Source organism: Serratia sp. L9 (assembly GCF_050632285.1).
Taxonomy (GTDB): Bacteria; Pseudomonadota; Gammaproteobacteria; order Enterobacterales; family Enterobacteriaceae; genus Chania.
The window spans coordinates 5,179,399-5,294,741 of the sequence record NZ_CP192591.1 but is presented as its reverse complement, the minus strand read 5'-3'; the positions used below and the strand labels follow the sequence as shown (position 1 = coordinate 5,294,741).

Annotated in this window: 91 protein-coding genes, 6 tRNA genes, 17 pseudogenes and 1 riboswitch (2 of these 115 only partly in view); of the genes and pseudogenes, 53 read left to right on the top strand and 61 right to left on the bottom strand. The window is 52.8% G+C overall.

Features of this window, described 5'->3' with window-relative positions; translation table 11 throughout:
• Positions 1–1,506, top strand: partial view of a phage tailspike protein gene (locus ACQ86O_RS25210; protein WP_431223342.1) — the 3' portion only. 552 nt of this gene lie to the left of the window's left edge; the window shows 1,506 of its 2,058 coding nt (coding positions 553–2,058); its start codon lies off the left edge, out of view; its stop codon occupies positions 1,504–1,506.
• Between the two features lie 316 nt (positions 1,507–1,822).
• On the opposite strand, the gene ACQ86O_RS25205 is transcribed toward ACQ86O_RS25210, so the two are convergent.
• Positions 1,823–2,062, bottom strand: coding sequence for a DUF1127 domain-containing protein (locus ACQ86O_RS25205; RefSeq protein ID WP_431225828.1), 240 nt, complete (start codon positions 2,060–2,062; stop codon positions 1,823–1,825).
• A 165-nt stretch (positions 2,063–2,227) separates the two neighbouring features.
• Between ACQ86O_RS25205 and ACQ86O_RS25200 the strand changes: the two genes are divergently transcribed.
• Positions 2,228–3,649: a PLP-dependent aminotransferase family protein gene (locus ACQ86O_RS25200; protein WP_431223341.1), complete on the top strand. Its 1,422-nt coding sequence runs from the start codon at positions 2,228–2,230 to the stop codon at positions 3,647–3,649.
• Positions 3,650–3,836: 187 nt separating this feature from the next.
• Here ACQ86O_RS25200 and pepT read toward each other — a convergent pair whose 3' ends face one another.
• A complete protein-coding gene (gene pepT / locus ACQ86O_RS25195; protein WP_431223340.1) occupies positions 3,837–5,066 on the bottom strand; it encodes a peptidase T in 1,230 nt (409 codons plus the stop codon).
• 338 nt (positions 5,067–5,404) lie between these two features.
• Between pepT and ACQ86O_RS25190 the strand changes: the two are divergent.
• The 12 genes and pseudogenes from ACQ86O_RS25190 to ACQ86O_RS25135 all read left to right on the top strand — a co-directional run bounded on the left by ACQ86O_RS25190 (position 5,405) and on the right by ACQ86O_RS25135 (position 17,567).
• A pseudogene (locus ACQ86O_RS25190) lies at positions 5,405–6,996 on the top strand (ABC transporter substrate-binding protein).
• 543 nt (positions 6,997–7,539) lie between these two features.
• Positions 7,540–8,661: a JmjC domain-containing protein gene (locus tag ACQ86O_RS25185; protein WP_431223339.1), complete on the top strand. Its 1,122-nt coding sequence runs from the start codon at positions 7,540–7,542 to the stop codon at positions 8,659–8,661.
• Positions 8,662–8,913: 252 nt separating this feature from the next.
• Entirely contained in the window at positions 8,914–9,645 is a 732-nt protein-coding gene (locus ACQ86O_RS25180; protein ID WP_431223338.1) for a TetR/AcrR family transcriptional regulator, read from the top strand.
• Entirely contained in the window at positions 9,555–10,232 is a 678-nt protein-coding gene (locus ACQ86O_RS25175) for a CPBP family glutamic-type intramembrane protease (RefSeq protein WP_431223337.1), read from the top strand. The genes ACQ86O_RS25180 and ACQ86O_RS25175 overlap by 91 nt, the downstream gene beginning before the upstream one ends.
• A 356-nt stretch (positions 10,233–10,588) precedes the next feature.
• A pseudogene (locus ACQ86O_RS25170) lies at positions 10,589–10,810 on the top strand (MipA/OmpV family protein); the annotation flags it as partial.
• A gap of 407 nt (positions 10,811–11,217) precedes the next feature.
• Positions 11,218–12,626, top strand: a pseudogene (gene nrfA / locus ACQ86O_RS25165) (ammonia-forming nitrite reductase cytochrome c552 subunit).
• A 42-nt stretch (positions 12,627–12,668) separates the two neighbouring features.
• A complete protein-coding gene (gene nrfB, locus ACQ86O_RS25160) occupies positions 12,669–13,238 on the top strand; it encodes a cytochrome c nitrite reductase pentaheme subunit (RefSeq protein ID WP_431223336.1) in 570 nt (189 codons plus the stop codon).
• A complete protein-coding gene (nrfC, locus tag ACQ86O_RS25155) occupies positions 13,235–13,906 on the top strand; it encodes a cytochrome c nitrite reductase Fe-S protein (RefSeq protein ID WP_431223335.1) in 672 nt (223 codons plus the stop codon). The genes nrfB and nrfC overlap by 4 nt, the downstream gene beginning before the upstream one ends.
• On the top strand, positions 13,903–14,850 hold the full coding sequence (nrfD, locus tag ACQ86O_RS25150) for a cytochrome c nitrite reductase subunit NrfD (RefSeq protein ID WP_431223334.1): 948 nt from the start codon (positions 13,903–13,905) through the stop codon (positions 14,848–14,850). The genes nrfC and nrfD overlap by 4 nt, the downstream gene beginning before the upstream one ends.
• 77 nt (positions 14,851–14,927) lie before the next feature.
• Positions 14,928–16,624, top strand: a pseudogene (gene nrfE / locus ACQ86O_RS25145) (heme lyase NrfEFG subunit NrfE).
• Positions 16,612–16,998 carry a cytochrome c-type biogenesis protein CcmH gene (locus ACQ86O_RS25140; protein ID WP_431223333.1) on the top strand — a complete coding sequence of 129 codons (387 nt, stop codon included), beginning with the start codon at positions 16,612–16,614 and terminating at the stop codon, positions 16,996–16,998. Before nrfE ends, ACQ86O_RS25140 begins: the two are co-directional and overlap by 13 nt.
• Entirely contained in the window at positions 16,995–17,567 is a 573-nt protein-coding gene (locus tag ACQ86O_RS25135; protein ID WP_431223332.1) for a TPR domain-containing protein, read from the top strand. Before ACQ86O_RS25140 ends, ACQ86O_RS25135 begins: the two co-directional genes overlap by 4 nt.
• A 6-nt stretch (positions 17,568–17,573) precedes the next feature.
• On the opposite strand, the gene ACQ86O_RS25130 is transcribed toward ACQ86O_RS25135, so the two are convergent.
• Positions 17,574–18,062 carry a YbaK/EbsC family protein gene (locus ACQ86O_RS25130; protein WP_431223331.1) on the bottom strand — a complete coding sequence of 163 codons (489 nt, stop codon included), beginning with the start codon at positions 18,060–18,062 and terminating at the stop codon, positions 17,574–17,576.
• 267 nt (positions 18,063–18,329) lie between these two features.
• On the opposite strand from ACQ86O_RS25130, the gene ACQ86O_RS25125 reads away from it, so the two are divergent.
• Positions 18,330–19,274: a DMT family transporter gene (locus ACQ86O_RS25125; protein WP_431223330.1), complete on the top strand. Its 945-nt coding sequence runs from the start codon at positions 18,330–18,332 to the stop codon at positions 19,272–19,274.
• A gap of 157 nt (positions 19,275–19,431) precedes the next feature.
• On the opposite strand, the gene ACQ86O_RS25120 is transcribed toward ACQ86O_RS25125, so the two are convergent.
• Both ACQ86O_RS25120 and hcaR read right to left on the bottom strand, forming a co-directional pair.
• Positions 19,432–19,860, bottom strand: a complete 429-nt coding sequence (locus ACQ86O_RS25120) for a TOBE domain-containing protein (protein ID WP_431223329.1) — start codon at positions 19,858–19,860, stop codon at positions 19,432–19,434.
• 166 nt (positions 19,861–20,026) lie between these two features.
• Positions 20,027–20,911, bottom strand: coding sequence for a DNA-binding transcriptional regulator HcaR (gene hcaR / locus ACQ86O_RS25115; RefSeq protein WP_431223328.1), 885 nt, complete (start codon positions 20,909–20,911; stop codon positions 20,027–20,029).
• Between the two features lie 136 nt (positions 20,912–21,047).
• Here hcaR and hcaE point away from each other — a divergent pair, with 136 nt between their 5' ends.
• The 19 genes and pseudogenes from hcaE to ACQ86O_RS25020 all read left to right on the top strand — a co-directional run bounded on the left by hcaE (position 21,048) and on the right by ACQ86O_RS25020 (position 38,502).
• Complete coding sequence (gene hcaE, locus ACQ86O_RS25110; protein ID WP_431223327.1) at positions 21,048–22,409, top strand: 3-phenylpropionate/cinnamic acid dioxygenase subunit alpha; 1,362 nt, start codon at positions 21,048–21,050, stop codon at positions 22,407–22,409.
• Entirely contained in the window at positions 22,406–22,927 is a 522-nt protein-coding gene (hcaF, locus tag ACQ86O_RS25105) for a 3-phenylpropionate/cinnamic acid dioxygenase subunit beta (protein WP_431223326.1), read from the top strand. Before hcaE ends, hcaF begins: the two co-directional genes overlap by 4 nt.
• Positions 22,927–23,243: pseudogene (hcaC, locus tag ACQ86O_RS25100) on the top strand (3-phenylpropionate/cinnamic acid dioxygenase ferredoxin subunit). Before hcaF ends, hcaC begins: the two are co-directional and overlap by 1 nt.
• Positions 23,243–24,055, top strand: a complete 813-nt coding sequence (gene hcaB, locus ACQ86O_RS25095) for a 3-phenylpropionate-dihydrodiol/cinnamic acid-dihydrodiol dehydrogenase (protein WP_431223325.1) — start codon at positions 23,243–23,245, stop codon at positions 24,053–24,055. The pseudogene hcaC and the gene hcaB overlap by 1 nt, the downstream one beginning before the upstream one ends.
• A gap of 48 nt (positions 24,056–24,103) precedes the next feature.
• A pseudogene (gene hcaD, locus ACQ86O_RS25090) lies at positions 24,104–25,260 on the top strand (3-phenylpropionate/cinnamic acid dioxygenase ferredoxin--NAD(+) reductase subunit).
• A gap of 154 nt (positions 25,261–25,414) precedes the next feature.
• Positions 25,415–27,082, top strand: coding sequence for a bifunctional 3-(3-hydroxy-phenyl)propionate/3-hydroxycinnamic acid hydroxylase (locus ACQ86O_RS25085; RefSeq protein WP_431223324.1), 1,668 nt, complete (start codon positions 25,415–25,417; stop codon positions 27,080–27,082).
• A gap of 1 nt (position 27,083) precedes the next feature.
• A complete protein-coding gene (mhpB, locus tag ACQ86O_RS25080; RefSeq protein ID WP_431223323.1) occupies positions 27,084–28,031 on the top strand; it encodes a 3-carboxyethylcatechol 2,3-dioxygenase in 948 nt (315 codons plus the stop codon).
• 18 nt (positions 28,032–28,049) lie between these two features.
• Positions 28,050–28,918: pseudogene (locus tag ACQ86O_RS25075) on the top strand (alpha/beta fold hydrolase).
• A gap of 14 nt (positions 28,919–28,932) precedes the next feature.
• Positions 28,933–29,730, top strand: coding sequence for a 2-keto-4-pentenoate hydratase (gene mhpD / locus ACQ86O_RS25070; RefSeq protein WP_431223322.1), 798 nt, complete (start codon positions 28,933–28,935; stop codon positions 29,728–29,730).
• Positions 29,727–30,677, top strand: coding sequence for an acetaldehyde dehydrogenase (acetylating) (locus tag ACQ86O_RS25065; protein WP_431223321.1), 951 nt, complete (start codon positions 29,727–29,729; stop codon positions 30,675–30,677). Before mhpD ends, ACQ86O_RS25065 begins: the two co-directional genes overlap by 4 nt.
• A pseudogene (gene mhpE, locus ACQ86O_RS25060) lies at positions 30,655–31,682 on the top strand (4-hydroxy-2-oxovalerate aldolase). The gene ACQ86O_RS25065 and the pseudogene mhpE overlap by 23 nt, the downstream one beginning before the upstream one ends.
• A 182-nt stretch (positions 31,683–31,864) precedes the next feature.
• Positions 31,865–32,787 (top strand): annotated as a pseudogene (locus tag ACQ86O_RS25055) (Rpn family recombination-promoting nuclease/putative transposase).
• A gap of 404 nt (positions 32,788–33,191) precedes the next feature.
• Positions 33,192–34,163: a phosphotriesterase family protein gene (locus ACQ86O_RS25050; RefSeq protein ID WP_431223320.1), complete on the top strand. Its 972-nt coding sequence runs from the start codon at positions 33,192–33,194 to the stop codon at positions 34,161–34,163.
• Between the two features lie 9 nt (positions 34,164–34,172).
• Entirely contained in the window at positions 34,173–34,934 is a 762-nt protein-coding gene (locus ACQ86O_RS25045; protein WP_431223319.1) for a creatininase family protein, read from the top strand.
• Positions 34,906–35,340: a PTS sugar transporter subunit IIA gene (locus tag ACQ86O_RS25040; RefSeq protein ID WP_431223318.1), complete on the top strand. Its 435-nt coding sequence runs from the start codon at positions 34,906–34,908 to the stop codon at positions 35,338–35,340. The genes ACQ86O_RS25045 and ACQ86O_RS25040 overlap by 29 nt, the downstream gene beginning before the upstream one ends.
• A gap of 31 nt (positions 35,341–35,371) precedes the next feature.
• Positions 35,372–35,653 carry a PTS sugar transporter subunit IIB gene (locus ACQ86O_RS25035; RefSeq protein WP_431223317.1) on the top strand — a complete coding sequence of 94 codons (282 nt, stop codon included), beginning with the start codon at positions 35,372–35,374 and terminating at the stop codon, positions 35,651–35,653.
• A gap of 2 nt (positions 35,654–35,655) precedes the next feature.
• Entirely contained in the window at positions 35,656–36,966 is a 1,311-nt protein-coding gene (locus ACQ86O_RS25030; protein WP_431223316.1) for a PTS ascorbate transporter subunit IIC, read from the top strand.
• 17 nt (positions 36,967–36,983) lie between these two features.
• A complete protein-coding gene (locus ACQ86O_RS25025; protein WP_431223315.1) occupies positions 36,984–37,724 on the top strand; it encodes a sugar isomerase domain-containing protein in 741 nt (246 codons plus the stop codon).
• Positions 37,725–37,737: 13 nt separating this feature from the next.
• A complete protein-coding gene (locus ACQ86O_RS25020) occupies positions 37,738–38,502 on the top strand; it encodes a GntR family transcriptional regulator (RefSeq protein WP_431223314.1) in 765 nt (254 codons plus the stop codon).
• 338 nt (positions 38,503–38,840) lie between these two features.
• On the opposite strand, the gene dcuC is transcribed toward ACQ86O_RS25020, so the two are convergent.
• The 7 genes and pseudogenes from dcuC to ACQ86O_RS24985 form a co-directional block, all read right to left on the bottom strand.
• Complete coding sequence (dcuC, locus tag ACQ86O_RS25015; protein WP_431225827.1) at positions 38,841–40,211, bottom strand: C4-dicarboxylate transporter DcuC; 1,371 nt, start codon at positions 40,209–40,211, stop codon at positions 38,841–38,843.
• A 16-nt stretch (positions 40,212–40,227) separates the two neighbouring features.
• Positions 40,228–41,051 (bottom strand): annotated as a pseudogene (locus ACQ86O_RS25010) (alpha/beta fold hydrolase).
• A 127-nt stretch (positions 41,052–41,178) separates the two neighbouring features.
• On the bottom strand, positions 41,179–42,036 hold the full coding sequence (locus ACQ86O_RS25005) for a MurR/RpiR family transcriptional regulator (RefSeq protein WP_431223313.1): 858 nt from the start codon (positions 42,034–42,036) through the stop codon (positions 41,179–41,181).
• Between the two features lie 159 nt (positions 42,037–42,195).
• Positions 42,196–43,101, bottom strand: coding sequence for a hypothetical protein (locus tag ACQ86O_RS25000; protein ID WP_431223312.1), 906 nt, complete (start codon positions 43,099–43,101; stop codon positions 42,196–42,198).
• Between the two features lie 22 nt (positions 43,102–43,123).
• Entirely contained in the window at positions 43,124–44,170 is a 1,047-nt protein-coding gene (locus ACQ86O_RS24995; protein WP_431223311.1) for a porin, read from the bottom strand.
• Positions 44,171–44,714: 544 nt separating this feature from the next.
• Entirely contained in the window at positions 44,715–44,921 is a 207-nt protein-coding gene (locus ACQ86O_RS24990; protein ID WP_431223310.1) for a hypothetical protein, read from the bottom strand.
• Positions 44,922–45,090: 169 nt separating this feature from the next.
• Entirely contained in the window at positions 45,091–45,822 is a 732-nt protein-coding gene (locus tag ACQ86O_RS24985) for a DUF3313 domain-containing protein (protein ID WP_431223309.1), read from the bottom strand.
• A gap of 1,059 nt (positions 45,823–46,881) precedes the next feature.
• Here ACQ86O_RS24985 and ACQ86O_RS24980 point away from each other — a divergent pair.
• A complete protein-coding gene (locus ACQ86O_RS24980) occupies positions 46,882–48,330 on the top strand; it encodes a diguanylate cyclase (RefSeq protein WP_431223308.1) in 1,449 nt (482 codons plus the stop codon).
• Between the two features lie 4 nt (positions 48,331–48,334).
• Here ACQ86O_RS24980 and ACQ86O_RS24975 read toward each other — a convergent pair whose 3' ends face one another.
• Together ACQ86O_RS24975 and ACQ86O_RS24970 are read right to left on the bottom strand one after the other, a co-directional pair.
• Positions 48,335–48,496, bottom strand: coding sequence for a YnfU family zinc-binding protein (locus ACQ86O_RS24975; protein WP_431223307.1), 162 nt, complete (start codon positions 48,494–48,496; stop codon positions 48,335–48,337).
• 72 nt (positions 48,497–48,568) lie between these two features.
• Positions 48,569–49,047, bottom strand: a pseudogene (locus tag ACQ86O_RS24970) (cold-shock protein).
• A 322-nt stretch (positions 49,048–49,369) separates the two neighbouring features.
• Here ACQ86O_RS24970 and cspE point away from each other — a divergent pair.
• Positions 49,370–49,579, top strand: a complete 210-nt coding sequence (cspE, locus tag ACQ86O_RS24965; protein WP_002210315.1) for a transcription antiterminator/RNA stability regulator CspE — start codon at positions 49,370–49,372, stop codon at positions 49,577–49,579.
• Positions 49,580–49,832: 253 nt separating this feature from the next.
• Here the strand turns inward: cspE and crcB are convergent.
• Together crcB and ACQ86O_RS24955 are read right to left on the bottom strand one after the other, a co-directional pair.
• Positions 49,833–50,215, bottom strand: a pseudogene (gene crcB / locus ACQ86O_RS24960) (fluoride efflux transporter CrcB).
• 74 nt (positions 50,216–50,289) lie between these two features.
• Positions 50,290–50,352, bottom strand: a riboswitch (Fluoride riboswitch).
• Positions 50,353–50,449: 97 nt separating this feature from the next.
• The gene (locus ACQ86O_RS24955) at positions 50,450–51,412 is read right to left on the bottom strand and encodes a diguanylate cyclase (RefSeq protein WP_431223306.1); all 963 of its coding nucleotides are present in this window, start codon (positions 51,410–51,412) and stop codon (positions 50,450–50,452) included.
• 321 nt (positions 51,413–51,733) lie between these two features.
• Between ACQ86O_RS24955 and tatA the strand changes: the two genes are divergently transcribed.
• Entirely contained in the window at positions 51,734–51,943 is a 210-nt protein-coding gene (tatA, locus tag ACQ86O_RS24950; RefSeq protein ID WP_431223305.1) for a Sec-independent protein translocase subunit TatA, read from the top strand.
• A gap of 93 nt (positions 51,944–52,036) precedes the next feature.
• Here tatA and lipA read toward each other — a convergent pair whose 3' ends face one another.
• From lipA to leuS, 13 genes are all read right to left on the bottom strand, one after another.
• Positions 52,037–53,002, bottom strand: coding sequence for a lipoyl synthase (gene lipA / locus ACQ86O_RS24945; RefSeq protein WP_431223304.1), 966 nt, complete (start codon positions 53,000–53,002; stop codon positions 52,037–52,039).
• Entirely contained in the window at positions 52,995–53,663 is a 669-nt protein-coding gene (lipB, locus tag ACQ86O_RS24940) for a lipoyl(octanoyl) transferase LipB (protein ID WP_431223303.1), read from the bottom strand. Before lipB ends, lipA begins: the two co-directional genes overlap by 8 nt.
• Before the next feature lie 136 nt (positions 53,664–53,799).
• The gene (ybeD, locus tag ACQ86O_RS24935) at positions 53,800–54,066 is read right to left on the bottom strand and encodes a DUF493 family protein YbeD (RefSeq protein ID WP_431223302.1); all 267 of its coding nucleotides are present in this window, start codon (positions 54,064–54,066) and stop codon (positions 53,800–53,802) included.
• A gap of 102 nt (positions 54,067–54,168) precedes the next feature.
• Entirely contained in the window at positions 54,169–55,380 is a 1,212-nt protein-coding gene (gene dacA, locus ACQ86O_RS24930) for a D-alanyl-D-alanine carboxypeptidase DacA (RefSeq protein WP_431223301.1), read from the bottom strand.
• A 232-nt stretch (positions 55,381–55,612) separates the two neighbouring features.
• Positions 55,613–56,680: an endolytic peptidoglycan transglycosylase RlpA gene (rlpA, locus tag ACQ86O_RS24925; protein WP_431223300.1), complete on the bottom strand. Its 1,068-nt coding sequence runs from the start codon at positions 56,678–56,680 to the stop codon at positions 55,613–55,615.
• Positions 56,681–56,690: 10 nt separating this feature from the next.
• Positions 56,691–57,803 (bottom strand): peptidoglycan glycosyltransferase MrdB, encoded by a 1,113-nt coding sequence (mrdB, locus tag ACQ86O_RS24920; protein WP_431223299.1) that lies wholly within the window; start codon positions 57,801–57,803, stop codon positions 56,691–56,693.
• Between the two features lie 8 nt (positions 57,804–57,811).
• Complete coding sequence (gene mrdA / locus ACQ86O_RS24915) at positions 57,812–59,707, bottom strand: peptidoglycan DD-transpeptidase MrdA (protein ID WP_431223298.1); 1,896 nt, start codon at positions 59,705–59,707, stop codon at positions 57,812–57,814.
• Between the two features lie 38 nt (positions 59,708–59,745).
• Entirely contained in the window at positions 59,746–60,216 is a 471-nt protein-coding gene (rlmH, locus tag ACQ86O_RS24910; RefSeq protein WP_004949595.1) for a 23S rRNA (pseudouridine(1915)-N(3))-methyltransferase RlmH, read from the bottom strand.
• 3 nt (positions 60,217–60,219) lie between these two features.
• Positions 60,220–60,537 (bottom strand): ribosome silencing factor, encoded by a 318-nt coding sequence (gene rsfS / locus ACQ86O_RS24905; protein WP_431223297.1) that lies wholly within the window; start codon positions 60,535–60,537, stop codon positions 60,220–60,222.
• 183 nt (positions 60,538–60,720) lie between these two features.
• Positions 60,721–61,383 carry a nicotinate-nucleotide adenylyltransferase gene (gene nadD, locus ACQ86O_RS24900; protein WP_431223296.1) on the bottom strand — a complete coding sequence of 221 codons (663 nt, stop codon included), beginning with the start codon at positions 61,381–61,383 and terminating at the stop codon, positions 60,721–60,723.
• Positions 61,373–62,407, bottom strand: a complete 1,035-nt coding sequence (gene holA, locus ACQ86O_RS24895; protein WP_431223295.1) for a DNA polymerase III subunit delta — start codon at positions 62,405–62,407, stop codon at positions 61,373–61,375. The genes nadD and holA overlap by 11 nt, the downstream gene beginning before the upstream one ends.
• Entirely contained in the window at positions 62,404–62,967 is a 564-nt protein-coding gene (gene lptE, locus ACQ86O_RS24890; protein ID WP_431223294.1) for an LPS assembly lipoprotein LptE, read from the bottom strand. Before lptE ends, holA begins: the two co-directional genes overlap by 4 nt.
• Before the next feature lie 14 nt (positions 62,968–62,981).
• Positions 62,982–65,564 (bottom strand): leucine--tRNA ligase, encoded by a 2,583-nt coding sequence (gene leuS / locus ACQ86O_RS24885; protein WP_431223293.1) that lies wholly within the window; start codon positions 65,562–65,564, stop codon positions 62,982–62,984.
• 267 nt (positions 65,565–65,831) lie between these two features.
• Here leuS and ACQ86O_RS24880 point away from each other — a divergent pair, with 267 nt between their 5' ends.
• Entirely contained in the window at positions 65,832–66,314 is a 483-nt protein-coding gene (locus tag ACQ86O_RS24880; RefSeq protein ID WP_431223292.1) for a zinc ribbon-containing protein, read from the top strand.
• A 42-nt stretch (positions 66,315–66,356) separates the two neighbouring features.
• Here ACQ86O_RS24880 and rihA read toward each other — a convergent pair whose 3' ends face one another.
• The 11 genes and pseudogenes from rihA to miaB form a co-directional block, all read right to left on the bottom strand.
• Complete coding sequence (gene rihA / locus ACQ86O_RS24875; protein ID WP_431223291.1) at positions 66,357–67,289, bottom strand: pyrimidine-specific ribonucleoside hydrolase RihA; 933 nt, start codon at positions 67,287–67,289, stop codon at positions 66,357–66,359.
• Positions 67,290–67,438: 149 nt separating this feature from the next.
• Positions 67,439–68,164, bottom strand: a complete 726-nt coding sequence (locus tag ACQ86O_RS24870) for an amino acid ABC transporter ATP-binding protein (protein ID WP_431223290.1) — start codon at positions 68,162–68,164, stop codon at positions 67,439–67,441.
• Positions 68,164–68,838, bottom strand: a complete 675-nt coding sequence (gene gltK, locus ACQ86O_RS24865) for a glutamate/aspartate ABC transporter permease GltK (protein WP_431223289.1) — start codon at positions 68,836–68,838, stop codon at positions 68,164–68,166. Before gltK ends, ACQ86O_RS24870 begins: the two co-directional genes overlap by 1 nt.
• The gene (locus ACQ86O_RS24860; RefSeq protein ID WP_431223288.1) at positions 68,838–69,578 is read right to left on the bottom strand and encodes an amino acid ABC transporter permease; all 741 of its coding nucleotides are present in this window, start codon (positions 69,576–69,578) and stop codon (positions 68,838–68,840) included. The genes gltK and ACQ86O_RS24860 overlap by 1 nt, the downstream gene beginning before the upstream one ends.
• Positions 69,579–69,839: 261 nt before the next feature.
• Positions 69,840–70,736, bottom strand: a complete 897-nt coding sequence (locus tag ACQ86O_RS24855; RefSeq protein WP_431223287.1) for an amino acid ABC transporter substrate-binding protein — start codon at positions 70,734–70,736, stop codon at positions 69,840–69,842.
• Between the two features lie 379 nt (positions 70,737–71,115).
• Positions 71,116–72,645, bottom strand: coding sequence for an apolipoprotein N-acyltransferase (gene lnt / locus ACQ86O_RS24850; protein ID WP_431223286.1), 1,530 nt, complete (start codon positions 72,643–72,645; stop codon positions 71,116–71,118).
• A 7-nt stretch (positions 72,646–72,652) separates the two neighbouring features.
• Positions 72,653–73,531: a CNNM family magnesium/cobalt transport protein CorC gene (gene corC, locus ACQ86O_RS24845; RefSeq protein ID WP_431223285.1), complete on the bottom strand. Its 879-nt coding sequence runs from the start codon at positions 73,529–73,531 to the stop codon at positions 72,653–72,655.
• 83 nt (positions 73,532–73,614) lie between these two features.
• Entirely contained in the window at positions 73,615–74,088 is a 474-nt protein-coding gene (ybeY, locus tag ACQ86O_RS24840; RefSeq protein ID WP_431223284.1) for an rRNA maturation RNase YbeY, read from the bottom strand.
• Complete coding sequence (locus ACQ86O_RS24835) at positions 74,085–75,140, bottom strand: PhoH family protein (RefSeq protein ID WP_431223283.1); 1,056 nt, start codon at positions 75,138–75,140, stop codon at positions 74,085–74,087. The genes ybeY and ACQ86O_RS24835 overlap by 4 nt, the downstream gene beginning before the upstream one ends.
• A 532-nt stretch (positions 75,141–75,672) precedes the next feature.
• Entirely contained in the window at positions 75,673–76,008 is a 336-nt protein-coding gene (locus tag ACQ86O_RS24830; RefSeq protein ID WP_431223282.1) for a zinc ribbon domain-containing protein YjdM, read from the bottom strand.
• A 107-nt stretch (positions 76,009–76,115) separates the two neighbouring features.
• Positions 76,116–77,539 (bottom strand): annotated as a pseudogene (gene miaB, locus ACQ86O_RS24825) (tRNA (N6-isopentenyl adenosine(37)-C2)-methylthiotransferase MiaB).
• A 196-nt stretch (positions 77,540–77,735) separates the two neighbouring features.
• Here miaB and ubiF point away from each other — a divergent pair.
• Entirely contained in the window at positions 77,736–78,917 is a 1,182-nt protein-coding gene (ubiF, locus tag ACQ86O_RS24820; protein WP_431223281.1) for a 3-demethoxyubiquinol 3-hydroxylase, read from the top strand.
• Positions 78,918–79,021: 104 nt separating this feature from the next.
• Here the strand turns inward: ubiF and ACQ86O_RS24815 are convergent.
• From ACQ86O_RS24815 to nagB, 12 genes and pseudogenes are all read right to left on the bottom strand, one after another.
• A tRNA-Gln gene (locus tag ACQ86O_RS24815) sits at positions 79,022–79,096 on the bottom strand.
• Positions 79,097–79,114: 18 nt separating this feature from the next.
• A tRNA-Met gene (locus tag ACQ86O_RS24810) sits at positions 79,115–79,191 on the bottom strand.
• A 36-nt stretch (positions 79,192–79,227) separates the two neighbouring features.
• Positions 79,228–79,302, bottom strand: a tRNA-Gln gene (locus ACQ86O_RS24805).
• A 38-nt stretch (positions 79,303–79,340) separates the two neighbouring features.
• Positions 79,341–79,415 (bottom strand) — tRNA-Gln (locus ACQ86O_RS24800).
• 29 nt (positions 79,416–79,444) lie between these two features.
• Positions 79,445–79,529, bottom strand: a tRNA-Leu gene (locus ACQ86O_RS24795).
• A gap of 9 nt (positions 79,530–79,538) precedes the next feature.
• Positions 79,539–79,615 (bottom strand) — tRNA-Met (locus ACQ86O_RS24790).
• A gap of 209 nt (positions 79,616–79,824) precedes the next feature.
• Positions 79,825–81,488: pseudogene (asnB, locus tag ACQ86O_RS24785) on the bottom strand (asparagine synthase B).
• A gap of 286 nt (positions 81,489–81,774) precedes the next feature.
• On the bottom strand, positions 81,775–83,241 hold the full coding sequence (locus tag ACQ86O_RS24780; RefSeq protein ID WP_431223280.1) for a carbohydrate-binding protein: 1,467 nt from the start codon (positions 83,239–83,241) through the stop codon (positions 81,775–81,777).
• A 216-nt stretch (positions 83,242–83,457) separates the two neighbouring features.
• Positions 83,458–84,210 (bottom strand): HAD-IIA family hydrolase, encoded by a 753-nt coding sequence (locus tag ACQ86O_RS24775; protein WP_431223279.1) that lies wholly within the window; start codon positions 84,208–84,210, stop codon positions 83,458–83,460.
• A 54-nt stretch (positions 84,211–84,264) separates the two neighbouring features.
• Positions 84,265–85,485 (bottom strand): DNA-binding transcriptional regulator NagC, encoded by a 1,221-nt coding sequence (nagC, locus tag ACQ86O_RS24770; protein WP_431223278.1) that lies wholly within the window; start codon positions 85,483–85,485, stop codon positions 84,265–84,267.
• A gap of 26 nt (positions 85,486–85,511) precedes the next feature.
• The gene (gene nagA / locus ACQ86O_RS24765; protein WP_431223277.1) at positions 85,512–86,651 is read right to left on the bottom strand and encodes an N-acetylglucosamine-6-phosphate deacetylase; all 1,140 of its coding nucleotides are present in this window, start codon (positions 86,649–86,651) and stop codon (positions 85,512–85,514) included.
• A gap of 17 nt (positions 86,652–86,668) precedes the next feature.
• Positions 86,669–87,469 (bottom strand): glucosamine-6-phosphate deaminase, encoded by an 801-nt coding sequence (gene nagB / locus ACQ86O_RS24760; RefSeq protein ID WP_431225826.1) that lies wholly within the window; start codon positions 87,467–87,469, stop codon positions 86,669–86,671.
• A 449-nt stretch (positions 87,470–87,918) separates the two neighbouring features.
• Between nagB and nagE the strand changes: the two genes are divergently transcribed.
• The 5 genes from nagE to ACQ86O_RS24735 all read left to right on the top strand — a co-directional run bounded on the left by nagE (position 87,919) and on the right by ACQ86O_RS24735 (position 96,884).
• Positions 87,919–89,952, top strand: a complete 2,034-nt coding sequence (gene nagE / locus ACQ86O_RS24755) for an N-acetylglucosamine-specific PTS transporter subunit IIBC (RefSeq protein ID WP_431223276.1) — start codon at positions 87,919–87,921, stop codon at positions 89,950–89,952.
• Between the two features lie 222 nt (positions 89,953–90,174).
• Positions 90,175–91,839, top strand: coding sequence for a glutamine--tRNA ligase (gene glnS / locus ACQ86O_RS24750; RefSeq protein ID WP_431223275.1), 1,665 nt, complete (start codon positions 90,175–90,177; stop codon positions 91,837–91,839).
• A 597-nt stretch (positions 91,840–92,436) separates the two neighbouring features.
• Positions 92,437–93,825: a chitoporin ChiP gene (gene chiP, locus ACQ86O_RS24745; protein ID WP_431223274.1), complete on the top strand. Its 1,389-nt coding sequence runs from the start codon at positions 92,437–92,439 to the stop codon at positions 93,823–93,825.
• 50 nt (positions 93,826–93,875) lie between these two features.
• Complete coding sequence (gene chiQ / locus ACQ86O_RS24740) at positions 93,876–94,202, top strand: ChiQ/YbfN family lipoprotein (protein WP_431223273.1); 327 nt, start codon at positions 93,876–93,878, stop codon at positions 94,200–94,202.
• 18 nt (positions 94,203–94,220) lie between these two features.
• Positions 94,221–96,884, top strand: a complete 2,664-nt coding sequence (locus ACQ86O_RS24735; RefSeq protein WP_431223272.1) for a beta-N-acetylhexosaminidase — start codon at positions 94,221–94,223, stop codon at positions 96,882–96,884.
• Positions 96,885–97,188: 304 nt separating this feature from the next.
• Here ACQ86O_RS24735 and fur read toward each other — a convergent pair whose 3' ends face one another.
• The 5 genes and pseudogenes from fur to ACQ86O_RS24710 all read right to left on the bottom strand — a co-directional run bounded on the left by fur (position 97,189) and on the right by ACQ86O_RS24710 (position 101,210).
• Positions 97,189–97,635 carry a ferric iron uptake transcriptional regulator gene (fur, locus tag ACQ86O_RS24730; RefSeq protein ID WP_142010938.1) on the bottom strand — a complete coding sequence of 149 codons (447 nt, stop codon included), beginning with the start codon at positions 97,633–97,635 and terminating at the stop codon, positions 97,189–97,191.
• Between the two features lie 521 nt (positions 97,636–98,156).
• Positions 98,157–98,696 (bottom strand): flavodoxin FldA, encoded by a 540-nt coding sequence (gene fldA / locus ACQ86O_RS24725; protein WP_431223271.1) that lies wholly within the window; start codon positions 98,694–98,696, stop codon positions 98,157–98,159.
• Between the two features lie 211 nt (positions 98,697–98,907).
• Positions 98,908–99,195, bottom strand: a complete 288-nt coding sequence (ybfE, locus tag ACQ86O_RS24720) for a LexA regulated protein (protein ID WP_431223270.1) — start codon at positions 99,193–99,195, stop codon at positions 98,908–98,910.
• 250 nt (positions 99,196–99,445) lie between these two features.
• Positions 99,446–100,215, bottom strand: a pseudogene (gene ybfF / locus ACQ86O_RS24715) (esterase).
• Positions 100,216–100,292: 77 nt separating this feature from the next.
• Entirely contained in the window at positions 100,293–101,210 is a 918-nt protein-coding gene (locus ACQ86O_RS24710) for a LysR substrate-binding domain-containing protein (RefSeq protein ID WP_431223269.1), read from the bottom strand.
• A gap of 111 nt (positions 101,211–101,321) precedes the next feature.
• Between ACQ86O_RS24710 and ACQ86O_RS24705 the strand changes: the two are divergent.
• From ACQ86O_RS24705 to ACQ86O_RS24665, 9 genes and pseudogenes are all read left to right on the top strand, one after another.
• Positions 101,322–102,430 (top strand): annotated as a pseudogene (locus ACQ86O_RS24705) (muconate/chloromuconate family cycloisomerase).
• 172 nt (positions 102,431–102,602) lie between these two features.
• The gene (gene catA / locus ACQ86O_RS24700; protein ID WP_431223268.1) at positions 102,603–103,523 is read left to right on the top strand and encodes a catechol 1,2-dioxygenase; all 921 of its coding nucleotides are present in this window, start codon (positions 102,603–102,605) and stop codon (positions 103,521–103,523) included.
• Positions 103,524–103,677: 154 nt separating this feature from the next.
• Positions 103,678–105,069 carry an anthranilate 1,2-dioxygenase large subunit gene (antA, locus tag ACQ86O_RS24695; RefSeq protein ID WP_431223267.1) on the top strand — a complete coding sequence of 464 codons (1,392 nt, stop codon included), beginning with the start codon at positions 103,678–103,680 and terminating at the stop codon, positions 105,067–105,069.
• 33 nt (positions 105,070–105,102) lie between these two features.
• Complete coding sequence (antB, locus tag ACQ86O_RS24690; protein ID WP_431223266.1) at positions 105,103–105,606, top strand: anthranilate 1,2-dioxygenase small subunit; 504 nt, start codon at positions 105,103–105,105, stop codon at positions 105,604–105,606.
• 63 nt (positions 105,607–105,669) lie between these two features.
• The gene (antC, locus tag ACQ86O_RS24685) at positions 105,670–106,683 is read left to right on the top strand and encodes an anthranilate 1,2-dioxygenase electron transfer component AntC (protein WP_431223265.1); all 1,014 of its coding nucleotides are present in this window, start codon (positions 105,670–105,672) and stop codon (positions 106,681–106,683) included.
• A 326-nt stretch (positions 106,684–107,009) separates the two neighbouring features.
• On the top strand, positions 107,010–107,552 hold the full coding sequence (seqA, locus tag ACQ86O_RS24680) for a replication initiation negative regulator SeqA (protein WP_431223264.1): 543 nt from the start codon (positions 107,010–107,012) through the stop codon (positions 107,550–107,552).
• Positions 107,553–107,629: 77 nt separating this feature from the next.
• Complete coding sequence (gene pgm / locus ACQ86O_RS24675; RefSeq protein WP_431223263.1) at positions 107,630–109,273, top strand: phosphoglucomutase (alpha-D-glucose-1,6-bisphosphate-dependent); 1,644 nt, start codon at positions 107,630–107,632, stop codon at positions 109,271–109,273.
• Between the two features lie 189 nt (positions 109,274–109,462).
• Positions 109,463–110,110, top strand: a complete 648-nt coding sequence (locus ACQ86O_RS24670; protein ID WP_431225825.1) for a PadR family transcriptional regulator — start codon at positions 109,463–109,465, stop codon at positions 110,108–110,110.
• Positions 110,110–110,409 carry a DUF3861 domain-containing protein gene (locus ACQ86O_RS24665; protein ID WP_431223262.1) on the top strand — a complete coding sequence of 100 codons (300 nt, stop codon included), beginning with the start codon at positions 110,110–110,112 and terminating at the stop codon, positions 110,407–110,409. Before ACQ86O_RS24670 ends, ACQ86O_RS24665 begins: the two co-directional genes overlap by 1 nt.
• A gap of 31 nt (positions 110,410–110,440) precedes the next feature.
• Here the strand turns inward: ACQ86O_RS24665 and kdpE are convergent, their stop codons facing one another.
• The 4 genes and pseudogenes from kdpE to kdpB form a co-directional block, all read right to left on the bottom strand.
• Positions 110,441–111,130 (bottom strand): two-component system response regulator KdpE, encoded by a 690-nt coding sequence (gene kdpE, locus ACQ86O_RS24660; RefSeq protein ID WP_431223261.1) that lies wholly within the window; start codon positions 111,128–111,130, stop codon positions 110,441–110,443.
• Between the two features lie 18 nt (positions 111,131–111,148).
• Positions 111,149–113,844: pseudogene (gene kdpD / locus ACQ86O_RS24655) on the bottom strand (two-component system sensor histidine kinase KdpD).
• Between the two features lie 61 nt (positions 113,845–113,905).
• Complete coding sequence (gene kdpC / locus ACQ86O_RS24650; RefSeq protein WP_431225824.1) at positions 113,906–114,475, bottom strand: potassium-transporting ATPase subunit KdpC; 570 nt, start codon at positions 114,473–114,475, stop codon at positions 113,906–113,908.
• 134 nt (positions 114,476–114,609) lie between these two features.
• On the bottom strand, positions 114,610–115,343 hold the 3' end of the coding sequence (gene kdpB / locus ACQ86O_RS24645; protein WP_431223260.1) for a potassium-transporting ATPase subunit KdpB. The gene runs 1,336 nt beyond the window's last position; 734 of the gene's 2,070 nt are visible here — the last part of the coding sequence; its start codon lies beyond the right edge, outside the window — the gene reads right to left on this strand; its stop codon occupies positions 114,610–114,612.

Here is a 115,343-nt window from a genome sequence, read left to right as displayed (position 1 = left end):
GGGGGAGCTGCGTGGGTTAGAATTAATGCGGATATAGTGAGCACTTTGATGGCCGGAGCTAATCCGGTAGAGGATGTAGATAATTCTGATGCTATCAATAGAGCTATAGCTGCAGGGAATAACATAGAATTCTCAGAGGGTATTTACAAATACTCGAAACAAATTGTACTAAAGTCCAATCGAATTATTAATTTAAGTAGGGCTATACTTTACCCAACTGATGATATATCGTCATCAACAATTATCGGTTATGAGTTATCTAACGTCGATATTGTTGGGGGGTATATCGCAGGTAGTGGAAATCGTCACTCGTCGAATTCATCTCTTATTCAACTCACCAAGTGTACAAAGGTCAGGATTTCTAAAACAAGGATTGAAAAAGGATCCGCTGATGGCATCCGAATGATATCTTGCAGTGACTGTACAATTATAGATGTTGACTCCAATCACAATTATGATGTAGGAATTCAGGATCGAGATGGCTCCTACAATTTAATACAGGGGTGTTCAACGTATTTCAATGGTAATACTGGGGTTGTCAGTAATAGTGGCGGCCGAGGTATACTGCTGTGGAGGACCATAGGAACTTTATCCGAGTCTTGCAAGGTTGGTTATAACACTGAATTTGGATTCAGGGTTTACTCTCAAAGCAGTGATAGTGTCCCAAGTAGAAATATTATGGTATCGAATTTGCGTTGTGTGGATAATGCAGAAATGGATATCTATATTTTTAACGCCCAAGGCGCAATGTCAGATATCACTTTTACCAATGTCATGATAGAGCGCTTTACCGATCCTCAAGATACTTGCCTTGCCGTACAAGGTACGAGAACTAAAGTGTTAGGTGTAACCATTACCAAACAAGGAACAAGACTAACTCGACATGCTATCGGGCTATATCTTGCAAATAAATGCATCATTGATGCTGTAACAGTGGATAATGTTGGGCAGATTCTTAGCCATTCACAATCAGCTGATAATACAATTAGTCGCGTAATTGGTGAGTGTTCGAAAATGGGGCCGCTCGGAGTGAGAACTATATATAGAGACTGTTATTTGATTCATGCAGGTAGCGGAACGAATGATATTGCGATTGATGCTACCGCTGTGAATTCCGAGTACTCAGGGATTATATCAGGTTGTAGATTTGAAAACTTTTATCGTGCAATAAGTTGGGCTGCCCACAGTGTGAGTCTTGCCAATAACTCATCGAGTGGTACTACTGATGTGGATCTGAGAATGAATGGTGACGGGATACCCAATTTGTTTATGTCAGGAAATCGATGGAGCGTCGGTTGTAACCCTGCAATATTGGATACATACACTAGGCAGGGGAGTGAGATGACATCGAAACCTACATATTTTGGTAACTCTGCTCCAACAACATATTCATGGCCTGTGGGGGCAAGAGTGTTGAGAGCTACTCCCGTTGTCGGGCAGCCAAAAGGTTGGATTTGTACGGTTGCAGGAACGCCTGGCACATGGGTATCAGAGGGGAATTTGTAAAATATAGGCCGGGAGCAATCCCGGCTAATTTTCTTTCCCTCCAGATCATCGTCCTACCATTCCCCAGCCAAATCGATCTTCACACATACAATTCACCGTGACAGCTCTGTGTATACACAGTGATTGTTGTGTGAGGATTGTATGGTATCTAAGTTTCCGAGCCCGGCGCATGACTACACGCACGATGGCAGTGGCTTGTATCTGTTGGTAAAGCCTGATGATGCGAAATGTTGGCGTTTGTAGTATTCCCCTTTTTACAGAGGATATAATTAGGATCAGGTCGGGTGCTATCTATGCTGCATCGGCTTGTAATCTCTCAACGCCAAAACGGGCGGCTGTAGTCCCGCTTGACGTCATCCCGGCTCAGGCCAATATCCCTTAACTGATCGTTATTCAGCCTTGCCAGTATATTGGCGGCCTTACGCCGTTCATTCCATCGATATCCCCATCTGTATGTTTTTTGCCACAAACGGCTAAAAATATTACGGCGTTTTATTGTGGCCCGCGAAGCCGATGAACAACAGTTATCTGATTGATCTTCAATTATATTACTCATCATCGACTCCCATCAGTAGGTGAGCCATTAGATTGATACTTCAGTGAAAAACTTTACAGATGCAAATGCTGGCTATTATTTCTATACAGATACGTGATACATAATCTGAATGCTAAAAACTGGTGCCATCTGTACCAGTCGTTCTCAACTGACCCGGTGATATCAATGACTCGCTACCAACAATTGGCCGAGATTCTTAGTCAGCGCATTAAAGAGGGGCTGTATGTTGCCGGGGAGAGGCTCCCTTCGGTCAGAGTGTTGAGTGACGAGCATGGGGTCAGTATCGGCACCGTACAACAGGCGTATCGGCAGCTCGAAGATGGTTTGCTTATTGAGGCGCGGCCGAAATCGGGATACTTCGTGCGTTGCAGTTCGAATCTGCCTTCTTTGCCCGCAGTATGCAGCCATGCACAAAGGCCGGTTGAGATATCCCAGTGGGAAAATACGCTGGAGTTTTTAATCAGAGGCGAGCAGGAGAAAGTCATACATCTGGGCGTCGGTACGCCCGACCTTTCTGGCCCTGGCCTTAAAATACTCAGCCGTTTGCTGAGTCGTATTAGCCTTCATCAAAGTGAGGAAGCGCTGGATTACGACAGTATTTACGGCACGATGGTGTTGCGTGAGCAGATTGCCCGCCTGATGTTGGACAGTGGCAACCATCAATCCGCAGAAAATATCCTTATTACCTCCGGCTGCCACGGCGCCCTGGCAATTGCTTTAGGTGCCGTTTGCCAGTCTGGTGACATTGTGGCAGTGGATTCCCCCAGTTTTCATGGCGCGATGCAAACCCTGAAAGGGATGGGCATGAAGGTGATTGAAATCCCAACCGATCCAGTGGTTGGAATAAGCCTGGAAGCCTTGGAGATGGCACTGGACCAGTGGCCGATTAAAGCTATCCAGCTCACACCAACCTGCAATAATCCTTTGGGTTACAACATGCCGGTTGAGCGCAAGAAAGCTCTGCTAACTTTGGCCCAGCGCTATGACGTCGCTATTATTGAGGATGATGTGTATGGCGCTCTTGCCTATCAATATCCTCGCCCGCCGACCATTGCTTCGTTTGATGACGATGGCCGCGTATTGTTGTGCAGTTCTTTTTCAAAAACGGTTGCCCCCGGCCTGCGTATTGGCTGGATCGCACCGGGGCGTTACTTGGAAAAAGCGTTGCATATGAAATATATTTCTGCGGGAAGGGTACCCACTTTGCCGCAACTGGCAATGGCTGAATTTATCAAGCAAGGGCATTACATGCAGCATTTACGCCGCATGCGCCGGCAATATCAGCGTAATCTCGACATAATGACCGGGTGGCTGATGAAATATTTCCCACCGGATATCTGTCTGAGCAGGCCACAAGGTAGCTTTATGTTATGGGTTGAGCTGCCTTATGGCTTCGATAGCCTGCGCCTGAATCGCTGCTTGCTACCCCAGGGCGTGCAGATAGCCGCCGGATTTATCAGTTCTGCTGCGGGGAAATACCGTAATTGCCTACGGCTCAGTTACAGCAAACCGATGAGCAGTGAGATTGAGCGGGCAATTCAGAAAGTGGGTAAAACGATTTATGAATTATTGGAGGAGGGGCAGTAAGTATTTCCTCGGAGCCGCTATTTTGGGGGTTCAGCCCATCATAAGTACATCTCCTGAGCCTTGTGGGGCAAATGCAAATAAGAGCAATGTCGTGCTAAGTAAACCCTCTTATCAATCCCATTTTATACGGGCTGCTCAAAACCTGAAACGGGAGCAGCCCGTAGGATTTCCGCCTTGGACCAACCCGTTACTCTGCCGCCAATAAACAGAGTTTTAAAGCCACGTTATAAGATGCTGCGAAAGATTTAAGGGGTAAAAACTCAAACCGTGAATGGAAATTGTGTGCGCCGGTAAAGAAGTTTGGCGTTAATAACCCTTTTGCAGACAGCGCAGCGCCGTCTGTGCCCCCGCGCATGGGAATAACTTTCGGCTCAATGTTCAATTCGGCCAGCGCAGCAAAAATCAAATCAATGGCCCGGCGGTCTTCAGTGATGGCGTTGCTGATATTGCTGTAGGTATCGCTGAGGTGGTATTCCACGCGGGCGGTGGGATACTGAGCGGCAATCTTGTCTGCGATTTCACCAATCTGTTTTTTGCGGCGCTCAAAATTGGCCAAATCAAAATCGCGGATATTGGCTTTCAACAGCGCTTCGCTTTGTGATGCCTGCATACCGTTAAACCAAATATACCCTTCGCGCCCATCCGTGTATTCAGGGGTCTGTTGGCGATCAAAATGGCTGATGTAATCCATCGCCATCAGCAGCGGGTTCACGAGTACGCCTTTGGAGGACATTGGGTGGCTGGTCACGCCGGTAAAGCGCAGTTCGGCGCTGGCGGCGTTAAAGTTTTCATACACGACTTCGCCTAACTCGCAGCAATCTATTGTCCAGGCAAAATCGACATCGAAACGCGCCAGATCCAGGGCTTTTGCTCCACACAGGCCAACCTCTTCGTCCGGCACGAACGCTACCACGATATCGCCATGTCTGTGTTCTGCCGTGAGATTTTCCAGCAAGGTCATCACCACCGTCACTGCCGCTTTGTTATCCGCGCCCAACACGCTGGTGCCGTCGCTGAATATAATCTCTTCCCCAGAGTAGGCGTTGATTTCTGGGTGTTCAACTGTGCGTAGCCAGATATCTTTCTCCGCATTCAGGCAAAGGTCTTCCCCGACAAAACGCAAAATTTGTGGGTGGATGTCTGGTGATAAACCGACGTCAACGGTATCGATATGAGTGATAAAACCGACGCGTGGCGCGCCCGGTACGTTGCCTTTTTTCACCGCCGTAACCGTGGCGTGTTCGTCAATAACCACATTATCCAGACCCAGTTCACGTAATTCTTTAGCCAGCATTTGCGCCATCTCATGCTGGCCTGGAGTGCTGGGCAAAGTGCTGGCGCCAGGGGTGCTTTGGCTGGTTACGGCGAGATAGCGGAAGAAACGCTGAGTTAACTGTATGGTGAGCGGTGAGGGCATGGGGTAGTTTTTATGAACGCATCCCGTTTGCAACGGTCGCCATTGTTCTGACGCTGATTTCTTGCAGGCTTTTACATTCTACGCTGGCGCATATTTAAGCCAGACTGCGATCCCACCGCCTTACACAATCATTGTCATTCTTATGGCCACCAGAACAAACTTTCAGTATTCATCCTTTTATTAGATGTTAATGTTTGCGAACTTCAGCTTTTTAACAGTGGCTGATGTTGGCGTAATTTTTTGTTATTTGCTGGCAAACTAAAATTAATGTTATTTATTAAGGCACTTAGTACAAGCTTTATTTGTTCCGTGGCAAGCTCACCAACAGGAAGATAGTGATGAGAATGATAATTACCACGCTTGCGCTGGCCGTAGCAGCGCTGTCAATTAGCTCTGGGGCGGCTGCAAACACGCTGGTCTATTGTTCGGAAGGTTCCCCGGAAAACTTTAACCCGCAACTTTATACCTCCGGCACCAGTGTGGATGCCAGCGCGGTGCCAATCTATAACCGATTAGTGGATTTCAAAGTTGGTACCACTGAGTTGCAGCCTAGTCTGGCAGAAAGTTGGGACGTCAGTGACGACGGTAAGGTGTATACCTTTCATCTTCGCCAGGGGTGAAATTCCAGAGCAACAAATATTTCAAACCAACCCGTGATTTTAACGCCGATGATGTGATCTTCTCGTTTATGCGCCAGAAGGATCCCAAGCATCCTTATCACAACGTCTCCAACGGCAACTACTCCAACTTCGAAAGCCTTGAATTCGGCAAGTTGATCACCGCCATAGATAAGGTCGATGATCATACCGTGCGTTTCACTCTGGCCCATCCAGAAGCGCCGTTTGTCGCAGATTTGGGCTGGTATTTCGCCTCGATTCTCTCCGCTGAATATGCCAATGCCATGTCCAGAGAAGGCACACCTGAGCGTGTGGATATGGACCCGATAGGCACCGGGCCGTTCGAGCTGAAGCAGTATCACAAAGATTCCCGGATTCTGTTTACCGCCTTCCCTGATTACTGGCAGGGCAAAGCGAAACTCGATCGTCTGGTTTTCTCCATCACTCCAGACGCGACGGTGCGTTACGCCAAGCTTGAGAAAAATGAATGCCAGGTGATGCCGTTCCCTAACCCGGCGGACCTGCCGCGTATGAAAGAAAACCCAGACATCAACCTGATGCAAAAAGCCGGGCTGAATACCGGCTTCCTGGCGTTTAATACCCAGAAGGCCCCGATGGATAACGTGAAGGTCCGCCAGGCGCTGGCGTTGGCTATCAATAAACCGGCGATCATCGAGGCGGTATTCCACGGCACCGGTACGAAGGCGAAAAACCTGCTGCCACCCGGTGTATGGAGTGCTGACGATCAACTGAAAGACTACGATTACGATCCAGAGCAAGCCAAGGCGTTACTGAAAGAGGCCGGCTTTGAAAATGGCATGACCATCGACCTGTGGGCAATGCCGGTTCAGCGCCCGTATAACCCTAATGCCAAACGCATGGCCGAGATGATCCAGGCTGACTGGGCGAAGGTGGGGGTGGTAGCGAAAGTGGTTACCTTCGAATGGGGCGAGTACCTGACGCGTGTGAAAAATGGCGAGCATCAGGCGGCACTGATGGGCTGGACAACGGCAACCGGCGACCCGGACAACTTCTTTGGCCCGCTGTTTACCTGCACCGCAGCGAACGGCGGTTCCAATTCGGCGAAGTGGTGTTATCAGCCGTTTGATAAGCTGATCCTGGAGGCGCGGGCCGAGAGTAATCACGACAAGCGTGTACAGCTCTACAAAGCAGCCCAGCAGATGATGCACGATCAGATGCCAGCCGTGATGATTGCTCACTCAACGATTTTCGAGCCGGTGCGCAAAGAGGTGACCGGGTATGAAATAGATCCATTCGGTAAACACATTTTCTATCAGGTAGATGTGAAGTAACGCGCTTTTCAAGGCTTCAAACTGATTTGGATAAAACTTGTCCGGAGAGGAATGAAGCCTTATCTTTTTAAATGATGATGGTCTACCAAAGAAGGGAGGGGACATGTTTTTCTTAAAAAATACTTCCGGGGGCAGTAAAAATTCGAATTCCAGATATCTGGGAGCATCAGGGGTTATAAGCGGGATTTTATTTTGCATTGAGGCGGTAAGGCGATATATTTTTGAAACTGACTTGTTTGGTATGCCAACCTATCAATCCGGCATCTGGCCGTTGATCTTTTTATTCACCATTGGTTTTATCACTATTCTTGTTGGCGTGCGGTTTTACAGGAAATCTAATTAAACCTGGGCTGGATGCAGTGATTATGCGCTGAGCCAGTTTGGTTGCCTTGCTGTGTTTACCAGGCGCCGGAGGGAAACAGACTGGCCACAAACCGAATCACTCTTGCTTGCCACAACACCTGCCTTTGACCAATGACAAAGCGGCCCAGATATCAGCCATTTTATAATCAGGCTCATTTATCTGCTCACTGGTGTGAAAGTATGGCTTATCAACTGACCCTCAATTGGCCCGAATTCCTAGAAAAATACTGGCAAAAACAACCTGTTGTATTAAAAAATGCTTTCCCTGATTTTGTCGATCCTATCACGCCGGACGAACTTGCGGGCCTGGCGATGGAAGCCGAGGTAGATAGCCGCCTGGTCAGCCAGGCCAATGGCCAATGGCAGGCCAGTAACGGGCCGTTTGAGCATTTTGATGGTCTGGGTGAAACAGGCTGGTCGCTGTTGGCTCAGGCGGTTAATCACTGGCATGCACCCTCGGCTGAGCTGGTGCGCCCATTCCGCGTGTTGCCAGACTGGCGTCTCGATGACCTGATGATCTCCTTTTCAGTGCCGGGTGGTGGCGTTGGTCCGCATATCGATCAGTACGACGTATTTATCATTCAGGGCATGGGCAGCCGCCGCTGGCGCGTGGGTGATAAGTTGCCGCTGAAGCAGTTTTGCCCGCATCCGGCGCTGCTGCACGTTGAACCCTTCACGCCAATCATTGATGAAGATCTTGAGCCGGGCGATATTTTGTATATTCCGCCGGGCTTTCCGCACGATGGCTTTACTCACGAAACCGCACTTAACTATTCGGTCGGTTTCCGTGGGCCAAACGGCAGGGATTTAATCAGCAGCTTTGCTGACTATGCGCTGGAAAACGATCTCGGCGGCGAGCATTACAGCGATCCTGATTTAACCTGCCGGGAACATCCGGGGCGGGTTGAGGATTACGAGCTTGATCGCCTGCGCGGGATGATGATCGAAATGATTAATCAACCAGAAGATTTTAAACAGTGGTTTGGCCGTTTTGTTACCACGCCACGCCACGAGCTGGATATTGCACCTGCCGAGCCTCCTTACGAACCGAGTGAGATTGTTGATGGTCTGATGGGAGGCGAAGTTCTGGTACGTCTGAGCGGGTTGCGGGTGCTGCAAGTCGGCGATGGCTTCTTTATCAATAGCGAACGCTTGGAAACGGCCGATCCGAAAGCTGCCGATGCCCTGTGCCGTTTCACCACGCTCGGTAAAAAAGAGTTGGGTGACGCGCTGCGCAACCCGGCTTTCGTCGCCGAGTTAACTGAGCTGATTAATCAAGGTTACTGGTACTTCGACGAATAATAGCACGGCTCATTGCGGTTTCCGGAAGTGGCGCTCCGGGAACCCTGTCCACCCTCTGTTCTGAGGGTGAAAACTAAAACACCAACCCCTTTCATTGCTGCACGCTGGCCCACTTTTCTCGTCATCCACCTGAATGCATCCCCTCTTGGTTATGGCGCTGGTTCATTGCGTATAAAAACAGCTTATTTTAATTGACTGACCGTCAGTCAATATGTATTGTAAGGTTATTCCATACACAATTAAGGGGTTTTTATGGCACGTACAGTAAAGAAGCCAGAGGTTCGCCGGGCGGAGATCCTGCAGGCAGCAGGCAATCTGTTCCAGGCTCAGGGTTACGAAACCACTTCCGTCGATGAGATAGTCCGCAGTGCTGGCATCGCCAAAGGCACGTTTTATTACTATTTCAAATCCAAAGAAGAGATCCTCGAGGCGCTGGCACAGCAGATCTGTGCCGATATAGTCAGTCGTTCGCAAGTTATTGCTGATGATCCGCATCTGGGGGCGATTGAAAAGTTCTGCGCCATTATTGCGTCACAGAATCAAACCGTGGAAGGCGGCCAGTCTATTGTTGAAGATCTGCATCGCCCAGAAAACCGTGCGCTGCATGAGCGCAGTAATATTGAAACGGTCCGGGCTTTTGGGCCGATTCTGGCATCAGTAGTGGAGCAGGGGAATCGGGAAGGGGTTTTTCAACTCGAAGATCCGCTGTCCACCGTTCAGTTTATTCTCGCTGGATCACTGTTTCTGTTTGGCCACCAGACTTTTAACTGGACGCCAGAAGAAGAGGCTGCCCGTATGCAGGCTATGTTATTACTGATTGAGCGCGCCTTTGGTGCTGCACCGGGGTCTTTTGCTGCGGTATTAGGGGCCAGTATCCAGGGGAGAGATGATAGATGGCACCTTCAATCCGCTATTCCCCGCAACGCTTTTTTGCTTTGGCTTTTGGGTTATCGTGGCTGCCCTGGACAATGGCTGCTTATTTAAGTCACTTACCCGATAAGCAGCACCTGGTGATGGCTGTCGCGTTGGCGGGATTACTCGGCCCAGCGCTGGCGGCGGTGGTTATGCTCCGGTCTTCTGCAGATAGCCGCTTGTGGCAGGATTTTCGCAGTCGAATATTTTCTTTGGCGGGGATAACGCCAGGCCGTTTGTTGTTGATGCTTGGGTTTATCCTGCTGCCGCTGCTCGTAGCGACGTGGTTGTCGGTACGGGCCGGTCAGAGCAGCGCTCAGTTTTCGTTATCCCATCATTTTCTTCCTATGTTGCCGTTAGCACTGATAGCGGCATTATTAGAAGAATTGGGCTGGCGCAGTTATGGGGTTGATAGCTTAAGGAGTCTCTGGAGAATGCTGTTGCCCGTTTCGTTGGCGTTCAGCCTGCTATGGGCACTTTGGCATTTACCTTTATTTTTTATTGATGGCACTTATCAAAATCAATTGTGGCAGGCGGGGGGATCTATACTGCCAATTTCTTTATCAGCATATTCCCCGCCACCGTCATGGCCAATTGGTTTTATTACCGTTGCCAACGCAGTATCCCGGCGGCCATTCTGTTCCATTTTACCTTGGTGATGGCGGCAGAACTTATGCAGATAGAGCCGTTGACCAAATGTATCTGGACGGCAATATTACTGCTGGTTGCGGCATTTTTAATTGCAATTGAACAAGATTTTTTCTGTAAAGAGTAATTGGCAATATTTTGCTGAAATATTAATAGCACATTATGTTACGCCATCAGCCTTTTACCGCTGAGGGTAACGTTGTACCTAAAAATATAGAAATTTGACAATGACTAATATTATCCCCCCGGTTGGGGGATCATCAGTAGTGAAATTGCGAAAGATATTCTGGGCTATAGCGATGGCATAGTGGTTGACGTTGGCGATGCATACTCAGGCCAGCCGGGCTAATGACAATGGGGGCCAGGGGCGGGTATGCAGCGGCAAAATGCTGCCTTTCATGATTACTACTTTGGTATTAGCGGGCACGCGTCACAGCGTAGCGCGTTGCCTGAATACAAGGCAAAAAGTGGTCCCTCAACTTACCCATTTCTCGCGAATTACCCTACCGTTAACGATAATTGGCCACTGCTGCTGATGAGCCAATATCAGCAGGTGAGTGACACAGTAAAAGACAGCCTGCCGACCTGACGGGATTAGGGGGCGATGCTGGTTAGCGCGGTTTTATACACGTTTTTATTAAGCGAGGGTTCTAATTTATCGGTGAGTAACCGCCAAAGTTTGTATTGAGCCGACCTCGGCTGTTGAGTATCTCAACGCGGTTTAACTTCCTGAAATCTACAACGCGCAATTACCTTTGCGTTTCAATAACTAATTAGGGGTAGACCTATTTTTGCGCTGCCTCGCAAATTTCAATCAAGACCTCAAGAACCACTCGGAAATTGACCAAAGACAACATTTTTTATGTGGTCTATGTTATCCCTACGCTCTGTGTAATGTCGAAAATCTGTTCTTAACCGAACCTAACAACTAATAAGGCACTGCGATCAAGCAGGCTAATGGATGGGATGCTTATGAATAAGGTAAGCAATATCTTGATGCTATTTCTGGCAGGGATGTATACCGGGGTTTTATCTTTTACGGCACAAGCCGATGCGTCGCAGGCTGCAGCGCCGCAGAAGATTGAAGCCAAAAATGAAACCTTCGCTGCATCTCACGCGGATCAATACCAATCCTGGAAAAAACCTCTGAGCAATCCGATCGGGTTGATGCCTTGGGGGAAGATCCGCGCTTGGTGATCCTCTGGGCAGGCTATCCGTTTGCCAAAGATTACAATAAGCCACGCGGTCACGCCTATGCCATGACGGATATCCGTGAAACCTTACGTACCGGCGCGCCAAAAACAGCGGAAGATGGGCCATTGCCTATGGCCTGCTGGAGCTGTAAAAGCCCGGATGTTGCCAGGGTGATCGCCGAGCAGGGCGAAGCGGCTTACTTCCATGGTAAATGGGCGCGCGGAGGGCCGGAAATTGTTAACGACCTCGGCTGTGCTGATTGCCACAATACCTCCTCTGCTGACTTTGCCGCAGGCAAACCGGCGCTGACGCTTTCCCGCCCTTATGCTGCCCGCGCCATGGAAGCCATTGGCAAGCCGTTTGATAAAGCTGGTCGCTTCGATCAGCAATCAATGGTGTGCGGCCAGTGTCACGTTGAGTATTACTTCGACGGCAAAGACAAGGCAGTCAAATTCCCTTGGGACAAGGGCACCACGGTTGATCAGATGGAGGTCTATTACGACAACATTGACTTCTCCGACTGGACCAACCCGTTGTCCAAAACGCCATTGCTTAAAGCCCAGCATCCAGAATATGAAACCTGGAGCGCCGGTATTCATGGCAAGAACAACGTGACCTGTATTGATTGCCATATGCCTAAGGTGCAAAACGCCCAGGGCAAGATCTACACCGATCACAAAATTGGCAACCCGTTCGATAACTTCGATCAGACCTGTAAAAACTGCCATACCCAGGATAAAGCCAGCCTGCAGGATGTGGTCGCCAAGCGTAAGCAAGACATTACCGAGATCAAAGTGAAGGTTGAAGACCAACTGGTTCATGCCCACTTTGAAGCAAAAGCGGCTTGGGACGCAGGTGCAACCGAAGCAGAAATGAAGCCTATCCTGTTGAATATTCGCCACGCGCAATGGCGCTGGGACTTTGCGATTGCTTCCCACGGGATCCATATGCACGCCCCGGATGTAGCGTTGCGCGTACTGGGCACGGCACTTGACCAGGCTGCACAGGCTCGCGCCCAATTGATCCGCCTGCTGGCAACCAAAGGCATCACCCATGAAATTGCGCTGCCGGATATTTCCACCAAGGCAAAAGCGCAGTTGGCTCTGGGTATGGACATGCCTCAGTTGAATGCCGAGAAGCAAGAGTTCCTCAAGACGGTAGTACCGCAGTGGGAAGATCAAGCACGCAAAAACGGGCTGTTAGGCAAATAACCCCTCCGCCCCGTTCGCGGGGCGTAAAACAATGGAGTGAATATGAGCGTACTGCGTTCGTTATTAACTACCGGGGTGCTTGCTTGCAGTCTTTGGCTGACAGTATTACCGGTATCGGCCCAGACCGATAGTCCCGCAGTTCAACAGAAATCTGCGGAAGTCACCTTACAACGTAACCCGGATGAAGCCTGCCTGCGCTGCCACAAACCGCAGCAGAACGCGATGCATGGCAAACATGAGGGGGCGGTCAACCCGAATAACAAATTGCCGCTGACCTGCACCAACTGTCACGGTACACCTTCACTGCATCACCGTGAGGGCGTTAAGGATGTGATGCGGTTCAACGAACCGATGTTTGGCGTAGAGCAGCAAAACAGCGTTTGTATGTCCTGCCACTTACCAGAGGCGCTGCAAAAAGCCTTCTGGCCGCATGATGTGCATCTGGCCAAAGTGACCTGTGCCAGTTGCCATCAGCTGCATCCGAAGCAGGACAAAATGCAGGAGCTGAACGACAAAGGGCGGATACAGATCTGTGTCGATTGCCATCGTCAGCAGCAAGTGGACCCGGCGTTTAATCCAGCCGCTGTAAAGCTGGATAAGGAGCGGCCATGAGCTGCTCTCGGCGCCGTTTTATCGCAGGAATAGGCGTGCTGGCTGTGGCTTCTACTGCGGCAGAAAAACTGCTGGCACGCACCATGAACGTGAATGGTATCCGCTATGGCATGATTCATGATGAGTCGCGCTGCATTGGTTGCACTGCCTGCATGGATGCCTGCCGCGAGGTTAATCAGGTGCCGGAAGGTGTTTCGCGCCTGGAGATTATCCGCAGCGAACCAATCGGCCAGTTCCCGGATGTGAAATACCGGTTCTTCCGGCATTCCTGCCAGCATTGTGACGATGCTCCCTGCGTGCATGTTTGCCCGACCGGTGCTTCGTTCCGGGATGCGGCCAGCGGGATCGTCGATGTCAATCCGGATCTCTGTGTGGGTTGCCAATATTGCATTGCTGCCTGTCCTTACCGGGTGCGCTTTATTCATCCGGTTAACAAGACGGCGGATAAATGCGATTTTTGCCGCAAAACCAACCTGCTTAAGGGTAAGTTGCCAGCCTGCGTTCTATCCTGCCCAACCCAGGCCCTGACGTTTGGTAATCTGGACGATCCGAACAGCGAAATCTCGCTGCTGCTGAAGCAGAAAACGACCTATCGCTACAAGATTGCCCTGGGAACCCGACCCAAAATGTATCGCGTTCCTTTTAAATATGGGGAGATAAGTCAATGACTTCTGCGTTTCATTTTGACTCTCTGGTCTGGGACTGGCCAATTGCGATTTACCTGTTTCTGATCGGGATTTCCGCCGGTCTGGTGACGCTGGCGATTCTGTTACGCCGCTATCACCCCGAGGAGGGAACGGCCAGCAGCCGCATCATGCTGACCACGCTGTTTGTCGCACCAACTACGGTCATGCTCGGGCTGGTGATCCTGATTTTTCACCTGGCCCGCCCGTGGACCTTCTGGAAACTGATGTTCCATTACAGCATGACTTCGGTGATGTCGATGGGGGTTATGCTGTTCCAGGTTTACATGGTGGTGCTGGTGGTCTGGCTGGCGCTGATTTTCCGTGACCAGGTTGGGGCGTTACAGCAGCGCTGGCTGCCACGTTTAGTGATAGTGCCAAAACTGTTGGCTCGCCTGTTGCCATTGCTGCGGCCGCTGGAAACGTTGATGCTGGTACTGGCCGTATTGCTGGGTGCCTACACCGGGTTCCTGCTTTCGGCTCTGAAGTCTTACCCGATGCTGAACAACCCGTTGTTACCGGCGCTGTTCCTGTTTTCCGGGGTTTCTTCTGGTATCGCAGTGGCGTTGCTGGTGGCGGCCTTTGGGCCCAAGAGCGATATCCATAGCCGGGAAGTGCATTTCCTGCACCGGCTTGAAACGCCGGTAGTTTGGCTGGAGATTTTCCTGCTGGCGGCGTTCTTTGTTGGGTTGGCTCTGGGGGATGACGGTAAACTCCGTGCCTTGTCAGCAGCGCTGGGCGGCGGTTTCTGGGCCTGGTGGTTCTGGCTGGGCGTGGTCGGTCTCGGGTTGATTATTCCATTACTGTTGAAAGCGTTAGGCTGGGGGAAAGCAAATCTCCATATCCTGTTGATCAGTGGCAGTAGTCTGTGTGGCGTGTTGCTACTGCGTTATTTTATTTTGTATGCGGGGCAAATGACAGTTGCCTGAATGCATGTTGTATACCTGCCGTTTTCAGGCTGTCGCATGAAAACGGCGAGTAAAGCAGGATTAAGGCGGTAGATGTGTTGTTGTGGTTGCCTGAGTTTGGATTCATAGCGTTATTGTTAGCCTGTACTGCTTCATTGCTGCTGGCTGGCATAACGCTATTTTTATTACTGGCCTGCCGTCAGAGGGGGTTACTGCCGGTGCGGGGCTGGAGCTATGTGATTTTTGCCCTGATCGCACTGGCATTTGCCATTTTGCTGCTGCTGTTCTGGCGCAACGATTTTTCCGTTCTGTATATTGCCCAGCACGGGCATCGTCAATTACCGGTGCTGATGAAAGCCGGGGCGCTATGGGGTGGGCATGAAGGCTCCCTGCTGCTCTGGTTGCTGTGCCTGGCTGGCTGGTCTGCCTGCTTTGCCTGGTTCAGTCCTAAATCCGATTGCTCACTGCAACCCCTTACTCTGGCTATTCTGGCGCTGATTATCGGCTGCTTCCTGATCTTTATTCTGTTCTTCTCCGATCCCTTTGTGCGGGTGTTTCCTGCCGCGGTCGAAGGGCGCGATCTTAACCCGATGCTGCAACATATCGGTCTGATACTGCACCCTCCGTTGCTCTATCTGGGGTATGGCGGATTTGCCGTTTGCTGTGCCTTGATGTTGGCCGCTTTGCTGCAAGGGGAGTTTACCGCACAGATTGCCGGGCAATGCCTGCGCTGGGCCAAACCGGCTTGGTGTTTTCTCACCGCCGGGATCATTTTGGGTTCCTGGTGGGCATACAGCGAGCTTGGCTGGGGAGGGTGGTGGTTCTGGGACCCGGTAGAGAATGCTTCTTTACTGCCTTGGCTGACCGCTACAGCTTTGCTGCACAGTTTGGCGGTCGGCCAGCGCACCGGCGGGTTGCGGCATTGGTCGGTGCTGCTGGCGTTGGGCACCTTTGTACTCAGCCTGCTGGGCACTCTGATTGTGCGCTCAGGCGTACTGGTTTCGGTGCATGCTTTTGCGCTGGATGAGCAGCGCGCGCTGCCTCTGTTTATTTTGTTCGCTTTCCTGAGTGGGGCCTCTTTCCTGATTTATGCCCTGCGCGCCAACCGGGGGAATCTACGGTTTCACCGGTCAAGCCTACGCTGTTGGCCGCTTTGTTGCTGCCAAGCTCTGCGGCTCTGATTGTGCTGGTAGGTACGCTGTACCCGATGTTTTACCGGCTGATGGGGTGGGGGCAAATTTCTGTCGGGGCACCGTATTTCAATCTGGTGCTGCTGCCGTTTGGGCTGCTGGCATTGGTGATGATGTGCTACGGCGGATTTGATCGGCGGCGACTCCCGCAGTTGATTGCTCATGCGGGGGTACTGTTGACCGCATTGGGCATTGCCTGCTCAGCGCTGCAGCGCCATGAGGTCAGCCTGAACGTCACCGTCGGTGAGACGGTAACCCTGGCGGGCTATGAGTTCAGGTTCAGCGCGCTCGAGTTGCAGTCTCAAGCCAACTTTACCAGTGAACAGGCGATAATTGATGTTTCGCAACAGGGCAAACCCGTTACCCAACTTGTGCCAGAACGGCGGTTTTATACCGCCCGTCGGCAACAGATGTTTGAGCCGGGTATCGGCTGGAATGCTTTTCATGACTGGTATGTGGTGATGGGCGAGAAAAGCGGCGAGCAGCGTTATGCCATGCGGTTTTATGTGCAGACCGGCATTCGCTGGATCTGGTGGGGAGGGGCGCTGATGATCGTTGGCGTGATGGCCGCAGGCTGGCAAAGGAGGCAGAAATGCGCTGGCTAGTCGCCCTGTTGCTGTGGGCAAGCATAACGCTACCGCTAGCGGCCCAAATTGTGGATACCTGGGCATTCAGTACGCCAGAAATACAGGCGAAAGCGCTGGCGGTGGCAGGCCAGATCCGCTGCCCTCAGTGCCAGAATCAAAGCCTGCTGGAGTCTAATGCTCCTGCGGCGGTGGCGATGCGCCATGAGGTGTTTGCCATGACCGAACAAGGGAAGACGGCTGACGAAATCATGGGCTTTATGACCGAGCGCTACGGCAATTTTGTGCGCTACCAACCTGCGGTAGAAGTGCCGACTTTAGTGCTTTGGGGGTTGCCACCGTTAATGCTGGGGGCGATCGCATTGGTGTTGTGGCGCCGCAGGAGAACCCAATGAAGATGCGTACTTTTCACCTGCTGTTTATTGCACTGGTGCTAGGCTGCACCACCGTTTGGTATATCGCCAGCGGCCGCTCCGCCAGTGTATTGGCCGAGCAGCGTAAGCCGGTGCAAACCTTCACGCCGCAACAGCAAGCCGAGAATCGCTTGGAGCAGTTGCAGCAAAAAATCAGCCAGTCGCCACAAGACAGCGTGTTGTGGGCAGAACTGGGGGAATACTATCTTTACAGCGATAACTTTACCGATGCGTTGGTGGCCTATCAGCGGGCGCTGGCGCTGCGGGGCGACAATGCCGAACTCTATTCTGCGCTGGCCACGGTGCTCTATTATCAAGCCGGGCAACGAATTACCCCGCAGGTGGAGAGCACTATAGAGCGGGCTTTGGCTCTGGATAAAAATGAGGTTTCTGCGCTGATGCTGTTGGCTGCCGATGCCTTTTTGCATGCGGATTATGCCAAGGCGATCACCTTGTGGCAGCGCCTGTTGGACAGCCAGTCACCACGGGTAAACCGGCCACAGCTGATTGAAGCCATCAATATGGCGAAGCTGCTGCTGCGCCAGCAGTAATCTGAATTATTCCGTGCGAATAAATTTCACCGGTTTGGGTTGGGCAATACGCTGGTAATCCTGGGTATTGAGCAGCAGTGAACGCTCCAATGTTCCGGCGTTAAAGGCCAACTCATCAAAGCGCTCGAACAATAACGGATCGGCAACCAGCAGCAAATCCGTATGGAAGCTGAACGGCGGGATCGCACCAAACACGCAATCGGTGAGCAGAGTGACCTCGGCAGGGCTGGCCAGCGAAGCGCGGGTGCCACCAATGCCCTTTGCCAATGCGGCAAGATCGGCTTGCTGATCGGCGGGCAGAACGGCCAGAACGTGCTGCTTGATGCCATTGCCCTTGACGTGGCACACCAACGCTTTCGCACCTTGCCCTAGCTGGGTGCCGCGTAGCTTGGCAACTTCTTCAGATTTCCCCGCCATTGGGTGTTCCACCATCCGATAACGTGCCTGATGTTGGTCGAGAAGGGTGGTTAAAAGGTTCAATGTTGCGGTAGACACGCCAGATTCTCCTAAGTAATTTTCTGCCTAATCATAACCCTATATAAAATATTGGTATAAGCAAAAATGGTTGTCGGTTAAGCCATAAAAGCGCCAATAACTCAGCATAAGCGCACTCTCAGTCCATTTATACTCGCTGCAAACAGACCAGGAAACTCGTTAACTTTAATTCGGTGAAGTGGTGTTAAACAACGGGCTATTTTTTTGTTTTGTCGGATAATAGTAAAATCTAAAACGGTATTTTGTTTTTTCTGTAAGGGCAGGGGCGTGAAGACTGACGTGTCGTTATTTACCCAGAAGAAGTTCGTCTGGCTGTGTGCTGCTTTCTGTTGTCTGCTGTGGGGTAGCGCGTACCCGGCTATCAAGAACGGCTATGAGATCTTCGAGATAGCCACCGACGATCTTCCAGGCAAGATCGTGTTTGCCGGGTATCGTTTCGTTATCGCCGGGTTCTTGTTGTTGCTGTTTGCCTTCCTGCAGGGTAAACCCATCGGGCGTTTGTCGCGCCACCAGTATTCACAGCTTGCCGTGCTGGGTGTTACCCAAACGGCGCTGCAGTATGTTTTTTTCTATATCGGTCTCGCCTTCACAACCGGGGTAAAAGGTTCGATCATGAATGCCACCGGCACCTTCTTTAGCGTGCTGTTGGCACACTTTATCTATAAAAACGATCGTCTGAGCATGAACAAGATCGTCGGCTGCGTGGTGGGTTTCACCGGGGTAATGGTGGTGAACTTTAACAGCCAGTTGATGGACTTTAGCTTTAGCTGGCTGGGTGATGGCTTTGTGGTGATTGCCGCGTTTATCCTTTCGGCCGCCACGCTGTATGGCAAACGTATTTCGCAAACGGTCGATCCCACCATTATGACGGGCTGGCAGTTGGGATTGGGCGGCGTAGTGCTGACGGTGGGAGGCTATTTGGCTGGGGGAAGGTTGGCGTTTCATGGTTGGGGATCGGTAGCCATTCTGGGCTATTTGGCGCTGTTGTCCTCGGTGGCCTTTGCGCTTTGGAGCCTGTTGTTGAAGTACAACCGCGTGGGCATGATTGCTCCCTTCAACTTCCTGATCCCGGTTTCTGGTGCTGTGCTGTCTGCCATCTTCCTGCAGGAAAACATACTGGAATGGCGCTATGCGCTGGCATTGGTGCTGGTGTGCTTTGGCATCTGGCGGGTCAATGTAGTGCGTAAGGAAAAGCGCGAAGCTAGCGCCTGACGATGAATAGTCAATATCCTCCGGCATAGCCGGAGGTTTTTCATGCGCGCCTATAAAGGCTCTGTTACCCGTGCGCCCTGGCAGGCGCATCGCGATCGGGCATTTGCATGCTGTCGATGGCTTACGGCCTGTAAACGGGCTACCCGGATAGGGGAGTTTATGCCTTGACGGCCAGCAGCACGGAGGAGGCTTTAATCAGCGCAATGACCCGTGAGCCGCTTGCCAGTGACATCTCATCCAGGCTTTCATTGGTGATCACTGAAGTCAGTGTGAAACCCGCATCTGTTTTGACATGCACGGTCGTGTTTACTGCACCTTTCTCAACCGAACTCACCACGCCTGCAAATTGATTGCGGGCAGAGAAACGCAGACCACAATCTTCTGAGGCCAGAATCACCCAAGGCGCTTTGATCAGGGCGACGGCTTCTTTGCCGGTGACCAGGCCGAGCGACTTTTGGCTTTTGGCGGTCACCATCGCCACCAGCTTTTCTCCGCCAGCCAGGGTAATTTCCACTTCATCGTTGACTGCGCCATTGGCTACGGCAGAGACGGTGCCAGATAGTTGGTTACGGGCTGATACGGACATAAATGCTCCTCGGTTAGGGGGATATGATACAGACATCGTACAGAATGGCGGGTTTTATCTCTTTTGCAATGCGTCATTATATGACTGAACGGAGGGTTTGGGGGCTGATGGCAAAAAGAATCGCCAAAATAGGAGAGAGGCCTGAAAGAAAAAGATCGGGATACGGTTAAAGCTCCGCCTGCTCCTCAACCAGATCAATCATTTGCGCCAGCGCTGGGCTGCTGTTTTCCCGGTGCCATGCCATCAATAATTCAATCTGTGGCGCACTGGCCGGTAACGGGCGAAACACCACGTTCGATGATTGAAAGTGGCAGACATAGCGCGGCACAATCGACAGGCCTAACCCCATACCGACCAGGTTCATGGTGACCAGAATGTTGGTGGCTGCCTGCACGACTATGGGTTGGCTGTGATTTTGGGCGAGGTAGGCTGTCACCATCTGGTGTAACGCGCCTGAGTGGGCCGGATCGGTGCTGATAAAGTTCTCGCCATCAAGATGATGTGGTTCAAGCAGAGTCTCTTTGCTCAAGGGATGATTGACGGGCATCACCACTACCAGGGGCTCGCGATAAACTACCTGAAAATTCAGTTGATTACTGTTGATCGGGTGGCGCATAAAGCCGACGTCAATTTCCCCTTTCAACAACTTGTCTTCCTGATGAGTGGTAATGATGCTCACCAGTTCGATACTGGACGCTGGTAGCCGCAGGCGCAACTGGGGCAGCACATCGGGCAGGATATTCACCTCTGCGCAGGGCACAAAGCCAATAATCAGCCGAACCCGTTCCTCCTCCATCGCCTTACGCGCCAACTGTTTTGCCTGCTCAGACAATTCAAGAATATTGATCGCCTGAAGCAAAAACACCTCTCCTGCGCGGGTCAGCGAAACCTGCCGATTGTTTCTGATCAATAACGGGGCACCAATGCAACTTTCCAGATCTTTGATCTGGCTGCTCAAAGAGGGTTGCGAAGTATGCAGCCTCTCCGCAGCCCGCGTGAAATTAAGTTCTTCAGCTACTGCGACAAAATAACGTAAGTGTCTTAATTCCATGCCTTTTTCTCCAATCATAGAAAAAATGTCTGATACGGTCGATTTTAACTATTTCACAAAATAGTAACCGGAAAGCAACATCCTTTGTGCAACCCCTACGAAGGTCAATACATCTCTTGGATGAGGATCAAATAATATGACCACGAACACAAATTTAGATATCTATAGCTTGATCGACACCCAGAATGGGCAAGTTCTGCCTCGTATTTATACCGATCCGGAAATTTATCAATTAGAACTGGAGCGAATTTTTGGCCGTTGCTGGCTATTTCTGGCCCACGAAAGCCAGATCCCAAAACCGGGCGATTTCTTTAACACTTATATGGGAGAAGACGCCGTTGTTGTGATCCGTCAGAAAGACGGTTCCATCAAGGCGTTTCTCAACCAGTGCCGGCACCGCGCAATGCGCGTCAGTTACGCCGACAGTGGCAATACCCGCGCATTTACCTGTCCTTACCACGGTTGGTCTTACGGCATTGATGGCGAATTGGTCGATGTGCCCTTAGAGCCCCGTGCCTATCCGCAAGGGCTGTGCAAGTCCCATTGGGGGCTGAAAGAAGTTCCCTGCGTTGAAAGCTACAAAGGCCTGATCTTCGCCAACTGGGATACCAGCGCTCCGTCACTGCTTGAGTATCTGGGCGATATGGCCTGGTATCTGGATGGTCTGCTGGATCGCCGGGAAGGCGGCACCGAAATTGTCGGCGGCGTGCAAAAGTGGGTGATTAACTGCAACTGGAAGTTCCCGGCCGAGCAGTTCGCCAGCGATCAGTATCATGCCTTGTTCAGCCATGTCTCGGCGGTACAGGTTCTGGGCGGTATGCAGGACGGCAGCGATAAAAAACTGGGTGAAGGCCAGACCCCTCGCCCGGTATGGGAAACGGCTAAAGACGCGGTGCAGTTTGGCCAGGATGGCCACGGTTGCGGCTTCTTCTTTACTGAAAAACCGGACGCCAACGTGTGGGTTGATGGTGAGGTTTCACGTTACTACCGGGAAAGCTACGCAGAAGCAGAGCAGCGCCTTGGAAAGATCCGCGCCTTACGCCTGGCGGGCCATAACAACATTTTCCCGACCCTATCCTGGCTCAATGGCACCGCTACTCTGCGCGTCTGGCACCCCCGTGGGCCGGATCAGGTAGAAGTCTGGGCGTTCTGTATTGCCGACAAGGCCGCTTCGGATGAAACCAAAGCCGCATTTGAAAATAGCGCCACCCGCGCCTTCGGCCCTGCCGGTTTCCTGGAGCAGGATGATTCGGAGAACTGGTGCGAGATCCAGAAATTACTCAAAGGCCACCAAGCGCGCCATAACCCATTGTGCCTGGAGATGGGGCTGAATCAGGAAAAACGCCGTGATGACGGTATTCCTGGCATTACCAACTACATCTTCTCTGAAACCGCAGCGCGCGGCATGTACCAGCGTTGGGCGGATTTGCTGAGCAGCGAAACCTGGCAGGAAGTCCAAGACAAAACCGCAGCCTATCAGCAGGAGGTGATGAAATGAGCCATCCCGTCTCTTTTGAACTCCATCATCAGATTACCCAGTTCCTCTACCATGAAGCCGCCCTGCTGGATGATTGGGAATTCCGCGCCTGGCTGGAACTGCTTGATGACGACTTGAGCTACACCATGCGTACCACGGTCAATGCGCAGACACGCGATCGTCGCAAAGGAGCACAGCCTCCGACGACCTGGATTTTCAATGACAACAAATCACAGCTCGAGCGTCGAATTGCCCGTCTGGAAACCGGCATGGCCTGGGCAGAAGAACCTCCGTCCCGTACTCGCCATATGGTCAGCAACTGCATCATTACCGAAACGGCGCAGCCTGACGTGTTCTCGGTGCGGGTTAACTACCTGCTTTACCGGGCGCAAAAAGAGCGTGATGAAGCTTTTTACGTAGGCACCCGTACCGATCTGCTGCGCCGCCGGTCGACCGCAGAAGGCTGGGGGTTGTGTGGGCGTGAAATCATTCTCGATCAGGCGGTCATTACCTCTCACAACTTGAGCGTATTGTTCTGATGAAACGAATCCAAGCCTGTCTTGTTGGGGCGTTACCGGAGGGGAGGCCCTCCGGATCGATAATGAGCCGACGATCGCGTTATTTCATGTTGGTGGTGAATATTACGCGATCAACGATCGTTGCAGCCACGGCAATGCGTCGATGTCTGAGGGCTATATCGATGAAGACGCCACCGTGGAATGCCCGCTGCACTCGGCCAGTTTTTGCCTGAAAACCGGCAAAGCATTATGCATGCCTGCCACAGTGCCGCTGCAAACCTACCCGGTCTCCATCATCGAGGGGACCGTGTTTATCGATTTACCGGAGGGCGTTTGATGTCCGATCTCAAAGATGATGTGGTGCTGATAACCGGTGGCGGTTCAGGTTTAGGGCTGGCGCTGGTGGCGCGCTTTATTGAAGAAGGGGCTCACGTGGTGACCCTGGAGCGTTCAGCGCAGAAAGTGAGCGGATTACAACAGCAATTTGGTGAGCAGATTGTTGCCGTGCAGGGGGATGTAACTTCCTTTGCCGATAATCAGCGCGCGGTTGATATGGCCCTGTGCCGCTTTGGTCACCTGGACTGTTTTATCGGCAACGCCGGTATCTGGGATCACAATGCTTCGTTGCTGGATACCCCGGCTGAACAGTTAGAGAGCGGTTTTAACGAGCTGTTTGCCGTTAACGTCAAAGGCTATCTGCTCGGCGCCAAGGCCAGTGCTGCGGCGTTGATCCAATCGGCTGGCAGTATGATCTTTACCCTCTCCAATGCTGCCTGGTATCCCGGCGGCGGCGGTCCGCTGTATACCGCCAGTAAGCATGCCGACACGGGGCTTATCCGTCAGTTGGCCTATGAACTGGCTCCTAAGGTACGGGTCAACGGCGTAGGGCCTTGTGGCATGGCCAGCGACTTGCGTGGCCCGCAGGCGCTTGGGCAGCAGGATACTTCAATAATGCAGGCACTGACGCCTGAAAAGATCGCCGCTATTTTGCCTTTGCAATTCTCTCCTGCTCCGGAAGATTTTACTGGCCCTTATGTGATGCTTGCCTCGCGCCGTAACAACCGAACGCTGAGCGGTGTGATGATCAATGCCGATGGGGGGCTGGCAATTCGGGGTATCCGCAATGTAGCGGGTGGATTGCAGTTATAGGAGCAAACATGAAACAGATAGTGATTATTGGGGGGGCAGGCTGGGGCGATGGCCGCCGCAGCGCTCCGCGCACAACAGTTTACCGGCACCATTACCCTGATCAGTGAAGAGCCGGAAATTCCCTACGAGCGTCCCCTCTCTCTAAAGCTACGTTACTGTCGCCAACCCCGCAGTTGCAAGACATTCTCCTCGCCTCTTTCTATGAGGAGAATGCCATTGTTCTGCGCCGTAACACCCGTGCCGTCGCTATTGATACCCAGCAGCGCACGGTAGTGCTGGCCGATGGTGAAGAACTGGATTGGGACCGGTTGCTGTTGGCTACCGGAGCCAAGGCGCGCAGGTTGGCATCGCTGGATGCGCTGGGTGATAAGTCTCACACCTTGCGCACCGCGGCAGATGCCCGCCGGTTACGCGGCGTACTGATTGCTAACCAGCGGATCCTGATTGTTGGCGCCGGGACCATCGGCCTGGAACTGGCCGCCAGCGCCCGGCAATGTGGTTGTGAGGTGACGGTTATTGAGCAGGCACCCATGGTGATGGGGCGTAATGCGCCGCCACCGGTTCGCGATTACCTGATGAGTCTGCATCAGCAACATCAGATACGCCTTTGCCTTAACGCCCAGATTGAACATGCCGCCCTGGAACAGGAAAACGTGGTGCTGACGTTACAGGACGGTGAACGGCTGATCGGTGACGCGGTGATTTACGGCATTGGCATCGAAGCCAACGATCAACTGGCCACCCAGGCCGGATTAGCCACGGCCAACGGCATTATTGTTGATGATCATTGCCGCACTTCGGTTGACGGTATTTTTGCGGCTGGCGATGTCACCTTACGCCGTAAGGGAGCGCAACTTGTCCGCCTGGAAACCTGGGATAACGCTAACCAGCAGGCGATGGTGGCCGCCTGCGCCATGCTGGACAAGCCTTTACCCGCTGCGGTGCCCGTCTGGTTCTGGACCGATCAGTTCGACAGCAATATTCAGTTTATCGGGGTTATGCAGAGCGAACATTGGTTGGTGCGCGGTAGCGGTGAAGCGCATAGCGCCATCTGGTTTGCCTTGCAGGATGGGCGGTTGGTGGGGGCCATCACGCTCAATCAGGGGCGGGAAATGCGCCATCTGCGCAAACTGATCCAACAGGGGAAATGGGTGGATGAAAAGTTGTTGGTAGACCCGCAGGTGGCAATAAAGAGCCTGCTGTAGTTTAGCCAAGGTTGATTGGTTTCCCTCCTTCACCCCAATCCTCATGCCGTAGGAGAGGGAGACTGGTGTTGCGAACTGGTGAGGGGGGCTTTTTCTGCCCGGTACCTGGCGATACTCGCCTCATAGACTCTCGAACAGGATAAGTGAGTAACGTATGCCCAACAGCAAGATCCCGGCAACAGGTCAGGTTGCCAACTATCAGGCCCAGGTCGCCGTGGTAGGCGCAGGCCCGGTTGGCCTGATGATGGCCAACTATCTTGGCCAAATGGGTATTAAGGTTGTGTTGATTGAGAAACTCGACACCTTGATCGATTACCCACGCGCTATTGGTATTGATGATGAAGCGCTGCGTTCCATCCAGGCGGTTGGGTTGGTCAATGAGGTATTGCCCCATACCACGCCGTGGCACGCGATGCGTTTCCTTACCCCGAAAGGGCGCTGCTTTGCCGATATTCAGCCAATGACCGACGAGTTTGGCTGGTCGCGGCGTAACGCTTTCATCCAGCCGCAGGTGGACGCCGTGCTGTTTGAAGGCCTGAAGCGTTTTCCCAATGTCAGCAGTCTGTTTTCCCGCCGCCTGATGGCTTTCAACCAGGATGCTCAGGGCGTAACGCTGCAGCTTGAGGATGACGAAGGCAAGCATGAAACGGTACGAGCCGACTGGTTGGTGGCCTGTGATGGCGGCAGCAGTTTTATCCGTCGAACCCTGGGTATTGCTTTTGAAGGCAAAACCGCACCCAACCAATGGGTGGTGGTGGATATCGCCAACGATCCGCTTGGTACTCCGCATATTTATATGTGTTGCGATCCGGTACGGCCATATGTGTCGGCGGGATTGCCACATGGCATACGCCGTTTTGAATTTATGGTGATGCCCGGGGAGAGCGAAAGTGAACTGAGCAAACCGGAAAAGATGCGTGAATTACTGTCTAAAGTCCTGCCGGAACCGGGAAATGTTGAGCTGATCCGCCAGCGCGTCTACACCCATAACGCCCGTCTTGCAGAGCAGTTCCGCGTTGATCGCATCCTGTTGGCAGGTGATGCGGTGCATATCATGCCGGTGTGGCAGGGTCAGGGATATAACAGCGGCATGCGTGATGCCTCAAACCTGGCCTGGAAGTTGGCGATGGTCGTAAAGGGTCAGGCAGGGGAACGCCTGCTCAATACCTATCAGCAGGAACGCCGCGATCATGCCAAAGCGATGATCGATCTTTCCGTCACGGCGGGGCAGGTGCTCGCCCCCGCACACCGTTGGCAAGGCAAGCTGCGGGATGCGCTATCGTGGGTACTCAATTATCTGCCGCCCGTCAAACGCTACTTCCTCGAGATGCGCTTTAAACCGATGCCGCGATATCACAGCGGTGCGTTGGTGCAGGGCGAAGATGAGAGCTCGCCGGTCGGGCGTATGTTTATCCAGCCGACAGTCACCTTCAGCAATGGCACTCAGCGGCTGCTGGATGAAGCTATCGGGCCGCAGTTTGCCATTATCGCCTGGGGCAGCAACCCGCAATGGGGCCTGAGCGAAGAGCAGATTGTGCAATGGCAACAGGCAGGAACGCAATTTATTCAGGTAGTGCCGCAAGTGCAGCTCTCCGCCATACGCCAACTGCCAACCGGCGTGGTGTGCGTGGGGGATACCACTGGCCGGCTGAAAGCGTGGTTTGCCAATCAGCAGCATTCCATCGTGGTGCTCCGCCCGGATCGTTTTGTTGCCGGAGTCGCCATTCCACAGACTCTTGGCCGGTTAATGGATGACCTGGCAATGGCCGTTTCGCTCCATTCCGCGCTAATCACCCCAACTAATAAAAACAAGGTGGCTTGATATGAATGCTTATCTCCATTGCCTCTCACACTCCCCGCTGGTGGGCTATGTTGATCCGGCTCCTGCGGTATTGGCCGAAGTGGAAAAAACCATTGCCGATGCGCGTGAACGGATCCAGGCATTTGATCCCGAACTGGTGATCCTGTTCGCTCCCGATCATTACAACGGCTTTTTCTACGACATTATGCCGCCTTTCTGCATTGGAATGGCAGCGACGGCAATTGGTGATTTCAACAGCGCCGCTGGTGAACTCCCGGTGCCTGAGGCGTTGGCCGAAGCCTGCGCTCAAGCGGTGATGGACGCGGGAGTCGACATTGCGGTTTCCTATTGTATGCAGGTTGACCATGGCTTTGCCCAGCCTCTGGAGTATCTGCTTGGCGGGCTAGCGAACTACCCGGTGTTACCGGTGTTTGTTAATGGCGTCGCTCCACCATTGCCTGGCTTCAAGCGCACGCGCCTGCTGGGCGAAGCCATCGGGCGTTTTGCCAAAGGGCTCAATAAACGGGTGCTGATCCTGGGTTCTGGCGGCCTGTCGCATCAGCCGCCGGTGCCACAGTTGGCCGGGGCCGACGCGCATCTGCGTGACCGCCTGTTGGGCAGCGGTTATCAGTTACCGCCAGAGGAGCGCCAATTGCGTCAGCACCGCGTTATTTCTGCCGCCCGTGCCTTTGTTGAAGACCCAAACACCTTACATCCCCTCAATCCGGTCTGGGATAACCAGTTTATGGACATTCTTTCCAGCGGGCGGCTTGCTGAGCTGGATGGGTTGGGTAATGACGAACTGTCGGCGATCGCCGGCCGCTCCACCCATGAAGTTAAAGCCTGGATGGCCGCTTTTGCTGCGTTATCGGCTTTTGGCCCTTATCAGGCTGAAAGCCGCTATTACCGCGAGCTGCCTGAGTGGATCACCGGGTTCGGCTCCCTTAGCGCGGCCCCGCTGCAGAAATAACGATAAATGGAGAACATCATGACATCGCAATCCTTTGACCTTACTGAAGAGAATACCAGCCGCTTCGTGCAAATCCGCGAAGGGGAAGCCAATCTGCGCATCCATTACAACGACTGTGGCAACGGCGCACAAACCGTGGTGATGCTGCACGGCTCTGGCCCTGGTGCCAGCGGCTGGGCAAATTTCAGCCGTAATATTGAGCCGCTGGTGGCCGCAGGTTTTCGCGTGATCCTGTTGGATTGCCCTGGCTGGAGCAAGAGCGACTCAATTGTCAGTACTGGTTCCCGTTCTGACCTGAATGCCCGCATTTTGAAAGGGCTGGTGGATGCACTGGATCTGCAACAGGTGCATCTGCTGGGGAACTCCATGGGTGGCCACAGCGCCGTCGCCTTTACCCTGACCTGGCCGGAGCGGGTAGGCAAACTGGTGTTGATGGGGGCGGTACCGGCGGCGCGAGCCCGTTTGTGCCGATGCCGACGGAAGGGATCAAGCTGCTGCAAGGGCTCTACCGTGAGCCTAACATTGAGAACCTGCGCAAAATGATGAACATCTTTGTTTACGATCCCAGCGATCTGACCGAAGAGCTGTTCAAAACCCGCCTCGACAATATTCTGGCCCACCGCGATCACCTGGAAAACTTCGTCAAGAGCCTGTCGGTTAATCCGAAGCAGTTCCCGGATTTCAGCCCGCGCCTGGGTGAAATCAAGGCCAAAACGCTGATCGTCTGGGGGCGTAACGATCGCTTTGTGCCGATGGATACCGGGCTGCGCCTGCTGGCGGGCATTGCCGGATCACAGTTGCACATATTCAGCAACTGCGGGCATTGGGCGCAATGGGAACATGCCGATACCTTTAATCGCATGGTGCTGGATTTCCTCAAGCATTAATCAGGGAGTGAATTATGAGTGATTACAGCCTGCAGCAATTGGCTGAGGCATTACGCCAATCCGAGAGCAGCGGCAAGGTGATTGAGCCATTACGCGATCGTCTCGGCATCGACAATGGTGAGGCGGCTTACGCCATCCAGCAGTTGAACGTGCAGCATTGGCAGGCCGCTGGCCGCCGCGTGGTGGGCCGCAAAGTTGGGCTCACCCATCCCAAGGTGCAGCAACAACTGGGGGTTGATCAGCCGGACTTCGGCACGCTGTTTGCTGACATGTGCTATGGCAGCAACCAGAGCATCCCGTTTTCGCGCGTGATGCAACCGCGTATCGAAGCCGAGATTGCATTGGTACTGAATCGCGATTTATTGCATGCGGATACCACTTTTGATGAGTTATGTGGTGCGGTGGAGTGGGTGTTGCCAGCGCTGGAAGTGGTAGGCAGCCGTATCAGGGACTGGTCTATCGCCTTTGTCGATACCGTGGCGGATAACGCGTCCTGCGGCGCGTATGTGCTAGGTGGCCCGGCGCGTCGGCTGGATTCGCTGGATTTACAAAATTGCGGTATGAGCATGACCAGAAATAACGAGGTGGTTTCCACCGGGCGTGGCAGTGAATGCCTTGGGCACCCGATTAATGCTGCGGTTTGGTTGGCACGCAAAATGGCCAGCCTTGGAACGCCACTGCGAGCGGGCGACGTGGTACTGACGGGAGCTTTGGGTCCGATGGTGCCAGTGAAGCTCGGCGACAGCTTTATGGCGGAAATTGACGGTGTTGGTACGGTAACAGCCCACTTCTATGAGGATAGCCAGTCATGAGCAAGAAAAAAGTGGCGATCATCGGCTCTGGTAACATCGGTACCGATTTGATGATCAAAATCCTGCGTAACGCCAAGCATCTGGAGATGGCGGTCATGGTCGGTATCGATCCTGAGTCGGACGGCCTGGCCCGTGCTCGCCGTATGGGCGTTGCGACCTGCCATACCGGCGCCCAAGGGTTGATCCAGATGCCAGAGTTTGCCGACATCGATTTCGTTTTTGATGCCACCAGCGCGGGCGCGCATATTAAAAATGATGCCGTGCTACGGGCGGCCAAACCGGGGATCCGGCTTATCGACTTGACGCCTGCGGCCATTGGCCCCTACTGCGTTCCGGTGGTGAACCTGGAAGAGAATCTCGGCCAGACCAACGTTAATATGGTGACCTGCGGTGGCCAGGCGACGATCCCGATAGTAGCCGCAGTAGCGCGAGTGGCCAGAGTCCATTACGCCGAAATTATCGCCTCTATTGCCAGCCTGTCTGCCGGGCCTGGCACCCGTGCCAATATCGACGAGTTTACCGAAACCACCAGTAAGGCAATCGAAGTGGTGGGCGGAGCTGAGCGGGGCAAAGCGATTATCGTTCTGAACCCGGCGGAACCGTCATTAATGATGCGCGATACCGTTTATGTGCTCAGTGAAGCCGTCGATCAAGCCAAGGTAGAGGCTTCAATTACCGAGATGGCGGCAGCGGTGCAGGCCTATGTACCGGGCTATCGCCTCAAGCAGAAAGTGCAGTTTGACGTGATCCCGGCAGATGCACCGCTTAACCTGCCGGGGATCGGGCGTTTTTCTGGCCTAAAAACCGCGGTATTTCTGGAGGTTGAGGGGGCGGCGCACTACCTGCCATCTTACGCAGGCAACCTCGATATTATGACTTCTGCTGCGCTGGCAACCGCCGAGCGTATGGCTCAGGCAATGGCGAATGCTGCTGGAGAACGGCTATGAACGAGAAAAAATCTATATCTCGGATGTGACGCTGCGCGACGGGATGCACGCCATTCGTCACCAATATACGCTGCAAAATGTGCAGGATATCGCCAGGGCGCTGGATGCGGCGAAGGTGGATTCGATTGAGGTCGCCCATGGCGATGGCCTGCAGGGTTCCAGCTTTAACTACGGCTTTGGGGCGCATACCGATCTGGAATGGATTGAGGCGGCGGCGGATGTCACCACCCATGCGAAAATCGCCACGCTATTACTGCCGGGCATCGGCACTATTCACGATCTCAAGGATGCTTATAATGCCGGGGCGCGAGTGGTGCGTGTGGCTACCCACTGCACCGAAGCCGATGTCTCCAGGCAGCATATCGCCTTTGCCCGTGAGCTGGGTATGGACACCGTAGGTTTCCTGATGATGAGCCATATGACCACGCCGGAAAATCTGGCGAGCCAGGCCAAACTGATGGAAAGTTACGGTGCCACCTGTATCTATGTGGTGGATTCTGGTGGCGCAATGAATATGAACGATATTCGTGCCCGTTTCCGTGCCTTGAAAGCGGTACTGAAACCGGAAACGCTCACCGGGATACATGCGCACCATAACCTCAGCCTTGGGGTAGCCAACTCGATGGTGGCGGTGGAAGAAGGCTGCGATCGTGTGGATGCCAGCCTGGCAGGGATGGGCGCCGGGGCCGGTAATGCGCCGCTTGAGGTATTTATTGCTGTGGCAGACAAACTCGGCTGGAATCATGGCACCGATCTGTATGCGCTGATGGATGCGGCCGACGATCTGGTTCGCCCGTTGCAGGATCGGCCAGTGCGCGTCGATCGCGAAACCTTGGCGCTGGGCTATGCTGGTGTTTACTCCAGTTTCCTGCGTCATTGCGAGGTAGCTGCGGCGAAATACGGCATCAACGCGGTGGATATTCTGGTGGAACTGGGGAAACGCCGCATGGTGGGGGGCAAGAAGACATGATCGTCGACGTGGCGCTGGATTTGCGTTCCCGCTAAGTACCCGCAGGCCAGCTTGGCTGGCCTGCTCATTAGTTTTATTCCGATTATTAAGATCGTTAAGGCTCGATAGAGTTCCACTATCAGATACAGATTCACAGGCAGCAACATAGCCTATATTCGACATTTCTACTGTCTGTAAACACGCGGCAACACCGTTTTTATCATGATAGGATGCCGAAATGAAAACGACTCCAACTCCCCATGATGCCGCATTCAAAGCGTTCCTGACCCATTTGGAGACGGCTCGTGATTTCCTGCATTTACATTTGCCGCCAGCCTTGCTGCAGATCTGCGATATGGAGACGCAAAAGCTCGAGTCAGGTTCATTTGTAGAGGATAATCTGCGTGCCTACTATTCCGACGTTCTCTATTCGCTGCAAACAGGGAAGGGGGATGCTTATGTGTATTGTTTGGTTGAACACCAAAGTTCGCCTGACAAGCATATGACGTTTAGGCTTATGCGTTAGGCAATAGCCGCTATGCAGCGCCACTTGGATGCAGGGCATGACAATCTGCCGTTGGTAATACCTATTCTGTTTTATACGGGCAAGCGCAGTCCTTACCCTTATTCTATGAATTGGCTCCAGGCGTTTACCGATCCGGAACTTGCTGGCCAGCTTTATAACGGTGCTTTCCCACTTGTCGATGTGACGATCATTCCTGACGATGAGATCATGAAGCATCGGCGTATGGCGATCCTGACTTTATTGCAAAAGCCTATCCGTCAGCGTTCTCTGGGAGAGTTGTTGGATAAACTGGCCTCATTGCTGCTGCAAGAGCAGATGACCAGACAACAGTTTCAGGTTATATGATACAAAGCGGTGAAACACCGGATGCACAGGCGTTTATATACCAATTGGCACAGCGTGTGCCGAAGTAGGGAGATGAACTCATGACCATCGCACAGCAACTGGAACAAAAAGGCCTGGAGCGCGGTCTGGAAAAAGGCCGCCAGGAAGGCATACAGCTTGGCCAGGAAAAAGGCCGTCTTGAAGGCAAGCTGGATGTCGCCCGTACCATGCTTAAGAGTGGTATTGATCGCGCTACAGTCATGCAAATGACCGGCCTTTCAGAAGAAGATCTCCAGCAGATCTGCCATTAAAGTAGCTGCCATCTTTGATTTGCCAAAGGTGGCATACCGCGCGTTAATCCCGACAAAAAACCTCACATGATAGCTGTCCGCCTGGAGATTTTTTACCATATCCAGCGCAAACACCTGCTTATACACTTCTCTACTCTTACTTTTCTCGTGACCAATCGGTTGGCGATTTGCCCGTAACTAGCCACTTATGGCCATTTTTCGCCCCCTCAGCGCACGCTGATCATCATGGCTGGCCATCATCGGTATTATCTGGTCTGTCGACGTTACAGTATCAGTCGTTATCGTTTATCGGGTGCAAGACACGTAAGTTGATTGGTTAAATTGCGAACTTGATCACTTGACTGATCAACTGATCCTAACCTATGTTGAAGCTACCTTATTTTTCGTTCCTGGGAGCTATTCTCATGGGATCCATCCGCACGCTAAACGGTGATATTGCTGCCAGCCAGCTTGGCGTAACCTACAGCCACGATCATATTTACTGCATTCCCCCGTATTGGGCAGAGCGCCATGATGATGACCTGCTACTGGACGATCTGCAGGCTTCAGAACGGGAATTGGCCGATTTTCGTCAGGCCGGTGGCAATGCCATTTACGACGCTACGGCCCCTGATTATGGTCGCCAGGCCATTGCCGTGGCTGAGATGGCCAAGCGCCAGCAACTGCACGTTATTGCCACGGCAGGTTTTAACAAAGGATTTCTCTGGAGCAGCCATCGGCCCGGTTCAACACAAAGCTTTGCCGAGTGGATTGAAGGTTCCTCGATTGATCAGTTGGCAGAGCACGTTAGCCGTGAAGTCACCGAGGGGATAGAGGGCAGCCGTTACCGGGCTGGCGTGGTGAAATGTGGCACTGGCTATAACACTATTTCCCCTTTGGAACGCAAAACCATGGAAGCGACCGTCAGGGCGCAGCAAAGCACGGGTGCCCCGATGCACAGCCACACGGAGATGGGCACCATGGGTTTGGAACAGGCGAAGATATTTAAACAACTTGGGCTGGATTTATCCCGCCTGTGCTTTGCCCATATGGATCGTAATCCCGATCCCTGGCTCCACCGTCAGATTGCCAACACCGGGGCATTTCTCTCTTTTGACGGGATGAGCCGCATCAAATATTACCCAGAACATATCCGTACTCAGGCCATATTGGCGCTGTGCAAACGGGGTTATCAGAAACAAATTTTAATTGGCGGCGATTTCGCCCGTAAATCCATGAGTGCCCACTACGGCAAAGGCGGCCTGGGGCTGAAGTTTATTCTGGCGGACTGGCGGCCAAGATTCATTGAAGAAGCCCAGGAAGCGGGGTTTGATGGCGAAGCCTTGCTGCAGGATTTCTTTGTGGAAAACCCGGCCCGCTATTTTGCTTTTGGCTAAGGAGACTCAATGAAATTGCACGGGTTGAATGAGCAACAAGCCAAACAGGCGCTGGCAAAAGCGCAGATAGCGCTGGTGCCGCTGGGCGCGGTGGAGCCTCATGGCGATCATCTGCCGCTGGATACTGATAACGTGCTGGCTGAACGGTTTTGTGCCCTGTTGGACAAGCAACTGGGGGAGGTTGCGCTCAGTTTGCCGGTGGTGTCATACAGTCAGGTATGGTCGCTGCGTGGGCATGCTGGTGCGATTGATATCGGTAACGATTTGCTGGTGCAACTGCTGGTGTCGCTGGCCCGCAATATGGCCGGTTACGGGATTGCCACCACGGCGGTGATCAACGCGCACTACGGAAATTTTGATGCCATCAAGGCCGCAGCCAGACAGTTGAAAACAGAAGGCATTACGTTGCTCAGCTACAGCTGGGCAGGCATGGACAGCTGTGTCAGTCAATTGCGCACCTCTGAGGTTGCCTATCCCGGCTATATGCATGCGGACGAAGTTGAAACCTCCCTGATGTTGGCTCTGGCGCCAGAACATGTGGAAATGTCGTTGGCACGCTCACACTATCCTCAATTCCCGGAGAACTTCCGCTATCAGCCGGTGCGTTGGACCGAGTTTTCCGACTACGCGGTGCTTGGGGATCCCGCCTGTGCCAGCAAAGAGAAAGGGCAGGCATTTGTACAGCAGGCATTGGAGACCACTCTGGCCTCTATCCGCCATCATTTAACCGCAGAGGGTAGCCATGATCGTTCGGCAAGCCATCAGTATTGATAACCCGGCCCGTAATGCGGCAGAAGCTATCCAGGCTGCCGGTCAGGCGCTTTGCCTGGCGGGTGCTTGCACCCCGGAATATGTTCAGGCGATGGTGGCCAGCTATCAAGAGTTTGGGCCTTATTTTGTGATTGCCCCCGGTTTGGCCATGCCGCATGCCCGCCCAGAGTGCGGCGCGATTAAAGCACAGCTCAGTTTGGTTCGGCTGCGTGAGCCGGTGGTGTTTGGCCATGCCGAGAACGATCCGGTCCAGGTTTTACTGGGGCTGTCTGCCACCAGCAGTGATCGGCATATTCAACTGATCCAGCACATTGTCACCCTGCTGGCGGATGAAGGAAACCTGCATACTTTGATGAATTCCCGCGATCCCGAACAGCTATATCAGCTAATGGCCAGCGCGACGTAAATCCTGATGGTTCTACACGGAGTGAAGAGTAATGAAAATTCTGACGGTGTGCGGTTTGGGGATGGGCTCCAGCCTGATCCTGAAAATGAACGTGGAGTCGGTATTAAAACAACATGGGATCCAGGCTTCGGTAGAACATATGGATGTTTCTTCGGCGGCTTCGGCCAATGCCGACCTGGTGATCACCAATGCCGAATTGGTGGATAACCTTCAGCATCTCTCTTGCCCGGTGGTGATTGTTAATAACTACATTGACAGCAAAGAGATCGTCCAGGCATTGCAACAGGCCGGTATTGTGACGCGGGGAGAATAACCATGAGCGAGTTTCTGGGGGTATTGCGCTGGATCACGGTCAATATTTTTGGGGAAGCTTCTATTTTAATCGGCCTGATTGTTCTGTTGGGCCTGGTGTTACAAGGCAAGCCACTGGCAGATATTGTCTCAGGCACGCTGAAGGGCATTCTGGGTTTTCTGATCATCGGTGCGGGAGCGGGCATTATTGTCTCTGCCCTGCTGATTTTCCAGCCTATCTGGACCGAAGTGTTCGGCCTGAGTTCGATGAGTTTAACCCAAATTATCGGCCAGGTGCATTTCACCGAACGCTATGGCAGTAGCGTCACCATTGCCATCGCTGGGGGCTTTGCGCTGAACCTGCTGCTCGCCCGCCTGACGCGCTTTAAATATATCTACCTGACCGGCCATATGATGTTCTGGACCACCATGATCTTTGCCGGTGTGATGGTCAACAGCAACCCGGCCATTTCCGGTATGCAACTGACCCTGATGCTGACCGTGATTATGGGGCTCTATTGGACGTTACAGCCAGCGTTGGTGCAACCCTGGGTGCGTAAAATAACCGGCAATGACAACGTGGCCCTGGGGCACACCTCGGCCTCTGTGGCCCTGCTGGGAGCGCTGTTTGGCCAGATTTTTGCCGCCAACAAAGTCAGTTCTGAAGACATCAAGGTGCCGAAGAAGCTCGGTTTCCTGCGGGATTCCAACGTGGTGACGGCGCTGACCATGTCGCTGCTGTTCTTTATCGGCACCTTTATTCTGCAAATTAAGGGCACGCCGAAGGCGGCTGAAATTCTGGCGCAGTCTGGTGATCTGAGCTTCTACATCTATGCGCTGAAACAATCGCTGATGTTTACCGGTGGTATCGCCGTGGTGCTGCTGGGTGTGCGGATGTTTATTGGTGAAATGGTGCCAGCCTTTAACGGCATAGGTTCATGCCTGGTACCCGGCGCCAAACCGGCGCTTGACTGCCCAATCCTGTTTAACTTTGCCCCTAATGCGGTGGTGCTGGGTTTTGTCGGTGCCTTTATCGGCTCTCTGCTGTGGCTCACCCTGATTGGCCGTTATACCGGTTACGTGTTTATCCCCAGCATGATCGTGATTTTCTTCCATGCCGGGACGGCGGGGGTATTTGGCAATATCACCGGCGGCTATAAGGGCGCATTACTGGCCGGGTTTATCACTTCCACCGTGGTGGCCTGGGGGCAATATTTCTGCGTTAACTATTTTATCAGCGACACCATTCCAGACACGGCACTGTGGGCTGGTGACAGCGATATGTTCGTTCTGGCGCCGCTGATAAGTGCGTTGACCAGGCTGCTGACATTCTGACTTTATGGGAGAAGGGTATGAGCAAGGCATTGACCCAATATTACCAACAAATCCGGCAGAAGTTGGCTCAGTTGGAGCAGCAGCCCGATACGTTACAACGCGCGGCGGAAATGATGACCGAGACGGTGCTGGCGGAGCGTAATCTGTTTGTTTTTGGTGCCAGCCACGCCGGTATTCTGGCAGAGGAGATGAGCTATCGGGCTGGTGGATTAGCCATTGTTAATCCGCTATTTACGCCAGCCCTGATGCTCAACGTCCGGCCATTGACGCTGACCAGTGCGGTGGAGAATGTGGAGGGGCTGGGGCGGGTGATGATTGAACAGTCACCGCTAAAAGCGGGTGATACGCTGCTGATCCACTCGGTTTCAGGCCGTAACGCCATTACCATCGATGTCGCTTTGGCCGCACGGGCCTGTGGTGCCAAGGTGATTGCCATCACCAGCCTGGCCACGGCGGCCCGCGTGACTTCGCGCCACTCCAGCGGCAAGCTGTTGGTGGATATCGCGGATATCACTATCGATAACCAATGCGAGTATGGCGATGCCGCCGTCAGCCTGCCGGGGCTGCCCCAGAAGGTGGCACCGCTTTCGACCATTATGGGGGCGACCATCGCCAACAGCCTGGTGCTGAGGATCTGCGAATTAATGCAGGAAAAACAGCAGACGCCGCCGATCCTGGCGAGCGCAAACATAGACGGCAATCAGGAGATAAATCAGGATATACTTGACGCTTACAGGAGCCAAATACACTACCTCTGAGTGGAGCATGAGTATGTTTGAGTCGGATGGACTCCCACTGTATCTCAGGATAAAAGGCATTATCCTGCAACGGATCATCACCTTTACCTACGATGATAAACTGCCCGGAGAACTGTTGCTCGCCGATGAGTTCAAGGTTGCCCGCGGTACCATCAAACAGGCGATAGATTCGCTGGCCAGCATTGGCATGGTGTATCGGGAGCAGGGCAAGGGCACCTTTATCAATCGGGATGCGCTGCACAAATACTACACCGATCTGCCGGATGTGCTGGTGACCTTCAACTCGACCACGCCGGTTGAAGTGGAGGTCCTTTCGCTGTTATCGACCATGGCCAATCAAGAGGTAGCCGAGCGGATGCAGCTGGATTTGGGTAGCCAGTTGATGCGCCTTGAACGGCTGTTTGTGCAAGGTAAGAAAGTGATGGCCCATTCGATCACCTACCTGAATGGCCGGGTGTATAACGATCTGAGCCATGTTGACGGGAGTAGCCCGCTGTATGAACAGCTGCGGGAAACTTTCGGTTATTCCCCCACCAAGGCGACGGAGCGCTACCTGCCGGTTATCTGCGATGCCAAATTGGCCAGTGTGCTGAACCTGGAGCAGGGCAGCGCCCTGTTCAGGATCGAACGCATCGCCAGCAATCTGGATGACGTGGTGCTCGAATACAGCATTACGCATACCCAAGATGCCGTTCTGTCGTTACAGATAGCCGCTAATCAAAGCGTGGTAAATCAGCAGTGGAGTTGCACCATCAATAAAGCGCAGTCAATAAAATAGCCCCTCTTGCGTTCGGCAGAGGGGCATGAGAGATGTCACGCCGCCTCAAATGTTCACACCATCGGACGCAGGATTTCCCATATCCGTTCCCAGTTTATCAGCACCAATATTACGCCAGCGGCGAACAGCACAAACATCACTCTTGAGAACATATCAACACTCCATGTTAATAAAATCGGGGCAAGCCGCTGATAACCCTAAGCGGCAGTTAGCCAGTGTACAGCGGGATCTGGGGGTGATACAGAGCAGGGGGAGTATTTCGGAAAAGATGAAGGATTGACTGACGGATGAGGTGTGAAAGTAGGGCGGAAACTTACCGCCCTAAGATTTAATGGGAATTAATTAAAAATACCGTTCAGTATCAGCATGGTCACCATCCCGCCAACTGCCGGGATCAGCGTGCGGCGGACGATCATAAAGGGTGAACATTCTCCGGCCTTGCTGACGGCGATAATCACACCGGCCACCGGGGAAATCGATCTTCCCATCCCGGCCATCAGTTGCATCGGCAGGATCATGCTGACTGCGCTTTCGCCAAACTTGGCGGCAATGCCAGGTGCCAGACCAGAGAAGGAGAAGAAGGCAGCAACGCCAGAACCGGTCAGGGCAGCGGTTACGCAGACCAACAGGGCCATCACTACCGTCATATTGCCAAAACCGAAGCCTGCGGCCTGAACGGTCTGGATGATAAAGTCGACGGCACCGATAATTTGCAGGCCTTGAGCAAAGACGTCGGCGCAAACCAGCAGGGAAACAATACTGGTAAACATCGTGCCCATACCTTTGAAAAAGACCTGCACACCTTTGCAAGCGACCTTGAAATCACGCCGTACCAGCAATTCGCAGAAAAATGCCAGCAGGGTACCGATAATCATCGCGGTCACCACGTCAACCTTGATAGTACTGACGATCAGTGGGCTGAAGACAATCACCAGCACTACCGGGAAAATCGGTAACAAAGCGTAGAATGCTGGCACTTTGGTGCCCTCTTCATTCGCTTGCTGTTCCTGTTGTACCTGAGTGACAACGTGACCATCTTTGGCATCAAAATAGCGTGCGGTGAAGAAGATCAGAACGGCGACCACCAGCATGACACCGGTCGCTACCGGCAGTTGATAGTGAGCAAAGTAAATAGCCGTTTCCATACCCGCATGCTTTGCCGCCAGGTTGGCGGTGCCTACTGCCGGGCCGAGATCCATAAACGCCGACATACCAATCATCGCGGCAGCGGCGGCTTTACTGACACCTAAACGCACCAGCACCGGGAAGAAGGTCACCAGTAACAGCATGGCCAAGCCTGCAGCACTGGAAATCGCGACGTGTAACAGTTGGGACAAAATGTAGCCGATAGCCAGGATCAGATAGGGGGCTTTGATCATCTGCAGAGGCTTGATGCACAGATTAACCATCGAATTCGATGCTTTGATATGATCCATATAGTCGGCAAACCCGCCTGCCGCCATAATGATCAAACCGATGCCCGCCACCTGAGTGGTTAAAGACTCCTTAACAAACGCAAAAATATCCCCGCCGACCCAGCCGATGGATTTCGCCTTGCCATACAATATCGACTGCTCAGGAAAGAAGACTGCCGTGATCAGCAGTAAACTTAGCCCTGCCAGCAGCAGTACGGTCTGTGGCTGGTAGTTTTTGATAATAAACCAGGCAGCCAAGACGGTAATAAGCATCCCTATTATAAATCCAGTCATCATACCCCCTTATTATTCAGTTATTGGCGATAAACTCTTGTAATCGCGCGTTGTAATAGTCCGGGGCCTGGAAATAAGGTGCATGCCCTAGGCCGGGCATTTCAATGTGTTGGGTGTAAGGTACCAGCGCCAGCAGATCGGCTTTAAGCTGAGGCTGAACCACCGTGTCTTTTTCACCCGTCAGTATCAGCGTTGGCATCTTGAGTAGTGGTAATAATGGGCGGTTATCAGCCAATTGCAGCATGCGGGTGGCACGCCTCAGGCCTTCAAGATTAGTTCCCGCTGCAATTTCAGCCGCGTAGTCCAACACTGCTGCGGGGACATCTGGGAACGGCAACAGATCCCGAGCACGGTTTCTGCCGTAGGCCTCACGGCCGATTTCGGCGAGTTCCTTAAGCCGCTTTTCCAGCTTTTCTGAGCTGGGTGCTGATGTGGGGGCACCATAACCTGGGTGAGTGCAGGACAAGATCAGATGCTTGATTCTTTCCGGATGCCGTGCGGCATAGCGACTGGCAACGGTCCCCCCATTGAATGCCCGACGAGAGACACTTTTTTGTCACCGCAGGTTAGTACCAGCTCATGCAACATCTGCTCAAAAGCGTCGATGTCGGCGGGGATCAGTGCCGAATCGGCATAACCCGGCGCATCCCAGGCCATAACGTGATAGTTGGCAGCAAATGCAGCAAACTGGAATGGCCAGGCTTTTGAACTGCCCAGGATCCCGTGTAAAAAGATAATGGTTTCACCTTCACCGCAAGAGCGGAAAGATAAATTCCCTTGCGGGGTAGTGATAATTTGTTGCTCAGGGCAAACAGGGATAGCTCTGTTTTCACTGCTCATGTTAAAGCCTCTTTTCATAAAATATACGCCAGAGATTGATGGCTACATGGTATCCAGGCGTGTCTGGTAGCAGCTACAAATAATGTGGCTGTAATAGTCTGACCAAGATTAATTTCTGGTTACTGTATTATTTATTAAAGACGTTAAATGCCTCAAATAAAGATTCCATTACATGAAAGTTTTCATTTAGCTCATTGTTTTTCACTTCACCCATATAATTCACCAGGGCTTCAATCAATACAAAACCTGCGCTGCGGCTACTGAATAACCCGCTGTGTTGGCTTTCCATCAGTAACATCGCCGAGGCAAAGTGGCTGAAAGGATTGACGGCGTTGTCAGTGATGACGATGGTATCGCCACGATTTTGATAAAACCACTTTATCAGCCGGGTGGTGACGCTGGAGAATCGGTAATAAGAAATCGCCAGCAGGACGTCGCCTTTTCTCGAGTCAATTAATTTATGCGGTAAATTGGCAATATTGGCATCCAACAGCACAATGTCTTTTTTGATATAGCGCCCAAGCAGGTAAAAATATTCGGCTAATGCGTGGGCTGTGGCGCTGCCAATGATATAAAGCCTTTTTTCCGGATCGCAAATTAGCGAGATGGTTTTTTCCAGATCCTTACGATTGATGTTTTTCAACGTATTGTTGATATTGTTGGTGATCTCGCTGCAGTGCTTCTCAATAAACTCAATGCCGTTTTTTCTGTTCTTGTTGTTGTCGAAGCGTTCTATCGGTGAAATGTTTCTGCGTTGCTCCGGCTCAATGGTTGACTCTTTGAAGTCACGAAAACCGGTAAAGCCGATTTTCATCATAAATCTTCCCAGTGTTGACTTGGCAATCTCAATTTCATTACAGATATCAATCACTTTGCTATAGGGAATGGATTCAAAATGCTTGTCAAAATAGTCGATGATACGCCGGTCGGTTTCGGTCAGATTATCAATGCCAGCAATACGTTGAGAGAATTCTGCTCTGTTCATATCATCTTCCCCTCTGCGTAAGATCGTCATTCATTAATAACAAAACCCAGAGGAGAAAAAAGGGGAATCAAAAATTCCCTTGTCAGAAGTGTGTGTCATCTCTCATTACCTTCTGACTCGTGCTGCTACCCGGCCAGGCGGCAGCACGTATTCCTCAGTTTACGGCTTAACCTTGAAGTCGCCATGTTGTTCAAACCAGGCAAACTGCTCGGCACCGTAGGCGGACATTTTCTCACCGCTATGCGCTACGCCCGGTAATGTGGTAAAACGCCAGTTGAAATCAACCTTATAGCGCTTGGCTTTCTGCTGCGCCGTCAGGAAATAGGTCTGTGCGCGGGTTAAGCGGCTATCACCCTGTGCCATCGCTTCATAAGAACGGCGTAGCAAAGGATGGTAAGGGTCGTTATCTTTTTCACCTACGGTGATCAGCACCGGCTTGGCAAAATAGTCAGCCAGCTGTTTTTGCGTCACTTTTACCGGCGCATTATCCAGACCGTACGGCCAGAGGTTTTCCACATCTGGCATGGTCCACCATCCTGCTGCGGCACAGATAGCCGCTTTAATGTTGGCTTCAGGCACAAAGGTCATCATCCGGTGGGCAAATTGACAGCCAGCGCTGTTGCCAAATAAATAATAGCTGTTCTGCTTGGTAATGCCCTGTTTTTGCATATCGGCAAACAGGTCATCAATCACCGTGAACGCCCATTCCCCTTTGGGGTTGACCTTGTGGGTTTTGGCATTCTCAATATTGCCAAGGTTGTAACCATCATTGCCCGGGTAGTCGGCTGTGGAGAACAGCGGGGCGATAACGATAAGTTTGCTTTTCTTGGCGTTTTCTACCCATGAGTCGCGATATTCAGCAGCGTTACGATTCAGGCCGGTGAGGACAAACACTACCGGGGTGTTGGCATCGGCGCCGGGCGGCTGGTAGCTGAACACTTCCATCTTCTTGCCGGTTTGCGGCACGGTAAACTCAAAACTCCCGCTCTCTTTTGGCAAAGCGGCTGCCTGGCTGAGGCCAGCAGTCAACACCAGCACGGCGAATAAACTGAGCTTGCTGTTCATATTTTCAATCCTTGTTCAGTGATTAAAATTCGTAACGTAACCCAAGTACCCACAAGTTTTCTGCCGAGTCGTAGCTTTCCCGATCGTCATAAATGTATGTGGCGGAGAGATGCACATCTTTTTTCAGCCGGTATTCCAATTCGGAGATCCACTGTTTGCGGTGGGCGTAATCATTTTCAGATTCGATTAACTGTGAGTAGCCGCCGCGCAGCGCGACTTTGCTGGTAAACCAGTATTCAGCCAGCGAATCGAAGGCATCGTAGTCTTTATCTGGTTTATCTGTTTGCTCGTAGGTCTGCCTGCCAACGTTAATCCCGAGATACGCCTTGCCGTAATTGAGGCGTATGCCAGCCCCTTGTTGGGTATAGTCGGTATAGTTGCCGCTCAGGGTGGTGTTCTTGGGATCTTTGGTCATTTTCTGCCAGGCAACGACCGGCTTGATTTTCAGTGGCGTGCCCGCCACCGGGATTTCAAAGGCGTAACCAAGGCTGGCCATGTAGCCATCATCAACGGTGCTGTCACCAGCGCCATTGCCCATCACGTAGGCCGTACGGATATCCAGCCCGCCATTGGTATATTCATATTGCAGCGTGCCGTCCTGGCGGTTCCATTGATAGGAGGAATCGATACGGCTACCCACCCAGTTGGAATAAACGTTGGCGGTGTAGTTCATATAACGGTCGGTGATGTTCATCCACTGATACATTGGGTTGCGCGTACGGCCAACCATAAATCTACCCAGATCTTTAACGTCAACCCCGACATAGCCGTAACGGATATCCCAGTTATCTTCGGACACCTTGGTGTCGTTTTTCTGGGTATTAACCTGCCATTCCAGCTTACCAAACAGGTTAAACTGCTCATCAAGCTTCTGTTTGGCTTCAAAGCCGAGGCGGCCAGTCAGATTGGTGGCATTGGTGTGTTCGTTGGTCCATTCATTCCCGGTCTGCGCCTCGATACGGCCATAAATATCGAGTTGCGTTCCTTTGTTGTTATAGACCGTGACCGCTCCGGCTGCGCCAGTGGCGAGCAGGGCGGGGAAGAGTAGGGCCAGAGGTATTATTTTCATTTTATTATCCTGTGTGAAATAAAAATTATTCTTTTGTTTTTTATAAGTGTGAAAGCAATGGGGATCCGCTCGCTAAAATATAATAAGCGAGGTGTTGAACATTAAATTAATTAATGCTTTGTGCTGTAGGTGGCGAATAAAATCCCTTTAAAAATTAATGGCGATAACCTGCCAATGAGCAATCTACGATGCACATGACTTAATGCTGTTAATAGTTTTGAACTCGGATTTTTTATTCATCATCCTCCTGGTGGTTAATTTACACACTATCTTAAGAGGAAAGTTGTTGTGAATGGGAATTGAAAATTCCCTGATTAAATATGTGAGTGCTGACACATATAAGGTTTTTTGAAGCATGTTCGGGGTAAGGCGGTGAGGGGTTTAATATTTTATAACTTATTATTTTAAAAAAGAAATTCAGAGATTAAGTTAAATTACCAAACAGCCGTCATTTTGTTTTGCCTGGGAGAAGGGAAAGGGGGAGGGGAATGAAAAATAAAACACCCGCGCTATGCAGCACGGGTGCTCTAATACAGAACCGGGGTTACTTTTGTTCAACGGCAGCCTGAATGGCGTCGGCAAGGGCGCCAACGTGTTTCTCTGCCGTCTTCAATTGGTATTCAACACCATTACCATCATTGGTGTCAGACAGCGTTGCCTTCAGCAGTTCCAGTGCTGCCTGCACCGCCAATAATCTGCGTTTTTGCTCTTCAGTTGGGGTGATCCCAGAGCCAAAATAATTCTCTAACATATTCATTTCCCTTCGCTAGACCTACCGAAATGGCAGACAACAATTATGACATGGGGGCATATCAGGATTTTTCAAGCTATGACCTTGTCGCTTGTGGAGGACTGCCTTGTGTCACTAGGTGGGAAAACCGATGGGGAAGCTGAATTCCCCATCAATGTAATTGAATTACTTAAAATCTTGGGAAGTTCACAATATCTGTCACCATATCATCAATGGCTTTTTTCACGTCGGCTATCGTAATCGGGGTAGAGTCATTGCTTACCGACTTACCGTAGCCCTTACGCACCACGGCAAGCACCGTTTTACCGGTATCCTGATCGATAAGTTTTATTTCCATGAATAAGGTGGTGTTCTGCGTTCTGTGCCCGCTGGCTGCCATGGTGGTGGCAATCACGGCACCAATAGGAACGACTTCATAGAACTGCAGATCTTCGTTCTCAGCGGTCACTGCGGTAATGGCCACTTTCGCCACTAATACTCTTGAGCCTGCAGGGCTAGGCAACAGCGTTGTGCGCTCTGCTACGGCTGCTCTGAGTTTGGTGCTGGCGTATTCTCTGATTTTATCCAGTGTTTCCTGGCTTACCCGAGCACTGGGTTTTGCAGGCGGGTAAAAGACCAATGGGGAAATGTAGATACCACGATAGTCAGATTCTTTAAAACCAGGTGCGATCCAGCGTAAAACCTGATGCCCGCTGGCGGTTTCAGTTTTTTGCAGTTTGCTATAGTCTTGAAGGAAACCAGAATATTGAGTTGTTTCTGCGACTTTGGAGGAACAGCCCGCCAGTAGAACTCCTGCGGCTAAAATAGCAGCAGCAACGCTAAAACGATTTTTTTCATATACTTCCCATGATGAAGTAGGTTTGTGCCTTAAAAATATAGCACCTCCTGAAAAATAAAACATGAGTCGGCGCCTTCTGTTCGTTGGCATTTTATGCTTTTTAAAAAAGTGATTAATAAACTTTCATTACGCTTAGAGTTAATATGACTTCGCCTGCAACCCATCAGGAAATCGTTTGCGGTGCAATTCCTATTGCCAAGGAAATACTTTGCTATTGGTTACAATTTATCAATCAGGTTTATATAAACGTTACAGAAAGACCGGCATGGCGTTCTGTCAATGTTCTCCATTAGGCGTTACATCTATCCTGTCATCCTTACTCAGGCATGACAGTTCTATACACTTGTGCTGGTAATGTATCTCTTACCCGATGATGTTGTGTTAGTCCTGTAGTGTATTACCATCCCTATTGAAATGACTTTTTCCCGCCTTGTGCGGGATTTTTTTGCCCGCAGCATGCCGGCTTGGGGGAACAGCCTTGGTGGGTGTGCTATCGCCGAGGAACCGGAGGTTGTTGATGAAGGCGACGTTTCTACTGTTGTCGCCGTAGCTCACTTTTTCTGCACCATGGGGACTTATTTTTCAAAGGTTTTGGCGTGTTTGGGCTAACACTGCAATTCGGCCATTATGCCCGGTTCCCGGCCGGGCTTTTTACACCTAAGGTTAGCTTAAGCCTGGCGCGCTACAATGTGAACCAGCGCAAGCTTTAAGCTTGTGCTGTAACTGTCAATTAGCTGCTTACTTACGGCCAGCCTGCAAAATTTTGCGGGCTTTTTTCGTTGCTCTTCTGCAACGGTTGCAGGAAAATGGTGACGCGGCTAAGAAAAGTCTCAACCACTAAAAATATCCTTTTAATTTCTCTGTGTTTGTTATTTTTCTGGTTTGTAACATTTAAGCTATGCTTTTATCAATCAGTTGTAGTAAAGGAAGAGTTTTTGCGAGTGAAAGCTTTAAATTCCCTGAAAGTGAATTGAGCTGATTCCGTTTAATATGGAGCTGTACGGTTTCTTGATTGATTTATTTAGTTATTTTAGATGAGATTTTTTTGTTTTATTCTCACTTTGCCGGGAAGAAAAGTATGCATATAGTTTTTAGGGTTATCATTTTTTCGCGGGTAAGGCTATGAATGTAGGAATACATCCTAAACAGCGCTTGCCCGCAACCATCTTGCTGGTCAATACATTTCTATTGGCATTTTTGCTTTCTTTGTTTGGTATTTTTACCCGCCCGTTGGGATCGCTTTCTATGTTCTGGCCGGTAAACGCCATCTTGCTTGGTTTGATGTTGCGCAAACCGGGCTATGCAACGCCAGTGGGATGGGCGGCGATCTACCTTGGGATGATTGCCGCCGATTTGACCACCGGTGAAGGGTGGCCGTTGGCGCTATGGCTCAATGCCTGCAATATGGCGCTGATCGCGACCGGTTATGCGGTGATGCTATTGCTGCCCCAGTCCCAGCGGCGGATGGGGAAACCTCAGGCAATTTTGTATATGTTCACCGCCTGTTTACTCGGCGCTGCGGTGTCGGCCACGCTGTCGGTATTGCGTAATGACAGCCTGTTCAATAATACGGTGATCAATGCCTGGATCTCGTGGTTCAGTGAGCAATTTTCTACCAACCTGCTGATCTTGCCGGTGCTCCTGGCGGCCCCTCGTCTCAAACAATTATTGCGCCTCCAATTTTACTGGCCGTGGCGTGCCTGCCTGCCTTTGTTGGCGCTGTTGTTCTCGTTGGTGTTTAGCGTGTATATCGGTGGGCCAGGAGCGATAGCTTTCCCCATTCCCGCGTTGCTATGGTGCGCCGTGCGTTACCATCTGTTTACCGTCACTTTGCTGGCGCTGATAACCGGTGTGACGGAGATTGTCAGTATCTCTGCCAACCTGATGATGTATGAACCCCTTAGTTCGCGGGGTGCGTTTATGGATTCGTTGATGTCGGCCCGGCTGGGTATTGCCATGCTGGTGATGGGGCCGCTGATCTTGTCCAGTTCGATTGCTGTAAACCGTAAATTGCTGCGCCGGCTGGAACACAGTGCTAATCATGATTTTCTTACCGGGGCGATGGCTCGCAGTGCGTTTACACGCAAGGCCAGGGAAATGCTGGAATATAAACACCAGTCGAAGGAAGCGGTATCACTGCTGTTGATCGACATCGATCACTTCAAGCTGATCAATGACACCCATGGTCATGTTATCGGCGATCACGTCCTGTCGGCGTTTTCGCATATTCTGCGGCGCGAACTGCGCCAAGATCAATTATTTGGTCGCCTGGGCGGAGAAGAGTTTGCCATCATGATGCCACGAGCATTGGGCGCACAGGCGCTGGCAATGGGGGAATATTTGCGTCGACGGGTAGAAAATGCCGATCTGAATCCTACGGGTAAAGACCCACTGCGGATCACCATTAGTATGGGTGTCGCGAGCCTGGCGATGAACGAAGTGAAATCGCTGGAACAGTTAATGAATATGGCGGATATAGCGCTTTATCGGGCCAAATCCCAAGGGCGCAATCGAGTCGAGTCGTTTAACGTAGTCAGCGGTAACAGCCTCACTCATGTCATTTTCAAATAGTGCTTCAGCCCTGTTTGGGCGAAAATTGTGTGCCACAGTTAGGGCAGATCAGTGTGATATGTTTACGCAGTTTTGAACATTGCTGTTCCGTAACATAGGCACACTTTGGGCAGGCAATTTGAGTGGTGCGGTTATTGAAACCTTTAACGCTGCTGGATTCAGACATGCGGGGTACCTGTGTCAGGTGAAAACTCACGCTAACACAGGTAGTATTAAATAGCTTCGAATGTTTTCGCGGTTATAACGCCTTCAGAGCCTGCAAGGTTTCGTCGATATTGATTTCATGCTCCGAGAACGTGTGAGTCACGCCCTGGAAGGTCGTGATCGATAACATTTTCAGCGTTTCCATCGCCTGCGGTTCTTCGGCTACCTGCGGCCTGATACGGTTCATCAGCAGGCCAACGGAAAGGACGGTGTTCTCTTTATCCACATCAGCTTTTACCGGGACTTCTTTGGTGAAGGTATGGAAAGACTTGATGCTGGAGAGCTTGATTCTCTCATTGGCAATGATGATGTACTTGCTGGGTGCTTGCACTTTTACCGCATAAGCCGAAGGCCCTTTGGTATTGTTGGTTGGCTCAAAGGTCACCAGAGCATTTTTCTTAATCAACTCTGGGTTTTGCACTTTAATCACGTGAAAATAACGATTTTCCCCGTTCTCGTCGGTGATAAAGCCGAAGCCTTTGTCTTCAAAAAAGTCGTTATCTTGCCGTTCATTGTCATTCTCATAAAGTCGTTCGTAACAGTGCTAATAATAGCGCGGAATGCCCCTCAGTGACAGGGTTGCGGGGAGGTCCTGGGGGCTGGCCGGTGGTAAAGGTCTGACGGCGCGTTCGGCCATAGTCAACAGGGTTTTCAGCGGATCGGTCTGCTTTGGTCACTCATGATGATGGTAGAAATCAATTTATACTCGGGATTGCGGACTTTTTCACTTTTTATCGATTTTCTGTGATCTCGGTGGTGGACAAAATCCCGTCTAATTGCTGTACTGTATTGGACACACATTCTGTGTCTTACATTCACGTTAAAGGTAAGTTTGATGTCTAAGATTAAAGGTAGCGTTAAGTGGTTTAATGAATCCAAAGGTTTCGGCTTCATTACTCCGGAAGATGGTAGCAAGGACGTTTTCGTTCACTTCTCTGCCATCGCTAGCAATGGTTTCAAAACTCTTGCTGAAGGCCAGCGTGTAGAATTTGAAATCACGAACGGTGCCAAAGGGCCATCTGCTGCTAACGTTATCGCCATCTAAGCTACAGTAGCCGAAATTCTTAAAACCCGCTCCATGAGCGGGTTTTTTATTGCTTTTTTTCGCAGGTAGCTGGAGGAGTTAAGGGAACAGATAAACCTTGATAAAGGCGGCGACGATCAGCAAGCACAATAATGTAATGGCCCATTCGGTTGTGGTTTTTGGCAGGCTAAACATCGGGTTCCTCACTCAATTCAGAATACTGAATGGCGATTATCCCGATGCAAGATTAAGAAAACATTAAGCCCCAACGATATTATTGCCCGAAGAACTGCCTGACCAGCACAAAGGCCAGCAGCGTCATTGCCAATGAACCGGCCAGATTAAGCAGCATATTGGCGATTGCCCAGATAAAACGCCCATCCTGTAACAGATAAACGACTTCGAGGGAAAAAGTGGAGAACGTGGTCAGCCCGCCACAAAAGCCGGTGGTGATCAGCAATTTCCAGGTGTTATCAATATTCGTCATACGGCTAAACAGCGCCAGCGCCAGGCCGATGATAAACCCCCCACCAGATTCACCGTCAGCGTGCCTAAGGGAATATGCTGATGCAATGGATTCATCCTGAGGCTTACCGCCCAACGCAACACGCTACCTAAACCACCGCCAATAAATACTGCCAGCAGAGAACTCAACATGGTTGTAAAACCCTTTCATAAAAATGGAAGAAGCTCAGAAAGGTTCAGGCATAACGCTACGCTCCTCTCTGAGAGGTTACGTAGACATCATCAGCCTGTGAGGGCGGTTATGGAGGAATGCCATCTCCATTTGTCGGCACGCTTGTTTTTATCGCGCCGGGGGATTTTACACCTTGTGACTGCTCTTTTGTAGTCTTGGCATAACGGAGGAGGATATAAGAATTTAACAACTTATTAAGTTAGTGTTGTTGGGCGGCCCGCTCCAGCCGATTGCGGCCATTTTTTTGCCATATACAGCGCACTGTCGGCAGCCTTCAGCCATTCCTGATAACCGCGCATCTCGGGTTGGTAATCGGCAATCCCGGCGCTGATATGCAACTTCAATTCTGGGGCTTCGCGAAAGAATACTTCGTTCAGGCGATCCTGAATGCGTTTTAGCGCCAGGCTGGCCTGCTCTGCGTTAGTATTCGGCAGCACTGCCCCAAACTCATCGCCGCCATAGCGGCCGACAATATCTACCGCGCGCAGCCCTAAAAGCAGTTCCTCGGCCAAGACAATCAGGGCCTCATCCCCTAACGCATGACCAAAGGTATCGTTGATAGTTTTGAAACGGTCAATATCCATCAGGATCAAGGTTGCGGAACGGCCATAACGCCGACAACTGTCAAATTCATTATGCAGCAAGTGTTCCCAATGGCGACGATTATAAAGGCCCGTCAGGCCATCACGCATACTGATACGCAATAGCTCCTGTTTCTTCTCGGCCAGGCGCCTGGCGGTGCGATAGGTGACATAACCAAGAAATACCGGATAGAAAAAAATCATGGGTAAACAGAGGTAAACCTGTAGTTGAGACGTTTGTGGGTGGAAGGGGAAGCCCAGAAAGGCACTGGTTACCAGCGCCCCGATAATCTGGGCGGCCAATCCTTTGAAAAATAGGGTATGCCCACCGGAGGCGATGTTGTTCATTCCCATCATGGAAAGGATCACCACGGCGGGCAGGGCGTTAAACCCCATTATCGCTACCCACATGCCGCCCATCAGCGCATCGAACAATAGATTACGGGTCTCTGCCTGGAAGGGATTTTCAGAGCGGATGGCCCATTGATAGGCGATATGTGGCCAGATAAAGCCATGAAAAAAAGCAAAACCCATACGCCAGCGGGGGATGCAAAGGGTAAATAGCGGCGAGTACACAACAAAAACCGATCCCCAGGCCAACGATGCGCGGCAGGTAGGTTCTTCTGGTGAAGCTGAGGCCTGAACGCCGGGTATTAATGGTCGATGGAGCGAGTGGCATCCAACGTCTCCCTGTAATTAATTGCACCGATCGTGTGCTTGTAGGAAGTAAGAGGGTATGAAAAACACGTTATAACCTAAGCATAGAACATCTCTGACAGATCTCACTCTGTTACATGTTGTTGTTGTTTTAGCCGCTGGAAAGTAGCTATATAACCTTAGGCAAATTTTGTTATTTGGCTGCGTTCTGCAGCAATAGATAAATTAAAGAAGGTGAATATGGAAGGTATCAGTATTACCAAACTTCTGGTAATTGCGGTGTTGATCGTATTGTTGTTCGGCACCAGTAAACTGCGTACTCTGGGGGCGGATCTTGGGGCGGCGCTGAAAGGTTTTAAAAAAGCGGTGGGTGATGACAATACCCCTCCGGCACAGAACCAGGCCGAAAATCAATCTGCACAGCAGAGCGTAGAGAAGAAAGACGTTTAACTGCGCTTTCCATTGAACAATAAAAAACGGATGCGACAAGGGCATCCGTTTTTGCGTCTTTGTACGCGCAAGCGTAACAAAAAATTACCGCGTTTATTTCACTTCCATGCCTTTTGCCTGCAAATCTGCATGGTAGGAAGAGCGCACAAACGGGCCACAGGCGGCATGGGTAAAGCCCATCGCCATCGCTTCTTCTTTCATCTCATCAAATTCCGCCGGGCTGACATAACGCTGCACTGGCAGATGGTGACGGCTTGGCTGCAGATATTGCCCCAGCGTGAGCATGGTGACGCCATGACGGCGCAGATCGCGCATCACGTCAATAATCTCTGCATTGGTTTCGCCCAGGCCAACCATCAGGCCCGATTTGGTTGGGATCTCCGGATGGTGTTCCTTAAACCGTTCCAGCAACTTCAGTGACCATTCGTAATTGGCACCAGGCCGCACCTGGCGATAAATACGTGGCACGTTCTCCAGATTGTGGTTAAACACGTCTGGTGGCGTCGCGGTGAGGATTTCAAGTGCACGATCCATACGGCCACGGAAATCTGGTACCAGGGTTTCAATCTTGATTGCCGGGCTTTTGGCTCGGATGGCTGCAATACAGTCGGCAAAGTGTTGAGCACCGCCGTCACGCAGATCGTCGCGGTCAACCGAGGTAATAACCACATAACGCAACGCCATATCGGCAATGGTCTGCGCCAGCTTTTCCGGTTCGTTGGCATCCGGCGCTACCGGGCGACCATGTGCTACGTCGCAGAATGGGCAGCGGCGAGTACAGATTGCACCCAGGATCATAAAAGTGGCTGTGCCGTGATTAAAGCACTCAGACAGATTCGGGCAAGAAGCCTCTTCGCACACCGAATGCAGGCCATTTTTGCGCATTGCGGCCTTGATGCCCTGGATGCGCGTAGAGTCGGCAGGGAGTTTGATCTTCATCCACTCAGGTTTACGTAACAGCTCCTGCCGTTCGGTGACCACCGTTTTTACCGGGATCAACGCCATTTTGTCTGCATCGCGGTATTTGACGCCGCGTTCCATCTGAATTGGTTTACTCATAATCGTGCAGGTTCCAGTTACGAAGCTCGACCGTTTGGTAGCCGAGTAAATGAACAAATTCCTGTACCAGGACGGGATGCACATCGGCGATCCCGACGCCCGGCACTAGCGCGCTGACTTGTGTCATCTGCATTCCGGCATAACCACAGGGGTTGATGCGATGGAATGGCGTGAGATCCATGGCAACGTTCAGGGCCAACCCATGAAATGAACTGCCCTTGCGGATCCGCAAACCCAGTGAACAAATTTTCTGTTCGCCCACGTAAACGCCGGGCGCATCCGGGCGGGCGCGCGAATCAATCTTGAAGTGGGCGAGGGTATTGATAACGGTCTCTTCCAACGCGGTGACGAGCTGGCGCACACCCACTTTGTTACGTTTCAGATCCACCATCACGTACAGCACCTGCTGGCCTGGGCCGTGATAGGTCACCTGACCACCGCGATCGCTCTGGACCACTGGAATATCACCGGGCATCAGCACATGCTCAGCTTTACCGGCCTGGCCTTGGGTAAATACCGGTTGATGCTCTACCAGCCACAACTCATCGAGCGTGGACTCGCTGCGGTTATCAGTGAAGCGGTGCATGGCTTGGGATACCGGCTCATAGGGCTGCAAACCCAACTGGCGCAGAATGATCTTATTGTGTTGCAAACGGGGCATCGTCAGGTTACAGAAGTGGTAAAAACATTATACCGGGCGCTCCGGTCCGCGACCAGCATTTATCCCTGGCTAAAAACGCACAACCCGGGCAGACAGAGGCCTGAACCGGGTTGCAAGGCAGGGCTTTGTGCTGAAATTACAACACCATGCGAACAATCTCAATGTTACCCAACTCTTCATATAACGTTTCCACCTGGTCGATATGGGTGGCGGTGATAGTGATGGAAACGGAGTGGTAATTACCTTTACTGCTCGGTTTAATCTGTGGGTTGTAATCCCCGGGAGCATGGCGCTGCACCACTTCAACCACCTGGTCCACCAACTCTGGTTGTGCCAAGCCCATTACCTTGTAGGTAAAGCTGCAAGGGAATTCGAGCAGTTCGTTCAGTTTAGTTTTTTGCATGTGAAGGCGCTCCAGGTGTCGCTAATCTAAAAATTATAACTCCCGCCGAGGCGGGAGTTAGTGTTAATTGTTATATGGGGCTGAAATTACCCGTTTCAAGGGTTAACCGAACCAGTGGTGGAACATCAGGCGGATGTAATCCACGATGCGACTGAAGAAGCCGCCTTCTTTCACTTCGTTCAACACGACCAGCGGGCGCTGATCGATGGTTTTGCCATCCAGTTGGAAATTGATGCTGCCAACCACCTGGTTTTTGGCCAGTGGGGCATGAATTTCTGGCGTATTAAGCACATAGCTGGCTTTCAGATCTTTCATCCGGCCACGCGGGATGGTCAAGAAGGCATCTTTATCTACGCCCAACTCTACGCGATCGGCATCACCGAACCATACCGGTTCTGAAGCGAACTCTTTACCTGCCTTCAGCGGTGCGACTGTTTCGAAGAAGCGGAAGCCCCAGGTCAGCAGTTTTTTGCTCTCGGTTTCGCGGCCTTTATAGGTGCGGCCACCCAGTACGGCGGAGATCAAACGCATCTGGCCTTCGGTTGCTGAAGCGACCAGATTATAGCCTGCTGCATCCGTATGGCCGGTTTTAATGCCGTCAACGTTCAGGCTGGTGTCCCACAGCAAACCGTTACGGTTCAACTGGCGGATATTGTTAAAGGTGAACTCTTTTTCTTTGTAGATAGCGTATTCGTCCGGCACATCGCGGATCAGCGCCTGGCCGATCAGCGCCATATCGCGCGCCGAGCTGAACTGGCCTTCTGCATCCAGGCCGTGAACGGTCTGGAAGTGGGTGTTTTGCAGACCAAGCTGCTTGACGTAGGTGTTCATCAGGTTAACGAACGCGTCCTGGCTACCCGCAACATAATCTGCCATTGCTACACAGGCATCGTTACCGGATTGCAGGTTGATGCCACGGGTCAGTTTGGAAACTGGCACACGATCGCCTGGTTTCAGGAACATCAGCGAAGAGCCTTTGAACACCGGGTTGCCGGTTGCCCAGGCGTCCTGCCCTACGGTGACCAGATCTTCCTGGCCAATCTTGCCAGATTTCAATGCCTGGCCGATGACGTAGCTGGTCATCATTTTGGTCAGGCTGGCAGGGTCACGGCGCGCGTCGGCGTTTGATTCCGCCAGTACTTTACCGGAGTTGTAATCAATCAGGATGTAAGCTTCCGCATCAATCTGCGGAACGCCTGGGATCATGGTTTTGATATTAACGTCGTCTGCATGGGCAACTGACGCCGCGCTAATCGCGATGGCGGTGCTGAGCGTGAGGCTTTTGATTAAGCGGAAAGAGGTTACATGTTTCATGATCGGGACTACAACATCCGTAAAAGTTAGTTAAAAAACGTGCCACACTATAGCAGATGGGGCTCCGGCAGGCATTAGCCATTCATCCGACTGATGGGGGTTTACACATATTTACCTGAAAGAAAATATTTCAGAACCTTATGAATTTCAGGCTGCAGGTGACAACGCTGCAACTTGAAATCATAAGGGCAAACAACTCAATTGCCGTTGTAATTGCCCGCCGGGCATCACATTAAGGTGCTGCAGTAATAAAGGATTGCTGTTGTGCTTCACTGGCTAAACGCTGCTGCAACTGCGCTGCCTGTTGGCGGTCGCTGAACGGGCCCAGTTGCACCCGGTAGATATTGCCATTGGCAGAGACATTCCCTGGAACGCCAAACTGCTGGCTTAACTGCTGTTGCCAGCTCCGCGCTCGTTCGGCACTGCTTAATGCGCCGACCTGCACCACAAAGTGGCCGCTTGCGCTGGCAGCTACCGGGGCGACAATGGCTGCGGTGCTGACCACCGGCTGTGGTTCGGAACCTTCCAGCACGCCAGCAGGCAAGGCGCTTGGCGCGCCTAGAAACCCACCGCGGCGCGTGCTGCTGGTAGGGGTATTACTACTGTTTTCGGTATTCAGGCTGCTGTTATCAATCGGGCGGATAGCCGCCCCCGGGGCGAGTGGGGTTTCTTGTTGCATAGGCGTGCCCATGCTGCTTGAACCCAGGTCTGGCCTGGTGGGCAGTGCATAGCTCTGTTTGGCGACAACGGTACCGACGGTGCCAGGGCCGCTCAATGTGCCATCTGGGGCGACGTTGATAAAATCAACTTTTACCTTGGTATTATTGGACAGATTGAGGCGGTCGGCGGCGGCTTTCGACAGATCGATAATGCGCCCCGGGGTGTAGGGACCGCGATCGTTCACCCGTACCACCAGTTGACGGCCATTGGCCAGGTTGGTGACGCGTACATAGCTTGGGATCGGTAAAGTAGGGTGTGCAGCAGTCAGCCCATTGGGATCGAAGCGTTCACCGATGGCGGTGGTATTGCCGTTCGCCTCTTCGCCATACCAGGCGGCCAGGCCGGTTTGCGAGAAGTTCTGCGGATCTTTCACGATGCGATAGGTATCGCCATTAACCTTATAATCCTGTAGGGTGCCAGGGTTATAGGGTTCATAGTGAGGCTCAACGCCGCCGATTTCGGTCACTGGACCGTTATAGGGTTGTTGTGGCGGAGCCTGTGTGTCTTCTGTCGTGGTGGTGCAGGCTGAAAGTAATACCGTAACAGCAACCGCACCGACCCAAAGCCATTCCTTACGCATTACTCACCTCTTATAGATTTTTAGACAGCATTTTCCGGTGCGTGTGAATCGACATCACGATGCCGAACCCTGCCATGAGCACGATCAGCGCCGATCCCCCGTAACTGACCAAAGGCAAAGGTACGCCAACTACGGGTAAAATACCACTGACCATACCAATGTTAACAAATACATAGACGAACAGGATCAGCATCAGCCCACCGACCATGACACGGCCAAAGGTCGTCTGTGCCCGCGCGGCGATCATCAGCCCACGGATAATCACCAGCAGATAAAGCACCAGCAATACCAGCACGCCGATCAGGCCCAGTTCCTCTGCCAATACCGCGAAGATGAAGTCGGTATGGCGCTCCGGCAGAAATTCCAACTGAGACTGGGTGCCGTGCAACCAGCCTTTACCGGACAGACCACCAGAGCCGATAGCGATTTTTGACTGAATAATATGATAGCCAGCGCCAAGCGGATCGCTTTCCGGATCCAGCAGCATCATAACGCGGTCACGCTGGTAGCCGTGCATCAGGAAGAACCACAACACTGGAATAAATGCGGCCAGCAACACGGCGGCCACGGCGATCAGTTTCCAACTCATTCCTGACAGGAACAGGACAAACAGGCCGGAAGCGGCAATGAGAATCGAGGTACCGAGATCGGGCTGTGCGGCAACCAGCAGGGTTGGCAGGAAGATCAGCACCAGTGCGATGCCGGTGTTTTTCAGCGAAGGAGGGCATACGTCGCGGTTCATAAAACGTGCGACCATCAATGGCACGGCAATTTTGGCGATTTCCGAAGGTTGGAAACGCACGAAACCCAGATCCAGCCAGCGCTGCGCCCCTTTACTGATCTGGCCGAAGGCGTCCACCAAAATCAACAGGATCACGCAGAAAATATAGAGATAAGGCGCCCAGCTTTCATAAACCCGTGGTGGGATTTGTGCCATCACCCCCATGACGATCAGCCCCATCAGGATCTGGCCGATCTTGCGTTCCATCATGCCGATATCCTGGCCGCTGGCGCTCCACATCACGAAGGCGCTGTAGACCAGCAAGGCCAGAATGAATAACAGGAATGTGGGGTCGATATGGATCTTGGTCCAGATTGAGCCCTTTTGTTGGCTTTCAGTCATGTTCTACCTTAATCACCTTCTATACCTGGAGGCAGCGGCACTGCATCCGGTAATTGCGTATTGTTGTCGCCCAACAGGATGTGGTCGAGGATCTGACGGGTGATGGTACCCACCGCCGGGCCTGAACCGCCGTTCTCCAGAATGATGGCAACCGAAACCGTCGGGTTGTCAAACGGTGCAAAGGCGGTCATCAATTTATGGTCACGCAGATGCTCTGCGAGCTTGTGGGCGTTATAGGTTTCATAACCAAATACCTGTGCAGTACCCGATTTTGCTGCAGCTTTATACGGCGTTTTTTCAAAAAACTTGCGGGCCGTGCCGTTGGGCCGATTGGCAACGCCATACATACCGTCTTTGGCAATCTCCCAGAAACCAGAATGAATATCACCGATCTGTTTGATTTCTTGCTGCTTATAAGGCTCAAGTGCGCCGTTAACTCTGGTGCTTTGCAACAGATGCGGGGTTTTGACATTCCCGTCGTTGATCAGGGTATTCAATGCCTTGGACATCTGGATTGGCGTAGCAGTCCAGTAACCCTGCCCGATGCCTACCGGAATGGTGTCCCCCTGATACCAGGGTTTCTTGTAGCGTTTGAATTTCCAGTCACGCGTTGGCATCAGGCCCGCGTATTCTTCGGAAAGATCGACGCCCGTGTAGTCACCGTAGCCAAATTTGCTCAACCAGGCCGATAGGCGATCAATACCCATATCGTAAGCTACCTGATAGAAATAGGTATCTGCTGACTCTTCCAGCGCTTTGGTGACATTCAGGCGGCCATGCCCCCATTTTTTCCAGTCACGGAAGCGTTTCTCTGAACCCGGCAGTTGCCACCAACCCGGGTCAAACACCACGGTGTTTTTGGTGATCACCCCGGCGCTGAGGGCAGAAACCGCAATGTAGGGTTTCACCGTTGAGGCCGGTGGGTACACCCCTTGAGTGGCTCGGTTGATCAACGGGCGGTTTGGATCGTTGAGCAGGCCCTGATAATCCTTACTGGAGATGCCGTCAACAAACAGGTTCGGGTCATAGCTGGGGTTGGAAACCATCGCCAGTATGCCACCGGTACGCGGATCGCTGACCACTACCGCCGCACGGCTGCCTACCAGCAACTGTTCGATGTAGCGTTGCAGGTTGAGATCAAGGGTCAGATAGACATCTTTGCCAGCGGAGGGCGGTTGTTCATGTAACTGGCGGATCACCCGGCCACGGTTGTTGACCTCAACCTCTTCATAGCCGGTTTTGCCATGCAGGGTATCTTCGTAGAAGCGTTCGATCCCCAGCTTGCCGATATCGTGGGTGGCAGCATAGTTGGCCAACTGGCCGTCTTTATCCAGGCGCTCGACATCACGATCGTTAATTTTCGACACATAGCCGATAACGTGGGTGAGGGCAGAACCATAAGGATAGTAGCGGCGTTGATAGCCTTTTACTTCGACACCCGGGAAGCGGAATTGGTTGACCGCAAAGCGGGCCACCTGCACTTCGGTCAGTGCAGTTTTAACCGGGATCGAGACAAAGCGGCGTGAGCGCTTGCGCTCTTTTTCAAAGTTGGTGATATCGTCGTCGGTGAGATCGACCACTGTGCGTAGCGCTTGCAGCGTGGCTTTAAGATCGTCCACCTTTTCCGGCATCAGTTCCAACTGGTAAATAGTGCGGTTAAGCGCCAGCGGCGTGCCGTTACGATCGTAAATAATGCCGCGGCTGGGGGCGATGGGCACCAGCTTGATGCGGTTTTCGTTGGAACGAGTACGGTAATCCTCAAAACGAACGATCTGCAGATTATACAGATTGGCAATCAGGATGCCTGTCAGCACCAGAATAAAGAAAAACGCCACCAGGGCACGGCGTACAAACAGGGCTGATTCGGCCGTATAGTCGCGAAAAGGGTTACGTTCTATTTTCATCCCGTTGTTTTATTTCACTCTGTTACTGTCACCATCGGTCATTCCCGGTGGTAAGGATGATTTGTAGTAATACTCCAGGCGCGGTAGAGGCTCTCAGCCACCAAAACACGCACTAAAGGATGCGGTAACGTCAACGGAGAGAGCGACCAGCTCTGCTCGGCGGCGGCTTTACAGGCCGGGGCCAGCCCTTCCGGGCCACCGATCAGCAGGCTGACATTCCGGCCATCCTGCTTCCATCGCTCAAGCTGTTGCGCTAACTGGGGCGTCTCCCACGGTGTTCCGGGGATGTCCAACGTGACGATGCGGTTGCCTTTGCCCACCGCTGCCAGCATCTGCTCGCCTTCCTTTTCCAGAATACGTTTGATATCCGCATTCTTGCCGCGCTTGCCCGCCGGGATTTCGGTCAGTTCAAACGGCATATCTTTCGGAAAGCGATGCAGGTAATCCATAAAGCCGGTCTGCACCCAGTCTGGCATTTTAGTGCCGACTGCAACCAATTGCAGTTTCACTACTTAACTCCAGAGCTTTTCCAGTTCGTACAGACGGCGGCTTTCTTCCTGCATCACATGCACGATAACTTCGCCCAGATCGACAACTACCCAGTCAGAAGCTTCCTGGCCCTTCATACCATGCAGTTCCATACCGGCGGTACGGGATTCCTGCACGACATAGTTGGCGATCGACATTACGTGGCGGGTCGAGGTGCCAGTACAGATGATCATGCAATCGGTGATGCTCGATTTGCCTTGAACATTGAGAGCGATAATATCTTCGCCTTTCAGGTCATCAATTTTATCGATGACGAAATCTTGGAGCGCTTTACCTTGCAAAGGTTCCCCCTCGGGTGTTTTCTGTTCATCAGACTGCAGCGGGCAATTGCTCGCAATAACGGTCTGAATAATGATGGTGTCGGCAGGATGCCGCTGAAAGCCAGCTGGTAACTGCCCGGCCAGCTAAGGTCTTGGGGTTTTCAGCGGTTACCTGAAAAATAGCGGCGCAGTATAGCATGCGGCCTATCGATATAAACCCTGTAACTCAATATAACGCTGTACGGCACGTGGCAGCAGATCGTCACAACTGATGCCCTGATGACGGCGCTCGCGTATTTCGGTGGCGGATACATCAAGCAGTGGGGTATCTGCCAGGTAAATAGCACCTTCAGGCCTGAGGCTGAGTTGAGTGGCATCAGTAACCCGATGCTGCTCCAGCCACTGTTGTAATTCCGGCGTATCCATCTGCTGGCTGTAACCAGGGCGCGCCAGTACCAACAGATGGCAGACATCCAGCAGTGCCTGCCAGCGGTGCCATTTGTGCAGCGTCAGCAGTGAATCCTGACCAATGATAAACGCCAGAGGCAAGGAGGCGCCACGTTCTTTACGAATCGTTTCTAATGTGTCGATGGTGTAAGACGGAGAGGTGCGATGCAGCTCACGGTCGTCCACTGCAAACAAGGGATTTTCGGCGATAGCCAGTGCGACCATTTTCAGCCGTTGCTGAGCGTTGGCCTCCGGCTGTGGCCGATGTGGCGGCACATGATTTGGCAGCAAGGTGACCTGATTGAGGCCAACCTCTTTTGCCAATGCTTCGACCGGGCGCAGGTGGCCGTAGTGGATTGGGTCAAACGTACCGCCGAAAAAGGCGTGCAGGGTAGGTGGAGCCGCTGGGTTAATAGGCATCGGAGAAACCCGTGGCCAGAGGCTTACCGCAAAGTAACATCGATAGAGTTTCCAGCTCCGCCCAGACCGACTGACCGTAATCCTTCTTGAGGGTAATTTCGATTTGTGCCAGCAAATGCACCGCCTGTTGCAACTGTTGGCCCGACAGGCGCTGTAATGCCTGGGTGATCAGGTTACGACGGTTCTGCCAGACCTTTTGCTGATCGAACAGCGTGCGTAGCGGGGTCGCTGCCATACGGCGTTGCAGGGCCAGCAGCGTTAACAGTTCGCGTTGCACAGTGCGTAGCAGGATCACCGGTTCGACATCTTCCTGCTGCAATTGTTGCAGGATATGGCAGGCGCGTTTGCTTTTGCCAGCCAGCAGGGCATCCAACCAGTGGAACGGGCTGAAATGGGCGGCATCGTTCACCGCCTGCTCTACGCGTGGCAGAGTCAGCTTGCCATCGGGGTACAGTAACGACAACCGTTCCAACGCCTGCGACAGCGCCAGAAGGTTACCTTCATAGCAGTAACACAATAGTTGATTCGCTGCGTCATCGAGCTCCAACTGCATGGATTTAGCGCGTTGGGTGACCCAGCGGGGCAATTGTGCCTGTTCTGGTGTCTGGCAACTGATCAGTGCGCCGTGAGTACTGAGCGCTTTAAACCAGGCACTGTTTTCCTGCGCTTTGGTCAAGCGCGGGCCCCGCAATACCAGCAGGATATCCTCATGCAACAAAGAGGACAGTTTGACTAGCTGTTCGCCAATCGGTGCCGTCGGGCCGTTTTCCGGGAAAATCAGCTGCAGGGTTTGCCTGCTGGCAAACAGACTCATCGCCTGGCAGATGCTGAAAATAGCATCCCAGTCGGTGTGAGTGTCCAGAGTGATGTTGTAATGTTCAGTGAACTGCTGTTGCTGGGCAGCCTGACGGATAAGATCCTGGCTTTCCTGCAGCAACAGTGGCTCATTACCGCTCAATAAATAACAAGCGCGCAACCCCTCACGGAGTTGCGCAGCGAGTTGTTCAGGATAAAGACGGATCATTGTGCGCCAGTGCTGGCCGCTTTTTCGCCAACGGTAGCGGCTTTTTGCTGAATCTCCATTTCTGCTGCGTGTACTGACAGCAGCTTACGGATAATCTGCTGAGCAGCCTGACGGCGCATTTCCTGCAAGATGATCTCCTGCTCGGAGTCTTTTGCCAGTGCAGTCAATGGGTTGTCAAAGAACGAGCGGAACACTTTGACGTTGATGGGGTACAAATCATGCCCAGGGATCAAGACCTGAGCCTGTACAGTCATCACCAATTGAAACTCTGCGGTTTTACCGTCCTGGAAGATCGAAACCGTATCCTGGCTTTGTGATGAACTGACGATACGAAGCGAAGGCACGTCTTTGTGTGCCGGATCATAATTGACCACATTGGCACCGCTCAGGCGCAATTGTTCACGCACCGCACGGGTCAGTGGGCCAAATGGATCGTAGCTGTCCAGGATCAGCGTATGTAATTCCGTGGGCACCTGCGAGTTACCCCGCAGATGAAAACCGCAGCCAGCGGTGACCAGCACCGCCAACCCCAGCAACAACGTCAGAATGCGATGTCGCACAAAGCCTCCTTGTGTTAACCCACAACCAGGTTAAGCAATTTTCCTGGAACATAGATCACTTTACGCACTGTGACCCCTTCCAGATATTTAGCCACCAGATGCTCTTGGGCGGCGTATTCACGCACTTGTTGTTCGGTGGCATCGGCAGGTACGGTGATTTTCCCACGTACTTTCCCGTTAACCTGTACCACAACCAGCTTGGAGTCTTCGACCATAGCGGCTTCATCGGCCACTGGCCATGCAGCGGTATCCACATCACCTTCACCGTTCAGCGACTGCCAGAGGCTGAAGCAAACGTGCGGAGTGAACGGATACAGCATACGGACAACCGCCAGTAACGCTTCCTGTAGCAGAGCGCGATCCTGCTCGGCTTCCTGCGGTGCACGGCCCAGTTTGTTCATCAACTCCATTACTGCGGCAATGGCGGTGTTGAAGGTCTGGCGGCGGCCAATATCGTCGGTAACCTTGGCGATGGTTTTATGGACGTCCCGGCGCAGCGCTTTCTGGTCTTCATTCAGTGCGGCTACGTTCAACGGCTGAACGGCCCCTTTCCCAACGTGTTCGTACGCCAGTTTCCATACGCGTTTCAGGAAGCGGTTAGCTCCTTCTACGCCGGATTCCTGCCATTCCAACGTCATTTCTGCCGGTGAGGCGAACATCATGAACAGGCGAACGGTATCCGCGCCGTATTTTTCTACCATCACCTGCGGGTCGATGCCGTTATTTTTCGACTTCGACATTTTGCTCATGCCAGCATAGACCAGTTCACGGCCTTCTGGATCGGTCGCTTTGACAAGGCGGCCTTTCTCATCGCGCTCAACGGTGGCATCAACCGGAGATACCCAGATACGCTCACCGTTACTGCCGGTGTAGTAGAAGGCGTCTGCCAGCACCATCCCCTGACACAGCAGACGTTTAGCCGGCTCGTCAGAATCTACCAGGCCAGCGTCACGCATCAGTTTATGGAAGAAGCGGAAATACATCAGGTGCATGATGGCGTGTTCGATACCGCCAACATATTGATCCACCGGTAGCCAGTAGTTGGCCGCGGCCGGGTCGAGCATCCCTTCGTCGTACTGTGGGCAGGTATAACGTGCGTAGTACCAGGAAGACTCCATAAAGGTGTCGAAGGTGTCGGTTTCACGCAACGCCGGTTGGCCATTAAAGGTGGTTTTTGCCCATTGCGGATCGGCTTTAATCGGGCTGGTGATGCCATCCATCACTACGTCTTCTGGCAGGATCACCGGCAGTTGATCTTCCGGTGTTGGCATCACGGTACCATCCTCCAGCGTCAACATTGGGATTGGAGCACCCCAGTAACGCTGACGGGAGACGCCCCAGTCACGCAGACGGTAGTTGACCTTGCGCTGGCCCACGCCTTTAGTCACCAGCATATCGGCAATGGCGTTGAAACCTGCCTGATGATCCAGCCCATCGAATTCGCCGGAGTTGAACAGAGTGCCTTTTTCGGTCATTGCTTCTGAAGTGACATCTGGTTGGCTGCCATCAAGGTTCAGTATTACCGGTTTGATCTGCAAATCGTATTTGGTGGCGAACTCCCAGTCACGCTGATCGTGGCCAGGAACGGCCATTACCGCACCGGTGCCGTATTCCATCAATACAAAATTGGCTACCCAGACTGGCAGCTTCTCACCGCTTAATGGATGAATAGCAAACTGGCCTGTGGCCATGCCTTTCTTCTCCATGGTAGCCATTTCGGCTTCGGCGACCTTGGTGTTACGGCACTCTTCGATAAATGCTGCCAGCGCCGGGTTGTTCACCGCGCTCTGCTGAGCCAATGGGTGAGCAGCGGCAACCGCTACGTAGGTCGCCCCCATAAAGGTGTCCGGGCGGGTCGTGTAAACGGTGACTTTCTCATCGCTGTTGGCAACGTCGAAGGTGATTTCTACCCCTTCAGAGCGGCCAATCCAGTTGCGCTGCATGGTTTTCACCTGCTCTGGCCAGCTTTCGAGCGTATCCAGGTCGTTGAGCAACTGATCGGCATAATCGGTGATCTTGATAAACCACTGCGGGATCTCTTTGCGTTCAACTTTGGTGTCGCAGCGCCAGCAGCAACCGTCGATAACCTGTTCGTTAGCCAACACGGTAAGGTCGTGTGGGCACCAGTTCACCGCCGAGGTCTTCTTGTAAACCATGCCTTTTTCGTACAGCTTGGTGAAGAACCATTGCTCCCAACGGTAATAGTCAGGTTTGCAGGTGGCGATTTCGCGATCCCAGTCATAACCGAAGCCCAGCAGTTTCAGCTGATTCTTCATGTACTCGATATTGTCATAGGTCCATGGGGCCGGTGCGGTGTTGTTTTTTACCGCAGCGCCTTCCGCCGGTAGGCCGAACGCATCCCAGCCGATTGGCTGCAGCACGTTTTTGCCTAACATACGTTGATAGCGGGAGATCACGTCGCCAATGGTGTAGTTACGAACATGACCCATGTGCAGACGACCAGAAGGGTACGGCAGCATGGATAGGCAGTAATACTTTTCCTTGCTCGCGTCTTCGGTAACCTTGAAAGTTTGCTTCTCTTGCCAGTGAAGCTGTACGTTCGATTCTATCTCTTCGGGGCGGTATTGCTCTTGCATGGCGGCCGGTGGTCCTGTAGGTGTGAAACAGCTACATCCGTAGCATTCTGTTTTAGTATTTAGATCCGCATAGCATAGCTGATAAGACCTCTCGGCAACAACACCAAGCGGCCAGACACGGCGTATTTAAAAAATAACCCTGTCATGATACGACTCACAATGTGTCAATCCCTCATCTTGCCAAGCCACATCAGGCATTTACGACTAAAATGATAAAAGGTAGTTTAAAGGGGAAGTCCTGTCACAGTAGTTCATTGAGGAGAGGCTATGAACAAGGTTGCTCAGTATTACCGCGAGTTGGTGACATCACTGACAGAACGTTTGAAGAACGGCGAGCGTGACATTGATGAGTTGGTTGCCAGCGCCGAGAGACGCCTGAACGAGGTGGAGGAGTTGACACATAAGGAGGTCGAACAGTTAACTCAGGCGGTACGCCGCGATCTTGAAGAGTTCGCCCGCAGCTATGAAGAAAGCCAGGAAGAGTTCACAGACAGCGTATTTATGCGAGTGATCAAAGAAAGCCTGTGGCAAGAACTTGCCGATATCACGGATAAGACGCAGTTGGAATGGCGTGAGGTGTTCAAAGATGTCAGCCATCATGGCGTGTATCACAGCGGTGAGGTTGTCGGATTAGGCAATTTGGTCTGTGAGAAGTGCCATTACCACCTTGCCTTCTATACGCCAGAGATTTTACCTCTCTGCCCCAAGTGCGGGCATGACCAGTTCCAACGCCGGCCATTCGAGCCTTGATGGTCAGTGTTGTTTCAGGGGCGCGCTGGCGCCCCTGGCAGACTAATAGCGCGAGACACATTCGACCAGCAGATCGATAAAGCCCTGGCGATGGATACCGGTCAGAACCTCAACGTTGGCTGGTTTACCGTTTTGACCAAACTCATCCACCACCGTCATGCCAACAGTGTATTTCCCCTGCGTTTCTACACCAACCCACAGCTCACGGCTTTCAAATAACTCGGGGGCGAGCAGCCATGCGATAGTGCAGGGATCGTGCATTGCCGCCCCAGGCAGGCCACGTGGGTGGCTGAGATACAGCGGCAGATAGAAATCGAGCATGCTGGCAACCGCCTTGGCGACCGGGTTATCTATGCTGCGAATACGTTCAATATCCTGCGGTAATACCAATGCCTGATGGGTGACGTTCAGCCCGGCCATCGTTAACGGTACACCGGATTGCAGCACCATTTCCGCGGCTTCCGGATCGACATAGATATTGAATTCGGCCACTGGTGTGGTGTTACCCGCGTTCATCCCACCGCCCATAAAGACGATGCGTTCGATATTCGCTTTCAGCTCCGGATGCTGTGCCAGCAGCAAAGCGATATTGGTCATTGGGCCTGTGACCACCAGCGTAACGGGCTCCGGGCTGGTGCGCAGCAGTTCGGCAATCAACTCTACCGCAGTTTGTGTTACCGGTTGGCTGATGGGGTGGGGGAGGTGAGTGTTGCCCATGCCGGTTTTACCATGCACATAGTCGGCAATCACCAGGTCACGCATCAAAGGTTTTGCGGCACCGCCAGCCACCTGGATATCTCCCCGTTGCATCAGTGCCAGCAGGCCAAGCGCATTGTGCAGGGTTTTTTCTGGGGTCTGATTACCGGCAGAGGTGGTGATGGCTTTCACGTCCAGGGTTGGGGCACGCAGTGCCATAGCAAGGGCGATGGCGTCATCAAGGCCTGGATCACAATCGATGATAATAGGGCGAGACATCAATTTCTCCTTCAGAGTTATCGTTATGCCCGTCGTCTTTCAAGCCATAGTTTGAAAGACGACGGGTAATACTCGAAGGATCGGGGGAAAGCACCAAAGACACAAGAACTATTGATGCGCCCTGTTGCAGGGCGCATCTGGCAGTAATATCAGTGCAGGATTTTTGCCAGGAAGTCTTTGGCACGGTCTGATTGCGGATTGTTGAAGAAGTCGTCTTTATTGCGATCTTCCACAATTTTCCCTTCATCCATAAAGATCACCCGGTGGGCGACTTTACGGGCAAAGCCCATCTCGTGCGTTACCACCATCATGGTCATCCCTTCTTGTGCCAACTTCACCATAACGTCCAGTACTTCATTGATCATTTCTGGATCAAGTGCGGAGGTCGGTTCGTCGAACAGCATGGCAATAGGGTCCATGCATAGCGCCCGGGCAATGGCCACACGCTGTTGCTGGCCGCCGGAAAGCTGGCCGGGGAACTTGTTGGCGTGAGCGGTAAGGCCTACGCGTTCCAGCAGTTTCATGCCTTTCTCGCGCGAAGCGTCTTTGTCACGCTTCAGGACCTTCACTTGGGCTAATGTCAGATTCTCAATGATCGACAAATGCGGGAACAGCTCGAAATGCTGGAACACCATACCCACTTTGGAACGCAGCTGCGCCAGATTGGTGCTTTTGCTATTGACCGCGGTCCCGTTAACCAGAATATCGCCTTTCTGAATCGGCTCCAGTCCGTTGACGGTTTTAATCAACGTTGATTTGCCTGAGCCAGAAGGACCGCAGACTACCACCACTTCGCCTTTTTTGACTTCGGTGGTGCAATCAGTCAGAACCTGAAAGTGACCGTACCACTTAGAAACATTTTTCAGGGATATCATCAAACAGTCCTTTTCTTCAAATAGCTTACCAGCGCCGAGGCGGCGAGACTGATAACAAAATAAACCAAACCGGCGAACAGGATCATTTCCACCTGCGTACCGTCGCGCTCACCAATGGTTGAGGCAGTACGGAAGAAGTCAGCCAGGCTCAGCACGTAAACCAGCGAGGTATCCTGGAACAGCACGATGCCCTGAGTCAGCAGCAAGGGCACCATCGCACGGAACGCTTGCGGCAGGATCACCAGGCGCATCGACTGCCAACGTGTCATGCCCAGAGCCAACGAGGCGGAGGATTGGCCGCGTGACACGCTTTCGATGCCTGCACGGATGATTTCCGAGTAATACGCGGCTTCAAACAGGGAAAAGGCTACCATAGCCGAGATCAGGCGAATATCGGTTTTCGGTGATAGCCCAAGAACTTGTTGTAATAAGCTTGGAACCACCAGATAGAACCACAACAGCACCATCACCAGCGGTATGGAACGGAACAGGTTGACGTACAGCGCTGCAAACCAACTGATCGGCTTGAACGGCGACAGGCGCATCACCGCCAGAATAGTGCCCCAGATAATGCCGAACACGATGGCCGTCACGGTGATTTTCAGCGTGACGCCCAAACCCTGCAGCAGATACGGGAAGCTTGGGACAATCGAACCCCAATCAAATTCGTACATTATTTACTCCCCATATTGCCGGGCAACTGCACTTTCTTCTCGACGATACGCATAAACAGCATGATCACGGCGTTGATAGCGACATAAGCGAGGGTGATAGCAGTAAAGGATTCATAGGCATGCGCGGAGTAATCCAGCAGCTTACCGGCCTGGGCCGCCATATCTACCAGCCCGATGGTTGAGGCAATGGCGGAGTTTTTCACCAGGTTAAGCATCTCCGAGGTCATCGGTGGCACAATCACCCGGTAGGCGTTCGGTAACAGCACATAGCGATAGGTTTGCGGCAGGGTCAGGCCCATGGCCAACCCGGCTGCCTGTTGGCCGCGTGGCAGCGATTGGATCGCGGCGCGTACTTGCTCGCATACGCGTGCAGCGGTAAACAACCCAAGGCACAGCATGGAGGAAACGAAGAACTGCACGTTGGGATCCAGCTCGGTTTTGAACCACATGCCCATCTCAGCGGGTAGCAGTTCTGGCATCACCAGATACCAGGTGAAGAACTGTACGATCAGGGGAACGTTACGGAACAGTTCAACGTAGCAGGTGCCCAGTGAGGAAAGAAAGCGGTTGGGGACGGTACGCAGGATACCGAACAGCGAACCGATAAAGAAAGCAATAATCCAGGCGCAGACGGAGAGGGCGACCGTTACCTGAAAGCCGGACCAGATCCAGCCCAGATAGGTTGTATTCCCAAACGGGGCCTGCTGCAGGAAGATACCCCAGTTCCAATCTATCGACATAAAAAACTCCATTAAACAGGTGCAAGGCACCTGACAACTTGATGACCGTTCAGCGTCGGCAACGCGCCAGTCATGCTGGTTTTTATGCGTGATACCGTAAGTGATAAAGGGAGAAATGCGGGAGGGGAACGGCCCCCCGCATACCTGTCTGTCCCGTTGTCAGCCATCAACATAGCCGGTTATGCCTTTTGTCTTTCAAGCGACAAGTCATAACGCTGCAACTTGAAATCCTCAAGGTATAGGGCCCGGCTTTATCTTTTATTAGTTCAGTGCCTTATCATTTGGCTCTTTAAACAATTGTTTCATGTCATCAGACAGCTCAAAGTTCATGTTGAGATTTTTCGGTGGAATAGGTTGCTTGAACCAGACTTCAAACCATTTTGCAGCCTGACCGGAAGTTTGGGCCTGAGCGATGGTGTCATCGACCAGCTTTTTAAATTCCGGATCGTCTTTGCGCATCATGCAGCCATAGGCTTCTTGAGATTGCGGCGTACCGATGATTTCCCACTGATCCGGTTTCTTGGCTTTGGCGCGTTCGCCAGCCAGCAGTGCGTCATCCATCATAAAGGCCACTGCGCGGCCGCTTTCCAGGGTACGGAAAGAGTCACCATGGTCTTTGGCGCTGATGATGCGCATTTTCATCTGATCTTTGTCGTTCAGCTTGTTAAGCAGTACTTCAGACGTGGTCCCGGAAGTGACTACCACAGGTTTACCGGCCAGATCTTTGAAATCTTTAATGTCAGAGCCTTTCTTCACCAGCAGGCGGGTACCGACAACAAAAATGGTGTTGGAGAACGCAGCCTGTTTCTGACGCTCAAGGTTGTTGGTAGTAGAACCACATTCAAAATCGAAGGTACCGTTCTGCAGCAGCGGAATACGGTTTTGCGAGGTGATTGGCAGCATTTTCACCTGCAGGTTGGGCTCGTTTAATTTTTTCTTTACGGCATCAACGATTTGGTTGGAGTAATCCTGGGAATAGCCCACAACTTTTTGTTGATTGTCGTAGTAGGAGAAAGGAACTGAAGATTCACGGTGGCCAACAACAATCACACCGTTATCTTTGATTTTCTTCAGCGTACCGGTCAGTTCTTCGGCATGGGCTACGCTACTTGCCATACCGATCAGCAGCAACGATAACGCCAATTTACGCATTTGCATGGTCCAACTCCTTTGCTGTTGTGATTGCCCGAACTCAAAGAGTGGCGGGTTAAAACGGCTATTTACGTTTCGTGTTTTAAAGATAGTCTCAGTACAGATTACTGATAGAAAATAGCCGATTGTGAACGAGATGAAACTAAGTTGTTTCATTTTTTGCGACATCACGCGCACCAAATTAATGCAATAAACCCCCGATGCACGCTAAAGGTGCGCACGATGCTCTGGAGTTGTGCGTCAGGGCAGCAAGACGTCACTAAAAAGTAAACCAACCACTATTACCGGGTAAATGAAGCAAGGAGCATGCCAGAAGGACGAGGGGATTGAGATGTTACCTGGGCGTGAAGAAGGGCACGGCTTGGCACCGTGCCCTGAAGGAGCGTTATCGGCGGCGCCAGCCAACCAGCAGCGCAATGCAGCCCAGCAGCACGGTAATGATCCACACAGGTGCAGAACCAAAGCGTGCATAAGGCGTGACGCCGGTGGTTGGTGTGACGTTGACTTCCAACACGTCGCGAGTGAACTGTGGGATGGAAGCGAGCACTTCGCCGGTTGGGCCAACGGCTGCAGTCACGCCGTTATTGGTACCGCGCAAGAGCGGTCTACCCAATTCCAGTGCACGCATACGCGCCATCTGGAAGTGTTGCCACGGGCCAATAGAATGGCCGAACCAGGCATCGTTGGAGATGGTCAACAGGAAGTTGGTATCTGGGCGGAAGTTGTCCCGCACCTGTTGCCCGAGCACGATTTCATAGCAGATCGCTGCCGTCAGATTGTAACCCCGTACACTTAACTGCGGCTGCACGTAACCGCCACGGCTGAACGAAGACATAGGCAGGTCAAAGAAAGGTGCCAACGGCCGTAGCAAGGACTCCAATGGGACAAACTCGCCAAACGGCACCAGGTGGTGTTTGTTGTAACGATCGGCTGCCGGGTAGCTGTAAGGCTTTTCTTCCCCCAGGACGATGATGCTATTGAAGAATTGCGTACCTTGTGGCGTGGCTCGGGCGTCCACGATGCCGGTGATCAGGCTACTGTTCTTGGCGCGCATCAGATCGTCCATCATGGTCAGGAAGCCGCTCTGGTTGCTCTCCACATCGGGAATGGCGGACTCCGGCCAGATAATAATCGGCGCTTTGCCCATAAACGGCCGGCTTTCATCCAGATAGGTTTGCAGCGTGCTCAGCAGGGCCTTCGGGTCCCACTTCATTGACTGCTCGATGTTGCCTTGTACCAGTGCAATGTTCACCGCTTTTTCCGGCTGTGGCGTAAACCAGTGGAGTTGGCGCAGTGGCCAGGGCAAGAGCAGCATGGCAATGGCAATCACCGCCGGGGTGATGCGCCGCTGATTGACTGCAAACACCAGCAAGCCACTGAGGGACATCAGCATAAGGGTGATGGCATCCACGCCCAGCAAAGGGGCGATGCCTTTCAGCGGCCCGTCTATCTGGCTGTAACCAAATTGCAGCCAGGGGAAGCCGGTCAGTACCCAGCCCCGCAGGAACTCCGTCAGTTGCCACAGCGCCGGTGCGGCAATGGCCAGCCGCCACCAGGTGGTTCGTGGCCAGATACGCGCCAGCAACCCGGTGAACAACCCGGTATACAGCGAAAGATAAGCAGCCAGTAAGACAACCAGGAAGATATTGATGGCAAACGGCATACCACCGAAATCGGCAATGCTGACGTAAACCCAGTTCACACCGCTGCCAAACAGCCCCATTCCCCAGCAGAAACCGAGCAGGGCGGATTGTCTGGTCGTGCGGTTGAGGGTAACGGCCAGCAGGCCGAACAGGGAGACAATGGCAGCAGGCCAGATATCATATGGGGAGAACGCCAGCGTTCCGCAGGCACCTGATAACAGCGCCAGCAGGGCGCGAACCCGCTGGCGTTCAAGTAAAGAGGCTTTAGCCATGTGTGATTTATTCTTCCAGTTTCGGTTGCGGAGAATCGTCCGGAATTTTGACATGAACCTGGATGATACGTCGACTGTCGGCCATCGCAACTTTAAACAGGTAACCCTCGATTTCAATGGTTTCCCCACGCGCCGGCAGGTGGCCAAAGGCTTGCATCACCAGGCCGCCGATGGTGTCAACTTCATCATCGCTGAAATGGGTACCAAAGGTTTCGTTAAAGTCTTCGATGGAGGCCAGTGCCCGCACGGTGAACATATGGCGGCTCAGCTGGCGAACATCCAGATCGTCCTCATCGTCGTATTCGTCTTCAATCTCACCGACAATCAGTTCCAGAATGTCTTCAATGGTCACCAGACCAGAGACACCGCCGAATTCATCAATGACGATCGCCATGTGATAACGCTGGGAGCGGAACTCCTTCAACATCCGGTCAACCCGCTTGCTTTCCGGTACCACCACGGCGGTACGCAGCACCTTGTCGATGCTGAACGGCTCGGAATCTGTGCGCATAAACGGCAGCAAATCCTTGGCCATCAGAATGCCTTCGATATGATCTTTGTCTTCACTGATCACCGGGAAGCGAGAGTGGGCGGATTCGATTATCACGTCCAGGCACTCTTCCAGCGTTTGGTTACGCTTGAGCGTTACCATCTGGGAGCGCGGGATCATGATGTCGCGCACGCGCTGCTCGGCGATATCCATCACGCCTTCCAGCATGTCTCGGGTATCGGGATCGATCAGGTCGTTTTGCTCGGAATCACGGATCAGCTCTACCAGATCGCCACGGTTTTTGGGTTCACCGTGGAACAGCTGGTTAAGGATAAGAGTAAAGAACCCCTTCTTGGGACTGGGGCTGTCATTGCTTTGTGAATGGTCGTCGCTCATGGCGTTTTAGTTAATATCACTCATGTAAGAGTTATCAAAGTTAGCGACAGCCCCAATTGGGGCTGTGGGATGCTCAGCTAACATCAGGTGGGATCTTTTTCCGCGAGGTAAGGGTCCGGGTAACCCATCTCCTGCATAATCTCGGTTTCCAAAGATTCCATTTCTTCGGCTTCATCGTCTTCGATGTGATCATACCCTAGCAGATGAAGGCTACCGTGAACAACCATATGCGCCCAGTGTGCTTCCAGCGTTTTCTGTTGCTCAACCGCTTCCTGTTCAACTACCTGGCGGCAAATGATCAAATCGCCCAACAGCGGTAATTCAATCCCCGGCGGCGCTTCGAACGGAAATGACAGTACATTGGTGGGCTTGTCTTTGCCGCGGTAAGTCAGATTCAGTTGGTTGCTCTCCGCCTCATCTACCAGGCGGATTGTCACTTCGGCTTCTTCCTGAAACTGCGGTAAAACGCCTTCCAGCCAACGCTGGAAGGTGGCTTCGCTGGGTAACCCTTCGCTGCTGGCACAGGCAATTTGCAAATCCAGAATCACCTGGCTCATGGTGTTTCCTGCTCAGAAGTCATCGTTGTTTCACGTTTACGCTGTTCGGCGATGGCGTCTTTGCGTTTCTGCTCGGCGGCCTCCCAGGCTTCATAGGCGATAACGACACGGGCCACCACCGGGTGGCGAACCACGTCTTCGCTGTGGAAGAAGTTGAAGCTGATCTCTTCCACCTCAGACAGCACTTCCACCGCGTGGCGCAGACCAGATTTCTGGTTACGTGGCAGATCAATCTGGGTTACATCGCCGGTGATCACCGCTTTTGAGTTGAAGCCGATGCGTGTCAGGAACATCTTCATCTGTTCGATAGTGGTGTTCTGGCTTTCATCCAGAATGATAAAGGCATCATTCAGCGTGCGGCCACGCATATAGGCCAAAGGTGCCACTTCAATCACGTTACGCTCGATCAGTTTTTCCACCCGTTCGAAGCCCAGCATTTCAAACAGGGCGTCATACAGCGGGCGCAGATAGGGATCGACTTTCTGGCTAAGGTCCCCCGGCAGGAAGCCGAGTTTCTCACCCGCTTCTACCGCAGGGCGGGTCAGCAGAATACGCCTGATTTCCTGGCGCTCCAGCGCATCGACCGCAGCTGCCACCGCCAGATAGGTTTTACCCGTACCCGCCGGGCCAATGCCGAAGGTGATGTCGTGAGCGAAAATATTGGCGATATATTGCGCCTGGTTCGGCGTGCGGGGCTTCACCATACCGCGCTTGGTTTTGATGTTCACCGCTTTACCGTAATCCGGTACGCCCTCGGCAACCTGCTCCAGCACCCGGCTCTCTTTGATAGCCAGGTGGATCTGTTCTGGATCGATATCCGGGGTCACGCCACGGATGGGCGCGGTGTCCACATACAGATGGCGCAGGATATCTGCGGCGGCAACCACGCACAGGTTTTTACCGACCAGCTTGAAACGGTTATCACGGCGGTTGATTTCAATACCCAACCGGCGCTCGAGTTGTTTGATATTGTCATCAAACGGGCCGCAAAGGCTCAACAGCCGTTGGTTGTCTGCGGGCTCTAACAGGATTTCTTGTGTTGCGACGTTCAAACTATTCCTCTAGGTCACATAGGGCCTGGTTGATGTCACGAAACGCGGTTTCAGCGCGCGCATTCAGGGCAAGCCCTGAGCACTCCACCTTGAATTATTCATGGTGTGTGGCATGGGCGCAAGTTTACCCCTGATCTATCTGTGCGCAGCGCGAGGAATTCAAGGGGGAAGAAAGCAATATGAGCCAAATAGTTTGGCTCATAGGTCTATACCCGTTGCCTTCCAAGCTGCAGCGTTGTTAGCGTAACTCGGTTACGAGGCTCATCCGTGAGCTCAGCCCGGCGAGGCCGCTGCAAACAGCGTTAAAATATTCATAAATCAAGCCATTGTGATTTCCTCTATGGCCTGCTGCTCACAACTTTCAAATCGGTTCCTGACCGATTCGTCCCCAGTCACTGACTTAAATCAGCTCCAGCGGATGAGCGGCCAGGCTGTACAGGGATATACAAATGCCGCGAGCGCACGGATGCGCTAGCGCGGCCAACTTGAAATTCATCGGGTATAAGTGCGTTTTCAACGCTGGCGGGAAGGATCAGTTCTTTTTAACAAACTCGGATTTCAGCTTCATCGGGCCAAAACCATCAATTTTGCAATCGATGTTGTGATCGCCTTCCACCAGACGGATGTTTTTCACTTTGGTGCCGATCTTCAGCATCGAAGAACTGCCCTTGACTTTCAGATCCTTGATCACCGTGACCGCATCACCATCGGCCAGCAGGTTGCCGTTGGCATCTTTGACAATCAGGGTATCGGCATCTTCAACGGCCGCGCTGTCGCTCCACTCATGGGCGCACTCAGGGCAGATGAACAGGGCGTTATCCTGGTAGGTGTATTCGGAGTTGCACTTCGGGCAGTGTGGGAGTTGCATTATTGTGTTGCCTCATAATCATCAAAAAAACAAAATCACCGGGCAGGTCTTGCCCGGCAGAGAAAAGGAAAATGCCAAGATGGCAGGGCAGATAGGCAGCCCCGGGCTTAAGGCTGAAAACTACCGACGCCCAGTTCATCTTCCTTACGGGTACGTGCAATCACCGAATGAGGTGATTCATGCACGCGCAGTTCCATCTGCTGTTCGGTGCGGATCAGGGTACCGCGCAGTGAGTTGGTTAACACTTCAGTTATTTCGACATCGACAAACTGGCCAATCAGATCCGGTGTGCCTTCAAAGTTGACCGCCCGGTTGCACTCGGTGCGGCCAGACAGATGCATTACGCTCTTGCGCGAAGTGCCCTCCACCAGAATGCGTTGCACGGTGCCCAGCATGCGGCGGCTGAACTGCATCACCTGCTGATTGATCCGGTCTTGCAGAATGTACAGCCGCTGTTTTTCTCTTCTTCGCTGACGTCATCAACCATGTCCGCCGCCGGAGTGCCGGGGCGCGAAGAGTAAATAAAGCTGAAGCTGGTATCGAAGTTGACTTCGGCGATCAGGTTCATGGTCTGCTCAAAATCCGCCAGGGTTTCTCCTGGGAAGCCGATGATGAAATCAGAACTGAGTTGGATATTAGGCCGCGCTTTACGCAGCTTGCGGATAATCGCTTTATATTCCAGCGCGGTGTGTGCGCGTTTCATCATGGTCAAAACCCGGTCGGAACCACTTTGCACCGGCAGATGCAGGAAGCTGACCAGCTCTGGCGTATCTTCATACACCGCAATGATGTCGTCGGTGAACTCAATCGGGTGGCTGGTGGTGAAGCGGATGCGGTCTATCCCGTCAATAGCCGCCACCAGGCGCAGCAATTCGGCAAAAGAGCAGATACCACCGTCATAGGTTGCCCCACGATAAGCGTTTACGTTCTGGCCCAGCAGGTTGACCTCTCGCACGCCCTGGGCGGCAAGCTGTGCGACTTCAAACAGCACATCGTCGCTTGGGCGGCTGACTTCTTCACCACGGGTGTAAGGCACCACGCAGAAAGTACAGTATTTGTTGCAGCCTTCCATGATCGAGACAAAGGCGGTTGGCCCTTCGGCCCGAGGTTCTGGCAAACGGTCAAATTTTTCTATTTCCGGGAAGCTGATATCCACAATCGGGCTGCGGGTGCCGCTAACGTGGTTGATCATTTCCGGCAGGCGATGCAGGGTTTGTGGCCCGAAAATAATGTCAACGCAGGGAGCGCGTTGGCGAATATGCTCGCCTTCCTGTGAGGCAACGCAGCCACCTACGCCAATAATCAGCTCAGGGTTTTTCTCTTTCAGCAGCCGCCAGCGGCCTAACATAGCGAAAACCTTTTCCTGCGCCTTCTCGCGAATAGAGCAGGTATTGAGTAGCAACACGTCCGCTTCCTCAGCGTTTTCGGTCCACTGGTAACCGTGTGTGCTTCCCAGTAAATCTGCCATTTTCGATGAGTCGTACTCATTCATCTGGCAGCCCCAGGTTTTGATATGTAGTTTTTTCGTCATTGACTTGCCATTACTCAGTACGGAGAGAAAATTGCGTTACGCGCCATGCAGGAAGCGTATTGTAATCATTTGGCGCGGTTGTGACCAGCGAAGCGACATGTGCATGCCACCTGAAGCCGGATTAAAAATCCGTTACACTGGCCTAAAATGCCGTAACCGATCGGGCGGCACCTTAATGAGCGAAAGCATAACCAAAATGAACACTTCTCAAAAATTCTTTGATGCCGTGGTGGTTGGCGGCGGGATGGTCGGTGCGGCAGCCGCTTTAGGGTTGGCGCAGGCAGGGCTGTCAGTGGCATTGCTGGAACACGAAGCCCCTGAGGCATTCGATGTGCAAAGCCCACCGGATCTGCGTATTTCCGCCATCGGTTGCCGGTCCGTCGATCTGCTGAAACAGTTGGGTGTCTGGGCGGCAGTCCAGCAGATGCGTCTGGCGCCTTATCGCCGGCTGGAAACCTGGGAATGGGAATCTTCACGCGTGGCGTTTGATGCGGCTTCGTTGGGGCTGCCAGAACTGGGGTTTATGGTCGAGAACCGTATCTTACAGCTCGCCCTATGGCAGCAACTGGAACAGTGCGAGAATTTAACGCTCTATTGCCCCGCCAGACTGCAATCAATGCATTACGCTGATGGCCACTGGCAAGTGGCGTTAAGCTCATCTGAGACGTTACAGACCCGTTTAGTGATAGGGGCAGATGGCGCGAACTCGCAGGTGCGCAAACTGGCAGGTATTGGTACCAGCGGTTGGCAATATCGCCAGGCCTGCATGTTGATCACTGTGGAAACCGACCAGCCGCAGCAGGATGTCACCTGGCAGCAATTCCTTCCCTCTGGCCCACGCGCTTTTTTACCGCTGTACGATCGCTGGGCTACGTTGGTGTGGTATGACAGCCCGCTACGCATCCGCCAACTGCAGGCGTTGCCACTGGTGCAGCTTGAGCAGGAGATTGCGGCGGCATTCCCACCCCGCCTGGGGGCAGTAAAGGCCCATGCAGCCGGATCTTTCCCATTGGTGCGTCGCCATGCGCAGCGCTATGTTCAGCCGGGGTTAGCGTTGCTCGGTGATGCTGCACATACCATTAATCCGCTAGCCGGGCAGGGTGTTAATTTGGGTTATCGCGATGTAGAGGCGCTATTGGCGGTGGTGGCCGACGCTCGTGCGCAGGCAGAGGATTGGGCTGGCGAGCCGGTTCTGCTGCGTTATCAGCGCCGTCGGCGTACCGATAATCTGTTGATGCAAAGCGGTATGGATCTGTTTTATAAAGCTTTTAGCAATAATCTGGCCCCACTGGGCGTAGCGCGTAATCTGGCGTTGATGGTGGCACAGCGGGCGGGGAAGCTGAAAGAACATGCGCTCAAGTACGCGCTAGGTTTGTGATCTAAGGCGCTGGAAGGAGGGCTCAGCATGGCTGAGCCTATCAATGATTCAGATATCCAGACGCTGAAAAGCAAAAAGCCCGCCGAAGCGAGCTTTTCTAAATTTGGCTGGGGTGCCAGGATTCGAACCTGGGTATGCTGGTATCAGAAACCAGAGCCTTACCGCTTGGCGACACCCCAATTGCAAAACAAACAGCATGGTGGCTACGACGGGATTTGAACCTGTGACCCCATCATTATGAGTGATGTGCTCTAACCAACTGAGCTACGTAGCCATTTTACTACTTATTTTATCCGCAGAGGTTGTTGTATGGCTGGGGTACCTGGATTCGAACCAGGGAATGCTGGTATCAAAAACCAGTGCCTTACCGCTTGGCGATACCCCAATAATACAATCAATTTTTTACAGCGCTCATCCTGAGAATGGCTGGGGTACCTGGATTCGAACCAGGGAATGCCGGTATCAAAAACCGGTGCCTTACCGCTTGGCGATACCCCACCTGCTGTATTCACGACGATGAAAGAAAATGGTGCGGGAGGCGAGACTTGAACTCGCACACCTTGCGGCGCTAGAACCTAAATCTAGTGCGTCTACCAATTTCGCCACTCCCGCAAAAAAGATTGGTGGCTACGACGGGATTCGAACCTGTGACCCCATCATTATGAGTGATGTGCTCTAACCAACTGAGCTACGTAGCCATCTTTTTTCGCGCAACCTTCATCGGCGTTGCGGGGCGCATTATGCGTATATGGTCGTTTTGCGTCAACTAGTTTTTTCCCGAAAAAGCGACTGGGGCGGTTGTTTGACTGGCTTGTGAACAGGTTGCCGATAAAAGCAACAATTAACGTGGTTAATGGTTGAAAACAAAGCGGGCCTTAAGGCCCGCCAGAGACCAAAAAGTGAAAGTTTACTGATAGGCAGATTGGTGTACACCCACCGCACGGCCAGAAGGATCGTCCATCTTTTTGAAGGATTCGTCCCATTCGATGGCTTTTGCCGATGAGCAAGCCACCGACGGGCCGCCGGGCACACATTCGGCGGCGCTTGGCAGCGGGAACAGCTCTTCAAAAATCTCGCGGTACAGATAACCTTCTTTTGTTGTTGGCGTGTTGTACGGGAAGCGGAAACGGGCGGTTTCAAGCTGTTGTTCGCTGATTTGCTTGGCAGCGACTTCTTTCAGGGTATCGATCCAGCTATAGCCGACACCGTCAGAGAACTGCTCTTTTTGCCGCCAAGCCACGCTTGCTGGCAGGTAAGACTCGAAGCATTCTCGGATAATGTGCTTTTCCATCTTGCCGTTGCCACACATCTTGTCTTTAGGATTGATGCGCATGGCCACATCCAGGAAGTTTTTGTCCAGGAAGGGGACACGAGCCTCAACCCCCAGGCGGACATGGCTTTGTTGGCACGGGCGCAGTCATACATATGCAGCGCCAGCAGCTTACGCACGGTTTCTTCGTGGAACTCTTTGGCATTCGGCGCCTTATGGAAGTACAGATAGCCGCCGAACACTTCATCAGCGCCTTCGCCAGAAAGCACCATTTTAATACCCATTGCCTTGATTTTACGGGACATCAGGTACATCGGCGTGGAGGCGCGGATGGTGGTTACATCATAGGTTTCAATGTGGTAAATCACGTCACGGATAGCATCCAGACCTTCTTGTACCGTGAAGTGAATTTCATGGTGCACCGTGCCGAGGTGGTTAGCGACTTCTTTTGCAGCACGCAGATCCGGGGAACCTTGCAGACCCACGGCGAAGGAGTGAAGTTGCGGCCACCAGGCTTCGCTGCGTTCATCATCTTCCACACGGCGTGCGGCATATTTTTTGGTAATAGCCGAAATCACCGAGGAATCCAGCCCGCCGGAGAGCAGTACGCCGTAAGGCACGTCGGACATCAGGTGGCTTTTCACCGATTCTTCCAAAGCGTTACGCAGGGCGTTAGCATCGGTTACGTTATCTTTGACGTTTTCAAAATCGAACCAGTCACGCTGATAGTATTCACGGAATTCACCGTCCTGGCTCCATAGGTAACTGCCCGCCGGGAATTCTTTAATGCTGCGGCAGATTGGCACCAGCGCCTTCATTTCAGAAGCGACAAACAGGTTGCCGTGCTCATCGTGCCCCATATACAGCGGAATAATGCCGAGATGGTCACGGCCAATCAGGTAGGCGTCTTTGTCTGCATCATATAAGGCAAAGGCAAACATCCCTTGCAGATCGTCAAGGAAGTCCGGGCCTTTTTCCTGATACAGCGCCAGAATCACCTCACAGTCGGAACCGGTTTGGAATTCATAACGATCGGCCAACTGCTGGCGCAGTGCCTGGTGGTTATAAATTTCACCGTTGACGGCCAAAACATGGGTGTGAGCAGCGTTATACAACGGTTGCGCGCCATTATTCACATCAACAATCGACAGGCGTTCATGAACCAGAATGGCTTTATCGCTGGCGTAAACGCCGGACCAGTCCGGGCCACGATGGCGCATCAGGCGGGACAGCTCCAACGCTCTTTTACGCAATTCAATCGCATCGGACTTAAGATCGAGCACACCAAAAATAGAACACATACAAACTCTCCTAACGACATTTCGTGACTGTGATGTTGATATGCAGAACGCCAGTTACATTCAGTAACGGTGCGGCTTTGCTGCTTTCTGATTATGAAAATGCGTCAAAACCTGAGGAGTATGCAAGCGATTTAACGTTGTGCCGAAAAATAGTCTGTTCGCTAGGTGCGAAAATTAACGCATATTCATTTTATAAGGCTAAAAATTATCGAATATGCAATTTATTGGCTGAAATAGCGGGATGCCAGAGAAATTTTCTGGCATCCCGTTGTGGTTAGTTTATCGCTTAAACTGCGGTTGGTTGCCACAAGGTGAAGGCGGCAACCGGAGTCCAGCCTGCGTTCGAGGTATGAGCCTGAATACAGGTATATTTCTTGCCTTGGTAAGTCACAATATCACCCGCTTTATAGGCATGGTTGATTTGCCATTCGGTAACGCCTGGATCCGGCGGGGTGGTGCCATCATCCGCAGTTTTTACCGCCAGCGTGCTGCTGGGCACTGACTGATTGCCTTGGTTATCCGTTGCGGTGACAAAATAGCTGTATTGGCTATTGGCGGTCAGGCCGCTGTCCTGCAGGCTGAGGCTGCCGGTTTGGCCAATGGCGTTGCCATTACGGTAAACCGTATAGCTGACAACCGGATTGCTGCCGGTGGCGGCAGCCCAGCTCAATTGCAGTGAGGTCGCCGTCAGTGCGGAAACGGTCAGTGCGGTAGGGGCATTGGGCTTTTCTGGCTGCGGCGGGATCACGCCGCCTTGGATCAGTGCAGTATAACGTTTGGAGAACTCCCAGCTATAAGCCACGCCTGCTTTGCTTTTGCCATTATCCCAGTTTACCGACCAGGTCATCAGCCCTTTGATCGACAGGCCTTTGGCATCCAGGCGACTGAAGGCGTTATATACCGCCTGGGGGTCAACCACGTAACCGGTGGCTGCCGCGTCAACGTTGCTTGGCAGACCAATTACAAATTTGGCCGCAGGGATCCTGGTGTAACCACGGGTGCCTGTGACCAGGCTTTCGGTCAGGTAATAGAGGAAGTCTTCTTTCATCGCATCGCTGCTTTGGGTGATCCAGGCGCCTTTGCCGCCATTGGCTTCATCCACCCAAATACCATCACCGCCTTGGTTATAATATTGCGGCGCAATAAAATCATAATAACCGTCAAGTGCGGAAATATAATCCAGGTAGCTGCCATTAGTCCGCAAATAAGGGAATTCCGGCGCCATGCTGATAATGAAATTTTTACCCTGAGCAGCGTAATAGGCTTTTACCTTTTTCAACGCGGCAGGCAAAACGGTTTTATTATTGGCTGCGCCAATTGCCGCCTGTTCCAAATCGATATCCAGCCCGTCAAAACCATAGGTTTCCACCAGGCGGATAATTTCGTCTTTCAGTTTATCTTCATCGCCGGTTTTTAATTCGATATGGGCATCGGCACCGCCGAGGGAGATCAGCACTGCACGCCCTTGGCTGTTCAATACGCCTACCTGGCGGCGGAACTCGGCATCGCTAAGGTTGTAAGGTTTGAAGGTCGGGATGCCTTCACCCTTCATAAAGGCCACGGCCACTACGTTGTACACCTGTGGGATGTCAGTCAGGTTCATGTTGGCGAACTGGCCTTGCTGATAACCGTCGCTGTTGCCCGCCAGCCAGTTATGCCAAAAGCCCATCATGATCTTCTTATTGCTCATATCAGGCATGGCAGATGCATCATCCGCTAAGGTATTCAGAGTGGAAACATTAATAGTCGTCATAATTAACCTCGTGATTTATTAATTCAGAATTCAAGTGAATATGCCACGAACAATGTGATTGGGCATGAGTCTAGAATGCCGAATTTTTATCAGGTGAGGATGAAAGCTTTAGCGGCAGGAATTAAATAGTTTTCACCTTAAAAGTACTGGGCGTTATTAATGAATTTTTTATATTACGAGGAAATAACAGGGCGGCTGAAATCACCGCCCAGGCTATTAGAAAATGTTAATGTCTGCGACAGAAGGGAAGATGTAGCTGGGACGGAAGGGCATGGTTTCCACGTCGTTTAGCGTAGAAACACCGGACAGCACCAGAACGGTTTCTAACCCGGCCTGGAAACCCGCCAGAATATCGGTACGCAGGTTGTCACCAACAATCACCGTATCTTCAGAATGGCCCTGCATCTTGTTCAGCGCTGCGCGGATAATCCACGGGCTGGGCTTGCCGACGTAAAACGGCTGGCGGCCAGTGATCTTCTCGATTGGTGCGCATAGCGCGCCACAGGCTGGCACGAATCCGTGGCCGTGGGTATCCGGGTTGGTGGCAATAAAGCGTGCGCCGTTATTCACGAAGTAGGCCGCTTTATGCATCATTTCCCAGTTGTAGGAACGGGTCTCACCAACGATAACGAAATCCGGGTTGATGTCGGTGATGGTGAAACCGGCTTTATACAGTTCGTGGATCAGTGCGCCTTCGCCCACCACATAGGCTTTCTTGCCTTCCTGGCGGCGCAGGAAATCTGCAGTTGCCATGGCTGAGGTGTAAAACGCACTCTCTGGTACATTCAGGCCAGCTGCCGCAAAGCGGTTTGCCAGGTCTTGAGCGGTTTGCGACGGGAAGTTGGTCAGCACCACCAACGGCATCCCCTGCTCCTGAACGCGGGCCAGGAACAGATCGGCACCGGGGATGGGCGTATTGTCATGCAGCAGTACGCCGTCGATGTCACATATCACGTTTTTAATGGTCATTGTTACCAGGTCTCATGATAAACGGCAGGGAAGCACACCCGCCAAAAGGACAGTCTAGCTTTCCAGCAACCGCTGTAGAAGCACGCCGTTGAGCATTGCCCGTTTGGCCAAGGCAAAAGCACCGATTGCGGAGCGATGGTCGAGTTCTGAGGTGACCACCGGCAAATTCTTGCGGAAATCCTTCAGCACCTGAGTATTGATGCAGCTTTGGATTGCTGGCAGCAATACCTTATCAGCTTCGGTGATTTCACCGGCGATAACAACTTTTTGCGGATTGAACAGGTTGATGGCGATTGCCACCGCCTTACCCAGATAGCGGCCAACATGTTCTATGACTTCGGTTGCCAGCAGGTCGCCACGGTTGGCGGTTTTGCAGATAGCGGCAATGCTGCAATCGTCCAACGTCAGCTTGCTTGGGTAGCCTTGGGTGAGTAACTGGCGTACACGCTGCTCGATAGCGGCGTTGGCCGCCACTGTTTCCAGGCAGCCAAAGTTCCCACAGTGGCAGCGCTCGCCAAGGGGATCAATCTGGATATGGCCAATTTCGCCTACGTTGCCATTATTGCCGAGGAAAATGTGGCCATTAACAATGATACCGGCCCCGGTGCCCCGGTGCAGACGCACCAGAATGGAGTCTTCGCAATCGCGGGTGGCGCCAAAATAGTGTTCCGCCAAGGCCAGGCTGCGGATATCGTGGCCGACAAAGCTGGTGACGTTAAAGCGCTGCTGAAGGTTATCGACCAATGCCCAGTTATTTACGCTGATATGCGGCATATAGCGCACTACGCCCAGCGCTGGATCGACCAGGCCCGGCAGGATCACGGCAATGGCGATCAACTCGCGCAGTTTGCGTTGGTAGCTTTCGATAAACTGCGCAATGGCATTAAGCAGTGCGTTTTCCAGTGTTTCCTGGGTGCGTTCCGGCAGCGGATAATGCTCCTCGCCAAGCGACTTGCCACTCATGTCATACAGAGTGATAGTGGCATCGTGGCGGCCAAGGCGCACAGCAACCGTATGGAAGTTTCGGGTTTCGGAGACAATGGAAATAGCACGGCGACCGCCGGTGGAGGCTTGCTGATCGACTTCTTTGATCAGCCCACGCTCCAACAGCTGGCGAGTAATTTTGGTGACACTGGCGGGGGCAAGCTGGCTAAGTTCGGCAATCTGAATGCGCGAGATCGGGCCTTGTTGGTCGATCAGGCGATAAACTGCTGCGCTATTAAGCTGTTTTACTAAATCCACATTCCCAATTTGTGCTTGTCCGCCAGTACTCATCAATAATTTTACTCGCTGTTCATGGGTTAAACCTCGTTACCGTTAACGAGGGTTTTGACTATCTTGTAATCACGGGTAAACGCGGTCAGGTTTGCGACCTTGCCGGCTTCAATCGTACCTAAGCGCTGTTCAACACCGATAGCGCGTGCCGGGTACAGTGTTGCCATGCGCAGCGCTTCGTCCAGCGCGATACCGACATGTTCCACACTGTTTTGCACCGCTTCGATCATGGTCAGTGCGGAACCGCTCAGGGTGCCGTTTTCATCAACGCACAGCCCGTCACGATAGTATATTGTTTTACCAGCGAAAATAAATTGGTCAATTTCGGCACCAGCCGGTGCGGTGGCATCAGTGACCAGCACCAATTTATCACCTTTTACCCGTTTGGCGTTACGGATACTCGCCCAGGCAACGTGATGGCCATCGGCAATGATGCCGGTATAGACTTCTGGCGTGTCAAAAATGGCACCCATCAGGCCCGGTTCACGGCCAGTAATATACGGCATGGCGTTGTAGAGATGAGTCGCGAAAGTGATCCCAGCGGCGAAACCGATGCGCGCCTGATCATAAGTCGCGTTGGAGTGCCCTGCGGAAACCACGATGCCTGCATCGGCCAGCAGTTTGATCAGGTGGGGCTCAACCATCTCTGGTGCCAGCGTCACTTTGGTGATCACATCGGCGTTGGCACACAGGTAACCGATCATCTCGCTGGTAGGCTTGCGGATAAACGCCGGGTTGTGGGTGCCTTTTTTCACCGGGCTCAGGTATGGCCCTTCCAGATGCAGACCAAGGGCCTGGTTTGGATTGTTTTTAAGATAAGCGCGCATCACATCGACGCTATGCTTCATAAATTCGTCGCTGCTGGTGATCAGCGTAGGCAGATAGCTGGTACAGCCGGATTTCTCGTTGGCACGCTGCATGATGTCCAGCGTTTTTTCCGAGATGGCCTCCAGTGAGTCGTTAAACTGCACGCCGCCGCAGCCGTTAAGCTGAACGTCGATAAAACCGGGGGCTAGGATGGCGCCACCCAGATCGCGCGTTTCGATGCCCGCTGGCAAATCAGCCAGTGGGCAGACTCGTTCAATCAGACCATCAGCAATCACTACTGCATGTTGGTCGAGCACGTCGTGGCCGGTGTAAATCCGGCATTGGGTTAAAGCGAACATGTAGCCCCCTGCAAAAATTAAAGACTATTAACGCTTTCCGCTTCTAATTCGCGGAAATACTTGACGGTTTTTACCTTCAGCTCCATGGTGGAAGGTTCGTCACAAACCACCACGGCTTTGGCGTGCAATTGCAGGCAACTGATGGTCCACATGTGGTTGATGCTGCCTTCCACTGCGGCTTCCAGTGCCTGTGCCTTGCCACGGCCGGTAACCAGGATCATGACTTCTTCTGCATCCAGAAGAGTACCCACGCCCACGGTCAGAGCAAATTTTGGCACCAGGCTAACGTCGCCGCCGAAGAAGCGGGAGTTGGCAATGCGGGTTTCTTCAGTCAGCGTTTTGATACGGGTACGCGAAGCCAGGGAAGACGCTGGTTCGTTGAAGGCAATGTGCCCATCAAAACCTACGCCACCCATGAACAGGTTAACTTTGCCGTAAGATTTGATCTTGGCTTCGTATTGGCGGCATTCCTCATCAACGTCTGGTGCGTTACCATTCAGCAGGTTGATGTTTTCACGCGGAATATCCACGTGATCGAAGAAATTGCGATGCATGAAGGTGTGATAGCTTTCCGGGTGTTCCTGCGGCAGGCCAACATATTCATCCATGTTGAACGTGACTACGTGCTTGAAACTGACTTCGCCGGCTTTGTGCATCGCAACCAGATGCTTGTAGGCTTCCAGCGGGGTGCCGCCGGTTGGCAGGCCAAGTACAAACGGGCGATCTGCCGTTGGTTTGAACTTGTTGATACGTTGGACGATATGGCGTGCAGCCCATTTGCCGACTTGTGCAGTATCTTTCAGTGGGATAAGTCTCATCATACACCTCTAGGTAAAATAAACGGTGGCAACTTCCGACGTCTTTCAAGCTGTAGCGTTGTTATCAGCTCCGGTCATTTACCGGGGAAAGCGCCAGGGAATTAACCCTTTGGTCGCTTGGCTGTAACCTGAAAGCCATAGGGTACTATACTGTTCGGGCCAGAACTGGAGCTTTAATCGTAACCCAGCTTTATAAAGCTCGCGTTACGCATTACCGCCCTTTGATTTTTTGAATGATAAAATAAGTTTTGTGCGATGGCTAGCAATGTGGCAGGTCAAGACTACTTTTTGGTGATATTTGTCACAAAAAATGAGGTTTTAATTTGCGATACGAAATAAATTTTTTACACTCCGCATAGTAATACGAGCCATGCGTGATTTTAAAAAGGTAGTGAGATTTCTCAATAAACTACTAATAGGGTCCGTCCGCGGACGAATAGGGGGAAAAGGTGAACATTCTTAGTTATTTGCAAAAGGTGGGCCGGGCCTTGATGGTTCCGGTAGCCACGCTGCCTGCCGCAGCCATTTTGATGGGCGTCGGGTACTGGATTGACCCTGTTAGTTGGGGTGGAGACAACGCTCTGGCAGCATTGTTTATCAAATCCGGTGCGGCCATCATCGACAATATGGCAGTGCTGTTTGCCGTAGGTGTGGCTTATGGTATGTCAAAAGACAAGGACGGGGCAGCAGCGCTGACCGGTTTTGTCGGCTTCCTGGTTTTAACCACCCTGTGTTCACCTGCCGCCGTGGCGATGATCCAGAAAATCCCGGTGGAGCAGGTTCCAGCTGCGTTCGGTAAGATCCAGAACCAGTTCGTTGGTATCCTGGTCGGTATCATCTCCGCCGAAGTTTACAACCGTTTCAGCGGTGTTGAGCTGCCGAAAGCGCTGTCATTCTTCAGTGGGCGCCGTCTGGTGCCAATCCTGATCTCCTTCCTGATGATCCTGGTTGCCTTCATCATGATGTACGTCTGGCCGGTAGTTTTCAGCGGCCTGGTGAACTTCGGTGAGCACATCCAGAAACTCGGCTCTGCCGGTGCGGGTATTTACGCCTTCTTCAACCGCCTGTTAATTCCGGTCGGTCTGCACCATGCGTTGAACTCGGTATTCTGGTTTGACGTTGCCGGTATCAACGATATCCCTAACTTCTTGGGTGGTCAGCAGTCTATCGAAGCGGGTAAAGCCACTGTGGGTATCACGGGTCGTTACCAGGCGGGCTTCTTCCCAATCATGATGTTCGGTCTGCCAGGGGCAGCCTTGGCCATCTATCACTGCGCACGTCCTGAAAATAAGGCGAAAGTTCTGGGTATCATGATGGCGGGGGCGTTTGCGGCCTTCTTCACCGGTATCACCGAACCGCTTGAATTCTCCTTCATGTTCGTAGCACCAGTGCTGTATGTGATCCACGCAGTGCTGACCGGTATCTCCGTGTTCATCGCGGCAAGCATGCAGTGGATTGCCGGTTTCGGTTTCAGTGCGGGTTTGGTGGATATGGTACTGTCAACGCGTAACCCGTTGGCGACCCATTGGTACATGCTGATCCTGCAAGGGTTGGTATTCTTCGTTATCTACTACGTGGTGTTCCGCTTCACTATCAAGAAATTCAACCTGATGACCCCAGGTCGCGAACTGGCCGTTGCCGGCGACGAATCCGACGGTTATGACGTGGATGCAAGTGCGGGTAAAGACGAAAGTGAAACGACTGTCCTGGCTCGCCGTTATGTGAGTGCCATCGGCGGTACTGAAAACCTGACCGGTATTGATGCTTGTATCACCCGTCTGCGTCTCAGTGTGAAAGATTCTGCCCTGGTTAACGATGCCCTGGCCAAGCGCCTGGGTGCCTCCGGTGTTATTCGTCTGAACAAGCAAAGTGTGCAGGTTATCGTTGGTACTCGTGCCGAACTGATCGCCAGCGCTATGCAATCTGTTGTAGCGGCAGGCCCGGTAGCGGCGGCTTCCGCCCCGGCCGCAGAAGCTGCAGCAGCAGAAGTAAAACCACAGGCGGTGCCTAATGCCCCTAAAGCCGTGTTCCAGACGCTGGTAGCACCGGTTACCGGTGAAGTCGTTGCTCTGGAGCAGGTTCCCGACGAAGCCTTTGCCAGCAAAGCGGTAGGTGACGGTGTGGCTATTCGCCCAACGGATAAGACGGTGGTAGCACCGGCTGATGGCACCGTGGTGAAAATCTTCAATACCAACCACGCTTTCTGCCTGGAAACAGACAAAGGCGCTGAAATTGTGGTGCATATGGGTATCGACACCGTAGCGCTGAACGGCCAGGGCTTCAAACGCCTGGTGGAAGAGGGGGCAGAAGTGAAAGCAGGCCAGCCAATCCTGGAAATGGATCTGGAATACCTGAACGCTAATGCGCGCTCTATGATCAGCCCAGTGGTCGTCAGTAATGCGGATGACTATGCCGGTCTGACGGCGTTGGCAACCGGCAACGTAGTTGCTGGCCAGACCAAGCTGTTCGAGATCCAAAAGTAAGTCAGTTTTTACCTGAGAAGTCTGAGGCATTGAACGAGTCATGACGTGATATGCCCAACGTTGGCGGGAAAAGAGCGATCTTTTCCCGCTTTTTTATTTTGGGGCCTGTTTATTTATGGATAATGGCAACGCGTTTTCCTGAAACTAACGGTTGTTTCTGGACGTGGCTTGTTGGAACATAGGCGGTTATGTGTAGCGCATTTGCATTTGAGGAAGAGTGACATGAGTGAGGCAGAAGCCCGCCCAAGCAATTTTATCCGTCAGATTATTGATGAAGATCTGGCATCAGGGAAACACCAGTCGGTACATACCCGTTTCCCACCGGAGCCTAATGGCTATTTGCATATCGGCCATGCAAAATCCATTTGCCTGAACTTTGGTATTGCCAAGGATTATCAAGGCCAATGCAACTTGCGCTTCGACGATACCAACCCGGCAAAAGAAGACATCGAGTTTGTGGATTCCATCAAACACGATGTGGAGTGGTTGGGTTTTACCTGGAGCGGTAACGTACGTTATTCCTCTGATTATTTTGATCAACTGCATCACTATGCGGTTGAACTGATCAACAAAGGCCTGGCCTATGTTGATGAATTGAGCCCTGAGCAGATCCGTGAATATCGCGGTACGCTGACGGCACCGGGCAAAGACAGCCCCTACCGTAACCGCACGGTAGAAGAGAACCTGGCGCTGTTCGAGAAGATGCGTAACGGTGAGTTTGCCGAGGGCACCGCCTGCTTGCGCGCTAAAATCGATATGGCATCGGCGTTTATCGTGATGCGCGATCCGGTTATCTACCGCATCAAGTTTGCAGAACATCATCAGACCGGCAACAAATGGTGCATCTATCCGATGTACGATTTTACCCACTGCATTTCTGATGCGCTGGAAGGGATCACCCATTCGCTATGTACGTTGGAATTCCAGGATAACCGCCGTCTGTACGACTGGGTGCTGGATAACATCACTATTGCGTGCCATCCGCGTCAGTATGAGTTCTCGCGCCTCAATCTTGAGTACACCATTATGTCGAAGCGCAAGCTGAGCCAGTTGGTGTCAGAGAAGGTTGTCGAGGGTTGGGATGACCCGCGTATGCCAACCGTTTCAGGCCTGCGCCGCCGTGGCTATACCGCCGCCTCTATCCGCGAGTTCTGCCTGCGTATCGGCGTAACCAAACAGGATAATAACGTCGAGATGGTGGCGCTGGAGTCCTGCATTCGTGACGATCTCAATGAGAACGCCCCACGCGCCATGGCGGTGTTGGATCCGGTGAAGGTGATCATCGAAAACATGTCTGATGACGTGCAAATGGTGACGATGCCTAATCATCCGAACAAACCGGAAATGGGTAGCCGTGAAGTGCCATTCAGCCGCGAAGTGTATATCGATCGCGCCGACTTCCGTGAAGAAGCCAACAAACAATACAAGCGCCTGGTGCTGGGCAAGGAAGTTCGCTTGCGTAATGCCTATGTGATCAAGGCGGAACGTGTAGAGAAAGATGCGGCAGGCGAAATCACCACTATCTTCTGTACCTATGACCCTGAGACGTTGAGCAAGGACCCTGCAGATGGCCGCAAGGTGAAAGGGGTGATCCACTGGGTGTCAGCAGCGCATGCGTTACCGGCGGAAATCCGCCTGTATGACCGCCTGTTCAGCGTGGCCAACCCGGCGGCGGCAGAGGACTTCCTCGCCACCATCAACCCGGAGTCACTGGTTATCAGGCAGGGCTTTGTAGAGCCAAGCCTGGCAATGGCACAGCCAGAAAAGGCTTACCAGTTCGAGCGTGAGGGGTATTTCTGCGCGGACAGCCGCTATTCCACGGCCGAACGTCTGGTGTTTAACCGCACCGTAGGTCTGCGAGATACCTGGGCGAAAGCTGCCGTTTAAGCGCCATCCTGATATCTACTCTTCTAGCGCAGCGTTGGCTGCGCTTTTTTTATTTTTTAAAAAACTGGGTGTTCCGGTCTTTAATTGACCGGCATTTTCTCCCCGATCTGCGTTTGTTATCTCGTTACTGACCCAGAAATAGATCATCCTCGGGATTCCCACCTTATTTCAGCCTAATCTCTTTATCCTTTTTTATATATTCGCGATGCGAATTAATATCATTTATAGAGCGCTCTCATTTTATTCCTAAGTGGTTGTTTTTACCGGCTGAAACCTTTCAATTCCTAAGGGATACCTAGGTCTATCTCGGTAAATTCTGATTTAATTGAATTTTTTATTCAAAAATACGCATTGTTGATTGTGGTAACAAAATCTCAGCGATTTGTGCTCTTTGTCATACTTTGACAAATCTATATCACTTTTCATTTGATAATTCGCGTCGCGAAAAATAGTCTAGCAGCAGCAATAAAGGCTGGGCAGAATTTTTTCTCTCAGCAAAATTTTACCCGATTCGGGTTTTTTAATTAGCGGCCGTGCAGGGCAGTGGTGAACGCAGGCGGGCGCACTTTTATAGTCAAGTCAAAGAGGAATTTACTTATGGGTACGCACGGTGCTCGGCGTAAAACGCTGGTGCTCGCTGTCGCGGGTGCATTGTTAGGAACAGGGTTTGCCATGGCCCCAGAAGCGAAAGCTGAAGGGTTTATTGATGATTCTACGTTGACCGGTGGGGTGTATTACTGGCAGCGTCAGCGCGATCGCAAAGACGTTGAGACCGGTGAATTCAAAACCAACCTTTCTCACTCAACGTGGAACGCCAACCTTGATTTCACGTCTGGCTATGCGGCAGACATGTTTGGTATCGATGTTGCGGCATTTACCGCCATTGAAATGGCCGAGTCAAGCGAGAGTGGCCACCCGAACGAAATCGCCTTCTCCAGCCGTAACCGTACCTATGATGAAGATTACTCGGGCGATAAAAGCGGTATCAGCTTGTATAAAGCCGCCGGTAAATTCAAGTATGGCCCGGTTTGGGCGCGTGCAGGTTATATCCAGCCAAGCGGGCAGACGTTGCTGGCCCCGCACTGGAGCTTTATGCCGGGTACCTACCAAGGGGCGGAAGCCGGCGCCAACTTTGACTACGGCGATTCTGGTGCACTGAGTTTCTCCTACATGTGGACCAACAAATACAAAGCGCCGTGGCATATCGAGATGGATGATTTCCGTCAGAATGACCGCACCACCGGCGTTTCTTACCTGCACTCACTGGGTGCCAAATACGATTTCAAAAACGATCTGGTGCTGGAAGCCGCTTTTGGCCAGGCACAGGGCTATGTGAATCAGTATTTCACCAAAGCATCTTATAAGTTTGATGTTGCTGGCAACCCAATGACGACCAGCTACCAGTTCTACGGCGCGGAAGATCGCATCGGTGATAAGAACGATCCTAACAGTATTTATGATGGCCTGGCGTGGTTACAGGCGCTGACCTTCGGTTATACCACCGGCCAGTTCAACTGGCGCCTGGAGGGGACCATGGTCAAGGCGGAAGGTAACCAGGGCTTCTTCCTGCAACGTATGACCCCAACTTACGCCTCCTCCAACGGTCGCCTCGATATCTGGTGGGATAACCGTTCCGACTTTAACGCCAACGGCGAAAAAGCACTTTTCGGCGGCGTGATGTATGACCTGAGCAACTGGAATCTGCCGGGTATGGCTGTTGGTGCTTCCTATGTTTATGCTTGGGACGCCAAGCCAAGCACCAACCCGATTTACGATCAGAGCCAGCGCTTAAAAGAGAGCGCTTACAGCCTGGATGCGATGTACACCATGCAGGAAGGGCGCGCCAAAGGCACTCTGTTCAAACTGCACTTCACGCAGTATGACAACCATTCTGATATTCCAAGCTGGGGCGGTGGTTACGGCAACATCTTCCAGGATGAGAAAGACGTCAAATTCATAGTTATCGCACCGTTCACCATCTTCTAATGCTCTCCCCGGTGGTCATGCTGCCGGGGAAGCGTCACAGGAATATAACGATGAAAAAACTGATGTTGATTATGGCCTTGGTTGCCGGGCTTAGCGCCTGCTCGCAGTCTGCTGCGCCACCGGAAGATGCCAAGCTGCGCCAGGCCTACAGCGCGTGTATCAACACCGCTGAAGGGTCGCCAGAAAAGCTGCAGGCTTGCCAGGCCGTGCTGAAAGTATTGAAACAAGAGAAAGCGCATCAACAGCTCGCTGAACAGGAAACCGTACGGGTGCTGGATTACCAGAGCTGCATTCAGGCAGCACATACCGGCAACGGCCAGGCGTACGACGCTAAATGCGGGAAATTGTGGAAAGAAATTCGCGCTAACAACAACTGATTACCCAAGAGGTTGAAGATGAACAAGTTTAAGATGAGTACCCTCGCCGCTTTGACGGCAACCGTCGGGCTATTTGGCAGTGTAGGTTCTGCCATGGCTAACCAGCAGGTTGTTGACCAACTCAGTCAGTTGAAAGTAAATCTGAAGATGCTGGATAACCGTGCGGCTGATAACGGCGTTGATTGCGCCAAGCTGGGCGCTGACTGGGCATCCTGCCATAAAGTGCTGATCACCCTGACTAATGGTGCCCAGGAAATTAAAGACAAAGACTGGGCTATTTATTTCCACAGCCCACGCCAGACGCTGAAAGTGGATAACGATCAGTTCAAGATTAGCCATCTGACCGGCGATTTGTACAAACTGGAGCCTACCGATAAATTCACCAGTTTCCCGGCGAATCAGGCGGTGGAAATCCCGATTATCGCTGAATACTGGCAACTGTTCCGTACTGACTTCCTACCGCGCTGGTACGCGACCTCAGGGGATGCCAAACCCAAGATCCTGGCGAATACCGATACCGATGATGTGCACCAGTTTGTTGCTCCTTTCACTGGCGATCAGTGGAAACGCACCAAAGATGACCACAACATTCTGATGGTGCCAGAAAGCCGCTTTGCCAAGAACCAGGATTTGAAAGTGCTGCCAATGGCGACACTGCGTGGCCAGATTATCCCGACGCCGATGGACGTGAAGATTCATCAGAATGATGTTGATTTGAGCAAAGGCGTCGCGCTGGAGCTGAGCGCCCTGGCCAAGCCTGCGGCGGATGCGGCAGCCAAGCGTTTTGAACTGCTGGGCGTAGAAAACAAAGTGGGTGGCTATCCGATCAAAACGGATATCAAACCTGGTGCATTTAAAGGCGACTTGGCTGTGCCGGGTGCCTATCAGTTGAAGATTGGAGAGAAAGGAGCGGTGATCACCGGCTTCGATCAGGCCGGGGTGTTCTACGGTCTGCAATCCATTCTGTCGCTTGTCCCGACCGACGGCAGCACCAAGATTGCTACCTTGGATGCCAAAGATGCACCGCGCTTCCAATATCGCGGCATTTTCCTGGATGTTGCGCGCAACTTCCACCATAAAGACGCCGTATTGCGCCTGTTAGATCAGATGGCCGCGTACAAACTGAATAAATTCCACTTCCACCTGACGGATGACGAAGGCTGGCGTATCGAGATCCCTGGCCTGCCGGAGTTAACCGAAGTGGGTGGCCAGCGCTGCCACGATCTGAGCGAAACCACCTGCCTGCTACCGCAATATGGCTCTGGCCCTGAGCCACACGGCGGTTTCTTCTCCCGTCAGGATTACATCGACATCGTTAAATACGCTCAGGCGCGCCAGATCGAAGTGATCCCAGAGATTGATATGCCTGCGCATGCCCGTGCCGCGATCGTTTCCATGGAAGCCCGCTATAAGAAACTGCTGGCCGAAGGGAAAGAGAAAGAGGCCAATGAGTTCCGCTTGCTGGATCCGACCGACACCTCAAACACGACTTCGGTACAGTACTTCAACCGCCAGAGTTACCTGAACCCTTGCCTGGATTCCTCCAAGAACTTTGTTGATAAAGTGATTGGTGAAATTGCCCAGATGCACAAAGAAGCCGGGCAGCCGCTGCAAACCTGGCACTTTGGTGGCGACGAAGCGAAGAACATCCGCCTGGGCGCTGGCTATACCGACGTGAAAAAGCCGGAAGCTGGCAAAGGCATCCTGGATCTGAGTAAAGAAGACAAGCCATGGGCCAAGTCTGAAGTGTGCCAGGCGATGATCAAAGACGGCAAAGTGGAAGATATGGAGCACTTGCCGAGCTACTTTGGTCTGGAAGTCAGCCAACTGGTGAAAGCGCATGGTATTGACAGAATGCAAGCGTGGCAGGATGGCCTGAAAGACGCCAAAAATGCCCAAGCCTTCGCCACCAAGAATGTTGCGGTCAACTTCTGGGATACTCTGTATTGGGGCGGGTTCGACTCGGCTAATGACTGGGCGAACAAAGGCTACGACGTGGTGATCTCCAACCCAGACTATGTCTACATGGATTTCCCTTATGAAGTGAGTCCGGACGAGCATGGCTATTACTGGGGCACCCGTTTCAGTGACGAGCAGAAGATCTTCAGCTTCGCGCCAAACAACCTGCCGCAGAACGCCGAAACGTCGGTTGACCGTGACGGCAACCACTTCACGGCCAAGAGCGACAAACCATGGCCAGGTGCCTATGGCCTCTCTGCTCAACTGTGGAGTGAAGTGGTGCGTACCGACCAGCAAATGGAATATATGATTTACCCACGTGCGCTGTCTGTAGCAGAACGTGCATGGCACCGTGCGAGCTGGGAACAGGATTACCAAGCTGGCCGTGAGTACAAAGGTGGTGAAACCCATCTGGTTGATACTAAAACCCTGGATAAGGATTGGCTGCGCTTCGCCAACCTGGTCGGGCAACGGGAACTGGCCAAATTGGATAAAGGTGGCGTGAGCTATCGCCTGCCGGTACCAGGAGCACGCATTATCGGTGGCAAACTGGAAGCGAACATTTCGCTGCCGGGCCTGGGGATTGAATACTCTACCGATGGTGGAAAACAGTGGCAGCGTTACGATGATAAAGCGCGCCCTGCGGTGACTGGGGACGTTCAAATCCGTGCGATCAGCCCGGACGGCAAACGCTTCAGCCGCGCTGAACCCGTTAAGGCATAAGCCTGAAGGAAGCCCGTCTGCGTGTCGGCGGATGGGCTTGATACCCGTTGTCTCTCAAGCCGTAGTGTCGTTAGCTGCTCCCAATGACCAGGTTCATCCGTGGCGTTGGTCCTAAGGGATGCGCAAGCGCGCCAACTTGAAACTCATCGGGTATATCGTTAAGTGTTGTAAGAAAGAAGTACTGCAAGTGCCAGATTTTAAGTCATCATTTTCCCCGGGCCTGTCCGGGGATTTTTTTGTCTGAAATATTAGGCATAAAAAAACCGCCGTAAAAAAGGCGGTTTCTGTGTCTGGCGAACCAGTCTTATTTTTTGTCGTGCAACGTTTCGTTTTCGCGGCAATCACCGGTTTCACAGTGGCCGTACAGATACAGGCTGTGATTGGTGAGCTTGATGCCGTGTTGCTTGGCAATATCACGCTGGCGAACTTCGATAGACTCATCGCTGAACTCGATAACCTTGCCGCAATCCAGGCAAATCAGGTGATCGTGGTGATGTTGCTGGGTCAGTTCGAATACGGACTTGCCGCCTTCAAAATTGTGACGGGTGACAATACCCGCGTCATCAAACTGGTTCAGCACGCGGTAAACCGTGGCCAGGCCAATTTCTTCACCCATATCTATCAGTTTTTTGTACAGATCTTCCGCACTGACGTGATGGCATTCCGGATCCTGCAAAACTTCCAGAATTTTGAGTCGCGGAAGCGTGACTTTTAAGCCAGCCTTCTTCAATGCGGTGTTGTTGTCAGTCATGCGGATTCAGTCCTGTTACTGTGCTAATCAAGTTGAGGCGTTTTCGCCTATGGCATCGGTCAGCACAAAGGGTTAATTGCGTCTCATTATAGAACCGGTTGCCGTAAATAGGAACCGCCGGTTGTTAACAAAGATATCTTTGTACTCTTATACGTTACATATGCAACGTCTTGATGGGTGGGATAAACCGATATCTCAGTCTACCGGAGTGACGTGAAAAGTTAAAAACTTGTGGTATCTATTATTATAATCCGTGATACCGATAACAGTCCACATACCCGTCGTCTTTCAAGCTGCAGCGTTGTTACCTGCACTCAATGACCAGGTCCATCCGTGGGCCTGGCCCTGTAAGGGCCGCTGCAAGCAGCGTTCAAATCTGTTCCAGACAGATTTGTCACCCCGGTGACTCACCGTAGCAAGCGCCGGGGGATGAAAGAACTGGGTACCTGGCTGCAACGCGAAATCCATAGGTATGTCAGTAATGCATTTTACCTTACGGAGCGTTGGTAGAGGCTGCAGGTTTAACCGATAATTTCGGCCAGGCTAAGTTCTTCACCAATCTGCTTAACCCAGGCTTCTACACGTTCGTTGGTCAGTTCAGGCTGACGGTCTTCGTCAATGGCAAGACCGACAAAGTGGTGATCGTCTGCCAGACCTTTGGACGCTTCGAAATGGTAGCCTTTGGTTGGCCAATGGCCGACGATGGCGGCACCGCGTGGTTCAATGATATCGCGGATAGTGCCCATCGCATCGCAGAAATATTCCGCGTAGTCTTCCTGATCGCCACAGCCGAACAGCGCTACCAATTTGCCATTGAAGTCGATGTCTTCCAGCGTCGGGAAGAAATCATCCCAGTCACATTGGGCTTCGCCGTAGTACCAGGTCGGGATACCAAGCAGCAGGATATCGAACGCTTCCAGATCTTCTTTACTGCTTTTGGCAATGTCGCGGATTTCTGCGACGTCGTTACCGTATTTTTGGTGAAGATGTTTTTGGATCATCTTGGCAATGTTTTCGGTATTGCCAGTATCGCTGCCAAAGAAAATGCCTACATGAGCCATATTACAGATAACCTTTTAATTCAATGGATTGTATTGCGTAAACGCGGCGTAAGGCGCTGCCATGGGCACTGAACCTCACCCGTAAATGCGTATCATGCCAGAAATTTGCCCTGGGGTTTTATCACGTTTATGCGATGCCCTGGGATCTAAATAACAGTGGGGTTGATCTGGCGTCATCCTTAACGCCGTGCCGCGCCTGCGGCAGTAGAGATCATGGTTCTGGCTGTTCTTCCGCCAGTTTTGCCAGCAGCATCTGTTCAATTAATTCGCTGCGACTGATATTGCGCTGGTCCGCCAGTTTATTCAGAGCATCTACCGCGTCCGCGTTGATTTTCAGCTCCACACGCCGTAAACCTCGCACTTTGTCACGCCGTAGCTGATTGCGCTTATTGATTCTAAGCTGTTCATCACGGGAAAGCGGGTTGGTTTTCGGGCGCCCCGGGCGGCGTTCATCTGCGAACAGATCCAGCGTCGTGCGATCCGTTTGTTCTTTTGCCATTGTTGCGCTACTGCAAGGGGGTTTGCATCAAAAAACGTTTTCACGCTTCCGGACGGTTCGGTTAACACAATTCGGGCCAATAAACCCTAACCCAAATTTACCGCCAGCCAGACGCTGATACCTACGTTGGACATGGTGGCAAAATCATAGCGCGCCATATTACCCCAGCAGATGGAGGGACGACAATGCTTAACTTGGCCGAAAACGCGCTAAGCCATTCTCTTTAGCGCGTTTTTTCGCCAGTTAAGATTCAGGCCTGGTCAATAAAGCGGTGGATGGCCCGTAATACCGCCTCGGGTTTCTCGGCATGAACCCAATGGCCACTACCAGCGACGACGTACGCACGAGCCTGAGGGAATTGGCGAGCGATGTCATCCCGGTAACTGTCTTGTACATACGGGGATAGCCCACCACGGATAAACAGCGTCGGATGTGGCCAAGGGGGATTTCCTGCCAGCCGATGATATTGGCGTATTGTTCAATCAACACCGGCAGATTGAAACGCCAACTTCCCGCATGGAAAGATTTCAGCAGGAACTGGATCACACCTTCTTCATCCAGCGTTTCACGCATCAACTGGGCAGCTTGTTGACGCTGAGTTATGCCTGCTTCGGTGACGCTCAGCAGAGCGGTAAAAATCTGGTCATGGCGGCGGGTATTGTAGTCCACAGGGGCGATATCGATCGCCACCAGCCGCTCGATTCGATCGGGGGCGATTGCCGTCAGTGCCATTGCCGCTTTCCCGCCCATCGAGTGGCCGATAACAATGGCTTTCTCTATCCGTAAATCATCTAGCAGCGTCAAAAGATCTTGCGCCATCGCCGGGTAGGTCATTTCTTCAGCGCGAGGGGAAAGCCCGTGATTGCGCAGATCGACTTTGATGACACGGTGATGTTGGCTCAGATCGCGGGCCAGCACGCCCAGGTTATCCAGATTGCCGAACAGACCGTGGATCAACACCACCGGAAGGGTTGCCGGCATAGCGGCCTCTGCGGCCAACGATTGATAATGTAATTTCATGGTGAAGTTTATAATTTGCAGGTAGCCCATTAGGTTACCACGATTAACCAGACCCGTCGTCTCCCGGGCTGCCAGCCTCAATTCATCGGCGCTGGTTTGAGATAAGCAATGCCTTCTTCCTCATACAGGCCATAAATCATTTGCAGCAGCGTCTTGATGTCCTCAGATTCATCCAGCAGCCGGGTGCTCATGATGATGGGGGAAACCAGATACTGCTCATTCAATGCCTTGTAGATCACATCCCGGCGCTGCAGGCTGTGCAGGCAGTTAGGCACCAACGTGATACCTTCGCCTGCGGCGACTAATCCCAGAGCCACCTGAAGTTCCCGAACCTCCATGATCTTCTGGGGTTCCAGAGCGCGATCGCGAAATGTCGCCAGAACTTGATCGGCAAAGCTTGGCCGAGGCGCCTGCGGATAAACAATCAGCGTTTCGGATTGCAGGTTGCGCAGCGTTAATTCTGACGCATTCGCCAGCGGATGGTCGGCAGCTAAAGCCGCCATCAGGATCTCGTCGCGTAAAATAATGCGGCGAACGTTGGCGTCTTCATAACGGATACGGCCAAATCCCACATCGATTCTTCCCTCTTTCAGCGCCTGGATCTGCTCCATGGTGGTCATTTCCAGCAGGCTCATGGCTACTTCAGGGTGTTGAGTCCGGAAGCGGCGGATAAGCCGCGGCAAAATCCCGTAGAGCGTAGAGGCAACAAAGCCAATCGTCAGTGAACGATCCAACTGACCAACGCGCTGGGTCATCGATTTAAGTTCAACGCTCTGGGCCAGAAATTGCCGTGCGTGTCCGTAGAAGAAACGGCCTGCCTCGGTCAGTTTGAGCGGGCGGGCACCCCGTTCAAACAGTGATACCCCCAAATCAAGCTCCAACTGCTGGATCTGTCGGCTGAGCGGCGGCTGGCTGATATGCAGCCTTTCGGCTGCGCGGCTGAAGTTCTGCTCTTCGGCGACGGCAATAAAATAGCGTAAATGACGCAGCTCCATAACTATGCCTTTAAGGTATCAAGATGATGCAAAATCGGTGTTAGACGCCAGCATATGTTGAATATATGGTCGTATACAACCTGATTCTGACAACTTTGATACTGTAAAAATATGATTAAATCTATTGAAACTCTGCTGCTGGATGTTCCGGCAATCCGCCCTCACCGCTTGTCGGTGGCGACGGTGAATGTTCAGACTCTGGTGCTGGTCCGTGTGCTGTGTGAGGACGGTATCGAAGGCTGGGGCGAAGCGACCACCATCGGTGGCCTGAGCTACGGCGAAGAAAGCCCGGAAAGTGTGAAAGTGAACATCGATACCTACCTGACGCCATTGCTGGTTGGAATGGATGCCACCCAGGTGGCACCGGCCATGGCCAGATTACGCAAATCGATTCAGGGTAACCGTTTTGCCAAATGTGCCCTGGAAACCGCATTGCTGGATGCGCAGGCGCGGCGGCTGAATATACCGCTGAGCGAACTGTTGGGTGGCCGCGTACGTGACGCTCTGCCGGTGGCATGGACTCTGGCCAGCGGCGATACGCAGAAAGATATTGCGGAAGCACAGAAGATGCTGGAGCTGCGCCGCCACCGTATTTTCAAACTGAAAATTGGCCTGCGGGCGGTGGAGGCCGATGTGGCCCACGTGCTGGCTATCAAGAAAGCGCTGGGCGATGAAGTCAGCGTGCGTGTTGATGTCAATCAGGCCTGGAGTGAACTGGATGCGGAACGCGGCATCGCCGCCCTGGAGGCGGGGGGATCGACCTGATAGAACAACCGATCCGGGCAGAAAATCGCGCAGGTATGGCGCGGCTGGCCAGGCGCTTTACCGTGCCTATCATGGCGGATGAAGTGCTGAAAGGGCCATTGGACGCCTTCGATCTTGCTACTCACGCCGGGGCTGATGTGTTCTCGGTAAAAATCACCCAGTCCGGTGGACTGACCCAGGCGCGGCAGGTGGCTGACATTGCGACCCTGGCGGGGATAAGCCTGTATGGCGGCACCATGCTGGAAGGCGCGGTCGGTACCGCAGCCTCTGCACATGTGTTTTCCACTTTCAGCGATCTCAGCCAAGGCACCGAACTGTTCGGTCCACTGCTGCTGACCGAAGACATTCTGACCGAACCCTTGGTTTATCGCGATTTCATGCTGCAGGTTCCGACCGGGCCTGGGCTGGGGGTTGAGATCGATCGTGACAAACTGGCTGCGCTACGCCGCTGCTGACACAACCCTGGAATCAAGAGCATCCCTGCAAAAGTTTATGTCGCTGTTCCCTGCTGGGCCAAACCCGGCAGGGAGAATAAAAAAGAAAGCCGTTAAAAACCAGAATAGCCGCAGGACTGTACCCCCTCGGCTCAGTAATTGTTTACTGCTAATACTAATACGGAGCAATGACATGACTCATAATGACATCGACACCTTGGTCAACAGCTTTATCGTTGACACTGCCAAAGGCGAAGTAGATCCCCGGGTTCAACAGGTTACTGTACGTTTGGTAAGCGATCTGTTTAAAGCGATTGAGGATTTGGATCTTCAGCCAAGCGAAATCTGGAAAGGGTTGGAATATCTGGCGCAAACCGGTGCCAGTCACGAAATGGGCCTGTTGGCCGCCGGGTTGGGCTTGGAGCGTTTCATCGATATCCGTGCCGATGAAGCCGAGGCTAAAGCTGGCCTGACCGGCGGCACGCCGCGCACCATTGAAGGGCCGTTGTACGTTGCCGGAGCGCCAGTCTGCCAAGGGTTTGCCCGCCTGGATGACGGTACAGAAAGCGCCGAGGGTGAAGTGCTGTTTATGCAGGGGACCGTTTTGGACGCCAGCGGCAAGCCGCTGCCTGGAGCCACTGTTGAGGTCTGGCATGCCAATCTGATGGGCAATTATTCGTTCTTCGATAAGAGCCAATCTGCATTTAACCTGCGCCGCACCATAATTACCGACAGCCAAGGGAATTATCAGTTCCGCAGCATTGTGCCTTCTGGCTATGGCTGCCCGCCGGAAGGCACAACTCAGCAATTACTGAACCTGCTGGGCCGCCATGGGCGCCGTCCAGCACATATTCACTTCTTCGTCTATGCCGACGGCCACCGCAAACTGACCACGCAGATCAACATCGACGGTGATGAATACCTATGGGATGACTTTGCCTTCGCCAGCCGCGAAGGCCTGGTGCCACAGGTAAACAAGATCTCTTCACCAGAGCAACTGGACAGCAAACAACTCAGCAAGCCTTTCTCTTCCATCGATTTTAATTTCACGTTGCATAAAGAGCGCGCAGCGGCACCCGAAGCCGAGGTTGAACGCCAACGCGCTCAAGCTTAGTTGCCGTTTTCCGCATTCTCTGCAGTGGGGCTGCGGGATGACTCAACACGGCTAATAACGCCTGTCCTTATTATTTTATATACCCAGCTACCTGACGTTGCCGGCGAGTTGCTGCGCACAGCGTCGGGTAGCAAGGGGTATCAGGAGCATTAATGTGAGCACGCCACAAGAGCTACAGAACTGGCAGCATGTTATTGAAAAAAGCCTCGATTTCCGTCCGCAGGAGGGGGTTTATCGCATCGCCCGTTCCCTGTTTACCGACCAGGATCTGTTTGATCTGGAAATGGAACTGATTTTCGAGAAACAGTGGATTTTTGCCTGCCATGAAAGCCAGATTGCCAATCCGCACGACTTTATTTCTGTGCAAGCCGGTCGCCAGCCGATGTTGGTTACCCGTGATGGCAAGGGCGAGCTGCACGCCCTGGGGAATACCTGCCAGCATCGGGGAGCGACGCTGACTCGGGTTTGCCAAGGTAACCAAAGTACTTTCACCTGCCCGTTTCACGCCTGGTGTTACAAATCTGATGGCGTGCTGGCAAAGGTAAAGGCTCCGGCGGAATACGGCAGCGAATTTGATAAAAGCCGCCATGGATTAAAACAGGCGCGGATAGCCAGCTATCGGGGCTTTGTGTTTATCAACCTTGATACCGAATCCGAGCAGAGTCTGACCGATTTTCTTGGCGATACCACGTTGTTCTTCGACATGATGCTGGAGCAGTCAGAAAACGCCGAGCTGGAAGTGTTGCCCGGTGTTTCCACCTACACCTATCCCGGTAACTGGAAGCTGCAGAACGAAAATGGCCTGGATGGTTACCATGTCAGCACCGTTCACTATAACTACGTTTCGACGGTGACCCATCGCCGCGAACTGAATATCCAGCGAAACGGTGCCAGCGAGAGCACCCTCGATTACAGCAAACTGGGGGCAGGGGATAAAAACACCGACGATGGCTGGTTCTCGTTCGATAACGGCCACGGATTGCTGTTTAGCGATATGCCCAATGCGGCTGACGTTCGCCCCGGTTATGGCAGCATCATGCCTCGGTTGCTCGATATGTATCCGCAGGAGCGGGCGCAGTGGACCATGCATCGCCTGCGTAACCTGAATATCTACCCCAGCCTGTTCTTTATGGATCAAATCAGCTCCCAGTTGCGCATTATCCGCCCGGTCAGTTGGAACAAAACCGAAGTGATCAGCCTCTGCCTCGGGGTCAAAGGGGAGTCAGACCGGGATCGCGAAAGCCGCATCCGCCAGTTTGAAGACTTTTTCAACGTGTCCGGCATGGGCACACCTGATGATTTGGTGGAGTTCCGTGAGCAGCAGCGGGGCTTCGAATCGCGCAGCACGTTGTGGAGTGATATCTCCCGTGGGCACCAGGATTGGCAATACGGTGCGACGCCTAACAGCGAGATTTTAAACATTACGCCTGCGATCACCGGCACCGAAATTACCCATGAGGGGTTGTATGTCAACCAGCACCGCGCATGGCAGCAGATGATGCTGGCGGGGCTGGAGAAGAAAATTGCGCAGGCGGCAGCTCGCTGAACTGAAGGCCCCCTGTCATGACGGAGAAATATCATGCAAAACATTACGCCTGAGCAGTGGCAATACCGTGTTGAGCAATTTTTATACCAGTTGTCTGAGGCCTGCGATAACCAGGATTGGGATTGCTATCTTGGCTACTTCACCGAGAATGCCGAGTTTCATGTTCCACAATGGCGCAGCGAACATGAATACACCCAGGATCCAAAACGGGAAATGTCGCTGATCTATTATGCCAACCGTTCTGGCTTGGAAGATCGGGTATTCCGTATTCGCACCGGCAAGTCTGCTGCCTGCACGCCGATGCCACGTACTTTGCATCTGATCGATAACGTACGCTGCCAGGCTGGAGAAAATGACCAGCTCGCCGTCAGTGTGAATTGGGTGACGCATTACTACCGTTTTGGGGAAAGTCGCCACTTTTTCGGTCGCGCCACCTACCGCCTGTGCTGGCAGGATGAACAGTTGAAAATCGCCGGAAAACACGTGCTGGTGCTGAATGACAAAATTGACTCAGTGCTCGATTTCTACCATCTCTGATTTGGCCAGACACGGCGGCTGTGGCCGCCGTTGCCGTAAAACAGTAACGATACAGGAGTGATCATGACCCATCGCGCAGCCATTATTTTCCGGGACGGACTAACGCAGTTTATTCAGGTAGAGCAGAACGAAAAACTGTTGGATGCGGCCTTTCGCCACGGGATCCAGTTACCGTTAGACTGCCGTGAAGGGGTTTGTGCCACCTGCCGGGGTTTTTGTGAGTCGGGAACCATCGAAATGGAGTATGTCGATGATGAGGCGCTGAGCGCCAGTGAGCGTGAACAGGGCTATATGCTGGCATGTCAAACTACCCTGACATCGCCAGGCTCATTCTATTTTGATGTCGATTCGAGCATTTGCAATATCAGCCAGCAGCACTATCGCGGGCAGGTAAGCGCTTTGACACTGCTGTCTGATACGGTGGCGACGTTGGAAATCACGCTCGAAGAAGGGCAGCCGGAACTGCATTACCTGCCCGGGCAATATGCGCGCATTCAGATTCCCGGCAGTAAGGAAACGCGTGCTTACTCCTATGCCAGTGCCAGTGCGCAATCTGCGGTGGTGCGCTTTCTGGTCCGTCTGTTACCCAGCGGCGTGATGAGTGATTATCTGCGCCAGCGTTGCCGGGTGGGCGACAGCATCGATTTCACCGCCCCCTTCGGTGCGTTCTATCTGCGCGAGGTGAAACGCCCGCTGCTGTTTGTCGCTGGAGGAACCGGGTTATCTGCATTTCTCAGTATGCTGGAAAGCCTGGCGGAGCAGAGCGATGTTCAGCAACCTATCGCGCTTTATTATGGCGTAAACCGTGAGAGTGAGATCAGCGAAGTGGAACGGCTCGATTCACTGGCCGAGCGGCTCGGTAACTTCAGCTATCAGGTTGTGGTGTCCGATCCCGGCAGCGCATGGCAGGGCAAAAAGGGCTGGGTTACCCAGGCGTTGGAAAGCCATCTTTTTCAGCAGCCGTTTGATGCCTATCTGTGTGGCCCGCCGCCGATGATTGAGGCGACCTGTAGCTGGTTGTCCAGCCAGCCGGTGGCTGAACACAAAGTTTACTTTGAGCGCTTTGTCTCTAGCTGAAGACAGTGAACCTTATCGCGCAAGGAAGAAAACCCCGCACGGGCCAGAAAAGAGGCGAATAAAGCAGTTACGCGCTCAAATGGCCCAACCTCTGCAAGATATCCGCCCTCCCCAAAACGATTTCAGCATTTTCGAGTAAAATGACAGTGGTATCCCAGCGTTGCTGCGGGAAAGTTGTCTGATTCCTCCAGAGTCTGTTAATCTAACCGCAATGTGTGAAATACCGTAAAACCAGATGGTTAACAAAATGTAGGTCAAGACTCAGCTTTTCTTTGATTGCCATTGAAATGTTATAAAAATCAATATCATTATTGTTTTGGATAAAGATGAAAACTATAGAAGTCGACGAAGAACTTTACCGCTATATTGCCAGCCACACGCAGCATATTGGTGAAAGTGCGTCTGATATTTTACGGCGTATGCTGAAGTTTACTGCAGGCCAACCGGTGCGCACTGCGCCTGCCGTTGCTGGCGCGCCGGCAGAGGCGTCTGCGCTTGCTGCCCCTGCGCAACGGCCACGCGATCGCGTGCGTGCCGTGCGCGAACTGCTGCTGTCGGACGAATACGCCGAACAGAACAAAGCGGTAAATCGTTTTATGCTAGTCCTTTCCACTTTGTATACCCTTGATGCGGCTGGCTTTGCGGCGGCAACGGATGCGCTGCATGGCCGTACCCGTACCTACTTTGCCGGCGATCAGCAAACCTTGCTGGCAAACGGAACGCACACCAAACCAAAACACGTACCGGGTACGCCTTATTGGGTGATCACCAATACCAATACTGGCCGCAAACGCAGCATGATCGAACACATCATGCAGGCCATGCAGTTCCCTGCGGAACTGATCGAGAAAGTTTGCGGCACTGTCTAAATTAGCGAACAGCCCGTCACGGTGGCCGTAAGCGACTCAATGCCCGGCCGCAGTACTGGCATAGAGGGAGATAGTCGATGGCGAATGACCCACGTGCCGGGCAACCTGCTCAGCAAAGCGATTTGATCAACGTAGCCCAACTGACGTCACAGTATTATGTGCTACAACCGGAAGCCGGTAATGCCGCTCACGCGGTAAAGTTTGGTACCTCAGGGCATCGTGGCAGCGCGTTACGTCAGAGCTTCAATGAAGCGCACATTCTGGCAATTTCTCAGGCGATTGCTGAAGTTCGTCGCCAGCAGGGCACCACCGGCCCTTGCTATGTGGGTAAAGATACCCACGCATTATCTGAACCTGCCTTTATTTCCGTATTGGAAGTCCTGACCGCCAATGGCGTGGATGTTATCGTCCAGGAAAACAACGGCTTTACGCCAACCCCAGCCGTGTCACACGCCATTTTGTGCTACAACCGTCAAGGTGGCGCACAGGCTGACGGGATCGTGATCACCCCTTCGCACAACCCGCCAGAAGACGGTGGCATTAAATATAATCCACCTAACGGTGGCCCAGCCGACACCAATCTGACCTCGGTGATTGAAAAGCGCGCCAATGAACTTCTGACGCTCAAATTGCAGGGTGTACAGCGCCAATCACTGGAAAAAGCCTGGAACGGTGGCCATCTGCATGCGCAGGATCTGGTACAGCCTTATGTGGAAGGGCTGGTGGATGTGGTTGATATGCCAGCCATCCAGGGGGCAGCGCTGAAACTGGGTGTTGATCCGCTTGGCGGTTCCGGCATTGCCTACTGGCAGCGGATTGCTGAGCACTATAAGCTGGATCTGACGCTGGTTAATGATTCTATCGATCAGACCTTCCGCTTTATGCATCTTGATCATGACGGCATCATCCGCATGGACTGCTCGTCCGAATCTGCAATGGCTGGCCTGCTAGCCTTGCGTGACAAGTTCAGCCTGGCGTTTGCCAACGATCCTGACTATGATCGCCACGGCATCGTTACGTCTGCTGGCCTGATGAACCCGAACCATTACCTGGCGGTTGCCATTAATTACCTGTTCCAGCACCGCCCGCAGTGGGGTGCCAACGTTGCGGTAGGTAAAACCCTGGTTTCCAGTGCGATGATTGACCGTGTCGTGGCCGATTTGGGCCGCAAACTGGTGGAAGTACCGGTCGGTTTCAAATGGTTTGTTGATGGCCTGTTTGACGGCAGCTTCGGCTTCGGTGGCGAAGAAAGCGCCGGGGCTTCGTTCCTGCGTTTCAACGGCACCCCTTGGTCTACCGATAAAGACGGCATCATCATGTGCCTGCTGGCGGCTGAAATCACCGCGGTGACCGGCGAAAACCCACAGCATCATTATAATGATTTGGCCAAGCGCTTTGGCGCGCCAAGCTACAACCGTCTTCAGGCTCCGGCCACTTCAGCGCAGAAGGCCGCGCTGTCGAAGCTTTCTCCAGAAATGGTCAAGGCCAGCACCCTGGCGGGCGATCCTATCACCGCACGCCTGACGGCAGCACCGGGTAACGGTGCTTCTATTGGCGGACTTAAAGTGATGACCGATAACGGCTGGTTTGCCGCCCGCCCATCGGGCACGGAAGAAGCTTACAAGATCTACTGTGAAAGCTTCCTCGGGGCTGAGCACCGTGAGAAGATCGAGCGTGAAGCGGTAGAAATAGTCAGTGAAGTGCTAGCTTCAGCAAAATAAAATGCTCCACCTATAATTATAATGCGCTGTTTTTACAGCGCATTTTTTATGCCTGAAGTTTAGATATATCTAAATTCGGTTTGCCTCTTGCGCATTTAGATATATCGATCTAGATTAGTTTATCGATTCGATTTAGATATATCTAAATAACTCGATAACGACATTTTAAACTCAAGAGGTAACAACATGATGTTTCATCGATTTGCACGTCATCACTCGCACGATCGCCACGAATGCCACCATTGTCATGAAGAAGATGGCGGCCATCACCGCCGCAGTGGTCGCCATCTTTTTGCCGGGCGGGGCGGGGAAGAACATGGCCGCGGCGGGCGTGGGCGCCATCGTCTGTTTGAACATGGTGAGCTGCGTCTGGTGCTGCTGGCGCTGGTGGAGCGTAACCCCAGCCACGGCTATGAACTGATCAAGGCGATTGAAGAGGCCTCTTCAGGCCTGTATGTGCCAAGCCCAGGCGTGATTTACCCCACCCTGACGTTGCTGGAAGAGCAGGATTTCCTGGCTCCGGCCAACCCGGGCAACGGCCGCAAAAGTTATCAGATCACCGATCTTGGCAAGCAGGAATTGCAAAAACATCAGGGCGCTATTGAGATGATTTTTGCCCGTCTGGCGAGTACCGGGCAGCATCGTCGCCATGAAGGCAACCTGGCCGAAGGCATTTCTGAAACCATGCATCGTCTGCGTTATTTGCTGCGTGGCAACATGGTGCGTACAGATTTGACTCAGGAGCAGGTTGAACGCATCAACCAGGCACTGCTGACCGCCGTGGAAGCTATCGAAGCCGAGATGGTGCAACCGGAACAGCCACAGGAGAATCGCTGATGCCAGGACATCGTTTCCGCATTACCGTCGAGGCGCTGACCGACCGTAAAGGTGAGCCGGTGGATAAACCTGAACTGGTGTTCGAAGTGGAGAATCACGACGATATCCTTGCCATTGTCGAACGCATCCAGGGCAGGGAAGATCTGAACTTTGGCGAACACAACAGCGCGGCATTTGCCGTCGGGCTGAAGCTGTTTTCCGAGGTGATGATGGAGCACCGCAAGCTCCCGCTGTTCGCTCCGCTGCGCGACTCGTTCAAGGAATTTATGGTGGGATTGAAGAAAGGGCCCCGTACCTGAGGGCGCCGTACAGAGCGTCGGTTAAACCAGGTTAAGGCATAAACCGATAACCGACGCCGGTCTCCGTGAGCAGATGCCTGGGCCGCGCCGGATCGGTTTCCAGTTTTTGCCGCAGATGGCCCATATAGATACGCAGATAATGGCTGTGTTCAACGTAATTCGGCCCCCAGACATGGCTTAGCAACTGGCGTTGGGTGATCACTTTACCGGCGTTGGCCAGCAGTTCGGCGAGTAAGCGGAACTCGATGGGTGTCAGGTGCAGGTCTTCTCCGTTGCGCATGACGCTACGGTTGATGAGATCAACCTGGATATCAGAGAAGCTCACCAACGGGCTTTCCTGTTGGCTGCCGGAGTGTCGGCGCAGAGCAACCCGTACCCGAGCTAGCAGTTCACCGATGCCAAAAGGCTTGCTGAGGTAGTCATCTGCCCCGGCGTCCAACGCGGCGATTTTGTCCTCTTCGGCATTACGTGCAGAAAGTACGATCACCGGAATAGCGCTCCATTGGCGCAAATCGCGGATATAGCTCAGCCCGTCGCCATCCGGCAACCCCAGATCGAGAATAATCAGGTCCGGCTTGCGGGTGCCTGCCTCGATCAGCCCGCGTTGCAGCGTTTCACTTTCAAACACCCGCAAGCCTTCGCTTTCCAGCGCAATACGCACGAAGCGACGGATCTCTTTCTCGTCTTCAACAATCAGGATGTTGGTTGGCGATATGGTCACAGGGCCTCTATCGATCGGTTACAGGTCAAAGACTTCCTCCTCAAGCTCCGGCGCTTGTTCCAGCGGTAGCATAAAGTGGAAGCTGGCTCCGCCTTCCGGACGGTTTTCTGCCCAGATGCGGCCATCATGCACTTCAATAATGGCACGGCAAATCGCTAACCCCAAGCCCACGCCAGGGATTGCGGACTCTTTAATGCCACGGGAGAATTTGTCAAAGATAAGCTGCGTCTGTTCAGCCGGGATCCCCGGGCCGTTATCCCAGACTTCTACCTCCAGCCAGTCCGGTTGGGTGCGGGCACGTATCCCGATAATAGCATCGGCTCCGGCGTATTTATTGGCATTTTCCAACAGGTTAGTGAAAACCCGCTCCAACAGGCTGCCGTCGCAGTGGATCAGTACCATCTCGTGCGGCAGTTCCACCTTGATCTCGTGCAGGATCAACAGCGGTTCCAGCATATGCAGCGATGCCCCGACGATCTCTTCCAGCGATTGCCACTCTTTGCGCAGGTTAAAACCGCCGGATTGAAGGCGTGCCATATCCAGCAGATTATTTACCAGACGCGTGGTGCTCAGCACCTGCTGGCGGATTTTACCGGCCTGTGGAGCATGGCGGGAGCCTTCTGCCGCCAGATCCAACGTTAGGATTTCCGCCTGGCCGAACAGCACGGTGAGCGGGGTGCGGAGATCGTGCGAAAGGGCTGCCAGCAGCGAGTTGCGCAGTTGCTCGCGTTCGGCATCCAGCTTCGCCTCTTCGGCTCTGCGCGCCAGATACAGGCGTTCAAGGGCGCTGGCTATCAGGACGGCAAAGGTCTGCAATAGCCGCTGTTGCTCTGGCACCATCAGTTGGCGCAGATTATTGGGCTCAATGGCCAGCAGGCCAAAAGTCTGCTTGGAGGTGCTGAGAGGTAACAGCTGGTAGGGAACTCCAGGCAGGGTATCGGTACCGGCACCGGCGGGCAGGCCTTTGTCGTAACTCCAACGGGCTATCGCCTCATCCACCGACAGCAGGCCGCCTTCTTCACCCACCATCTGTTTTAGCCCCCATCTTCCTGTGGCAGCAGCAGCACGGTTTTGGCCTGGAAACTGCTGGAGATAAAATAACGGCTGGTTTTGGCGATATCTTCTCTGCTCAATGCTTGGCTGAGCCCACGGGACATTTCATACAAATGCCTGGCCCGTTGTTCACGATAGCGGGCGACCCTGGCCTGATAGCGCACCCCGGCGGTGAGATTACCGATGGTGATGCCGACAATCAGCATCACGGCGAAGGTCAGCAGGTATTGCATATCACTGACGGCGAATGACCATTCGGGTTGGACGAAGAACAGATCAAAGCTGGCGACGTTAATCACCGCCGCAAGTACCGAAGGCCAACGACCAAAGAACAGCGCCACCAGGGCGACGCCGAGCAGGTAGACCATGACCAGGTTGGCAGAGTCAATCCCTGGCAATAGCCATTGAGACATCAGCGTAATAACGGCGCAAAGTGCTACGGCAACGGCACACCCCCGCAACTGAAAACGCCATTTCTCACTAAAAGCCCGGCCATCGTGCTCCTTGGTTTGGGGCACCGGCGTGTCGTTTTCCAGCGCCACGATCACCAGATCGAGATCCGGGCCGAGGCGGCCAAGGCGATCGGCAAACCCACCGTGCAGCTTCCAGCGTTGTTCGCCCCGCCGGCCAATAATAATCTTGCCCAGGTTATGCTCGCGGGCATAACGCAATACGGCTCGTTCTTCACAGGGGTCGGAAAGCGTGGCGGTTTCTGCCCCCAGTTCTTGCGCCAGCCCCAGCGCCCGCAGGATCGCCCGGCGGTGATTTTCTGGCAGCCGGTGCAGTTTGGGGGTTTCGACATATACCGCATGCCACTGGCAGCCAAGGCGTGCCGCCAGCCGGGCTGCAATGCGCACCAGCTTTTCATTGCCGCGGTTATGGCCGATACAGAGCAGGATGCTGTCTCGGGTATGCCAGACCTTCTCACGCCCCTGGCTGTCGCGGAAGGCACGCATTTGATCGTCAACGCGATCGGCCGTGCGGCGCAGCGCCAGTTCGCGCAGAGCGATCAGGTTGCCTTTGCGGAAGAAATGCTCGATGGCGCGCTCGGCCTGGCCAGGAATATAGACCTTGCCTTCGTTCAGGCGCTGGCGCAGATCGTCTGGCGGCAGATCCACCAGCACGACCTCGGTGGCTTCATCAAACACGTGATCGGGCACGGTCTCCCTGACTCGCACCCCAGTAATGCCGCCAACAACGTCATTCAGGCTTTCCAGATGCTGGACGTTAATCGTGGTCAAAACGTCGATACCGGCATCCAGCAGTTCGCCCACATCCTGCCAGCGTTTTGGATGACGCGATCCATAGGCGTTGCTGTGTGCCAGTTCATCCATCAGGATCAGGGCCGGTCGGCGCGCCAGGGCTGCATCAAGATCGAACTCATGCAGCAGGCGGCCACGATGCGGGATACGCTTTTGCGGCAGAATGGGCAGGCCATCCAGTAACGCGGCGGTTTCACTGCGGCCGTGGGTTTCCACCACGCCAATCAGCACGTCAAGCCCTTGAGCCCGTTGCCGCTGCGCTTCTTGCAGCATGGCGTAGGTTTTGCCCACCCCGGCACAGGCGCCAAAGAACACCTTCAATTTGCCGCGCGGCTTTTCATTGGCTAACGCCAGCAGGCTGTCAGGATCGGGGCGTTGCTGTTCTTCTTCCACGGTCATCATTCCTTAGGTGACGGCCCTCTCCCAGAAGGAGAGGGAACTGATCAGGCTTAACCTGGCACTATTTCAACCCATCGAGCGCCATATTCAGCTTCAGCACGTTGACCACTGATTCCCCCATAAAATTAGGCGTGGCGTGGTCGGTGTTTTCCTCTATCAGCTTGGCGATCTGTGCCTGCGGCAGTTGGCGGGCGCTGGCAACGCGGGCTAACTGATACTGTGCTGCGGCAACAGAAATCTGGGGGTCCAGGCCACTGCCGGAAGCGGTCAGCAGATCAACCGGGATTGGCCCACTCATGGCGGGGTTAGCCTGGCGCAACTGTGTTGCCCGTGCGATGAAAGCTTTATCCAGTGCCGGGTTGGTTGTTGCCAGATTACTGCCGCCGGATGCCAGCGCATTATAAGCCGAATTGGCGGTAGCAGAAGGGCGGCCCCAGAAATAGCCTGGTTTGGTGAAGTTCTGGCCAATCAGTGCGGAGCCGACCACGTTATCATTCTGGTAGAGCAACGAGCCATTAGCAGCACGGCTCATCAGCAACTGCGACAGCCCGGTGGTGAGCAGCGGGTAAGCGATACCGGTGATCAACGTCAGCAGGATCAGCATGACCAAGGCGGGACGTAAATAAGACATCATGGTTTCCTCGTTATCCTCATCATCTTTCAATCCGCTGTGCGGCTACCGGCACTCACTCATCCCCAGGAACTGACTTAAGGGGATGAGTGAGTGTGGCGCCTGGCGGCAACTCGAAAGCTATTGGGTCAGTATTAATGAGCAATATTTAAAGCGGTTAACAACAGATCGATAAGCTTGATACCGACAAACGGTACCAGCAGGCCGCCTGCGCCATACAGCCACAGATTTCTGCGCAATAGCGCAGCGGCGCTCATCGCCTTGTAGCTCACCCCTTTCAGCGCCAAGGGGATCAGGAATACGATCACCAGAGCGTTAAAAATCACCGCCGACATAATGGCCGAAGCCGGGGAGTGCAGATGCATCACGTTCAGTGCGTTCAACTGTGGGTAAGTTGCCGCGAAGGCCGCCGGGATAATCGCAAAGTATTTCGCCACGTCGTTGGCGATGCTGAAGGTGGTTAATGAACCGCGCGTCATCAGCATCTGTTTGCCGATATGCACCACTTCAATCAGCTTGGTCGGGTTGGAATCCAGATCGACCATATTACCCGCCTCTTTGGCAGCCTGAGTCCCCGAGTTCATGGCAACCGCCACATCGGCCTGTGCCAAAGCCGGGGCGTCGTTGGTGCCGTCTCCAGTCATTGCCACCAACCTTCCTTCCGCCTGATACTGGCGGATCAACGCCAACTTGGCTTCCGGAGTGGCCTCCGACAAGAAATCATCCACACCGGCTTCGGCTGCGATAGCTGCGGCGGTCAGGCGGTTATCCCCGGTGATCATCACCGTTTTGATGCCCATTTTGCGCAGTTCGGCAAAGCGCTCTTTAATCCCGCCCTTGACGATGTCTTTCAGCGCCACCACTCCCA

What these genes read in the sequence shown, in the direction of transcription:
- ACQ86O_RS25205 (WP_431225828.1), bottom strand. Translation starts at nt 2,062, where the DNA reads ATGAGTAATATAATTGAAGATCAATCAGATAACTGTTGTTCATCGGCT.
- ACQ86O_RS25200 (WP_431223341.1), top strand. Translation starts at nt 2,228, where the DNA reads ATGACTCGCTACCAACAATTGGCCGAGATTCTTAGTCAGCGCATTAAA.
- pepT (WP_431223340.1), bottom strand. Translation starts at nt 5,066, where the DNA reads ATGCCCTCACCGCTCACCATACAGTTAACTCAGCGTTTCTTCCGCTAT.
- ACQ86O_RS25185 (WP_431223339.1), top strand. Translation starts at nt 7,540, where the DNA reads ATGGCTTATCAACTGACCCTCAATTGGCCCGAATTCCTAGAAAAATAC.
- ACQ86O_RS25180 (WP_431223338.1), top strand. Translation starts at nt 8,914, where the DNA reads ATGGCACGTACAGTAAAGAAGCCAGAGGTTCGCCGGGCGGAGATCCTG.
- ACQ86O_RS25175 (WP_431223337.1), top strand. Translation starts at nt 9,555, where the DNA reads ATGGCACCTTCAATCCGCTATTCCCCGCAACGCTTTTTTGCTTTGGCT.
- nrfB (WP_431223336.1), top strand. Translation starts at nt 12,669, where the DNA reads ATGAGCGTACTGCGTTCGTTATTAACTACCGGGGTGCTTGCTTGCAGT.
- nrfC (WP_431223335.1), top strand. Translation starts at nt 13,235, where the DNA reads ATGAGCTGCTCTCGGCGCCGTTTTATCGCAGGAATAGGCGTGCTGGCT.
- nrfD (WP_431223334.1), top strand. Translation starts at nt 13,903, where the DNA reads ATGACTTCTGCGTTTCATTTTGACTCTCTGGTCTGGGACTGGCCAATT.
- ACQ86O_RS25140 (WP_431223333.1), top strand. Translation starts at nt 16,612, where the DNA reads ATGCGCTGGCTAGTCGCCCTGTTGCTGTGGGCAAGCATAACGCTACCG.
- ACQ86O_RS25135 (WP_431223332.1), top strand. Translation starts at nt 16,995, where the DNA reads ATGAAGATGCGTACTTTTCACCTGCTGTTTATTGCACTGGTGCTAGGC.
- ACQ86O_RS25120 (WP_431223329.1), bottom strand. Translation starts at nt 19,860, where the DNA reads ATGTCCGTATCAGCCCGTAACCAACTATCTGGCACCGTCTCTGCCGTA.
- hcaR (WP_431223328.1), bottom strand. Translation starts at nt 20,911, where the DNA reads ATGGAATTAAGACACTTACGTTATTTTGTCGCAGTAGCTGAAGAACTT.
- hcaE (WP_431223327.1), top strand. Translation starts at nt 21,048, where the DNA reads ATGACCACGAACACAAATTTAGATATCTATAGCTTGATCGACACCCAG.
- hcaF (WP_431223326.1), top strand. Translation starts at nt 22,406, where the DNA reads ATGAGCCATCCCGTCTCTTTTGAACTCCATCATCAGATTACCCAGTTC.
- hcaB (WP_431223325.1), top strand. Translation starts at nt 23,243, where the DNA reads ATGTCCGATCTCAAAGATGATGTGGTGCTGATAACCGGTGGCGGTTCA.
- ACQ86O_RS25085 (WP_431223324.1), top strand. Translation starts at nt 25,415, where the DNA reads ATGCCCAACAGCAAGATCCCGGCAACAGGTCAGGTTGCCAACTATCAG.
- mhpB (WP_431223323.1), top strand. Translation starts at nt 27,084, where the DNA reads ATGAATGCTTATCTCCATTGCCTCTCACACTCCCCGCTGGTGGGCTAT.
- mhpD (WP_431223322.1), top strand. Translation starts at nt 28,933, where the DNA reads ATGAGTGATTACAGCCTGCAGCAATTGGCTGAGGCATTACGCCAATCC.
- ACQ86O_RS25065 (WP_431223321.1), top strand. Translation starts at nt 29,727, where the DNA reads ATGAGCAAGAAAAAAGTGGCGATCATCGGCTCTGGTAACATCGGTACC.
- ACQ86O_RS25050 (WP_431223320.1), top strand. Translation starts at nt 33,192, where the DNA reads ATGGGATCCATCCGCACGCTAAACGGTGATATTGCTGCCAGCCAGCTT.
- ACQ86O_RS25045 (WP_431223319.1), top strand. Translation starts at nt 34,173, where the DNA reads ATGAAATTGCACGGGTTGAATGAGCAACAAGCCAAACAGGCGCTGGCA.
- ACQ86O_RS25040 (WP_431223318.1), top strand. Translation starts at nt 34,906, where the DNA reads ATGATCGTTCGGCAAGCCATCAGTATTGATAACCCGGCCCGTAATGCG.
- ACQ86O_RS25035 (WP_431223317.1), top strand. Translation starts at nt 35,372, where the DNA reads ATGAAAATTCTGACGGTGTGCGGTTTGGGGATGGGCTCCAGCCTGATC.
- ACQ86O_RS25030 (WP_431223316.1), top strand. Translation starts at nt 35,656, where the DNA reads ATGAGCGAGTTTCTGGGGGTATTGCGCTGGATCACGGTCAATATTTTT.
- ACQ86O_RS25025 (WP_431223315.1), top strand. Translation starts at nt 36,984, where the DNA reads ATGAGCAAGGCATTGACCCAATATTACCAACAAATCCGGCAGAAGTTG.
- ACQ86O_RS25020 (WP_431223314.1), top strand. Translation starts at nt 37,738, where the DNA reads ATGTTTGAGTCGGATGGACTCCCACTGTATCTCAGGATAAAAGGCATT.
- dcuC (WP_431225827.1), bottom strand. Translation starts at nt 40,211, where the DNA reads ATGACTGGATTTATAATAGGGATGCTTATTACCGTCTTGGCTGCCTGG.
- ACQ86O_RS25005 (WP_431223313.1), bottom strand. Translation starts at nt 42,036, where the DNA reads ATGAACAGAGCAGAATTCTCTCAACGTATTGCTGGCATTGATAATCTG.
- ACQ86O_RS25000 (WP_431223312.1), bottom strand. Translation starts at nt 43,101, where the DNA reads ATGAACAGCAAGCTCAGTTTATTCGCCGTGCTGGTGTTGACTGCTGGC.
- ACQ86O_RS24995 (WP_431223311.1), bottom strand. Translation starts at nt 44,170, where the DNA reads ATGAAAATAATACCTCTGGCCCTACTCTTCCCCGCCCTGCTCGCCACT.
- ACQ86O_RS24990 (WP_431223310.1), bottom strand. Translation starts at nt 44,921, where the DNA reads ATGTTAGAGAATTATTTTGGCTCTGGGATCACCCCAACTGAAGAGCAA.
- ACQ86O_RS24985 (WP_431223309.1), bottom strand. Translation starts at nt 45,822, where the DNA reads ATGTTTTATTTTTCAGGAGGTGCTATATTTTTAAGGCACAAACCTACT.
- ACQ86O_RS24980 (WP_431223308.1), top strand. Translation starts at nt 46,882, where the DNA reads ATGAATGTAGGAATACATCCTAAACAGCGCTTGCCCGCAACCATCTTG.
- ACQ86O_RS24975 (WP_431223307.1), bottom strand. Translation starts at nt 48,496, where the DNA reads ATGTCTGAATCCAGCAGCGTTAAAGGTTTCAATAACCGCACCACTCAA.
- cspE (WP_002210315.1), top strand. Translation starts at nt 49,370, where the DNA reads ATGTCTAAGATTAAAGGTAGCGTTAAGTGGTTTAATGAATCCAAAGGT.
- tatA (WP_431223305.1), top strand. Translation starts at nt 51,734, where the DNA reads ATGGAAGGTATCAGTATTACCAAACTTCTGGTAATTGCGGTGTTGATC.
- lipA (WP_431223304.1), bottom strand. Translation starts at nt 53,002, where the DNA reads ATGAGTAAACCAATTCAGATGGAACGCGGCGTCAAATACCGCGATGCA.
- lipB (WP_431223303.1), bottom strand. Translation starts at nt 53,663, where the DNA reads ATGCCCCGTTTGCAACACAATAAGATCATTCTGCGCCAGTTGGGTTTG.
- ybeD (WP_431223302.1), bottom strand. Translation starts at nt 54,066, where the DNA reads ATGCAAAAAACTAAACTGAACGAACTGCTCGAATTCCCTTGCAGCTTT.
- dacA (WP_431223301.1), bottom strand. Translation starts at nt 55,380, where the DNA reads ATGAAACATGTAACCTCTTTCCGCTTAATCAAAAGCCTCACGCTCAGC.
- rlpA (WP_431223300.1), bottom strand. Translation starts at nt 56,680, where the DNA reads ATGCGTAAGGAATGGCTTTGGGTCGGTGCGGTTGCTGTTACGGTATTA.
- mrdB (WP_431223299.1), bottom strand. Translation starts at nt 57,803, where the DNA reads ATGACTGAAAGCCAACAAAAGGGCTCAATCTGGACCAAGATCCATATC.
- mrdA (WP_431223298.1), bottom strand. Translation starts at nt 59,707, where the DNA reads ATGAAAATAGAACGTAACCCTTTTCGCGACTATACGGCCGAATCAGCC.
- nadD (WP_431223296.1), bottom strand. Translation starts at nt 61,383, where the DNA reads ATGCCTATTAACCCAGCGGCTCCACCTACCCTGCACGCCTTTTTCGGC.
- holA (WP_431223295.1), bottom strand. Translation starts at nt 62,407, where the DNA reads ATGATCCGTCTTTATCCTGAACAACTCGCTGCGCAACTCCGTGAGGGG.
- leuS (WP_431223293.1), bottom strand. Translation starts at nt 65,564, where the DNA reads ATGCAAGAGCAATACCGCCCCGAAGAGATAGAATCGAACGTACAGCTT.
- ACQ86O_RS24880 (WP_431223292.1), top strand. Translation starts at nt 65,832, where the DNA reads ATGAACAAGGTTGCTCAGTATTACCGCGAGTTGGTGACATCACTGACA.
- rihA (WP_431223291.1), bottom strand. Translation starts at nt 67,289, where the DNA reads ATGTCTCGCCCTATTATCATCGATTGTGATCCAGGCCTTGATGACGCC.
- ACQ86O_RS24870 (WP_431223290.1), bottom strand. Translation starts at nt 68,164, where the DNA reads ATGATATCCCTGAAAAATGTTTCTAAGTGGTACGGTCACTTTCAGGTT.
- gltK (WP_431223289.1), bottom strand. Translation starts at nt 68,838, where the DNA reads ATGTACGAATTTGATTGGGGTTCGATTGTCCCAAGCTTCCCGTATCTG.
- ACQ86O_RS24860 (WP_431223288.1), bottom strand. Translation starts at nt 69,578, where the DNA reads ATGTCGATAGATTGGAACTGGGGTATCTTCCTGCAGCAGGCCCCGTTT.
- ACQ86O_RS24855 (WP_431223287.1), bottom strand. Translation starts at nt 70,736, where the DNA reads ATGCAAATGCGTAAATTGGCGTTATCGTTGCTGCTGATCGGTATGGCA.
- lnt (WP_431223286.1), bottom strand. Translation starts at nt 72,645, where the DNA reads ATGGCTAAAGCCTCTTTACTTGAACGCCAGCGGGTTCGCGCCCTGCTG.
- corC (WP_431223285.1), bottom strand. Translation starts at nt 73,531, where the DNA reads ATGAGCGACGACCATTCACAAAGCAATGACAGCCCCAGTCCCAAGAAG.
- ybeY (WP_431223284.1), bottom strand. Translation starts at nt 74,088, where the DNA reads ATGAGCCAGGTGATTCTGGATTTGCAAATTGCCTGTGCCAGCAGCGAA.
- ACQ86O_RS24830 (WP_431223282.1), bottom strand. Translation starts at nt 76,008, where the DNA reads ATGCAACTCCCACACTGCCCGAAGTGCAACTCCGAATACACCTACCAG.
- ubiF (WP_431223281.1), top strand. Translation starts at nt 77,736, where the DNA reads ATGAACACTTCTCAAAAATTCTTTGATGCCGTGGTGGTTGGCGGCGGG.
- ACQ86O_RS24780 (WP_431223280.1), bottom strand. Translation starts at nt 83,241, where the DNA reads ATGACGACTATTAATGTTTCCACTCTGAATACCTTAGCGGATGATGCA.
- ACQ86O_RS24775 (WP_431223279.1), bottom strand. Translation starts at nt 84,210, where the DNA reads ATGACCATTAAAAACGTGATATGTGACATCGACGGCGTACTGCTGCAT.
- nagC (WP_431223278.1), bottom strand. Translation starts at nt 85,485, where the DNA reads ATGAGTACTGGCGGACAAGCACAAATTGGGAATGTGGATTTAGTAAAA.
- nagA (WP_431223277.1), bottom strand. Translation starts at nt 86,651, where the DNA reads ATGTTCGCTTTAACCCAATGCCGGATTTACACCGGCCACGACGTGCTC.
- nagB (WP_431225826.1), bottom strand. Translation starts at nt 87,469, where the DNA reads ATGAGACTTATCCCACTGAAAGATACTGCACAAGTCGGCAAATGGGCT.
- glnS (WP_431223275.1), top strand. Translation starts at nt 90,175, where the DNA reads ATGAGTGAGGCAGAAGCCCGCCCAAGCAATTTTATCCGTCAGATTATT.
- chiP (WP_431223274.1), top strand. Translation starts at nt 92,437, where the DNA reads ATGGGTACGCACGGTGCTCGGCGTAAAACGCTGGTGCTCGCTGTCGCG.
- chiQ (WP_431223273.1), top strand. Translation starts at nt 93,876, where the DNA reads ATGAAAAAACTGATGTTGATTATGGCCTTGGTTGCCGGGCTTAGCGCC.
- ACQ86O_RS24735 (WP_431223272.1), top strand. Translation starts at nt 94,221, where the DNA reads ATGAACAAGTTTAAGATGAGTACCCTCGCCGCTTTGACGGCAACCGTC.
- fur (WP_142010938.1), bottom strand. Translation starts at nt 97,635, where the DNA reads ATGACTGACAACAACACCGCATTGAAGAAGGCTGGCTTAAAAGTCACG.
- fldA (WP_431223271.1), bottom strand. Translation starts at nt 98,696, where the DNA reads ATGGCTCATGTAGGCATTTTCTTTGGCAGCGATACTGGCAATACCGAA.
- ybfE (WP_431223270.1), bottom strand. Translation starts at nt 99,195, where the DNA reads ATGGCAAAAGAACAAACGGATCGCACGACGCTGGATCTGTTCGCAGAT.
- ACQ86O_RS24710 (WP_431223269.1), bottom strand. Translation starts at nt 101,210, where the DNA reads ATGGAGCTGCGTCATTTACGCTATTTTATTGCCGTCGCCGAAGAGCAG.
- catA (WP_431223268.1), top strand. Translation starts at nt 102,603, where the DNA reads ATGACTCATAATGACATCGACACCTTGGTCAACAGCTTTATCGTTGAC.
- antB (WP_431223266.1), top strand. Translation starts at nt 105,103, where the DNA reads ATGCAAAACATTACGCCTGAGCAGTGGCAATACCGTGTTGAGCAATTT.
- antC (WP_431223265.1), top strand. Translation starts at nt 105,670, where the DNA reads ATGACCCATCGCGCAGCCATTATTTTCCGGGACGGACTAACGCAGTTT.
- seqA (WP_431223264.1), top strand. Translation starts at nt 107,010, where the DNA reads ATGAAAACTATAGAAGTCGACGAAGAACTTTACCGCTATATTGCCAGC.
- pgm (WP_431223263.1), top strand. Translation starts at nt 107,630, where the DNA reads ATGGCGAATGACCCACGTGCCGGGCAACCTGCTCAGCAAAGCGATTTG.
- ACQ86O_RS24670 (WP_431225825.1), top strand. Translation starts at nt 109,463, where the DNA reads ATGTTTCATCGATTTGCACGTCATCACTCGCACGATCGCCACGAATGC.
- ACQ86O_RS24665 (WP_431223262.1), top strand. Translation starts at nt 110,110, where the DNA reads ATGCCAGGACATCGTTTCCGCATTACCGTCGAGGCGCTGACCGACCGT.
- kdpC (WP_431225824.1), bottom strand. Translation starts at nt 114,475, where the DNA reads ATGTCTTATTTACGTCCCGCCTTGGTCATGCTGATCCTGCTGACGTTG.